Source organism: Pseudomonas sp. GW460-12-10-14-TSB1, from assembly GCF_017349775.1.
GTDB lineage: Bacteria > Pseudomonadota > Gammaproteobacteria > Pseudomonadales > Pseudomonadaceae > Aquipseudomonas > Aquipseudomonas piscium.
Genome location: NZ_JACNAC010000004.1, coordinates 55,094 through 165,206 on the forward strand (window position 1 = coordinate 55,094; position 110,113 = coordinate 165,206).

115 protein-coding genes, 2 tRNA genes, 1 pseudogene and 1 riboswitch (2 of these 119 cut by a window edge) are annotated in these 110,113 nt (G+C 61.4%); of the genes and pseudogenes, 69 read left to right on the forward strand and 49 right to left on the reverse strand.

Translation table 11 applies throughout. The annotated features are described in order from the left end of the window. The 4 genes in view from J4D52_RS03995 to J4D52_RS04010 are tightly spaced (at most 4 nt apart) and all read right to left on the reverse strand, a layout consistent with a single transcriptional unit that may run on beyond the window. Positions 1-376, reverse strand: the beginning of a protein-coding gene (locus J4D52_RS03995) for a hypothetical protein (RefSeq protein ID WP_102676803.1). The gene continues 458 nt to the left of window position 1, outside the view; 376 of the gene's 834 nt are visible here — the first part of the coding sequence; it begins with the start codon at positions 374-376; its stop codon lies beyond the left edge, outside the window. 4 nt (positions 377-380) lie between these two features. After that, complete coding sequence (locus J4D52_RS04000) at positions 381-593, reverse strand: hypothetical protein (protein WP_102676802.1); 213 nt, start codon at positions 591-593, stop codon at positions 381-383. Then, entirely contained in the window at positions 590-1,003 is a 414-nt protein-coding gene (locus J4D52_RS04005; protein ID WP_102676801.1) for a DUF5681 domain-containing protein, read from the reverse strand. The genes J4D52_RS04000 and J4D52_RS04005 overlap by 4 nt, the downstream gene beginning before the upstream one ends. Continuing rightward, positions 1,003-1,170, reverse strand: coding sequence for a hypothetical protein (locus tag J4D52_RS04010; protein WP_164485931.1), 168 nt, complete (start codon positions 1,168-1,170; stop codon positions 1,003-1,005). Before J4D52_RS04010 ends, J4D52_RS04005 begins: the two co-directional genes overlap by 1 nt. Before the next feature lie 365 nt (positions 1,171-1,535). On the opposite strand from J4D52_RS04010, the gene J4D52_RS04015 reads away from it, so the two are divergent. Beyond that, positions 1,536-1,961 carry a hypothetical protein gene (locus tag J4D52_RS04015; RefSeq protein WP_102676800.1) on the forward strand — a complete coding sequence of 142 codons (426 nt, stop codon included), beginning with the start codon at positions 1,536-1,538 and terminating at the stop codon, positions 1,959-1,961. A gap of 152 nt (positions 1,962-2,113) precedes the next feature. Here J4D52_RS04015 and J4D52_RS04020 read toward each other — a convergent pair whose 3' ends face one another. After that, positions 2,114-2,557, reverse strand: a complete 444-nt coding sequence (locus J4D52_RS04020; RefSeq protein WP_102676799.1) for a DUF2280 domain-containing protein — start codon at positions 2,555-2,557, stop codon at positions 2,114-2,116. A 227-nt stretch (positions 2,558-2,784) separates the two neighbouring features. Here J4D52_RS04020 and J4D52_RS04025 point away from each other — a divergent pair, with 227 nt between their 5' ends. Continuing rightward, complete coding sequence (locus J4D52_RS04025) at positions 2,785-3,024, forward strand: hypothetical protein (protein WP_102676798.1); 240 nt, start codon at positions 2,785-2,787, stop codon at positions 3,022-3,024. 436 nt (positions 3,025-3,460) lie between these two features. Then, positions 3,461-4,453 (forward strand): GTP pyrophosphokinase family protein, encoded by a 993-nt coding sequence (locus J4D52_RS04030; RefSeq protein WP_102676821.1) that lies wholly within the window; start codon positions 3,461-3,463, stop codon positions 4,451-4,453. A gap of 85 nt (positions 4,454-4,538) precedes the next feature. Here the strand turns inward: J4D52_RS04030 and J4D52_RS04035 are convergent, their stop codons facing one another. Further along, a complete protein-coding gene (locus tag J4D52_RS04035; protein ID WP_102676797.1) occupies positions 4,539-5,201 on the reverse strand; it encodes a DUF4145 domain-containing protein in 663 nt (220 codons plus the stop codon). Between the two features lie 169 nt (positions 5,202-5,370). On the opposite strand from J4D52_RS04035, the gene J4D52_RS04040 reads away from it, so the two are divergent. The 3 genes from J4D52_RS04040 to J4D52_RS04050 all read left to right on the forward strand — a co-directional run bounded on the left by J4D52_RS04040 (position 5,371) and on the right by J4D52_RS04050 (position 6,557). Beyond that, on the forward strand, positions 5,371-5,601 hold the full coding sequence (locus J4D52_RS04040) for a hypothetical protein (protein ID WP_102676796.1): 231 nt from the start codon (positions 5,371-5,373) through the stop codon (positions 5,599-5,601). 120 nt (positions 5,602-5,721) lie between these two features. Then, positions 5,722-6,024 carry a hypothetical protein gene (locus tag J4D52_RS04045; RefSeq protein ID WP_102676795.1) on the forward strand — a complete coding sequence of 101 codons (303 nt, stop codon included), beginning with the start codon at positions 5,722-5,724 and terminating at the stop codon, positions 6,022-6,024. Continuing rightward, the gene (locus J4D52_RS04050) at positions 6,021-6,557 is read left to right on the forward strand and encodes a hypothetical protein (protein WP_102676794.1); all 537 of its coding nucleotides are present in this window, start codon (positions 6,021-6,023) and stop codon (positions 6,555-6,557) included. Before J4D52_RS04045 ends, J4D52_RS04050 begins: the two co-directional genes overlap by 4 nt. A gap of 478 nt (positions 6,558-7,035) precedes the next feature. On the opposite strand, the gene J4D52_RS04055 is transcribed toward J4D52_RS04050, so the two are convergent. From J4D52_RS04055 to J4D52_RS04065, 3 genes are all read right to left on the reverse strand, one after another. Then, on the reverse strand, positions 7,036-7,440 hold the full coding sequence (locus J4D52_RS04055) for a hypothetical protein (RefSeq protein ID WP_102676793.1): 405 nt from the start codon (positions 7,438-7,440) through the stop codon (positions 7,036-7,038). A gap of 63 nt (positions 7,441-7,503) precedes the next feature. Beyond that, a complete protein-coding gene (locus J4D52_RS04060; protein ID WP_102676792.1) occupies positions 7,504-7,740 on the reverse strand; it encodes a helix-turn-helix domain-containing protein in 237 nt (78 codons plus the stop codon). 115 nt (positions 7,741-7,855) lie between these two features. Next, the gene (locus J4D52_RS04065) at positions 7,856-8,056 is read right to left on the reverse strand and encodes a helix-turn-helix domain-containing protein (protein WP_102676791.1); all 201 of its coding nucleotides are present in this window, start codon (positions 8,054-8,056) and stop codon (positions 7,856-7,858) included. Between the two features lie 180 nt (positions 8,057-8,236). Here J4D52_RS04065 and J4D52_RS04070 point away from each other — a divergent pair, with 180 nt between their 5' ends. Beyond that, positions 8,237-8,725 (forward strand): hypothetical protein, encoded by a 489-nt coding sequence (locus J4D52_RS04070; protein ID WP_102676790.1) that lies wholly within the window; start codon positions 8,237-8,239, stop codon positions 8,723-8,725. On the opposite strand, the gene J4D52_RS04075 is transcribed toward J4D52_RS04070, so the two are convergent. Next, positions 8,722-9,933 (reverse strand): site-specific integrase, encoded by a 1,212-nt coding sequence (locus J4D52_RS04075; protein ID WP_173678538.1) that lies wholly within the window; start codon positions 9,931-9,933, stop codon positions 8,722-8,724. The genes J4D52_RS04070 and J4D52_RS04075 overlap by 4 nt on opposite strands. A 269-nt stretch (positions 9,934-10,202) precedes the next feature. Between J4D52_RS04075 and J4D52_RS04080 the strand changes: the two genes are divergently transcribed. Beyond that, the gene (locus J4D52_RS04080; RefSeq protein ID WP_063432678.1) at positions 10,203-11,381 is read left to right on the forward strand and encodes a formyltransferase family protein; all 1,179 of its coding nucleotides are present in this window, start codon (positions 10,203-10,205) and stop codon (positions 11,379-11,381) included. 19 nt (positions 11,382-11,400) lie between these two features. Here the strand turns inward: J4D52_RS04080 and J4D52_RS04085 are convergent, their stop codons facing one another. Genes J4D52_RS04085 through J4D52_RS04100 form a run of 4 tightly spaced genes read right to left on the reverse strand, consistent with a single transcriptional unit; the run spans position 11,401 to position 15,492 of the window. Next, positions 11,401-12,522 carry a DegT/DnrJ/EryC1/StrS aminotransferase family protein gene (locus J4D52_RS04085; protein ID WP_102676788.1) on the reverse strand — a complete coding sequence of 374 codons (1,122 nt, stop codon included), beginning with the start codon at positions 12,520-12,522 and terminating at the stop codon, positions 11,401-11,403. Beyond that, complete coding sequence (locus tag J4D52_RS04090) at positions 12,519-12,917, reverse strand: FdtA/QdtA family cupin domain-containing protein (protein ID WP_009045148.1); 399 nt, start codon at positions 12,915-12,917, stop codon at positions 12,519-12,521. Before J4D52_RS04090 ends, J4D52_RS04085 begins: the two co-directional genes overlap by 4 nt. Further along, positions 12,914-14,524: a glycosyltransferase family 61 protein gene (locus J4D52_RS04095; RefSeq protein WP_219736164.1), complete on the reverse strand. Its 1,611-nt coding sequence runs from the start codon at positions 14,522-14,524 to the stop codon at positions 12,914-12,916. The genes J4D52_RS04090 and J4D52_RS04095 overlap by 4 nt, the downstream gene beginning before the upstream one ends. A 35-nt stretch (positions 14,525-14,559) precedes the next feature. Next, positions 14,560-15,492 carry a phytanoyl-CoA dioxygenase family protein gene (locus J4D52_RS04100; protein WP_063432676.1) on the reverse strand — a complete coding sequence of 311 codons (933 nt, stop codon included), beginning with the start codon at positions 15,490-15,492 and terminating at the stop codon, positions 14,560-14,562. 389 nt (positions 15,493-15,881) lie between these two features. On the opposite strand from J4D52_RS04100, the gene J4D52_RS04105 reads away from it, so the two are divergent. The 4 genes from J4D52_RS04105 (at position 15,882) to J4D52_RS04120 (ending at position 21,134) form a co-directional block, all read left to right on the forward strand. Then, positions 15,882-17,486 (forward strand): tetratricopeptide repeat-containing response regulator, encoded by a 1,605-nt coding sequence (locus tag J4D52_RS04105; RefSeq protein ID WP_102676787.1) that lies wholly within the window; start codon positions 15,882-15,884, stop codon positions 17,484-17,486. Next, on the forward strand, positions 17,483-18,175 hold the full coding sequence (locus tag J4D52_RS04110) for a sensor histidine kinase KdpD (RefSeq protein WP_063432674.1): 693 nt from the start codon (positions 17,483-17,485) through the stop codon (positions 18,173-18,175). Before J4D52_RS04105 ends, J4D52_RS04110 begins: the two co-directional genes overlap by 4 nt. 267 nt (positions 18,176-18,442) lie before the next feature. Continuing rightward, complete coding sequence (locus tag J4D52_RS04115; RefSeq protein WP_173678539.1) at positions 18,443-19,684, forward strand: glutamine synthetase family protein; 1,242 nt, start codon at positions 18,443-18,445, stop codon at positions 19,682-19,684. 70 nt (positions 19,685-19,754) lie between these two features. Then, the gene (locus tag J4D52_RS04120) at positions 19,755-21,134 is read left to right on the forward strand and encodes an MFS transporter (RefSeq protein ID WP_063432672.1); all 1,380 of its coding nucleotides are present in this window, start codon (positions 19,755-19,757) and stop codon (positions 21,132-21,134) included. Between the two features lie 58 nt (positions 21,135-21,192). Here J4D52_RS04120 and J4D52_RS04125 read toward each other — a convergent pair whose 3' ends face one another. From J4D52_RS04125 to flgA, 4 genes are all read right to left on the reverse strand, one after another. Continuing rightward, on the reverse strand, positions 21,193-21,939 hold the full coding sequence (locus J4D52_RS04125) for a flagellar brake protein (protein WP_025805701.1): 747 nt from the start codon (positions 21,937-21,939) through the stop codon (positions 21,193-21,195). A gap of 95 nt (positions 21,940-22,034) precedes the next feature. Next, on the reverse strand, positions 22,035-22,502 hold the full coding sequence (locus tag J4D52_RS04130) for a flagella synthesis protein FlgN (protein ID WP_063432671.1): 468 nt from the start codon (positions 22,500-22,502) through the stop codon (positions 22,035-22,037). Between the two features lie 50 nt (positions 22,503-22,552). Continuing rightward, positions 22,553-22,873, reverse strand: coding sequence for a flagellar biosynthesis anti-sigma factor FlgM (gene flgM / locus J4D52_RS04135; RefSeq protein WP_009045139.1), 321 nt, complete (start codon positions 22,871-22,873; stop codon positions 22,553-22,555). Positions 22,874-23,023: 150 nt separating this feature from the next. Next, positions 23,024-23,785 (reverse strand): flagellar basal body P-ring formation chaperone FlgA, encoded by a 762-nt coding sequence (gene flgA / locus J4D52_RS04140; RefSeq protein ID WP_009050304.1) that lies wholly within the window; start codon positions 23,783-23,785, stop codon positions 23,024-23,026. Between the two features lie 74 nt (positions 23,786-23,859). Between flgA and J4D52_RS04145 the strand changes: the two genes are divergently transcribed. The 6 genes from J4D52_RS04145 to flgE all read left to right on the forward strand — a co-directional run bounded on the left by J4D52_RS04145 (position 23,860) and on the right by flgE (position 28,861). Beyond that, on the forward strand, positions 23,860-24,792 hold the full coding sequence (locus J4D52_RS04145; RefSeq protein WP_007921626.1) for a chemotaxis protein CheV: 933 nt from the start codon (positions 23,860-23,862) through the stop codon (positions 24,790-24,792). 44 nt (positions 24,793-24,836) lie between these two features. Beyond that, complete coding sequence (gene cheR, locus J4D52_RS04150; RefSeq protein ID WP_025805695.1) at positions 24,837-25,664, forward strand: protein-glutamate O-methyltransferase CheR; 828 nt, start codon at positions 24,837-24,839, stop codon at positions 25,662-25,664. A gap of 242 nt (positions 25,665-25,906) precedes the next feature. Next, a complete protein-coding gene (gene flgB / locus J4D52_RS04155; RefSeq protein WP_025805694.1) occupies positions 25,907-26,314 on the forward strand; it encodes a flagellar basal body rod protein FlgB in 408 nt (135 codons plus the stop codon). A 3-nt stretch (positions 26,315-26,317) separates the two neighbouring features. Next, positions 26,318-26,761, forward strand: a complete 444-nt coding sequence (flgC, locus tag J4D52_RS04160) for a flagellar basal body rod protein FlgC (protein ID WP_007921629.1) — start codon at positions 26,318-26,320, stop codon at positions 26,759-26,761. 15 nt (positions 26,762-26,776) lie between these two features. Further along, a complete protein-coding gene (gene flgD, locus J4D52_RS04165; RefSeq protein ID WP_053280463.1) occupies positions 26,777-27,505 on the forward strand; it encodes a flagellar hook assembly protein FlgD in 729 nt (242 codons plus the stop codon). Positions 27,506-27,535: 30 nt separating this feature from the next. Then, positions 27,536-28,861: a flagellar hook protein FlgE gene (gene flgE / locus J4D52_RS04170; RefSeq protein WP_025805692.1), complete on the forward strand. Its 1,326-nt coding sequence runs from the start codon at positions 27,536-27,538 to the stop codon at positions 28,859-28,861. Between the two features lie 378 nt (positions 28,862-29,239). Here flgE and J4D52_RS04175 read toward each other — a convergent pair whose 3' ends face one another. Then, positions 29,240-32,131, reverse strand: coding sequence for a ribonucleoside-diphosphate reductase subunit alpha (locus J4D52_RS04175; protein WP_025805691.1), 2,892 nt, complete (start codon positions 32,129-32,131; stop codon positions 29,240-29,242). A gap of 198 nt (positions 32,132-32,329) precedes the next feature. Here J4D52_RS04175 and J4D52_RS04180 point away from each other — a divergent pair, with 198 nt between their 5' ends. The 3 genes from J4D52_RS04180 to J4D52_RS04190 all read left to right on the forward strand — a co-directional run bounded on the left by J4D52_RS04180 (position 32,330) and on the right by J4D52_RS04190 (position 35,194). Continuing rightward, a complete protein-coding gene (locus tag J4D52_RS04180; protein ID WP_155738300.1) occupies positions 32,330-32,497 on the forward strand; it encodes a hypothetical protein in 168 nt (55 codons plus the stop codon). Between the two features lie 364 nt (positions 32,498-32,861). Then, a complete protein-coding gene (locus J4D52_RS04185) occupies positions 32,862-33,587 on the forward strand; it encodes a winged helix-turn-helix domain-containing protein (RefSeq protein ID WP_063432670.1) in 726 nt (241 codons plus the stop codon). Then, positions 33,584-35,194 carry an ATP-binding protein gene (locus tag J4D52_RS04190; RefSeq protein WP_025805689.1) on the forward strand — a complete coding sequence of 537 codons (1,611 nt, stop codon included), beginning with the start codon at positions 33,584-33,586 and terminating at the stop codon, positions 35,192-35,194. The genes J4D52_RS04185 and J4D52_RS04190 overlap by 4 nt, the downstream gene beginning before the upstream one ends. 27 nt (positions 35,195-35,221) lie before the next feature. Here J4D52_RS04190 and J4D52_RS04195 read toward each other — a convergent pair whose 3' ends face one another. Continuing rightward, positions 35,222-35,947, reverse strand: coding sequence for a 4'-phosphopantetheinyl transferase (locus tag J4D52_RS04195; protein ID WP_025805687.1), 726 nt, complete (start codon positions 35,945-35,947; stop codon positions 35,222-35,224). 164 nt (positions 35,948-36,111) lie between these two features. Then, positions 36,112-36,282 (reverse strand): annotated as a pseudogene (locus J4D52_RS04200) (dienelactone hydrolase family protein); the annotation flags it as partial. Between the two features lie 144 nt (positions 36,283-36,426). Here J4D52_RS04200 and J4D52_RS04205 point away from each other — a divergent pair. From J4D52_RS04205 to J4D52_RS04215, 3 genes are all read left to right on the forward strand, one after another. Next, the gene (locus J4D52_RS04205) at positions 36,427-37,029 is read left to right on the forward strand and encodes a hypothetical protein (RefSeq protein ID WP_007931772.1); all 603 of its coding nucleotides are present in this window, start codon (positions 36,427-36,429) and stop codon (positions 37,027-37,029) included. Between the two features lie 118 nt (positions 37,030-37,147). Further along, positions 37,148-37,825, forward strand: coding sequence for a response regulator (locus J4D52_RS04210; protein WP_007931776.1), 678 nt, complete (start codon positions 37,148-37,150; stop codon positions 37,823-37,825). After that, complete coding sequence (locus tag J4D52_RS04215; RefSeq protein ID WP_025805683.1) at positions 37,822-39,168, forward strand: ATP-binding protein; 1,347 nt, start codon at positions 37,822-37,824, stop codon at positions 39,166-39,168. Before J4D52_RS04210 ends, J4D52_RS04215 begins: the two co-directional genes overlap by 4 nt. A gap of 9 nt (positions 39,169-39,177) precedes the next feature. On the opposite strand, the gene J4D52_RS04220 is transcribed toward J4D52_RS04215, so the two are convergent. Next, positions 39,178-40,176, reverse strand: coding sequence for an AraC family transcriptional regulator (locus J4D52_RS04220; RefSeq protein ID WP_025805682.1), 999 nt, complete (start codon positions 40,174-40,176; stop codon positions 39,178-39,180). A 343-nt stretch (positions 40,177-40,519) separates the two neighbouring features. Here J4D52_RS04220 and J4D52_RS04225 point away from each other — a divergent pair, with 343 nt between their 5' ends. Beyond that, positions 40,520-41,854 (forward strand): dicarboxylate/amino acid:cation symporter, encoded by a 1,335-nt coding sequence (locus J4D52_RS04225; protein WP_063432667.1) that lies wholly within the window; start codon positions 40,520-40,522, stop codon positions 41,852-41,854. Positions 41,855-42,005: 151 nt separating this feature from the next. Continuing rightward, entirely contained in the window at positions 42,006-43,187 is a 1,182-nt protein-coding gene (locus J4D52_RS04230; protein ID WP_102676785.1) for a CaiB/BaiF CoA-transferase family protein, read from the forward strand. 8 nt (positions 43,188-43,195) lie between these two features. On the opposite strand, the gene J4D52_RS04235 is transcribed toward J4D52_RS04230, so the two are convergent. Together J4D52_RS04235 and J4D52_RS04240 are read right to left on the reverse strand one after the other, a co-directional pair. Next, positions 43,196-43,687, reverse strand: a complete 492-nt coding sequence (locus J4D52_RS04235) for a SprT family zinc-dependent metalloprotease (RefSeq protein ID WP_007931787.1) — start codon at positions 43,685-43,687, stop codon at positions 43,196-43,198. A 144-nt stretch (positions 43,688-43,831) separates the two neighbouring features. Then, on the reverse strand, positions 43,832-44,434 hold the full coding sequence (locus J4D52_RS04240; RefSeq protein WP_007931790.1) for a Yip1 family protein: 603 nt from the start codon (positions 44,432-44,434) through the stop codon (positions 43,832-43,834). Between the two features lie 279 nt (positions 44,435-44,713). On the opposite strand from J4D52_RS04240, the gene ttcA reads away from it, so the two are divergent. Together ttcA and J4D52_RS04250 are read left to right on the forward strand one after the other, a co-directional pair. After that, positions 44,714-45,538, forward strand: coding sequence for a tRNA 2-thiocytidine(32) synthetase TtcA (gene ttcA / locus J4D52_RS04245; protein ID WP_007931792.1), 825 nt, complete (start codon positions 44,714-44,716; stop codon positions 45,536-45,538). A 76-nt stretch (positions 45,539-45,614) separates the two neighbouring features. Beyond that, complete coding sequence (locus tag J4D52_RS04250) at positions 45,615-46,286, forward strand: DNA-3-methyladenine glycosylase I (RefSeq protein WP_009050287.1); 672 nt, start codon at positions 45,615-45,617, stop codon at positions 46,284-46,286. A 90-nt stretch (positions 46,287-46,376) separates the two neighbouring features. Here J4D52_RS04250 and J4D52_RS04255 read toward each other — a convergent pair whose 3' ends face one another. Genes J4D52_RS04255 through arsC form a run of 3 tightly spaced genes read right to left on the reverse strand, consistent with a single transcriptional unit; the run spans position 46,377 to position 47,750 of the window. Then, positions 46,377-46,802 (reverse strand): DUF2069 domain-containing protein, encoded by a 426-nt coding sequence (locus J4D52_RS04255; protein WP_025805676.1) that lies wholly within the window; start codon positions 46,800-46,802, stop codon positions 46,377-46,379. Next, positions 46,795-47,400, reverse strand: coding sequence for an NAD(P)H:quinone oxidoreductase (gene wrbA / locus J4D52_RS04260; RefSeq protein ID WP_025805675.1), 606 nt, complete (start codon positions 47,398-47,400; stop codon positions 46,795-46,797). Before wrbA ends, J4D52_RS04255 begins: the two co-directional genes overlap by 8 nt. Then, complete coding sequence (gene arsC / locus J4D52_RS04265) at positions 47,397-47,750, reverse strand: arsenate reductase (glutaredoxin) (protein WP_025805673.1); 354 nt, start codon at positions 47,748-47,750, stop codon at positions 47,397-47,399. Before arsC ends, wrbA begins: the two co-directional genes overlap by 4 nt. Before the next feature lie 129 nt (positions 47,751-47,879). On the opposite strand from arsC, the gene J4D52_RS04270 reads away from it, so the two are divergent. Further along, positions 47,880-48,344 carry a TlpA disulfide reductase family protein gene (locus J4D52_RS04270; RefSeq protein WP_025805672.1) on the forward strand — a complete coding sequence of 155 codons (465 nt, stop codon included), beginning with the start codon at positions 47,880-47,882 and terminating at the stop codon, positions 48,342-48,344. 112 nt (positions 48,345-48,456) lie between these two features. Here J4D52_RS04270 and J4D52_RS04275 read toward each other — a convergent pair whose 3' ends face one another. The 4 genes from J4D52_RS04275 to J4D52_RS04290 all read right to left on the reverse strand — a co-directional run bounded on the left by J4D52_RS04275 (position 48,457) and on the right by J4D52_RS04290 (position 53,195). Continuing rightward, on the reverse strand, positions 48,457-48,861 hold the full coding sequence (locus J4D52_RS04275; RefSeq protein ID WP_023966598.1) for an META domain-containing protein: 405 nt from the start codon (positions 48,859-48,861) through the stop codon (positions 48,457-48,459). After that, positions 48,858-49,295 carry a hypothetical protein gene (locus J4D52_RS04280; protein ID WP_063432663.1) on the reverse strand — a complete coding sequence of 146 codons (438 nt, stop codon included), beginning with the start codon at positions 49,293-49,295 and terminating at the stop codon, positions 48,858-48,860. Before J4D52_RS04280 ends, J4D52_RS04275 begins: the two co-directional genes overlap by 4 nt. A 90-nt stretch (positions 49,296-49,385) precedes the next feature. Continuing rightward, complete coding sequence (locus J4D52_RS04285; protein WP_025805670.1) at positions 49,386-50,375, reverse strand: 2-hydroxyacid dehydrogenase; 990 nt, start codon at positions 50,373-50,375, stop codon at positions 49,386-49,388. A 66-nt stretch (positions 50,376-50,441) separates the two neighbouring features. Continuing rightward, positions 50,442-53,195: a response regulator gene (locus J4D52_RS04290; protein WP_063432662.1), complete on the reverse strand. Its 2,754-nt coding sequence runs from the start codon at positions 53,193-53,195 to the stop codon at positions 50,442-50,444. A gap of 221 nt (positions 53,196-53,416) precedes the next feature. Here J4D52_RS04290 and J4D52_RS04295 point away from each other — a divergent pair, with 221 nt between their 5' ends. The 7 genes from J4D52_RS04295 to J4D52_RS04325 all read left to right on the forward strand — a co-directional run bounded on the left by J4D52_RS04295 (position 53,417) and on the right by J4D52_RS04325 (position 61,750). Continuing rightward, positions 53,417-54,139, forward strand: coding sequence for a response regulator transcription factor (locus J4D52_RS04295; RefSeq protein ID WP_063432661.1), 723 nt, complete (start codon positions 53,417-53,419; stop codon positions 54,137-54,139). Further along, positions 54,126-55,538 (forward strand): sensor histidine kinase, encoded by a 1,413-nt coding sequence (locus J4D52_RS04300; protein ID WP_102676784.1) that lies wholly within the window; start codon positions 54,126-54,128, stop codon positions 55,536-55,538. The genes J4D52_RS04295 and J4D52_RS04300 overlap by 14 nt, the downstream gene beginning before the upstream one ends. Positions 55,539-55,618: 80 nt before the next feature. Then, positions 55,619-56,521 carry a cysteine synthase CysM gene (gene cysM, locus J4D52_RS04305; RefSeq protein WP_009050276.1) on the forward strand — a complete coding sequence of 301 codons (903 nt, stop codon included), beginning with the start codon at positions 55,619-55,621 and terminating at the stop codon, positions 56,519-56,521. Next, positions 56,521-57,873, forward strand: a complete 1,353-nt coding sequence (gene rlmD, locus J4D52_RS04310) for a 23S rRNA (uracil(1939)-C(5))-methyltransferase RlmD (RefSeq protein WP_102676783.1) — start codon at positions 56,521-56,523, stop codon at positions 57,871-57,873. The genes cysM and rlmD overlap by 1 nt, the downstream gene beginning before the upstream one ends. A gap of 120 nt (positions 57,874-57,993) precedes the next feature. Continuing rightward, the gene (gene relA, locus J4D52_RS04315) at positions 57,994-60,237 is read left to right on the forward strand and encodes a GTP diphosphokinase (protein ID WP_009050274.1); all 2,244 of its coding nucleotides are present in this window, start codon (positions 57,994-57,996) and stop codon (positions 60,235-60,237) included. A gap of 112 nt (positions 60,238-60,349) precedes the next feature. Continuing rightward, positions 60,350-61,183: a nucleoside triphosphate pyrophosphohydrolase gene (gene mazG, locus J4D52_RS04320; RefSeq protein WP_009050273.1), complete on the forward strand. Its 834-nt coding sequence runs from the start codon at positions 60,350-60,352 to the stop codon at positions 61,181-61,183. Positions 61,184-61,210: 27 nt separating this feature from the next. Continuing rightward, positions 61,211-61,750: a DUF2058 domain-containing protein gene (locus J4D52_RS04325; RefSeq protein ID WP_007927770.1), complete on the forward strand. Its 540-nt coding sequence runs from the start codon at positions 61,211-61,213 to the stop codon at positions 61,748-61,750. Positions 61,751-61,844: 94 nt separating this feature from the next. On the opposite strand, the gene J4D52_RS04330 is transcribed toward J4D52_RS04325, so the two are convergent. The 4 genes from J4D52_RS04330 to purM form a co-directional block, all read right to left on the reverse strand. After that, positions 61,845-62,033 (reverse strand): hypothetical protein, encoded by a 189-nt coding sequence (locus tag J4D52_RS04330; protein WP_025805664.1) that lies wholly within the window; start codon positions 62,031-62,033, stop codon positions 61,845-61,847. Between the two features lie 329 nt (positions 62,034-62,362). Continuing rightward, positions 62,363-63,076, reverse strand: coding sequence for a DUF3108 domain-containing protein (locus J4D52_RS04335; protein WP_025805663.1), 714 nt, complete (start codon positions 63,074-63,076; stop codon positions 62,363-62,365). A gap of 8 nt (positions 63,077-63,084) precedes the next feature. Continuing rightward, positions 63,085-63,735: a phosphoribosylglycinamide formyltransferase gene (gene purN / locus J4D52_RS04340; protein ID WP_063432745.1), complete on the reverse strand. Its 651-nt coding sequence runs from the start codon at positions 63,733-63,735 to the stop codon at positions 63,085-63,087. An 11-nt stretch (positions 63,736-63,746) separates the two neighbouring features. Continuing rightward, positions 63,747-64,805, reverse strand: coding sequence for a phosphoribosylformylglycinamidine cyclo-ligase (purM, locus tag J4D52_RS04345; RefSeq protein WP_025805661.1), 1,059 nt, complete (start codon positions 64,803-64,805; stop codon positions 63,747-63,749). Between the two features lie 385 nt (positions 64,806-65,190). Here purM and J4D52_RS04350 point away from each other — a divergent pair, with 385 nt between their 5' ends. The 6 genes from J4D52_RS04350 to J4D52_RS04375 all read left to right on the forward strand — a co-directional run bounded on the left by J4D52_RS04350 (position 65,191) and on the right by J4D52_RS04375 (position 70,489). Beyond that, complete coding sequence (locus tag J4D52_RS04350; protein ID WP_102676562.1) at positions 65,191-66,216, forward strand: DUF2066 domain-containing protein; 1,026 nt, start codon at positions 65,191-65,193, stop codon at positions 66,214-66,216. A gap of 37 nt (positions 66,217-66,253) precedes the next feature. Then, positions 66,254-67,327 carry an AI-2E family transporter gene (locus J4D52_RS04355; protein ID WP_063432657.1) on the forward strand — a complete coding sequence of 358 codons (1,074 nt, stop codon included), beginning with the start codon at positions 66,254-66,256 and terminating at the stop codon, positions 67,325-67,327. A gap of 228 nt (positions 67,328-67,555) precedes the next feature. Beyond that, positions 67,556-68,260 carry a DnaA regulatory inactivator Hda gene (gene hda, locus J4D52_RS04360; RefSeq protein ID WP_007898944.1) on the forward strand — a complete coding sequence of 235 codons (705 nt, stop codon included), beginning with the start codon at positions 67,556-67,558 and terminating at the stop codon, positions 68,258-68,260. Positions 68,261-68,474: 214 nt separating this feature from the next. Beyond that, positions 68,475-69,098, forward strand: a complete 624-nt coding sequence (locus tag J4D52_RS04365; protein WP_025805656.1) for a C40 family peptidase — start codon at positions 68,475-68,477, stop codon at positions 69,096-69,098. 165 nt (positions 69,099-69,263) lie between these two features. Continuing rightward, entirely contained in the window at positions 69,264-69,797 is a 534-nt protein-coding gene (locus tag J4D52_RS04370; protein WP_007927778.1) for a C40 family peptidase, read from the forward strand. 29 nt (positions 69,798-69,826) lie between these two features. Continuing rightward, positions 69,827-70,489, forward strand: coding sequence for a class I SAM-dependent methyltransferase (locus J4D52_RS04375; RefSeq protein WP_102676563.1), 663 nt, complete (start codon positions 69,827-69,829; stop codon positions 70,487-70,489). A 2-nt stretch (positions 70,490-70,491) separates the two neighbouring features. Here J4D52_RS04375 and J4D52_RS04380 read toward each other — a convergent pair whose 3' ends face one another. Next, positions 70,492-71,811 (reverse strand): sorbosone dehydrogenase family protein, encoded by a 1,320-nt coding sequence (locus J4D52_RS04380; RefSeq protein ID WP_025805654.1) that lies wholly within the window; start codon positions 71,809-71,811, stop codon positions 70,492-70,494. Between the two features lie 72 nt (positions 71,812-71,883). Then, positions 71,884-72,465 carry a hypothetical protein gene (locus J4D52_RS04385; RefSeq protein WP_025805653.1) on the reverse strand — a complete coding sequence of 194 codons (582 nt, stop codon included), beginning with the start codon at positions 72,463-72,465 and terminating at the stop codon, positions 71,884-71,886. Positions 72,466-72,635: 170 nt separating this feature from the next. Continuing rightward, positions 72,636-72,872: riboswitch (cobalamin riboswitch) on the forward strand. 79 nt (positions 72,873-72,951) lie between these two features. Between J4D52_RS04385 and cobO the strand changes: the two genes are divergently transcribed. From cobO to J4D52_RS04450, 14 genes are all read left to right on the forward strand, one after another. Continuing rightward, positions 72,952-73,563 (forward strand): cob(I)yrinic acid a,c-diamide adenosyltransferase, encoded by a 612-nt coding sequence (gene cobO, locus J4D52_RS04390; RefSeq protein ID WP_025805652.1) that lies wholly within the window; start codon positions 72,952-72,954, stop codon positions 73,561-73,563. Then, positions 73,560-74,885, forward strand: a complete 1,326-nt coding sequence (locus tag J4D52_RS04395) for a cobyrinate a,c-diamide synthase (RefSeq protein ID WP_102676564.1) — start codon at positions 73,560-73,562, stop codon at positions 74,883-74,885. The genes cobO and J4D52_RS04395 overlap by 4 nt, the downstream gene beginning before the upstream one ends. After that, positions 74,882-75,532 carry a 5,6-dimethylbenzimidazole synthase gene (gene bluB / locus J4D52_RS04400; RefSeq protein ID WP_102676565.1) on the forward strand — a complete coding sequence of 217 codons (651 nt, stop codon included), beginning with the start codon at positions 74,882-74,884 and terminating at the stop codon, positions 75,530-75,532. The genes J4D52_RS04395 and bluB overlap by 4 nt, the downstream gene beginning before the upstream one ends. Then, the gene (cbiB, locus tag J4D52_RS04405; protein WP_025805648.1) at positions 75,529-76,437 is read left to right on the forward strand and encodes an adenosylcobinamide-phosphate synthase CbiB; all 909 of its coding nucleotides are present in this window, start codon (positions 75,529-75,531) and stop codon (positions 76,435-76,437) included. The genes bluB and cbiB overlap by 4 nt, the downstream gene beginning before the upstream one ends. After that, a complete protein-coding gene (gene cobD, locus J4D52_RS04410; protein ID WP_102676566.1) occupies positions 76,430-77,422 on the forward strand; it encodes a threonine-phosphate decarboxylase CobD in 993 nt (330 codons plus the stop codon). The genes cbiB and cobD overlap by 8 nt, the downstream gene beginning before the upstream one ends. Further along, positions 77,419-78,870 (forward strand): cobyric acid synthase, encoded by a 1,452-nt coding sequence (locus J4D52_RS04415; protein WP_102676567.1) that lies wholly within the window; start codon positions 77,419-77,421, stop codon positions 78,868-78,870. Before cobD ends, J4D52_RS04415 begins: the two co-directional genes overlap by 4 nt. A 61-nt stretch (positions 78,871-78,931) precedes the next feature. Next, entirely contained in the window at positions 78,932-79,453 is a 522-nt protein-coding gene (cobU, locus tag J4D52_RS04420; RefSeq protein WP_102676568.1) for a bifunctional adenosylcobinamide kinase/adenosylcobinamide-phosphate guanylyltransferase, read from the forward strand. Next, a complete protein-coding gene (cobT, locus tag J4D52_RS04425) occupies positions 79,450-80,505 on the forward strand; it encodes a nicotinate-nucleotide--dimethylbenzimidazole phosphoribosyltransferase (protein WP_102676569.1) in 1,056 nt (351 codons plus the stop codon). The genes cobU and cobT overlap by 4 nt, the downstream gene beginning before the upstream one ends. Then, on the forward strand, positions 80,502-81,077 hold the full coding sequence (gene cobC, locus J4D52_RS04430; RefSeq protein WP_102676570.1) for an alpha-ribazole phosphatase family protein: 576 nt from the start codon (positions 80,502-80,504) through the stop codon (positions 81,075-81,077). The genes cobT and cobC overlap by 4 nt, the downstream gene beginning before the upstream one ends. Positions 81,078-81,079: 2 nt before the next feature. Beyond that, the gene (locus tag J4D52_RS04435; RefSeq protein ID WP_102676571.1) at positions 81,080-81,811 is read left to right on the forward strand and encodes an adenosylcobinamide-GDP ribazoletransferase; all 732 of its coding nucleotides are present in this window, start codon (positions 81,080-81,082) and stop codon (positions 81,809-81,811) included. Between the two features lie 82 nt (positions 81,812-81,893). Then, entirely contained in the window at positions 81,894-82,298 is a 405-nt protein-coding gene (locus J4D52_RS04440; RefSeq protein WP_102676572.1) for a MarR family winged helix-turn-helix transcriptional regulator, read from the forward strand. Positions 82,299-82,349: 51 nt separating this feature from the next. Further along, positions 82,350-83,552, forward strand: a complete 1,203-nt coding sequence (locus J4D52_RS04445; RefSeq protein ID WP_102676573.1) for an MFS transporter — start codon at positions 82,350-82,352, stop codon at positions 83,550-83,552. Next, positions 83,549-83,671 (forward strand): hypothetical protein, encoded by a 123-nt coding sequence (locus J4D52_RS30460; RefSeq protein WP_256581500.1) that lies wholly within the window; start codon positions 83,549-83,551, stop codon positions 83,669-83,671. The genes J4D52_RS04445 and J4D52_RS30460 overlap by 4 nt, the downstream gene beginning before the upstream one ends. Positions 83,672-83,738: 67 nt before the next feature. Then, positions 83,739-84,290: a glutathione peroxidase gene (locus J4D52_RS04450; RefSeq protein WP_102676574.1), complete on the forward strand. Its 552-nt coding sequence runs from the start codon at positions 83,739-83,741 to the stop codon at positions 84,288-84,290. 72 nt (positions 84,291-84,362) lie between these two features. Here the strand turns inward: J4D52_RS04450 and J4D52_RS04455 are convergent, their stop codons facing one another. The 3 genes from J4D52_RS04455 to J4D52_RS04465 all read right to left on the reverse strand — a co-directional run bounded on the left by J4D52_RS04455 (position 84,363) and on the right by J4D52_RS04465 (position 86,776). Next, entirely contained in the window at positions 84,363-85,649 is a 1,287-nt protein-coding gene (locus J4D52_RS04455) for an OmpP1/FadL family transporter (protein ID WP_102676575.1), read from the reverse strand. Between the two features lie 145 nt (positions 85,650-85,794). Beyond that, positions 85,795-86,277, reverse strand: coding sequence for a hypothetical protein (locus J4D52_RS04460; protein ID WP_025805636.1), 483 nt, complete (start codon positions 86,275-86,277; stop codon positions 85,795-85,797). 274 nt (positions 86,278-86,551) lie between these two features. After that, positions 86,552-86,776 carry a hypothetical protein gene (locus tag J4D52_RS04465; protein WP_007927809.1) on the reverse strand — a complete coding sequence of 75 codons (225 nt, stop codon included), beginning with the start codon at positions 86,774-86,776 and terminating at the stop codon, positions 86,552-86,554. 930 nt (positions 86,777-87,706) lie between these two features. On the opposite strand from J4D52_RS04465, the gene J4D52_RS04470 reads away from it, so the two are divergent. Continuing rightward, on the forward strand, positions 87,707-88,030 hold the full coding sequence (locus J4D52_RS04470; RefSeq protein WP_102676576.1) for a hypothetical protein: 324 nt from the start codon (positions 87,707-87,709) through the stop codon (positions 88,028-88,030). A gap of 175 nt (positions 88,031-88,205) precedes the next feature. After that, on the forward strand, positions 88,206-89,573 hold the full coding sequence (gene rmuC / locus J4D52_RS04475) for a DNA recombination protein RmuC (RefSeq protein WP_173678533.1): 1,368 nt from the start codon (positions 88,206-88,208) through the stop codon (positions 89,571-89,573). A 110-nt stretch (positions 89,574-89,683) separates the two neighbouring features. Here the strand turns inward: rmuC and J4D52_RS04480 are convergent, their stop codons facing one another. Then, complete coding sequence (locus J4D52_RS04480) at positions 89,684-93,154, reverse strand: PAS domain-containing hybrid sensor histidine kinase/response regulator (RefSeq protein ID WP_102676578.1); 3,471 nt, start codon at positions 93,152-93,154, stop codon at positions 89,684-89,686. Positions 93,155-93,337: 183 nt separating this feature from the next. Continuing rightward, complete coding sequence (locus J4D52_RS04485) at positions 93,338-93,883, reverse strand: TetR/AcrR family transcriptional regulator (protein WP_025805632.1); 546 nt, start codon at positions 93,881-93,883, stop codon at positions 93,338-93,340. Positions 93,884-93,974: 91 nt separating this feature from the next. Here J4D52_RS04485 and J4D52_RS04490 point away from each other — a divergent pair, with 91 nt between their 5' ends. The 4 genes from J4D52_RS04490 to J4D52_RS04505 all read left to right on the forward strand — a co-directional run bounded on the left by J4D52_RS04490 (position 93,975) and on the right by J4D52_RS04505 (position 98,802). Continuing rightward, positions 93,975-95,180 (forward strand): MFS transporter, encoded by a 1,206-nt coding sequence (locus J4D52_RS04490; RefSeq protein WP_102676579.1) that lies wholly within the window; start codon positions 93,975-93,977, stop codon positions 95,178-95,180. Between the two features lie 95 nt (positions 95,181-95,275). Then, a complete protein-coding gene (locus J4D52_RS04495; protein ID WP_102676580.1) occupies positions 95,276-95,587 on the forward strand; it encodes a cupin domain-containing protein in 312 nt (103 codons plus the stop codon). Between the two features lie 107 nt (positions 95,588-95,694). Beyond that, positions 95,695-96,843 carry a TDT family transporter gene (locus J4D52_RS04500; protein WP_025805629.1) on the forward strand — a complete coding sequence of 383 codons (1,149 nt, stop codon included), beginning with the start codon at positions 95,695-95,697 and terminating at the stop codon, positions 96,841-96,843. A gap of 84 nt (positions 96,844-96,927) precedes the next feature. Further along, positions 96,928-98,802 (forward strand): MFS transporter, encoded by a 1,875-nt coding sequence (locus J4D52_RS04505; protein WP_102676581.1) that lies wholly within the window; start codon positions 96,928-96,930, stop codon positions 98,800-98,802. 76 nt (positions 98,803-98,878) lie between these two features. Here J4D52_RS04505 and sugE read toward each other — a convergent pair whose 3' ends face one another. The 3 genes from sugE to rdgC form a co-directional block, all read right to left on the reverse strand. Beyond that, positions 98,879-99,196 (reverse strand): quaternary ammonium compound efflux SMR transporter SugE, encoded by a 318-nt coding sequence (gene sugE / locus J4D52_RS04510; RefSeq protein WP_053280418.1) that lies wholly within the window; start codon positions 99,194-99,196, stop codon positions 98,879-98,881. 118 nt (positions 99,197-99,314) lie between these two features. Continuing rightward, positions 99,315-100,280, reverse strand: a complete 966-nt coding sequence (locus J4D52_RS04515; RefSeq protein ID WP_102676582.1) for a bile acid:sodium symporter family protein — start codon at positions 100,278-100,280, stop codon at positions 99,315-99,317. Positions 100,281-100,406: 126 nt separating this feature from the next. Next, positions 100,407-101,327 carry a recombination-associated protein RdgC gene (gene rdgC / locus J4D52_RS04520; RefSeq protein WP_009045083.1) on the reverse strand — a complete coding sequence of 307 codons (921 nt, stop codon included), beginning with the start codon at positions 101,325-101,327 and terminating at the stop codon, positions 100,407-100,409. 160 nt (positions 101,328-101,487) lie between these two features. Between rdgC and J4D52_RS04525 the strand changes: the two genes are divergently transcribed. Continuing rightward, positions 101,488-101,563: transfer RNA gene (locus J4D52_RS04525), tRNA-Val, on the forward strand. A 19-nt stretch (positions 101,564-101,582) separates the two neighbouring features. Continuing rightward, positions 101,583-101,659: transfer RNA gene (locus tag J4D52_RS04530), tRNA-Asp, on the forward strand. A 128-nt stretch (positions 101,660-101,787) separates the two neighbouring features. Here J4D52_RS04530 and J4D52_RS04535 read toward each other — a convergent pair. Then, positions 101,788-102,924, reverse strand: a complete 1,137-nt coding sequence (locus J4D52_RS04535; protein WP_102676583.1) for a catalase family protein — start codon at positions 102,922-102,924, stop codon at positions 101,788-101,790. A 28-nt stretch (positions 102,925-102,952) separates the two neighbouring features. Continuing rightward, a complete protein-coding gene (locus J4D52_RS04540; protein ID WP_102676603.1) occupies positions 102,953-104,761 on the reverse strand; it encodes a di-heme-cytochrome C peroxidase in 1,809 nt (602 codons plus the stop codon). Between the two features lie 269 nt (positions 104,762-105,030). Here J4D52_RS04540 and J4D52_RS04545 point away from each other — a divergent pair, with 269 nt between their 5' ends. The 5 genes from J4D52_RS04545 (at position 105,031) to J4D52_RS04565 (ending at position 107,738) form a co-directional block, all read left to right on the forward strand. Next, on the forward strand, positions 105,031-105,744 hold the full coding sequence (locus J4D52_RS04545) for an FKBP-type peptidyl-prolyl cis-trans isomerase (protein WP_025805620.1): 714 nt from the start codon (positions 105,031-105,033) through the stop codon (positions 105,742-105,744). A gap of 289 nt (positions 105,745-106,033) precedes the next feature. Continuing rightward, a complete protein-coding gene (locus J4D52_RS04550; RefSeq protein ID WP_102676584.1) occupies positions 106,034-106,489 on the forward strand; it encodes a YkvA family protein in 456 nt (151 codons plus the stop codon). A 107-nt stretch (positions 106,490-106,596) separates the two neighbouring features. Next, positions 106,597-106,938 carry a helix-turn-helix transcriptional regulator gene (locus J4D52_RS04555; protein WP_053280555.1) on the forward strand — a complete coding sequence of 114 codons (342 nt, stop codon included), beginning with the start codon at positions 106,597-106,599 and terminating at the stop codon, positions 106,936-106,938. Then, entirely contained in the window at positions 106,935-107,306 is a 372-nt protein-coding gene (locus J4D52_RS04560) for a hypothetical protein (RefSeq protein WP_003179080.1), read from the forward strand. Before J4D52_RS04555 ends, J4D52_RS04560 begins: the two co-directional genes overlap by 4 nt. Next, complete coding sequence (locus J4D52_RS04565; RefSeq protein WP_102676585.1) at positions 107,307-107,738, forward strand: sel1 repeat family protein; 432 nt, start codon at positions 107,307-107,309, stop codon at positions 107,736-107,738. It begins immediately after the preceding gene. On the opposite strand, the gene J4D52_RS04570 is transcribed toward J4D52_RS04565, so the two are convergent. Continuing rightward, positions 107,674-109,500, reverse strand: coding sequence for a bifunctional diguanylate cyclase/phosphodiesterase (locus tag J4D52_RS04570; protein ID WP_025805614.1), 1,827 nt, complete (start codon positions 109,498-109,500; stop codon positions 107,674-107,676). The genes J4D52_RS04565 and J4D52_RS04570 overlap by 65 nt on opposite strands. Before the next feature lie 133 nt (positions 109,501-109,633). Beyond that, positions 109,634-110,113, reverse strand: the 3' portion of a protein-coding gene (locus J4D52_RS04575; RefSeq protein WP_164485786.1) for a carboxy terminal-processing peptidase. 1,605 nt of this gene lie beyond the right edge of the window; the window shows 480 of its 2,085 coding nt (coding positions 1,606-2,085); its start codon lies beyond the right edge, outside the window; it ends in the stop codon at positions 109,634-109,636.

Genomic DNA, 110,113 nt, shown 5'->3' on the forward strand with positions numbered 1-110,113 from the left:
GCGTAACTGGGGAAAAGCCTTGAGTGACGGTCTCAGCCAGCGTGAGCATATCTTTCGCAACTGATTGCATCGCCGGGAGCAGGGCAGCTGTAACGTCCTCGACTTTTTCCTTGCTCATGCGCTCGATCGCGGATGCATTGAAATCTTTATTGCTCCTGATCGATGCAATGTCTTCGCCAGCGTCCTTGAACGTTTCCAGCGCAAGCAATTGGAGTTGACGGGCAGACTTCATCAGGCTACCAGCTTGCCAGGTGCCCTTTGTTCCATCGGGGCGCTGAATGGAAAAGGTTTGAGCCTCGATGCGTGAGTGCTCATATTCGGAGTAGTGGAGGTTGGCCAGGCCAACTTTGAGAACTGATCGTTTGCCGATTTTCATTGAGTTACCTTTTAGTTTTGTAGGAATTGGCTGGGCCAGCGTTGGGTTGGGCTTCATCCATGATTTCGAGTAGCGATACTTCCCCGCGAATACAGTCACCACCGGTAGCCTCGGCGGCCAGTTCGTCCATCAGGTCGCTGATCGCCTTCACATCGCTGTCAGCGCGCACCTGGCGCGCCTGCTGGCGCAACTTCGCGAGCTCGGTTCTGACGCTCATTGCAGGCCTCCAATTTGCTGGCGAAGCTCATCAATGGCCTTTTGCAGCTCGGCGACCTCGATTACACGGGCGACGGCGCCCAGGCCATCGATAAGCGATTTACCCTGGTCGGGTGCGAGCTGACCGCCGGCGACGGCGCGCATAATTGACCGGGCGGCGCTGGGCAGGTCCGTATCATCGAGTTCGAACTGCACGGGTTCGGAGGTGGGTTTGATCGATGGCACCAGTCGCTCCAGGATCAGGCGACAGGCTTGCATATCACCCTTTTTGGCTGCCGCCAGAACCTTGCGGGTCACGGCATCGGCACCTTCTGCAAGTTTTGCGCGAATGGCTTGGGTCTGGCCGGAGCGGCCGCCAGGGTTTCCGGAGTTGCCAGGTTTGAAGCGCCCAGCCTTGTCGCGCCCGGACACTATGCGGCGCTCACGTGAAGGGGACGGTTTTCGGCGAGAGCGATCAGCAGAGCACTGGCTTGGACGCTGCCTTGCTCTGCAGCTTCGCGCAGGCGCCCCCAGGCGGCTTTGACTTCGGCGCGAGTTGGTTTGGCCTGATGGCCGCGGGGCTTGGTGGTGGTCGACATGATCTGTCCTCTGTGAGCTTGCGAAATGTCGTATAAGGCTCACATTAGGTTTTATCTGATCATGTATCCAGTGTTTTTAGGGTGCACATAATGTGCTACACGGAACGGGACGGAATGGGACTGAAATAGTTGATTTTTAGCGCGTCGGGAGGGGATTTTCTGTTGCAGTAAGTCGATGGTAGGCAAAGTGATACAGCGGCTCGAGTGAATGAATCGTTCACCCTCAGTCTGAGCTCGGGCGACTACTGGAGCGAGCCGGAGAAGGGCGGGTTCCTCGATACTTTGGTGCCTCGCTTGGGCAGTGCTTGAAATGGTGGGTCGTTGTAGGTATTGGTTGCACAATCTAACTAGGCGAAGAATTGCAAATGTCAGAATCAAACATTGATCTATTTGATCAGATTACCGGATTGGTATTTTCTAAGCTGTATCTGTCCTTTCCAGTGTCTATTGCCATTGACTCCATGGACTTCATTGATGCCATTCCTGATGAAATTGATCGACCAGGAGAGTTTTTCGCAGAGACAGTAGAGTGGCTGATTGAGTCCGGCTACGTGGTTACGCGCGGAAAAACTGATCTGCCCTACACCTTTTTGAATTGCACTCTCACAGCGAAAGCGCTCGAAATCCTCAAGGCAATCCCGAAGAGTGTCGGAGGCGAAAGCTTAGGTGGGCAAATCGCAACCGCAGCGAAAGAAGGTGCCACAGCCAAGCTGAAGGAATTGGTAGGAGAAGCGCTTAGCAAAGGCGTCGGCATAGCCATAAGCGCGGCCGCCAACATAGCAATCATGTAATTACAGTGTCGCGACACAATTTACTGAATCGCGAAACGTGTCGCGGATTTGATGCATCCAGGTTTGGATACACCCCCAGCGGGGGAATACCCGAGCACCTGTTCCAACCTGCTGTCAGGCTGCTTTTAACTTCAGACAGCTGCGGGCCAACGTTAGAAGCGCGCGGAAACGAAATCCACACCCACTGGGGCGGCAGGCGCTGCCGGCTCTCCGTCGACCTTTGCGCGACGATTGGTGTTCATGTCACCACATTCCCTGGCCGCCTGCTCCAGCAACTTCATGGCCATCACCAGGTTCCCGCTCGCCTCTGCCTCCTCGAGCATTCGCCCGAGCGCGCGCAGACGAACTGCCCGGTTCGCGATCGGCTCCTTGACTATCTCGTCCCGAAAACCATCGCGAGTGTCGTTGAACAGTGTCACCCAGCGTTTCGCCAGACCCTTGCTGCATCGCTTGGTAGGATCGTGCGACTCGACCTGCTGGCGTGACACAACGACACCAAATCGCTCCTTGACGGCGCTGGCGACCTGGGAGGGCGAGTCGAAGCAGGCCAGGGCCTGGACGATGAAGGATTTGATTTCGTTGTTGAGCGCGGCCATGGGCTGAATTTGTCTAGGGGCTGTCAAGAATTGCTCATGCTTGCCCAGATTGAGACCGAAGGCAATGCCCGGCGCCCAAGCAGACCATGCGTTCCGAGTCGGATCATTTGGTGTGTCTCGGCTGGTTGTCCGAGGATCGGACTTCAACGCAGAAATTCCTTTTTTGCCATCGACACGCGCTGCGTTGATGTAGGATCGCCATCATCTACCACGAGAGGGAATTTGGTATGGATGAAGAGCTGATGCGCCGGATCCGGGAGGCAATCGACAATTTCCCGCCGCGGCCAGACTTAGACGCACTTATCGAAAGCGGCGATATAGTCAAGGTTCCTGGTGGATACCAGGCACCGACAGAGAGGGGCCGCAAAGCGATTGAGAAGTACACAGTTGGCATCACGATCAGCAACAAGGGCAAGCCGCCGGTGTACCGCCTCAGTATTCGCCGAACGCGCAAGCCTTCTGCCTGATGCTACAGCGCGTCCACAGTGTCGATTTCCAAACAGTGTGGCGCTCAGAGAGCAAATCGTCTCACTGAGACCAAAACGTCACACACCGAGAAATTCCACTGTGGGAGTGGGATATCAAAGGATATTTACCTGCAGGAGAGAGATGCACTCAAAACTGAGTACATTGGTGAGATGCGCGCAATTCTTCTCACATCTCTGCCTGCATGCGATGCGCTCAGTTTTGAGCATACCTTCCCCATTGGGGGATCACCACGGCGGCCAACTGTTTCGGCCTGTTTTCAGGCTCTTTTTCGTCCTATCGTTAATCGGAGGCTCGTGCTTTATTCGAGATGACCTCCTCCCTGGATAGAACGCCAGTTGCACGTGATGTCTAATTGATATTGCAGGCGATGGTGCTTAGATGGTGTGCCCGAATAATCGAAAGGAAGCAATGCTGATGTCGGAAGTTATTGATCAGTTTAGAGATGCCAAGCCTAAGCTTGAGAGGTTAAGGCATAATATTGAGAGTGTGATTAAGCAGCTTGTTGGTGAAAGAAATATTCCGGTCTTTGGGATTGAGTCTCGAATAAAGGACGAAGAGTCGTTTGTTGGCAAGGTTGCGAGAAAATCATATGGGGCGCCATTAGATGAAATAGACGATCTATGTGGTGTAAGGGTTATTTGCTATTATCAAGAAGATATAAAAAATATATGTGATATCGTCGAGAGTGAATTTGAGGTTCTTCAGAAAGATAATAAAAAAGACGCTCTCAATGATAATCAGTTTGGGTATACTTCTTATCATTATATAGTTCGGTTGAAGAATGAGTGGTTGGCCCATCCCGGGGTTCGAGGCTTGGGCGGGTTTCGCGCGGAAATACAAATTAGAACCATGCTTATGCATACTTGGGCAGCAATTAGCCATAAGCTACTTTATAAAAGAGAGGCAGATGTTCCTCCTCAGTTCAAGCGACAGCTAAATAGATTGAGCGCTTTAATTGAGCTCGCGGATGAGCAGTTTGACGCGATCAAGAACGTTAAGGTCAGGCTTGTTGAGGAGTTGACGGAGAATGAGTTGAGGTTAGAAGATTATTCTGACTTGAGTTCTGATTCGCTGGTTGCTATTTATAATTGCTATTTTAGCGATCGTGCTCATGAAGATAGCTCCATCCCAAGCTTACTTGAGGAAATCAGAGGGGTGGGATTCAATTTTAAGGATTTGGTGGAAAAAGTTGAGTTGTGCCTCCCCATTCTCACAGACTTTGAGAAAGAGGAGGTAGAGTATGAAGCCACAGGGGGGGAGGAGAGAGACTTACCTAAATGGAATTTTTCTGGTGCCATTCGGACAATCTTGGATCTAACTAGCGATAAGTACTTCGAAAGTCGCGCGAATACGTTTCCACCTGAAATCGTTACAATAACTGATAAATACCGTCGCCTTATTCGCTAGAGTATACCTTTTATTGATTCTGGTATCTTTAACTTTTGATGGGATAGATGCACTCAGATTTGAGTGCATCACTACTTGCTGCTGATCACTGAAGCGTCGTAGCTAGAAAGCGCTCCACATCTTCAATCATGCCCCGTACGTCCGCAGCCGTGAACTCCTCTGGCTTACCATGGGCGGCATCGTTGCGGATTGCAGCCAAAGCGGTGATCCGCTTTTTCTGACTGGCGTTGTATGCGCCGGCCTTCGCCAGGTCGTCGTTCATTTTGTTAAGGCTACCGTGCTCTAGTTCATGAGCAGTGCACAGATCGCGTAGGGTGGTCTCAAGCACGACTCCAGCGATGACGGCTGCTGCTGTTGCGTAACCCGACCTGAGAAGCTCGTCGGCTTGTTCAAGCTCGCTGGTGAACACCTCTGCTTGCACAAGGTTTCGAAGCGAATTGAGATACCCTCCCTCGAAATCCTCTTTCGCGGCTAGGAACACTGCCTTCATCCGTTTGAGCTGATTCATATATGAATCGTAAGAAACCAGCTTTTCCGCTTCCAGGTACATTGTGAGATGACTGGATCGTTCCCCACACGCCCGTTCTATCAACGCCCTTGCCTTCACTCGCCAGTTGAGGATCAGCTCGGACGGAATGGTGGTCTCACTATCGTCGGTGAATGGATCTCTTACGGTGATAGTGGAGTTTTCGACTTCCGTTAGCTGTTGCTCCAGTTCGAGAAAGCGCTGTTTAAGGAGTGCGGTCATTTGGTTTTCCATCCTTGAGAGAACGCCGATCTTGGCCTGTGCGTCTCGCTAGGGCAAGACGCTGATCATCGAGCATTCATAGGGACTGCAATTATTTTGCACCCCACACCTTGCGTTACCACTCACAATAATTCATTATTCCCTCGTCGTAAGTGGTAACGGAGGAAATATGACAGACCAGGACAAACAGAAGCAGCCACTATCCGCCGCCGAGCGACAAAGACTCTTCAAGGAGCGTCAGCGCGAAGCAGGCTTCAGGCACACCACGGTATGGATTCACACAGAGACAGAGGAGGAGGGTAGGCAGGCAGCGAGGGATGGCAAACCACTCAAGCCGATGGAAGCGAAGGACCCGCTGAGCTGGGCAGCAGGCTGGATCAGCGAGAAGGGCAAGCAGTAATCGGCTGAAAATTTAGCCGATCGGGTCGATGGCTCAGAAACGATCCATCAGGAAGAAGTGCCAAGCCGCTGCGTCAACAGCGGCCTGGCGATCACACGACGAAGCTTAGAGGCACACGTCATGCAACCATATCAACCTACCAGCAACACCCTGAAAAACCAAGATAAAGCCGGCACCACTGTGGGGAAACTCGGCGAGATCGCGAAGGAAGCGCTGTTCCAGATGACTTGCGACAAAGAGCACGTCCAATGGCTCGGCGCTTTGATGCGCGCAATCCAGGATAACGCCAAGCACCGCGGCGGCGGTGATGTGCTGAAACTCGCCACGCTTGGGCAGTACCTTGCAGATACTCAGATCTCTTTGGCTGAAGAGCGCGAAGCTGACCTTGAGTCGAAGATAGCCGATCTGGAGACTGCCAAATGATCCGCTCCTACAAGGATGTTGCCGACGTTGGGTATGACGACCTGGCGGCGGCGATCGATGGGTACCGCGAGCTACGCGCTGCGTTTGAGATATTGCGTAACAGGCTGCCGACTGGTGTTGTTGAGCATGATCTGGCGAACCTCGGAGTGCTTCACGCCGATCATCTTATCGGGTGCACAGAGGCGTGGGTCGCCGACATGGGATTCAAGCTTGGCGACCTTGACGCCATCAACCAAGGCGCGACGAGCACGGCGGAGGCAGAAGAGGCGCCAATGCCTCACTACCTTCTCGACCAGCGAAGCGCGATTGCGGTTGAGGCGATCGAGGTAGAGCGGAAACACGCAACCAGATGGTGGACGCACTTGAATGAAATGCGCCGGCGTAAAGAGCTTCCTGAGTGGGTGGCAGAGGATATTGGCGCGCACGAGGAACACGATCGCCTTCTAGCGAGTAGGAAGGCCGTCAATCAGGCTCTATTCGGCTCGGATGACCTGGGCGGCGACCAGTCATGCCGACAAGTACAGCCAGGCTAGGACTGACAGGCTACGAGGCTTTCGCGGTATCAAGGGCACCACCCTGTTGCGGGGTAGTGCCCTTTTCTCAGCTGCTGGCCGTTGGGGCTTTCTCGGCCAGGTAGATCAGATCCTTCCTTACCTCTTCGGCGCACGGTCTGCACATTCCGATCAGCGTCCAAGGCAGGCAGTCGAGAACAAGGAACGTGAAGCCTCCGATACGCTTACATTTCCCTGCATACCCATGGTTGCATCGGGCTTGCTGATGCGTCTGTGGTCCCATCTTATTAACCCCTGGTGGTGGTAATTTAATAAGGGTGGGATTTTTTCCGTTTACCCCCTCCTCTGGAGGCCCCGGTTTTATTGAAAGGTACTGGGAAAAAATCCCAGTACTGCACCAGTTCAGAAAAACAACCGGACGCAACCGGACAATGAGTGCTTGATGACTGGGAAAAATTCCCAGTACTAGGCGGAAAAATTCCCACCGAAAAACTCGAAATTAAATGAACCTAAACCGTGGTGGTCCGGGTGAGGTTTCAAGGTCTTTACCCGGGCATTCGTCAATTGCCGCCCAGGTGATTGCATACAGCGCGCAACGTGCCATTCCCTGTTCCCTGCCTCCCTTACGGCTCTCCCTGGTGCGGATGATCAGGCCCGCATCCATCAGTTCGGCAAGCGCCGAGGCAAGAGTCTTAGCGTCCATAGGCTTGCCCTTGGCCATCATCGAGGCTGTACAGGACAGGTCGCCGTTGTTGCGGCCGTTGTAGTTCCTGGCCAGCTTGATCAGCACGGTTACTGCCTTGGTCGATAGGTTGTCGAAGGCGTCACTGATCAGCAGTCGGTAGGGCAGGGCCAGCACTCGACCGCCGCCAAAGTCGACCTTGTATTTTGTCTTTCTGGCCATTCAGCGGCTCACAGGCAGGCGCGGAGATGTCCTCAAGACTGAGGACATCCCTGCTTCTCTGGTTTACGACGCTTCGCGCATGAGGATGTACTTGGCGACGCGGTGAGGCGGCCGGTCAGGCTCAGTGGACTGGTGCGTCCAGTAGGTGCGGATCTCGTGCCCCTTTTTCCTGAGGCGGCGGATGGTGTTAGGCGGCTGGACGATATCCAGTTCTTTAGCGGCTTCGATGGTCGATACCGGCCCGTTTCGCAGGGCCTCCAGCATTTTGCGGTCTTGCTCAGTTGAAGAATGGCGTGTCATAGTTTGCCCTTCACGTTGGTGCTAGCCAGTGTGTTGTCGCCCTGGCGGTGCTCGAACACCGTCAGGGCAATTCTCAGCGCAGCCCTGCGCGAAAACTCCTCCATAGTTCTGCCAATCAACGCGCACCTTCTTTCGCTGCGCGTTCGATCCAGGCCTTTAGTTCTGTCATTAGAATCAGCCGGCGCTTCCCCAGCTTGAATGCCTTCAGATCACCTTGTGCCATTACCTCGTAGATACCTGACCTTGTGTAACCGGTCAGTCTTGCTGCCTCCTCTACGCTCACGGAAAGGGGCGAACTCACAGCGAATTGCGACATAAATGTCTCCTGCTGGCCGAATGGATTTGGTGCCAGTGGTTGCCAGTCTATACATCTAAAAACTAAACGTGCAAGCAATTGCTAAACGAACTCGTATTTAACCGGATTGACGATAGAATGCGAGTGAAGCAAGCTACTAACGTTAGGTCAGTTGGGCTGACCTCTTGAGATGGTGAGGCCATGGCGACTAAGACGAGCAAGCGAGCAGGAGAGACGAGTACGACTGTGAGCGTAGGGATCAGGATTGACCCAAAGATAAAATTCGCTTTGGACATCATGGGGCGTCTGCAAAAGCGCTCTCTGACTGCGGTAATCGAATGGGCAATTTCACAGGCGATAGCGAATCAATCAGCTGGTTTAGAAGGCACAACACTTACGTCAATGCTCGACAAGATTTGGTCAACGGATGAATCTATTCGGTTGATAAATCTTGCTATCTATATGCCCGAGGCATTGACCTATGACGAGCTTAGGATTTGGGAGACTATCAAGGCGAGCAGGTACTTTTGGGTGGAGTATTCCGATGGTTCATATTCTTCGGATGACAATGAACGGCTCGTCTCATGGCTGGTTACTTCATACTGGAAGCAGCTTTTGGAGCACGTCGAAAAACATAAATCGAGCCCCACAATAGTTCCGATCGGTCAGGACGAGCTGATACCTTTTTAAATCAGTTCCACGGCAGCAGCTTTCGTGCCCGGAGCCAAGTGAGCATATCGAAGCGTCATCTTGATATCGGCGTGCCCCAGTAAATCCCGCACGGTATTGAGCGGCACGCCGGCCATCACCAGCCGTGACGCGAAGTCGTGACGCATATCATGCCAGCGAAACCCCTCGATATTGGCTCGCTCTAGCAGTTTGAGCCAGGCGCTTTTGACGTCCTCGAGTCGGCCTCCGGCCTGGCTCGGGAAAACGTACTGAGACTTCCCGGTCTGCTTTTTCCAATCCTTCAGCACGCCGAAGGTCTCCTTGTTCATCGGGATATGCCGTGTGTCGCTCGTCTTTGTGGTGGCGCCGGCGACAGTGATTGTCTTCGCCTGGAAGTTCACCACCGACCATTTCAGGTCGAACAACTCGCCGCGTCTCATGCCGGTATTCAGCGATACCAGAACCATCGGTTTAAGGTGGTCGGTGAAGGGTAACTGCAGCAAGCTTTGCATCTGCTCTTTGCCGCGGTCTGCTCGCCACTTGTTCGCAGTTTCGCGTTCAGCGCGCGCCTCATCCTGGCGAACGTCGAGCGCCTCACGTAGCCGCCGGCTTTCTTCGACACTCAGGTAGCGGACAACCCCTTTGGAATCGACCTTGAGCTGTTTGAGCTTGGTCAGTGGGTGCACAGAGAGGTAGTCCCACTCAACCGCCCGGCTGAATACTCCGCTGATTGAGCCAATTTTCCGGTTCACGGTTGATGCCTTGTTTCCGGCCTGCATCCACCCGGTTCTGATCTGCTCCAGATCGCGGCCTGTGATGTCGCCAAGGCGCTGACGCATGATCGCTTCGAAGTTGTTATTGAGTGTGTGCAGCGTCTTCTCATGCCCCTTGTGATGCGTTTTGAACCACGGCATATACGTGTCATCGATGAATTCGCGCAGAGATGGAAGGGTGGCACCCTTTCGGCCCTGAGCGACCGCCCGCGGCTCACCATGGGCGTGCGCATCGGCCAGGTACTGGGCGGCCTCGGTTCGGGCCTGATCGAGCGTGAGCACGCCGACACGGCCAAGAGTGGCATTCTTGTTGCGGCCCCAGGTGACCATATAGGACTTGTGCCCGCTGGGCAGTACGCGAATGAAGAAACCAGGTTGCACAGTGTCATGCACGCGGTATGCTTTCGCCTCGGCGGCCAAACCGCCGATGAGCTTTTGAGTAATTTTGGTTTTCAAGGGTTTGACCGTGACAGCAGGGTGGCAGCAAAAATCACTATACCGCTCTGTTTTTATGGACTCAATGGGACTGAAAGGCCTAGTGATACAGGGCTTTGGCCTGTTGTCAGCGAGCTGTAATTGACCCTCCTAAGGGGAAGGTTGGCAGTTCGAACCTGCCCTGGGACACCATCTACCTCCGGGCTTTCAGTCCAAACGTGGTTCTCGTCCTTATTTCGCAGTAACGGCTACGTTTGGTACACGCAGTTCTCGATGCTGTGGAGTCACCCATGATTGTCATTGCTGGAAAAAACAATATTTCGGTATTTGGCCTGGAACGGGCTCTGCGACAGTTTTCGCCTAACGAAATTGCCGTGGTCTGCAACCGTAACGATACGGGCGTCGATGGTTGGCAGCGTTCGTTGCGGGCGGCCGCGCAAAAGCATGGCGTACGTGAGATCAGCCTGGAGACGGCTTACGAAGTAGCGTCCGTCGCGTTCATTTCCCTGGAGTTCGACCGGATTGTCGTGCCCGAGTGCTTCTCCATCAGTCGCGTGTTCAACATTCATTTCTCGAAGCTGCCGGAATACAAGGGCATGTTTACCTCGGTCTGGCCGTTGTTGGAGTCCAGGGCAGAAGCGGGTGTGACCTTGCATTTCATCGACCGGGGTATCGACACCGGGGACATCGTCGCGCAACAGGTGTTCTCGATCCCGTTCTGGTGGACCTGTCGCGATCTCTATTTCGCCTTTAACCAGCATGCCGGCCAGTTGCTGGAGCAGTGGTTTGCCAGGTTGGTCGATGGTGACGTCAGGGCGCAGCCGCAGAGTGCGGTGGAGTCCAGCTACTTCTCAAAGGACGCCATCGACTATAGGGCGTTGAAAATCGATCCTCTGTCGACGGCCTGGGCGCTACGCAACCAGATCAGGGCGTTCGCCTTTCGTGAATATCAGTTCTTGCACTGGGATGGAAAACCGGTGGTCTCGGCGACGATTCTGCCTGGGCGTTCGCAATTCAAGGCCGGGACCCTGATCAACGCAACCGAGGATTATGTCGAGCTCTGCACCATCGATTACGACATCCGGCTGAATTTTGATCGATTGCCGGAGATGCTCGAGGCTTGTGAGCGGGGCGATTTGGAGGCGGTGGTGGCACTGCAGGCCAATATTGCCGGTTACAACGATGCCAGCCCGCAAGGCTGGACGCCGCTGATCGTTGCCAGTTATGCGGGCGCCTATGAGGTGGTTGACTGGCTGTTGCAGCAAGGTGCCGACCCGGAGCGGACCAACAACAAAGGCACGACACCCTTGATGTATGCCAAGGATGCTTTCCTGGCCGGGCGTTGTCGTAGAACCTTTCCGTTGTTGCTGCGCAAGGGCGCGAGGCTTGAGGCTGCCGACTATTCCGGTCGGGCGCTCGCCGACTATGTGAGCGACGAGCAGTTCGCTCAGTTGCGAGGTGCTTTCTAGGCACCCCGCAACAGGCGCATCAGTGGGCTGTGAACTGGTTGATGGCGGTGACAATGTGTTGCTGTTGTTCCTCGCCCAATGTCGGGTAGATCGGCAACGACAGGATCGAGTCATGCAGCGGTGCCCGGGATGCCTTGGAGGTCCTGGCCAGGTCGCTGTAGGCCTGTTGCTCGGTGATCGCCAGTGGGTAGTGGACCAGGCATTGGATGCCACGCTCGGCCAGATGCGCCTTCAGTTGATCGCGCCATGGGCAGCTAATGACATACAGGTGCCAGACATGGGCACTCGCTGTCGTGACCGAGGGCAGGGTGATACTCGGGTGCTGGATGTGTTCGCCGTAGTAGCGGGCGACGCTGCGTCGACGGGCAGTATCACTGTCCAGGTGCGCCAGCTTCACCCCCAGCATCGCGGCCTGGATTTCATCAAGGCGGCTGTTCACCCCCTGATAATCGTGCTGGTACTTGATGCGCGAGCCGTAGTTGCCCAGGGCGCGGACCAGTATTGCCAGCTCGGCGTCGTTGGTCGTGATGGCGCCGCCGTCGCCCAGGGCTCCGAGGTTCTTCCCGGGGTAGAAGCTGAACGCCGCGGCATCGCCCCAGTTACCGGCCTTGCGCCCGGCCAGCTCGGCGCCATGGGCCTGGGCGGCATCTTCGAGTACCAGCAGGCCATGCTTGTGGGCCAACGCCATGATCTGCGGCATCGGCGACAGTTGCCCATAAAGATGCACTGGCAGTATCACCCGGGTTTTTTCCGAGATGGCCCGTTCGACGGCCTCTATGTCCAGGTTGTGGGTCGCAGGGTCCACATCCACCAGGATCGGCGCCAGATCGTTTTCCAGAATGGCCGAGATGGTGGCGATAAAGGTGTTGCTCTGCACTATCACTTCATCGCCGGCCTGAAGCTTGCCTTGCTCTTTCCAGGCACGCAGGATCAGGGTCAGGGCATCCAGGCCATTGGCGACGCCGATGGCATGGCGGCTGCCGCAGTATTCGGCGAAGGCGGCCTCGAATTGCTCAAGCTCGCGCCCCATCAGGTACCAGCCGGAGTCGATCACGCGGCTGCAAGCGGCTTTGAGCTGGTCGGCATATTCGTGATTGATGCCTTTCAAATCCAGAAATGGAATGTTCATCATTTGAGTCATTGTCCGACCATGTCCATGAACTGGGCATAGTCTCGAACATAATCGCCTTCTTCGTAGAGTTGATCGGCCAGAACCATCAGTACACAGTCTGGAGAGAAGTCATACATCTCACGCCAGATAAAGGATTCGATCAGCAGGCCCTGGCAAGGATTGTCCAAGGTGATGTCGATCTTTTCCCGGCCGTCATCCAGCAGAAAGCGGCACGAGCCGCGTACGGCGATTGCGACCTGCTTGAGGGTCTTGTGGGCATGGTAGCCGCGGCGAACCCCTTCACCGGTATTGAACATGTAGTACACCCGCTTGACCGGGAAGGGGATGTTTTTCCCTTCTTCCAGGGCAATCAGCGAGCCGCGGTCATCGCCGTGGGTCTGCAGCGGCAGAATGTGAATCTTCATCGCGTCTCCTTTTCGAGCCGTTTCGACAAATGCTGTTGCAGCCAGTTTTCAACGCTCTTGGCGTCGACCCGATAATTCCGGTAATACAGCTCTCTGGAGTCGGTCGAACCTACCCGGTAAGCGATGTAGTCCATTTCCACGCCGACGATCGCCGCCAGGTTGGAAAAGCACGACAGCTCTGCATATTCCTCGGCCATCCAGCACAGGGCGCGAGCGTTTTTCGAGGCGAAAATCAGATTGGTCCAGGCTGCGCCAGTGGGGCCGATAATGACTTCGGCATTGGCCATGATCGCCACTTGATGGTTGATGTCCTGCTCTTCCATATACACGCAGGTAAACCCATAGGGTTCCAGCAGCTTGAGGATCTCAGCCTGGTTGTAGTGCCGGAGAAAGCCTTTGCGGGCCAGGAATACTCGTTTGGGGAGTTGGCTGATGGGAATGTCACGGGCCAGGTGCAGCGCCTTTTCCCGCAGGAAATTGATCGACTCCGGGCGGACGAAACCGCTGCTGGCACTGTTCTGTGCCGGGCCTTTGAAGTTCGGGATCATATTGTTGGGGGCACTGATCAGCAGCAGGTCGGCCACCTGGTAGCTGGTGATGTTTTCCAGGAGCACCAGCGGACGGTCAACGCCGATCGCCTCGATCAGGGCCTTGATCGAAGGAATGTTCTGGCTGCTCTTGGAGATCAGCAGTGGATAGTCCGCATATTGCGGCGGCAGTTCGGTCACGAATTGCAGTTGCGACAAGACTTCTACCGTCCAGTGGTAATAGTTCTGCTCGTTGCAGCCGCTGATCAGCAGGCCTTTTTCCAGCGCTACAGGTGTGCCGGTCCTGACCAGGGCCAGGCGCTGGCCGTGGTAGAGCAGGTGCGCAGCACTATAGTCGGCATGCAGGGATTTTGCCGTGGGCACTCGCTCCAGCACCAATTGCCCGCCGGGCAGTATCACCGAACGGGACACCGAACAGACTTGCCCCTGCCGGAAGTGATACAGGGCAATCTCGGGTAACTCCAGGGTGATCGCTGGTGTCGATTGATGGAGGAACCTTGGAGGTTGGCTGGTGCCCGGTTGGCTCGGGCGAAAGACATGGACCTTGTGCTCGTCGCTTTCATCCAGCCAGCGCAAGGCCAGGCGCCGGGTATCCTGGCGTCGAAAAAACAGTCGATACAGCAGGTCGCTGATCAGTCCCGGCTTTCTGCACAGCCGTTCATAGCCCAGTTGCTCGAGGCGTTTGCCAATACGCTGGAACCATGGGAGTTGCGAGCTGATCTGCGCGCCATGGAAGACTTCGACCTTTTGCTCGTTGATGGCCAGCTTCTCAGTGAGCTGCGGATGGATCTCGCGGTAGTAATCACTGGCGATGATGATCTTGTCGAAAGCCAGCGAACTCAATTGTTGAGGCGCGTGGATCAGTTTGCCGAACAGGCGCTGGCCTTGCTTCTGCTGGTTGTTATCGACGAAGCCGATCACCCGGTAGCGGCGGCGGTTGTACTTGTAGAAGTTGACCCCACCGGCGCCGGTACCGAATATCAGCACCCGTGCTTTTTGTCCAAACCCTGTCGACACATTGACCTCGTCTTGCTGGTGCTGCCGGTGGTAGATCGTCATCCGAGCGGTTCGCCCGCTCGGTAAAGTCGGTGACGCTAGCCATTGTTATTGATGATGTTGCCCTTGATCTGGGCGATACCCTTGGCGTTCAGGTCGCGTCGGGTCCTTATCGGTTGCAGCTCGCCCTGGATTGCGGCGTTGATGGTATCAATGGCGGTCTTGCCGGTGTTGCTCCGGGACTTGCCCAGCAGGTAGCGAAGCGACAGGCGGAACTGTTCCGACTCGTTGGCCACCGGCCGCGTACCGTGCAAGGTGCAGTTATGCCAGAGCCCGACGTAACCCGGCCCGCCCGTCAGCCGGTAATCCTGGCAGGCCATCTGCTGCCCCTGATCGTCGGCGTAGGTCCATCGATCGTGTTCCTGATGTTCCAACTGATGAGGGAACAACGTGGCGCCAAAACGGTGAGTGCCGGGCATCAGGTGCAGCGGTGAGTCGTGTTCGGTGACCTCATGCAGGTACACATAGAGGGTCAGAAAGGTCGAAGGGTCGAGTTCCACCCGGCCTTGGGGCCAGTCGATGATGTCCTGGTGAAAGTCGATCCCGCGGAAGTAGGTGATGTCGCGAAAGGGCTTTTTGATGTAGGGCCCCAGATTCGCCACATTCACATCGCGGATCTTTTCCCGCACCCAGTCCGGCAGCCACGAATCCGGTACCCCGCACACCGCTTTCTTGATCACCACCTCATAGTCGGCGCCGAGCACTTCATCGAGGACCGCGGTGAGGCGCGGGTCCTGTTCGATGAACTGCAACTGCGGCTCGAAAGCATTGAGAAAGTTGAAGGTCTTGTTCGGGTTGGCGTTGAGGTGGTTTTCCTGGGCCAGGTACTCAGCCTCGTCCATGAACAGCCCGGCCCCGAAGGCCCGTGCGGCGATCATTTCGCGGTACAGCGCCTGCGTGCGGTCAGCGTCCAGGATCTCGCCAAAAATGTGGGCGCCCTGGTCGATGAGGTTTTGGATACAGGTTTGCATGTTGCGCTCGTTTTTGACTGTTGCTGTCTGTCTGCAAGGTATCGGCGTGGCTGGCCTAAAGTTGATGCCGCCCGGCTGATATTCCCGATGGAGTTTGCCGCAACCGGGGCTGGTGGGCGGCGCGAGCAAGGATATCGAAGGCTTTTGGCAACTATCTATAAGGGAACGCCAGAATCGGCCGATAACATCCATGGATGTTGTTGCAGGTCAAATGGCTGGGCCATGGACCGGGTGCCCGGCGAGAGCAGGCGGGCGCCATTGCGGGTTGATGTAGAATGCATTGATGGCCTGTGGCCATTATCGTTGTCCGGGTGCAGCAAGGCTGACGACCTTGAGCCTGTCTTGCTGTTGCCGCGGGCTTCATCTTTTTTACGGGTCTGGAATCTTCGATGCTGGCGTACCACCAAAAAAGCTTTTTGATCGTCGATGATTTCTCGGATTTCCGCAGTTCTGTCCGGTCCATGCTGCGTGAGTTGGGCGTCAAGGACGTAGACACTGCCGATACAGGCGAGCAGGCGCTGCGCATGTGCGCGCAAAAGCGCTATGACTTCATCCTGCAGGATTACCACCTGGGCGACGGCAAGAAGAACGGGCAGCAGGTGCTCGAAGACCTGATGACCGACAAGCTGATCAGCCATGAAAGCGTATTCCTGATGGTCACTGCCGAGACCAGCCAGTCGATGGTGCTCAGCGCCCTCGAGCATGAGCCGGACGCCTATCTGACCAAGCCTTTCAACCGCTCCAGCCTGGCTCAGCGGCTGGAGCGGTTACAGCAGCGCAAGTCGCTGCTCAAGCCGATTCTGCAGGCGCTCGATCGCGGCAAGCCGCTTGAGGTGCTCAATGCCTGCATCGCCCTGTGCAAACAGGATCCTCGCTATTCGCCGTTGTGCCTGCGCTACCGGGCCGATGCCCTGCGTGACATGAACCAGAACGAAGCGCTGGAGCGGTTGTACGAGAGCATTCTGGCGGATCGCCCGTTACCGTGGGCCTATGTCGGCCTGGGGCGCCTGCTGTTCAAGCGTGGCCAGGTGACCCAGGCCAAGGCCATCTACGAAAAGGCCTTGAAGGCTTTTCCGATGATGCCGGCGCTCTACGATGGCATGGCCGAGGTGCTGCTCGCCGAGGGCGACTCCAAGCGCGCCCAGAGTGTGCTGGAGGAGGCGGTGCGCCTGTCGCCGCTGGCCGTGCGCCGGCAAGCGCTGCTGGGCAAGCTGGCGATGACCAACGAAGACTTCGAGACCGCCTCCAGGGCCTATCGCCAGGCGGTATCCCAAGGTGCGCAATCGCGTTTCAAGGACCCGGAAAGCAACCTTGGCCTGGCGCATGCGTTGATCAGCAAGGGCAGCGAGAGGGGGCTGGATACCCGCACGCGCCTGGAAATCAACAGCACCCTGAGTGCGGTGGCCAAGGAAAACCCCAGCGATCCGGGGTTGCAGATTCGCGCGCGCCTGATGAAGGCCACCAGCCTGTTGCTCAACGATGCTGAAACGGCGGAAAAGCTCACCGAGCAGGCGATGTTGCGCCTGGACGGGATGGAGCAGTTCATGAGCCCGGAAGCGGCGCTGCTGGTGGCCAAGCAACTGCAGATGCTGGGGCAGGCCGATGCCGGCGCATCGATGCTGAAAAACTGCGCGGAAATCTACGGCGACGACCCGAAGGTGATGGAGGGTATCTCCAAGCTCACCGATGACCCGGCGATCCTCAACTCCGCCAACGCCGCGGCGGACATGAACCGTCAGGGCGTGCGCAGTTACAAGGCTGGCGCGCTGGGCGAGGCCCGGGATCTGTTCCGTCGAGCCCTGGCGATGCAACCGAAGAACATCAGTATTGCCCTGAACATGGCGCAGTCGTTATTGCACGGCACCGACATCACCCAGGACACGGCGCTGCTGGAAGAGTGCCGAACCTGCCTGAAAATGGTCGGCCTGATGCCCGATACCGACGCGCGTTATCCGCGTTATCAGAAACTGCGAAGCAAGGCGTTTGGCGAATGAATACCCACGAACAGGCTCTCGACTTTTCCACGGTGATCGCCTCTACCGTGCACGACATGAAGAACTCCCTGACCCTGCTCATGCAGGCCCATGCCCAGTGGCTGGCAAGACTGCCACAGGCACAGCAGGGCACGCCGGAGCAGGGCGTGATGGAGTTCGAGTTCGCTCATCTCAATGGCATGCTGGTGCAACTGCTGGGGCTCTACAAGCTGGGGGTCAACCAGTTGCCGGTGCAGCCGGGTTACCACGAACTGGATGACTTCATCGAGGCGCAACTGGTCAGCCATCAGGACGTGTTCGTCAGTCGTGGCATTGCCGCGACCTATGAAGTCGACCCTTTGACCCCCCTGGGTTTTTTCGACCGGGAACTGATCGCCTCGGTGCTGGCCAACTGCATCAACAACGCCATTCGTTATGCGCGCCATGCGTTGCTGGTCAGCGTGCATGATGAGGGTGGGCAGACTGTGCTGACCATCAACGACGATGGCGAGGGGTATCCGCAGCAGATGATCGATAACCAGGCCGACTACGTGCAAGGCATCAATCACAGCAGCGGCAGCACCGGCCTGGGGCTGTACTTCGCCGAGCGCATTGCCGCGCTGCATCAGCGCAACGGTGTCTGTGGGCGCACCGAGATCCGTAATGGCGGACCTCTGGGTGGTGGTGTGTTCAGTATCTATCTGCCTTGAAATCTGCCTTGAAGCGGTTGTCGAGCTTGTAGGGGCTTCGCCGTATTTCGGCTGTGTGTTCGATCCCTAGGGCTTTTTGTTCGAGGCTGCTTGATATTCCGAACAGCCGGAGCCTATTTTGTACGGGTCGCCGTTCTCGGCTCGTACAACAACAAGGATTGAGTCATGACAACCGATGGCCGCAGTTCACTCGCACAGCGATTGACGGGCATTGACGAGATTGAATGTGTCACTCCGGATCTGAACGGCGTGCCACGGGGCAAGGTGATGACCGCCGAGGGTTTCCTCGAAGGGCGACGCCTGCAGATGGCCCGCGGGGTGCTGCTGCAATGCATCATGGGCGGTTATCCCCCCGCGCGATTCTATGGCAGTGACGACGGCGACCTGGCGCTCAATGCCGACCCGCAACAGATTCATCGCCTGCCCTGGAGCTCGCAGCCTCGTGCGCTGGCGATTTGCGACGCGGACGAGCTGAGCGGCGAAAGCTCGCGCCTTTCCACCCGCGGCCAGCTCAAAGAGGTCATCGCGCGGTACGCCGCCCGCGGCCTGGCGCCGGTGGTGGCGACCGAGCTGGAATTCTTCATATTTGCTCCCAATACCGATCCGACCCAGCCTTTCCAGCCACCTATTGGCCTGGACGGTCGTCGCGAAGACGGGCATTCGGCGTTCAGTGTCAGCTCCAACAACGGTTTGCGGCCGTTCTTCAGTGAGGTCTACGCCTGCATGGCGGCACTGGGCCTGCCGCGCGATACCTTCATGCATGAAATGGGCGTCAGCCAGTTCGAGATCAATCTGCTGCACGGCGATCCGTTGTTGCTGGCCGACCAGACCTTCCTGTTCAAGCACCTGCTCAAGGAAGTGGCGCTCAAGCATGGCCTGACCGTGGTGTGCATGGCCAAGCCGCTGGCGCACACGCCGGGCAGTTCGATGCATATTCACCAGAGCCTGGTCGAGTCGGCCAGCGGGCGTAATGTGTTCAGCGACGAGGCTGGAGAACCGACCGCGATGTTCCGCCACTTCATCGGCGGGCTGCAGGCGGGCCTGGCGGATTTCACTGCGTTGTTCGCGCCGAACGTCAACTCCTACCAGCGCCTGTGCCATCCTTACGCCTCGCCGAACAATGCCTGCTGGTCCCATGACAATCGGGCGGCGGGTCTGCGCATTCCGGCCAGCTCGCCGGTGGCGCGGCGGGTCGAGAACCGCTTGCCGGGCGCCGATGCCAACCCGTATCTGGCGATCGCCGCGAGCCTGGCGGCCGGTTTGCACGGCATCGAAAACGAGTTGGAACCGACGCCGGCAATTCAGGGTGAATTTGCCGTGCCGGACAGTTTATCTTTGCCTTGTACCTTGCATGCCGCTCTCGAGCGTCTGAAACGTAGCCAGTTGGCCAAGGAATTGTTCGGCAATGAGTTCGTCGAAGGTTACCTCGCTTCGAAGACCATGGAGTTGACCAGTTTCTTTGATGAAATAACTCCCTGGGAGCGGCGTGTTTTAGCGGCCCAGGCTTAACCGAACCGTCGCAGTCGGGCTATCGTCCAGATGGCTCGACGCTCAATTCAAGGAGCCGCTCGGAACGCCGATGCGCCAAATCTGGAAATCCTTTCGAGCGCTTTATTTCGCCTCGCTGATGATGTTGATCGGCTCGGGCTTACTCAGTACCTACCTGGCGCTGCGCCTGGCCGCCGATCATGTCGACGGGTTATGGGTGGGTGCCTTGATGGCGGCCAACTATTTCGGCCTGGTGCTGGGCGGGAAAATCGGCCACCGCCTGATTGCCAGGGTCGGCCATATCCGTGCCTACGCCACCTGTGCCGGGATCGTCGGCGCGGCGGTACTGGGGCACGGCCTGGTGGACTGGTTGCCGGCCTGGCTGGTGCTGCGGATGATCGTCGGCCTGGGCATGATGTGTCAGTACATGGTCATCGAAAGCTGGCTCAACGAGCAGGCCGACGTCAAGCAGCGCGGGCTGGTGTTCAGCGGCTACATGATTGCCTCGTATCTGGGACTGGTCCTGGGGCAGTTGATTCTGGTCATGCACCCGGCCCTCGGGCCTGAATTGCTGATGCTGGTGGCCCTGTGTTTTGCCCTGTGCCTGGTGCCGGTGGCCATGACCCGGCGCATTCACCCGGCGCCTTTGCATCCGGCGCCCATGGAGCCGCGCTTCTTTATCAAGCGCGTTCCGCAGTCACTGAGCACTGTGCTCGGGTCGGGGCTGATTGTCGGCTCGTTCTATGGTCTGGCGCCGCTGTATGCATCCCAGCAGGGCTTGAGTACCGAGCAGGTCGGCCTGTTCATGGGTAGCTGCATTTTTGCCGGGCTGGTGGTGCAGTGGCCGCTGGGGTGGCTGTCTGACCGTTACGACCGGGCCCTGCTGATTCGCTGCTTTGCCTGCTTCCTGGCGGTGGCGGCCTTGCCGTTGGCGATTCTGCCCCAGGTGCCGCTGGAGGTGCTGTTCGCCCTGGGGTTCCTGTGTTCGCTGGTGCAGTTCTGCCTGTACCCGTTGGCGGTGGCGTTTTCCAACGACCATGTCGAAGGCGATCGGCGGGTCTCGTTGACCGCGATGCTGCTGGTGACCTATGGCGTCGGGGCCAGTGTCGGGCCGTTGGTGGCGGGGGTGCTGATGAAGCTATTCGGCAGCCAGATGCTCTATGCGTTCTTCAGTTTTTTTGCCCTGGTACTGGTCTGGCGCATCCGGCCGAAAGCCGTGACCAACCTGCATCAGGTCGATGATGCGCCGCTGCATCACGTGGCGATGCCGGACAGCATGTCCAGTTCGCCATTGGTGGCTGCGCTCGATCCTCGGGTCGACGAGCAGGTAGTGCAGGATCAGATGCAGCAGACCAGCGCGCCGGAAGCCGAGGCCCCGGTCGCGACCGAAGATGCTGCGGATGAAGTTGAGGAGTCGGTAGGGAAACCGGATGATTCCGGGGCGGATCAGTTCAGTGGGGCCAGGCCCTAGAAACGAAAAACGGGCAGTCGCCGCAAGGGACTGCCCGTTTTTTATCGACCCGCGAATCTCAGAGGTCGTCTTTGTCGAAGCGCCGGGCTTCGCGTTGCAGCTGGTAGACGAAGCGCTCGACCTGGCGTTGAACCAGACCGCTCATGTTATGGAAGCGCACGCCGGCGAAAGTCGTGTCGATCTTCTCTTCGTGGTGCAGGTAACGCAGCTCCACTGGCGCAGTCATGCTGCCGAAGGGCAGGGCGGCGATAAAACGCTCGTAGACCTGGCCCAGTTGCAGGCGGCTGGAGATGTCGCCATCGAAACGCAGCTTGCAGCCGGTAGCGGAGATATCCAGCAGTTTGCCGGCAATTGGAGCCTTGAGTTTTTCGCCGCCCAGTTCGATGTTGACCAGTTGGGCCAGCTTCAGGGCGGCGCGAAAGGCATTGCGGCGCTGGTGATAGACCACTTCGTCCGGCAGGGTGCCGCGGTAGCAGCGGCCGCCATTGGATTCGTCGATGGTCGGGATGCCGTTGCTTTCCCAGGCGATGCGCACGCCGTCGTGAAAGCCTTCGACGCGAAACGGCTCGCCGGCGAGCATGAAGCGTTCGCCATCGCGGGGGATCATTTCGTCCAGGGCGATCATGTTGCTGTCGCGATCGACCTCGACCAGATAGCTTTGGAAGCGCTGGCTGCGTTCGTGGAAAGTGATGATCAGCGGGTCATGGCTGTCTTGCAGCAAGCGCAGCGTGGAGTTGATTTCCAAGGGGGTGGTGAGCACCTTGGGTGGCTGCGGCGCATCTTCTGCGTTTACGGCATTGAACACGGTTCATCAATCTCCAGACAAAATACGACTACACGCAAGAGCCAGCATTTTGCCAGCATGTTCCGCGACTTGATAGGGCGCGCTCATCTCTGGGGTCAAGCCTGGCTAAGCGGGCGAGGCTTGGCAAGCTTGGCGGTTGAGCCGCGGGCATCATAGAGGGCTGGAGGCTCGCCACCGGTGAGGATTTTCAATTGATTGGCGGTGGTGGCCTGTTGAACCTGGATCGAACGACCGTTGAGTTCGTTCGCCGCCTGGCAATCGGCAAGCATCTGGGTCAGCACATCGCTCTGGGCCAGCAACTGGTCGCCAATCGAGGAATGGCTGGCCAGTTGTTCCAGGCCGGTGCGGCTGACAGGCAGATTCAGGCTGGCGAGGATTTCGCTGCGTTTGCGGCCATGCTGCTCGAGCAAAATGATCAGGGCTTGCTTCTGCGCGAGAATCTCTTCCAGCAGCGGCATGTCGCGACCGTGCAGGGCGAGGGATTCGGTGCGCAGCAATTCCAGCAATTGTTGAGCTGGAGCAAAGTCGTCAGTGATCAGTTGCAGCAAATTAGTGTCGTGCATGTATGGCCTTGGGTTTTAAGCGTCCAAAAAACTGGCGCAGGCCTTATTGGCTAGCGCTGGGCTTCGAAATTGAGCAGTTTGCTGGCTACACGGTTGCTGTCGACTTTATAGCTGCCATCGGCAATCGCTTGCTTCAACTCGGCCACGCGGGCGTTGTCGACGGCAGGCTGGTCGCGCAGCTTGTCAGTGATCTTCTGCAACTGTTGAGCCTCATTGCTGAGGTGTACCGACTCCCCGCTGGTGCTGGCCTGTTCGGCCGGAGCGTTCAGCGGCGCGGACTTGTCGGCGTCGCCGGTTTCCTTGCTGGCGCTGGTGCGCGTGCTGCCGGTGAGTGAGGGAGAGCTGTTTAAACGGCTGAAATCGATGACCATGGTAAAAAAACCTCTGGGTATTTGAACGCTTGACTTGTTTTCGGCAATACCCCGGAAAACTTTAGGCTCAAATATCGATAAGCCCGCACGCGCCGCTGTTGCCCTGCATGGGCCACAGTTTAGGGGGCAACAGTGCACAGCGCCAGTCGTCTACATCGCGACTTCCACCTGTCCCGGCGCGGTGATCCGCGCTTTGATGACCCGTTGTGAATTGAGGTTCTTGACCCGTATCTGCTCGCTCATGCCGCCGTTAGATAGGGCTTCGCCGGGCATTTTCACGTTCAGCGTGCCGCTGCGGGCGGAGATCACCACCTGATCGCCCTTGCGCACCACTTCCGCCTGTTCCAGGTGAACCAGGGTGACGAGTTGGTCGGCGACCATTGGTCGGACAAGCTTCTGCCCGATGGCCTGGTCCACTGAAGTCAGATAGCCCTGGTTGATCTGGCCGATATCGCGCTCGCGCAGCATCACGTCTTCGGGGCTGATGATGCCGGCGCGCTTGAGTGGCCGGGTGGTGGTCACCACTTCGCGGAACAGCTTGACCTGGGCGGGCACGAACACGGTCCAGGGCGAGGCACCGTCGCAGCGGACGCGAACGGTCACGCGTCCCAGCGGTTGCGCCGGGCTTTCCAGGGTCGCTGTCAATTCCTTGTCGCAGTGCGGCATGCGCAGCCGCGGGTCGAGCTGATTGACCTGGATCTCGTAGCGCCCAGGCGTTTGACTGGTTGCCAGATAGTCTTCTACGGTGAATTCAAGAAACCCCTGAGTGACGCCGATAAGTAGATCAGGCAGGGTTACCGAGTCAGCAACGGCAGGATGGCCAGGGTTTAAAAAAAACAAAGCCGACAGCCCGTACAGCAATCTGCGGTAGTTTGATGTCAGGCGTCGGGAAAATGTCGTTTTGGCGTTCATAACAGTTAAAAAGCAAGCGCCGTGCCGTTTAGCGATGAGCGCGCGTCGGATCTTAAGCTTTGGGGAGTCTGGGCATGGCTGGTGTAATGGATTCGGTGAACCAGCGCACGCAACTGGTAGGGCAGAATCGCCTTGAGCTGCTGTTGTTCCGTCTTGACGGGCAGCAGCTCTATGGGATCAACGTGTTCAAGGTTCGGGAGGTGTTGCAATGCCCCAAACTGACGTTGATGCCCAAATCCAGTCCTGTGGTGTGCGGTGTCGCGAATATTCGAGGGGCGACCATTCCGATCCTGGACCTGGCGATGGCCACCGGTTCGGGCGGGTTGCAGGATCTGAGCAACCCCTTTGTCATCATCACTGAGTACAACACCAAGACCCAGGGGTTTCTGGTGCGCTCGGTCGAGCGCATCGTCAACATGAACTGGGAGGAGATCCATCCGCCACCCAAGGGAACGGGGCGCGATCACTACCTGACGGCGGTGACGCGGGTCGACAATCAGTTGGTGGAAATCATCGACGTCGAGAAGGTGCTGGCCGAGGTCGCGCCGACGCCCGAGACCATTTCGGTGGGCGTGGTGGATGTCGAGACTCAGCACAAGGCTGTTTCACTGCGGGTGCTGACGGTCGATGACTCGTCGGTGGCGCGCAAGCAGGTCACGCGTTGCCTGCAGACTGTGGGGGTCGAAGTGGTGGCCCTGAACGACGGCCGACAGGCGCTGGACTACCTGCGCAAGCTGGTCGACGAGGGCAAGAAACCTGAAGAAGAGTTTCTGATGATGATCTCCGACATCGAGATGCCGGAGATGGATGGCTACACCCTCACGGCCGAAATACGCAACGATCCACGCATGCAAAAGCTGCATATCATCCTGCATACTTCGTTGTCAGGTGTATTCAATCAGGCGATGGTGAAGAAGGTCGGTGCCGATGACTTCCTTGCCAAGTTTCGTCCTGATGACCTGGCATCCCGGGTTGTCGACCGGATCAAAGCAGCAGATAACAGCTAGGGATATCCATCCCTGGCGGTCACACGATTTAAGAGGCGGCATCATTGTCTACGGGTAATTTGGATTTCGAACAGTTCCGGGTGTTCCTGGAAAAAGCCTGTGGGATCTTGCTGGGTGAGAACAAGCAATATCTGGTGTCGAGCCGTCTCAACAAACTGATGGAACAGCAAGGCATCAAGTCCCTCGGGGAGCTGGTTCAGCGCATTCAGACCCAGCCACGCAGCGGTTTGCGGGAGATGGTGGTCGATGCCATGACCACCAACGAAACCCTGTGGTTTCGCGATACCTATCCATTCGAGGTGTTGAAGAACAAGGTCTTGCCGGAAGCGATCAAGGCCAGTCCCAACCAGCGCTTGCGCATCTGGTCGGCGGCCTGTTCCTCGGGGCAGGAACCCTATTCGTTGTCCATGTCGATCGACGAGTTCGAGAAGGCCAACATGGGGCAACTGAAGATGGGGGTGCAGATCGTTGCCACTGACCTGTCCGGGACCATGCTGAACAACTGCAAGACCGGCGAGTACGACAGCCTGGCAATCGGTCGCGGTTTGTCGGCCGACCGCCTGCAACGCTATTTCGACCCCAAGGGGCCGGGACGCTGGGTGGTCAAGGCGCCGATCAAGAGCCGGGTCGAGTTCCGCTCGTTCAACCTGCTGGACAGCTATGCCAGCCTGGGCAAATTCGACATCGTGTTCTGCCGCAATGTGCTGATCTACTTCTCCGCCGAGGTGAAGAAGGACATCCTGATGCGCATTCACAGCACGCTGAAGCCGGGTGGTTACCTGTTTCTTGGGGCTTCCGAAGCGCTCAATGGATTGCCCGACCACTACCAGATGGTCCAGTGCAGCCCTGGGATCATTTACCAGGCGAAGTAAGGTTGTCGCTGTTGAAAAGAGAGGCCTTCGGGCCTCTTTTTTTGTGCCCGCGATTCCGCCGGCGGCGCAAAGCGGCAATGACGACATTGCCGCTTTGCTGACGTTTCGCGGAAATGCCTTGCCGCTTTTCTGGCATTGCCGCTTTGCCGCTGCCGGCAAAGCCTTGATTTACGGGGTTCGAGCACTTGGCACGCAGCTTGCTATGTCCAGCTTACGAAAAATCTGGTCGAAGGTTTCCCGACATGAGCATCAGCTTCGATAAAGCGCTCGGCATTCATGAGCAGGCCCTTGGCTTTCGCGCCAAGCGTGCCGAGGTGCTGGCCAACAACATCTCCAACGCCGACACCCCGAACTACAAGGCTCGGGATCTGGACTTCTCCGCCGTGCTGGCCGAGCAGAACGAGAAAGCCAAGAACGGCACCTTTGCCCTGAACATGACCAACAGCCGGCACATCGAAGCCGAAGGCCTGAGCAGCGGCAACGAGTCGTTGCTGTATCGCACGCCGATGCAGCCGTCGATCGACCAGAACACCGTGGATGCCCAACTGGAACAGTCGAACTACGCCGAGAACTCGGTGAACTTCCAGGCCAGCTTCACGTTGCTCAACAGCAAATTCAAAGGGCTGGTGTCAGCCCTGCGCGGAGAGTAATCCATGTCCCTCGCCAGTGTTTTCAATATTGCCGGTAGCGGCATGAGTGCCCAGACCACTCGCTTGAACACCGTCGCCAGTAACATCGCCAACGCCGAGACGGTCTCTTCGAGCATCGATCAGACCTACCGTGCGCGCCACCCGGTGTTCGCCACCATGTTCCAGGGTGCGCAAAGCGGTGGCAGCGAGTCGCTGTTCCAGAACCAGGACGCGGCCGGTCAGGGCGTTCAGGTGCTGGGTGTGGTCGAGGACCAGAGCAACCTCGAGGCGCGTTACGAGCCTAACCATCCGGCCGCCGACGCCAAGGGGTATGTCTACTACCCCAACGTCAACGTGGTGGAAGAAATGGCCGACATGATTTCCGCCAGCCGCTCGTTCCAGACCAACGCAGAAATGATGAACACCGCCAAAACCATGATGCAGAAGGTCCTGACCCTCGGTCAGTGATAAGGGGCGACTCAGATGAGTGTTACCGATACCACCAGTGGCCTGACGCTCAAGGAGATCCTTGCGAACTCCGCGAAGAAGACCCCGACCACCAGCAATGATGGCCTGGCGGCGGCCACCAATAGCGTCAAGGGCAAAAATGAGCTGGGCAAGGACGCGTTCCTGAAGCTGCTGGTGACCCAGCTGAAAAACCAGAACCCGCTGGACCCTCAGGACAACAGTGCGTTCGTTGCCCAGTTGGCGCAGTTCTCCACCCTGGAAGGGATCACCACCCTCAATACCTCGGTGAACTCCATCACTGGCAACTACAAGTCGTCCCAGGCCCTGCAGGCTTCGTCCCTGGTGGGGCGTTCGGTGATCGTCCAGACCGGTACCACCCAGGTCGACACCACCAAGAGCATGACCGGTTCGGTGACTGTGCCTACCGGCGTCAGCGGTGTCACCGTGACCATCACCGACAAGGATGGCAAGGCGGTCAAGACCATCGACCTGGGGAGTCAGAAGGCCGGCAGCACCAGCTTCGTCTGGGACGGCACCAAGACCGACGGTACCAAGGCCGATCCGGGCAACTACACCTTCAAGGCCAGCACAAAGATCGATGGCAAGGCGACCGACCTGGTCACTTACCTGCCTGCGACGGTCAACAGCGTCACCATCAGCCAGACCGGCGGTGAGCTGATGTTGAACCTCGCAGGACTGAGCAGCCCCGTGGCGCTCTCCAAAGTTCAAACCATTGGTATCTAGAGCCGACTAACGCGGCACAAGGAGTGGAATATGTCTTTTAATATTGGCCTTAGCGGTCTCTATGCTGCCAACAAGCAACTGGACGTGACTGGCAACAACATCGCCAACGTGGCGACCACCGGCTTCAAATCGTCCCGTGCCGAATTCGCCGACGTCTACTCGGCCACCAAGCTGGGCACCGGCAGCAAGACCATAGGCAATGGCGTGCGCCTGGCCAACGTTTCCCAGCAGTTCGGCCAGGGCGACGTGAACAACACCGGCAACGTACTGGACATGGGTATCCAGGGTTCGGGTTTCTTCGTGCTGAGCGATAACGGCTCGCTGACCTACACCCGCGCCGGTACCTTCAAGACCGACAAGGACGGCTACATCACCAACACCGATGGCACCGCCCGCCTGCAAGGTTACGCGGTCGATGGCAATGGCAAGATCGTCAACGGCGTGCTGACCGACCTGCGTATCGACACCTCGAACCTGTCGCCGAAGTCCACCAGTTCGGTATCCTCGACCATCAACCTGAACTCCACCGAAAAGGTCATTGACCAGAGCGTGACAGGTTTTGCCTTCGATCCGACCAAGGTGGAAACCTACACCAAGCAGTTCAGCACACCGATCTATGACAGCCAGGGCAACGAGCACAAGCTGGACCAGTACATGGTGAAAACCGGTGCCAACACCTGGAAGACCTACACCCTGGTCGATGGTCGTAACCTCGATGGCTCCGCTCCGACCACCACCGGCACTACGGCTCCAGTCGCATCGACCATGAATTTCGACTCCGCCGGCAAACTGGTTTCGGTCATCACTCCGCCTGCCACTACGCCTAATCCGGGCAACAACCTGACCCTGGCGGGCTGGGTGCCTGGCACTGTGACCAACGGTGTGTGGACGGCCAACGGTGCCAGCGCCAATGCCAGCGGCGTGACCATCTCCATGACCAGCACCACGCAGTTCAACGCCGATACCGCGCGTTCGCTGCCGGTGCAGGACGGCTACGCCACTGGCCAGATCACCAACCTGACCATCGACGGCACCGGTACCCTGTTCGCCAACTTCAGCAACAGCCAGAACAAGGCCATCGGCCAGATATCCCTGGCCAGCTTCACCAACGAACAAGGCTTGCAGCCGGTAGGCGGCACCAGTTGGAGAGAAACCTACGCTTCGGGCGTGCCGGGCTACGATGCTCCTGAAACCGGCACCCTGGGTTCGATCGTGTCCAACTCCCTGGAAGAGTCGAACGTCAACCTGACCAACGAGCTGGTGGACCTGATCAAGGCCCAGAGCAACTACCAGGCGAACGCCAAGACCATCTCCACCCAGAGCACCATCATGCAGACCATTATCCAGATGACCTGATAATGGCTGGCTGACAGCGCTAAAAAAAAAGCCCCTCACCGCAGGGGCTTTTTTGTGCCCGCAGGGTCCATCGACCACGGCCCGCTTCTGTAGGAGCGAAGCTTGCTCGCGATGAGGGATGGCATGCGGAGGAGGCGTATCGGTCCTGTCGCGGCTACCTGGCCCGCAGGGCTGTATTCGGCTGGTTCATTCCGGTGAAGCTGGCGATGGGAGCTTCTGGCAAGTCGCCTGCAACAGGTTGTGGGAGGGCTTCGTCCTCGAGTGCGGTCCTTTGGATTCGGTGGTGCTGTGGCTTTTCCCGGGCAAAAGAAAACCCCCGGCAGGCCAGGGGCCTGTCGAGGGTTCGGATAAGCGCCGGAAAGCGCCTATCGGCTCAGCTTATTGGCAAGCTTCGCAATCCGGCTCGTCGATGGCGCAAGCCTTCGGCACTGGAGCAGGACCGGCTGGAGCCGCCAGGACCGAGTCGTCACCGTGGTTGCCGCCGCTGGAAACAGCGTTCAGCTTGCCGGTGTTGATGGTCGACTTCTCGGTGCTGGTCGCGGCCAGGGCACGGAGGTAGTAAGTGGTTTTCAGGCCACGGTACCAAGCCATGCGGTAGGTCACGTCGAGCTTCTTGCCCGAAGCGCCGGCGATGTAGAGGTTCAGCGATTGAGCCTGGTCGATCCACTTCTGGCGACGGCTGGCGGCGTCGACGATCCACTTGGTTTCCACTTCGAAGGCAGTCGCGTAGAGCTCTTTGAGTTCTTGCGGGATGCGCTCGATCTGCTGCACGGAACCGTCGTAGTACTTCAGGTCGTTGATCATGACCGAGTCCCACAGGCCGCGGGCCTTGAGGTCGCGAACCAGGTACGGATTGATCACGGTGAATTCGCCCGACAGGTTCGATTTCACATACAGGTTCTGGTAGGTCGGTTCGATCGACTGCGACACGCCGGTGATGTTGGCGATGGTCGCGGTCGGAGCGATGGCCATGATGTTGGAGTTACGAATACCTTTCTGTACACGGGCGCGCACTGGTGCCCAGTCCAGGGTTTCGTTCAGGTCGACATCGATGTACTTCTGGCCACGGGATTCGATCAGGATCTGTTGCGAATCCAGCGGCAGGATGCCTTTGGACCACAGCGAACCCTGGAACGTCTCGTAGGCGCCACGCTCGTCGGCCAGGTCACAGGAAGCCTGGATCGCGTAGAAGCTCACCGCTTCCATGGACTTGTCGGCGAAGTCGACGGCGGCGTCGGAACCGTAAGGGATGTGCTGCAGGTACAGCGCGTCCTGGAAGCCCATGATGCCCAGGCCGACCGGACGGTGCTTGAAGTTGGAGTTCTTCGCCTGTGGTACCGAGTAGTAGTTGATGTCGATCACGTTATCGAGCATGCGCACGGCGGTGTTCACGGTGCGTTGCAGCTTGGCGGTGTCCAGCTTGCCGTCGACGATGTGGTTCGGCAGGTTGATCGAGCCCAGGTTGCAAACGGCGATCTCGTCCTTGTTGGTGTTCAAGGTGATCTCGGTGCACAGGTTCGAGCTGTGGACCACGCCCACGTGCTGCTGCGGGCTGCGCAGGTTGCACGGGTCCTTGAAGGTCAGCCAAGGGTGGCCGGTTTCGAACAGCATGGACAGCATCTTGCGCCACAGGTCTTTGGCCTGGATGGTCTTGAACAGCTTGATCTTGCCGTATTCGCACAGGGCTTCGTAGTACTCGTAGCGCTCTTCGAAGGCCTTGCCGGTCAGGTCGTGCAGGTCCGGCACTTCCGATGGCGAGAACAGGGTCCACTTGCCGTCGTCGAAGACGCGCTTCATGAACAGGTCAGGGATCCAGTTGGCGGTGTTCATGTCGTGGGTACGACGACGATCGTCACCGGTGTTCTTGCGCAGCTCGATGAACTCTTCGATGTCCATGTGCCAAGTTTCCAGGTAGGCACATACAGCGCCTTTGCGCTTGCCACCCTGGTTCACGGCTACGGCGGTGTCGTTCACCACTTTCAGGAAGGGCACGACGCCCTGGGATTTACCGTTGGTGCCCTTGATGTAGGAACCCAGTGCACGCACTGGAGTCCAGTCGTTGCCCAGGCCGCCGGCGAATTTCGACAGCATGGCGTTGTCGTGGATGGCGCCGTAGATGCCCGACAGGTCGTCCGGCACGGTGGTCAGGTAGCAGCTCGACAGCTGTGGACGCAGGGTGCCGGCGTTGAACAGGGTCGGGGTCGAAGCCATGTAGTCGAAGGACGACAGCAGGTTGTAGAACTCAATGGCACGGTCTTCTTTCTGCTTCTCTTCGATCGCCAGGCCCATGGCCACGCGCATGAAGAAGATCTGCGGCAGTTCGAAGCGCACGCCGTCCTTGTGGATGAAGTAGCGGTCGTACAGGGTCTGCAGGCCCAGGTAGGTGAACTGCTGGTCGCGCTCGTGGTTGATCGCCTTGCCGAGTTTTTCCAGGTCGAAGTCAGCCAGCACAGGGTTCAGCAGTTCGAACTCGATACCTTTGGCAACGTAGGCCGGCAGCGCCTTGGCGTACAGGTCGGCCATCTCGTGGTGAGTGGCGCTCTCGGCCACTTCCAGGAAGCTCAGGCCTTCGGCACGCAGGGTGTCCATCAGCAGGCGGGCGGTCACGAACGAGTAGTTCGGCTCGCGCTCTACCAGGGTGCGCGCGGTCATCACCAGGGCGGTGTTGACGTCCTTGAGCGCTACGCCGTCATAGAGGTTCTTCAGGGTTTCGCGCTGGATCAGGTCGCCGTCGACTTCTTCCAGGCCTTCGCAGGCTTCGGTGACGATGGTGTTCAGGCGGCCCATGTCCAGAGGCGCGAAGCTGCCGTCGGTGCGGGTGATACGGATCGACGGGTGAGCCTGCACCGGCTCTTCGCTTGGCGTGCGGGTGGCGCGCTCCTTGGCGCGCGAGTCACGGTAGATCACGTAGTCGCGGGCAACTTTCTGCTCGCCGGCACGCATCAGGGCCAGTTCGACCTGGTCCTGGATCTCTTCGATGTGGATGGTGCCGCCCGAAGGCATGCGACGCTTGAAGGTGGCGGTGACCTGTTCGGTCAGGCGAGCGACGGTGTCGTGGATTCGCGACGAAGCGGCAGCGGTGCCGCCTTCAACTGCGAGAAACGCTTTGGTGATGGCGACGGTGATTTTGTCATCGGTATAAGGAACGACAGTGCCGTTACGCTTGATCACTCGCAGTTGGCCAGGCGCGGTGGCAGACAGATCCAGGTTGGAATCGGCAGCCTGCGGCGCTTTGGCCTGCGGGTTCTCGCGAGTTGTGTCGGTTTGCATGGGTGTCTCCACGTTCTCTATGTTTGTTTGGGCACTCTTTGGGTGCCCACCGTTCCGTCCTGAAGCACTACAACCGGCGCACGCCGGGCATAACGACTTCGGGACAGTTCAGGAAGGGGGGCTGTTGGCGCCGCTTCCATGCCGAAGTCATAGGTCGCGAGCCAGTGGCTCGTGACCGTATTCCTGTGGGTGACAGTCATGTACTGCAACACCCGTACCGTTTTCCTTGCCGTGGGCTGGAAAACCGCAGCCATCCGCATGCGCGGTTTGGCTTCTGAAAATCCGATTGGTTCCACCAAACGAGTGCAAGAAAAGCGCTTGAGTTTCTTGTCTGATTTGTGTTTGGTTTTTGGCCTGAAACCCTAGATGTAGGGTTTTTTTGCAGCCGAGCTACAAGATAATGCGTTTTCGGGGGTGATTGCAACGTACAGCCTGTGGATAAGGTTGTGCGTAAATTGTGTATGAAGCAGGTAAACCTCACGCAGGCCGCAGCAGGGCTGGATCCTACCGTTTGTCACTGTTTTTTACCCTGCAAAACTGCCTGGGGCGGATTTTTGCGGGCGCGAACCCTATCACAAAAAAACGCCTTTACCGAGCGCATTTAGCGCCTTGTGTTCACGGCCTTTGCCGTTGCTACAATCGGGCCTTCGATACATCGTTTTATCCATTTCACATTACAAAAAGACGGGCGGATTCTTCCCGAGCCCGTATCTGGCAAGCAGAGGTCACTGTGGAGCAAGAAGCGTGGCAGATATTGATCGTCGAGGACGATCAGCGACTGGCCGAGTTGACCTGTGAATATCTGCAGAGCAACGGACTGCGCGTCGCCATCGAGGGCAATGGCGCCCTGGCCGCGGCGCGGATCATTGCCGAACAACCCGATCTGGTGATCCTCGACCTGATGCTGCCCGGTGAGGATGGCCTGAGCATTTGCCGCAAGGTCCGCGATCGTTACGACGGGCCGATCCTGATGCTGACCGCGCGCACCGACGACATGGACCAGGTGCTGGGGCTGGACACCGGTGCCGACGATTACGTGTGCAAGCCGGTCCGCCCACGTCTGTTGCTGGCCAGGATCCAGGCCCTGTTGCGGCGCAGCGAACCCGTAGAAGGTGCCGCGCCGGAGAAATCCCGGCGCCTGCAATTCGGCCCGCTGGTGGTGGACAGCGCCTTGCGCGAAGCCTGGCTGCACGATGCCGGTATCGAGTTGACCAGCGCCGAGTTCGACCTGCTCTGGCTGCTGGTGGCCAACGCCGGGCGCATTCTGTCCCGCGAGGAAATCTTCACCGCCCTGCGCGGCATTGGCTATGACGGCCAGGACCGTTCCATCGATGTGCGCATTTCACGGATCCGTCCGAAAATCGGCGACGACCCGGAACACCCGCGGCTGATCAAGACCATCCGCAGCAAGGGTTATCTGTTCGTTCCCGAAGCCGCTGCCGACCTGTCGCCGTGAATTCCATATTCCTGCGTATTTACGGCGGTATGTGCGCCGCCCTGATTCTGGTGGCGCTGTTGGGTGTGCTGGCGCTGCACCTGCTCAACCAGGTGCGCAGCGAGCAATACCGCGAGCGTCTGGCCCACGGCACGTTCTCGCTGATGGCCGACAACCTGCAACCCATGAGCGAAATCGAGCGCCGCCGTGCCCTGGCGGTGTGGGAGCGCTTGTTGGGCATTCCGCTGACCCTGCAAACCTTCACCCAGACCGGCCTCGACCTTGGGCAGCGCAACCGCGTGCTGCGTGGCCAGGCCCTGGTGGAGCAGACCGGGCCTTACGCGGCGCGGGTCTATCGTCTGGTCAGCGAGTCGGAGCAACTGCTGCTGACCGGCGAGGTGCAGCAGATCAGCGAACAACTGGCGCGGGCGACTATCTATCTGTTGGCCGACGAGTTGGTGCGCTTTCCGGTGGCCGAGCAGCCGGAACGCCTGGCGGCGCTGAAAAAGGACAAGGGCTTCGGTTTCGACATGCACCTGGTCACCCAGGACGACGCGGACATGGACGAGGACCAGCGCCGCCGGGTTTCCGAAGGCGATACGGTGATGGCCCTGGGCAAGGGTGGCGACTCGATTCGTGTGTTCGCGGGCATGGTGGGTACGCCCTGGGTGCTGGAAATCGGCCCGCTGTACCAGATGAATCCCTACCCACCGCAGTGGCTGGTGTTGATCGCGGTGCTGGGCCTGAGCCTGATCGGCCTGATCGTCTATTTATTGGTACGCCAGCTGGAGCGACGCTTGCGTGGTCTGGAGTCGGCGGCCACGCGCATTGCCAAGGGCAGCTTGGAAGCCCGGGTGCCGGCCGGTGGCGCCGACTCCGTGGGGCGGCTGGCGGCGGCCTTCAACGGCATGGCCGAGCACTTGCAGCGCTTGCTGGCGATCCAGCGCGAGCTGGTACGCGCGGTGTCCCACGAGTTGCGCACGCCGGTGGCGCGCCTGCGCTTTGGTCTGGAGATGATCGGCTCGGCGACGACGCCCCAGGCCCGGGACAAGTATATGGAGGGCATGGACAACGATATCCAGGACCTCGATCGGCTGGTGGACGAAATGCTCACCTATGCGCGGTTGGAGCAGGGTTCGCCGGCGCTGAACTTCCAGCGCATCGACCTGGACGCTCTGATCAACCAAGTGATCAGCGAGCTGGCGCCGTTGCGGGCGCAGGTCAAGGTGCAGCGCGGCTCCTGCCTGTCCGCGGCGGATTGCGATGGCGCCTGGGTCGAGGCCGAGCCGCGCTACCTGCATCGGGCGTTGCAGAACCTGGTGAGCAACGCCATGCGCCACGCCGAGTCGCAGGTGCTGGTCAGTTACCAGGTGGGGCAGATGCGTTGCCGGGTCGACGTCGAGGACGATGGCCCGGGAGTTCCGGAAAGCGCCTGGGAACGGATCTTCACCCCGTTCCTGCGCCTGGATGACAGCCGTACCCGCGCTTCGGGCGGTCACGGCCTGGGCTTGTCGATCGTGCGGCGGATCATTCACTGGCACGACGGCCGCGCATTGATCAGCAGGAGCAAGACCCTTGGCGGCGCCTGCTTCAGCCTGAGCTGGCCACGGCACCAGGATAAAGGTTGAGGGCTTGCGCTCAGGTTCAGCCGGGCATCAAGCCCGGATGCTGACCAGGCTCAGCAGTTGCCCGTCTTGTAGCGCAAATTGCGCGTCCAGCTCGCTGCCACTGCGCCATTCGCTGGACAGGTCGGTCAACAGGCGCAGGCGGACCTGGCCGCTGGCTGTCCACTCCAGCACTTCGGCGTGTTCGAAATAGAAGCGTTGCTGGACGATCGGGTACAGCGCCTTGAACAGGCTTTCCTTCACCGAAAAGGTCAGGGTGACCCAGAGCGCCAGTTGCTCGCGCGGGGCGGCGGCCATGCGCCGCATTTCGGCCGGGATGAGGATTTCCCCCGCCAGGCGTTCCGCCCGTTCGCTGTTGAGCAGGTTCTCCAGGTCCATGCCCAGCCCGCGCCAATGCTCCTTGCGCGCGACAATCGCCGCGGCACGCCCGGTGCTGTGGGTGATCGAGCCGCTGATGTGCGCCGGCCAGACTGGCGCCCGGTCCTCGCCGATCGGCGGAATGCAGTCCAGGCCGTCCAGGCGTTGCAGAGCGGCGCGGGCGCATAAGCGACCGGCGAGAAATTCGGCCTGCCGTTTTGCCACCGAACGTTGAATGCTTGCGGGCGGCTCGATGGCGCTGAGCTGGAAGTCGTTGCTGGCCAGGCGCGAGGCATCGAAATGGGTGCCGAGCAGGACGGTGTCCGGCAGGGCGTCGGGCAGCGGCCACTGGTCGTCGAGTGGAGTGCAGCAGGCGGGGAGGGTAGGGATGAGATTCATGCCAGGCATTTTGCCGGGTTGTAAGGCCGGAGGGTAGCCTGGCAACCGTCGGCTTTGAGGCCGCTGTCCCGGGAGTTGAGGCCCCCGGTGCGGCCGGTGCGGGATCAGTTGAACAGTTTCTTGAAGAGCGCCTGCATGTCCGCCCATGAGCGTTCATCGGCGGCCTTCTGCACCACCACAACTCCGGGACGTGGCCCTTGCTGGCTGTCGTCATAGGCGTAGTAGCCGATGAACCGGGTGCCGTCAGGGCTATGGTAAGGGATTTCCTGGGTCTTGATGGCTGCCTGGCTCAAGCCGCAGAAAGCCAAGAACAAGCAAGCGAAAAGCGCGCGCATGGTCCGTTCTCCTTTAAAAGGCTGCCAAACAGCCGAGTCGATTTGATTCAGCCGAGGTTCAGAGTGTGTTCAGGGGGAGTTCAGGGCGGGGTCGGTAGTCTGGCCCCGTACCCAAAAACACATAGCGAATGAGGAAATACCCCCATGACTACTTTCAAGAAGATGATTCTGGCCTTCACTGTTCTCGGCGCCAGCGCTGTCGTCCAGGCCGCCGACAGCAACTTCGCCAGCCTTACCTACGGCCAGACCAGCGACAAGGTCAAGAAGTCCAGCCTGCTCAACAGCAACCTGAACAACCCGAACGCCGACGGTGTGATCGGCAAGGACAACACCTGGGGCGTGCGCCTGGGTCAGCAGAATGACCAGCACCGCTACTACGCCACCTACGACAATGTCTCCGGTTCCCACAATGGCATTAAACTGCGCCAGGAAAACCTGCTCGGCAGCTACGATGTGTTCCTGCCAGTGACCAGCAGCACCAAGCTGTTCGGCGGCGGTACCGCGGGCCTGACCAAGCTGACCCAGGATTCCCCAGGCTTCAGCCGCGACAGCGACATCGGTTATGCCGTTGGCGTGCAGGCCGGCGTCCTGCAGCAGGTTTCACAGAACACTTCGGTCGAACTGGGTTACCGTTACCTGCGCAGCAATGCCAGCACCGAGATGAGCGAGCGCAGTGGCAGCAAGCAGGGTTCGCTGAGCCTGACCAGCAGCGCCCAGACGTACCTGTCGGCCAACTACGCTTTCTAATATACCGTCCTGGTTCTGACCGCGCCGGATCTGCCAAGGCAGGATCCGGCGTTGCCATATATACGATCAGGGCGCCTGAGCGCCCTTGGAGATGTCGAATTTTGCCTGGGAGAGCTGCATGAAACTGCTCGTCGTTGAAGATGAAGCGCTGCTGCGCCATCACTTGCAAACCCGCCTCACGGACAGCGGCCATGTGGTCGAGTCCGTGGCCAATGCCGAGGAGGCGCTGTATCAGACCGAGCAGTTCAACCATGATCTGGCGGTGATCGACCTGGGCCTGCCGGGCATGGGCGGGCTGGACCTGATCCGCCAGCTGCGCTCGCGGGGCAAGGCGTTTCCGATCCTGATCCTGACGGCTCGCGGCAACTGGCAGGACAAGGTCGAAGGGCTGGCCGCCGGCGCCGACGACTATGTGGTCAAGCCCTTCCAGTTCGAGGAACTGGACGCGCGCCTGAATGCGCTGCTGCGCCGCTCCAGCGGGTTCACCCAATCGACCATCATCGCCGGTCCGCTGCTGCTCGACCTGAATCGCAAGCAGGCCTCGCTCGACGAACAACCGCTGGCGCTGACCGCCTACGAATACCGGATTCTCGAGTACCTCATGCGCCACCATCAGCAGGTGGTGGCCAAGGACCGGTTGATGGAACAGCTGTACCCGGACGATGACGAGCGCGATCCGAACGTGATCGAGGTGCTGGTCGGCCGCCTGCGGCGCAAGCTGGAAGGCCCTTCGGGCTTCAAGCCCATCGATACCGTGCGCGGCCTGGGTTACCTGTTCAACGAGCGCTGCCGATGATCCGATCGTTACGCCTGCGCCTGATGCTGGCGGCCACGACGCTGGCGGTGCTGTTCATGCTGGCGTTGTTGCCGGCCATGCAAGGCGCGTTCAGCCTGGCGCTGCAGGATTCCATCGAGCAGCGCCTGGCCTCCGACGTGACCACGCTGATCTCGGCGGCCCGGGTCGAGAACAATCATCTGCAAATGCCGGCGCAACTGCCGGATGAGCGCTTCAACCTGACCGACAGTCGCCTCCTGGGCTACATCTATGACCGGGAGGGGCGGCTGGTCTGGCGTTCCAAGGCGACCCAGGAAGAGAACATCAACTACAAGCCGCGTTATGACGGGCGCGGTAACGAGTTCGCGCGTATCCGCGAAGTCAACGGCCAGGAGTTTTTCGTCTACGACGTCGAGGTCAAGCTGCTTGGTGGTAAAAGCGCGGCGTTCAGCATCGTCGCCCTGCAGCCGGTGCGTGAGTACCAGTTGACCCTGGAGGGCGTGCGGGAAAACCTTTACCTCGGTTTCGGCGCCGCGTTGCTGGTGCTCCTGGCGCTGCTCTGGCTTGGCCTGACCTGGGGCCTGCAGGCCTTGCGCCGGCTGAGCCAGGAGCTGGACGAAATCGAAAGCGGCACCCGGGAAAGCCTCAGCGAAGAACATCCGCGCGAGCTGTTGCGCCTGACCGGTTCGTTGAACCGCCTGTTGCACAGCGAGCGCGAGCAACGCAGCCGTTATCGCGATTCCCTGGACGATCTGGCCCACAGCCTGAAAACCCCGCTGACGGTGTTGCAAGGGGTCAGCGAGGACATGGCCCTGCGCCCTCAGGACCGCGAACAGGCCTGGGTGCTGCAGACCCAGATCGAACGCATGAGCCAGCAGATCAGCTATCAGTTGCAGCGTGCCAGCCTGCGCAAGAGCGGCCTGGTGCGGCACCAGGTGCGTCTGCGTCCGGTGCTGAAAAGCCTGTGCGACACCCTGGACAAGGTCTATCGCGACAAACAGGTACGGGTCTCGTTCGACCTGCCGGAGCGCTGCTATGTGCCGATCGAGCATGGAGCCTTGCTCGAGTTACTGGGCAACCTGCTGGAGAACGCCTACCGCCTGTGCCTGAGCGAGGTGCGCATCAGCGTCCGCCAAGACCTCCATGGCGCGCAGCTGTGTGTCGAGGACGATGGGCCGGGCGTGCCGCCGGACCAGCGGGCGCGGATTCTCCAGCGTGGCGAACGGCTGGATCGCCAGCATCCGGGGCAGGGGATCGGCCTGGCGGTGGTCAAGGACATCATCGACAGCTACGGCGCCCAGCTGACCCTTGGGGATTCCACCCTGGGCGGGGCGGCGTTCCGCATTCTCTTCCCGGCGATTTGACCGGCGCGCTCAGGTTTCCTGGGCGCGATAGGCGCCCGGCGTCAGCCCGGTCCACTTCTTGAACGCGCGATGAAAGGCCGAGGGCTCGGAAAAGCCGGTCTGCTCGGCGATCTGTTGCAATGACAGGTCGGCCCGACGCAGATGGTAGATGGCGATATCGCGCCGCAACTGATCCTTCAATTCCTGAAAGCTCGTGCCTTCTTCGCGCAAATGCCGGCGCAGGGTCTGCGGGCTGATGTGCAGGTGCTGGGCGATGCTTTCCAGGTCCGGCCAATGGTTGCTGTCGCGGCTGAGCAGGCGGCGCAGCTGGCTGCTCAGACTGTCGCCGTCGTCCGGGCGGGCCAGCAGGTCGGCGGGGGAGCGTTCAAGAAAGTGCTTGAGGGTTCGTTCGTCCTGCAGCAGCGGCATGCTCAGGTAGCGGCTGTGGAACAGCAGGCTGCTGCGGTCGCGGGAAAACACCAGGGGGCAGGGGAACAGCAGGTCGTACTCGTTGCCATGCTCGGGTTTCGGGTAGCTGAAACAGGCCTGTTCGAGGCGGATGCGCTGGCCGATCAGCCAACTGCCGAGGCGATGCCAGATCACCAGCAGGCTCTCGCTGAGAAAGTGGTCCGGGTCCCACAGCACAGCGTCGTCCAGGCTCAGGCGGGTCATGTCCCCTTCGCGCGTCAGGCTCAGCCGCGGTGCCTGGGGGAACAGGCTGTAAAACAGCAGGCCACGCTGCAGGGCCTTCTCCAGGTTGCTGCAGTGGATCAGGGCGTGGCACATCATGGCGAAGGTGCCGCGCTTGCTCGGGCCGTCGCCGAACCCCAGGTACTCGTCATCCAGCACTTGCCAGAGCTGTTGCAGCAGGCTGGCGAACTGCTCGGGGGCGATACGGGCCTTGGGTTCGTTCAGCAGTTCGAGGCTGATGCCCAGGGTCTGCAGCAACTCCGAATAGTCGTAGCCCCGCCGACGAGCCCCGCCCAGGGCGGCACGGGCGAAATGACTGGCGATGGTGCGTTCGCGCATGAAGGTTGATCCGTCCATTGAGTGGCGGATGTTAACAGCCGTCGACGACTGGGCAAGGCGGATATCCGCCAAATTGTAGGACGAGCGGCGGGCGATGGGCGGAAATCCGCCACTTCGCTCAGGGGCGGCGATAGCGAAAGGCGAGCGCAAACCCTGATGTCCAAAGGCTTTCAGGGTTTTTTGGCAAGCTGGCACGGGCTTTGCGATAGCGAGGAGTAGGGAGCAACCAGAGGTGTTCCCCGCAGCTCTACACAACAAATCCCTCCAGTGCAGGAGGGTTCGCACTTTAGGCGTCGTGTGCATCGATGGATGGTGTGCAACGGTGCTCTTGAGGAACTTTGCAATGACGACTCGTCAGCCACTGTACAAATCCCTGTATTTCCAGGTGATCGTTGCCATCGCTATCGGCATCCTGCTCGGTCACTTCTACCCGCAGACCGGTGTGGCCCTCAAGCCCCTGGGTGACGGGTTCATCAAACTGATCAAGATGGTCATCGCGCCCATCATCTTCTGTACCGTCGTCAGTGGTATCGCTGGCATGCAGAACATGAAATCGGTGGGCAAGACCGGTGGCTACGCGCTGCTGTACTTCGAAATCGTTTCGACCATCGCCCTGCTGATCGGCCTGGTCGTGGTCAACGTCGTGCAGCCGGGCAACGGCATGCACATCGATGTGTCCACCCTGGATGCCTCGAAAGTGGCGGCCTACGTCACCGCCGGCAAGGACCAGAGCATCGTCGGCTTTATCCTCAACGTCATTCCGAACACCATCGTCGGCGCCTTTGCCAACGGCGACATCCTGCAAGTGCTGATGTTCTCGGTGATCTTCGGTTTCGCCCTGCACCGCCTGGGTGCCTACGGCAAGCCGGTGCTGGACTTCATCGATCGCTTCGCCCACGTGATGTTCAACATCATCAACATGATCATGAAGCTCGCGCCGATCGGTGCGCTGGGTGCCATGGCCTTCACCATCGGCGCCTACGGCGTGGGTTCGCTGGTGCAACTGGGCCAGCTGATGATCTGCTTCTACATCACCTGCGTGCTGTTCGTGCTGGTGGTGCTGGGCGGTATCTGCCGCGCCCACGGTTTCAGCGTGCTTAAGCTGATCCGCTACATCCGTGAAGAGCTGCTGATCGTGCTGGGTACTTCCTCGTCGGAATCGGCCCTGCCACGCATGCTGATCAAGATGGAACGCCTGGGTGCGAAGAAATCGGTAGTGGGTCTGGTGATTCCGACCGGTTACTCCTTCAACCTCGACGGTACCTCGATCTACCTGACCATGGCGGCCGTGTTCATTGCCCAGGCGACCGACACCCACATGGACATCACTCACCAGATCACCCTGCTGCTGGTGCTGCTGCTGTCCTCCAAAGGTGCTGCGGGCGTGACCGGTAGCGGCTTCATCGTGCTGGCGGCGACCCTGTCGGCCGTGGGTCACCTGCCGGTAGCCGGCCTGGCGCTGATCCTGGGTATCGACCGCTTCATGTCCGAAGCCCGTGCGCTGACCAACCTGGTAGGTAACGCGGTAGCCACCGTAGTGGTCGCCAAGTGGGTCAAGGAGCTGGACGAAGACCAGCTGCAGGCCGAGCTGGCTTCCGGTGGCCGTGCTATCAGCGACACCCGCGAAGAAGATGACCTGGGCGTTGCCGAAGGCCCAACCCCGACGACCGTGAAGTAACTTCACCGCGTTGATGAAAAACCCGCTCCGGCGGGTTTTTTCATGCCCGGCGTTTGAGCGCAACGGTCAGCCCGGGTGGCGCTTGCGGTGATTGCCGGGCCTCGAGACGCTGCCTACTCTGTGGGCAATCAATCGGCAAGGGAGAGTGTTCATGCAAGGGCCACTGGCGTCACTCAAGGTACTGGATTTCTCCACGCTGCTGCCGGGGCCGTTCGCCTCCTTGCTGCTGGCGGACATGGGCGCCGAGGTGCTGCGCATCGAATCGCCGACCCGCATGGATCTGCTGCGGGTGCTGCCGCCCCACGATCAGGGTGTCTCCGCCAGCCATGCCTACCTCAATCGCAATAAACGCAGCCTGGCGCTGGACCTCAAGCAGCCCGAGGCGCTGGAGGTGATCCGCCAGCTGGTGCTGGAGTACGACATCGTGCTGGAGCAGTTCCGCCCCGGGGTGATGGAACGCCTGGGGCTGGGCTACGAGGCGTTGAAGGCGCTCAACCCGAAGCTGATCTATGTCTCGATCACCGGTTATGGCCAGACTGGCCCGTACCGGGATCGCGCCGGCCATGACATCAATTACCTGGCCCTGGCGGGCCTGGCCAGCTACACCGGGCGCAAGGATAGCGGGCCGCTGCCCCTGGGCATCCAGGCGGCGGACATCGCCGGAGGTTCGCTGCATGGGGTCATCGGCCTGCTGGCGGCGGTGATTGCCCGCCAGCACAGTGGCCTGGGGCAGCACCTGGATGTGAGCATGACCGATTGCGTGTTCAGCCTGAACGCCATGGCCGGGGCCGGCTACCTGGCGTGCGGGATCGAGCCCGCGGCGGAACAGCAGGTGCTCAATGGCGGCAGTTTCTATGACTATTACCGCAGTCGGGATGGTCGCTGGCTGTCGGTGGGCAGCCTGGAGCCGCCGTTCATGCAGGCGCTGTGCAAGGCCCTCGGTCGTCCGGAACTGGCGGCCCAGGGGCTGTCACCGCAGCCGGAACAACAGCAGGCGCTCAAGCTGGCCTTGCAGGTCGAGTTCGAGAAGCGCGATTTTGCCGAGCTCTGCGAGTTGTTTGCCGCGGTCGATGCCTGCGTCGAGCCGGTGCTGGGCCTGGCGGAGGCGGTGGCGCATCCGCAGTTGCAGGCGCGGCAGCTGGTCAGCCAGGTGCCGCGTGGCGATGGCAGCTACCAGGCGCAGATGGCCTGTCCGTTGAAGTTTTCCCAGGGGCTGCCGGAGCCTCGGCATATCGGGGCGGAGCTAGGGGCGCATAGTGACCAGGTGCTGGCCGAGCTGGGTTACAGCGTGCAGCGCATCGCTGAACTACGTCAGGGCCGGGTCATCCTGTAGGGCCGGGCTCACTCCACCCGCATTTCGCCGCTGAACACCAGGGTGTGCCGGCAGCGCCGGCACAGATAGCGCCGACCCTGGGCGACCAGGCGATGGCGCTGGGCGGAAAACGGGAAATCGTTGTCGCAGGGGCAGCGATAGATGTAGCGGGTCACGCTGCGACGCTGGATCTCGTAGGTGTGGCAGCGATTGGGCGGCAGTTCGTACACGCCGCGCATGATCAGTTGCCATTCTTCGCCGTGGGGCTGAATACGCTCGCCGAACAGTTGGTGGGCGATCAGGTGCGCGACTTCATGGGCCACGGTCTGTTTGAGGAAGTCTTCGGTGTTTTCCCGGTACAGCTGCGGGTTGAAGCGCAGCAGGTTCTCGTGCAGGTGGGCGACACCGGCTTTCTGGCCGCGCAATTTGAGGCTGACCACCGGGCGTTTGAAAGGTCGTTTGAAAAAGGATTCAGCGAGTTGGAAACAGTCTTCGACGCGGGTATTGAGTTGCTCGGGCATGCTTAACGGCTCTCCAGAGCGGGTGAGTATGCCGCAAAGCTGATGCATTCCGAATCGTCCAGGCGCCGAATGGTCGTTGCGCAGATTGGAAGGCCGCCTTGCGGCGGCCTGTGTTGGCAGATTGTGTTTGTTTTTTGAGCGACGTCAGTTGGTGTAAACGGGGCCGACGCCAAGACCCCAGACGATCACGGTGAATGCCATGATCGCGACCAGCACCACCAGCCCAACGGCCAGTACGGAGCTTGAGAACAGGAAACCTTCGTCCGAGGGAATGTTCATGAAGGTCGGCAATCCGACATACAGCAGGTAGACGGTGTAGCAGATGGCGGCCGTGCCGACGATCATGCCGAGCCACATGTGCGGATACAGCGCCGCCAGGCCGCCGATGAACAGGGGCGTCGCGGTATAGGTGGCGAACGCGATGCAGCGCGCCAGGCTCGGACTGGCGTCGTAGGTGCGGGCCATCCAGTGGACGAAGGCGCCCATGACCGCGACCCCGCCAAGCATCGCCAGGTACGACATGATGGTCATCCACAGCGCGCTTTCCATGGTCAGCATGACCGGCGCTCGATTACCTATGACCCAACCGACCTGGGTGGTGCCGATAAATGCCGAAATCGCTGGAATCGCCGCGAGAATCAGCGTGTGGGTGAGGTACATGTGGCTGATGCTTTCCTCTTCGTCGCCACGTATTTCTCGCCATTCCTGATCGGGGTGGGTGAAGAGTCCCACGACATGATGAATCATAGTCAGTCACTCCTTTGTTATTGCCATCGCCCCCCAACGGAGCGCCTACGGGCCAGCGGCCAAGTAAGTAAAGGTCTGAATATGTGTGCGACCTTATGTCGCAGTATAGAAAGGACTGACTTGCAAAAGGCGTAGGCGTTAGAGCAAATCGCGCTGTCGGCGCGGCTGGTAATCGCATTCGGCGATTTGATCGGTCGGCTGGCGCCCGGCGCTTCGCCCGCGCGCGGTTTTTGCGTAAAATGTCCGGCTTTTCGTCACACACCGCGGATTTCAAGCGCCATGGGCACTCTTACGGTCAACCAGAACAAACTGCAGAAACGCTTGCGCCGCCAGGCCGGGGAAGCGGTCGCCGACTTCAACATGATCGAAGACGGCGACAAGGTCATGGTCTGCCTGTCCGGCGGCAAGGACAGCTACACCATGCTCGACGTGCTGATGCACCTGCAGAAGGTTGCACCGATCAAGTTCGACATCGTCGCCGTGAACATGGACCAGAAGCAGCCCGGATTCCCCGAGCATGTGCTGCCGGCCTACCTCGAGACACTCGGTGTGGAGTACCACATCGTCGAGAAGGACACCTATTCGGTGGTCAAGGAGCTGATACCGGAGGGCAAGACCACCTGCTCGTTGTGCTCGCGCCTGCGTCGCGGCACCCTGTACACCTTCGCCGACGAAATCGGCGCGACCAAGATGGCCCTGGGTCACCATCGCGACGACATCGTCGAGACCTTCTTCCTCAACATGTTCTACAACGGCTCGCTCAAGGCCATGCCGCCCAAGCTGCGGGCCGACGATGGGCGTAATGTGGTGATCCGCCCGCTGGCCTATTGCAGCGAGAAGGACATCCAGGCCTATTCCGACCTCAAGCAGTTCCCGATCATCCCGTGCAACCTCTGTGGCTCCCAGGAAAACCTGCAGCGCCAGGTGGTCAAGGAAATGCTTCAGGAATGGGAACGCAAGACCCCGGGCCGTACCGAAAGCATTTTCCGCGGCCTGCAGAACGTGGTGCCGTCACAGCTGGCGGACCGCAACCTGTTCGACTTCACCAGCCTGAAGATCGACGAAACCGCGGCCTCGCGTTTCGTCAATGTGGTGAACCTCTGAGTCGTTTCGCGGCTCTGTATCCTGGAATCACGGCGCTCCTCTGAGCGCCGTTTCTTTATCGTCATTAGGAGAGGGCATGCGCGATTACAAGTGGCTGCACGAATACTGTCTGAACCGCTTCGGTTCGGCGGCCGAGCTGGAAGCCCATCTGCCGGTGCCGAAAACCCCGGCGCAATTGCGCAAGATCAGCGATGACCGTTATCTCTCGACCCTGGCCCTGCGGGTGTTTCGCGCCGGCTTGAAGCACAGCCTGGTGGACGCCAAGTGGCCGGCCTTCGAAGAGGTGTTTTTCGGTTTCGACCCGGAGAAAGTGGTGCTGATGGGCGCCGAGCACCTCGAGCGGCTGATGCAGGACACACGGATCATTCGCCACCTGGGCAAGCTCAAGAGCGTGCCGCGCAATGCGCAGATGGTGCTCGACGTGGAAAAGGAGAAGGGCAGCTTCGGTGCCTTGATCGCTGACTGGCCGGTGACCGACATCGTCGGCCTGTGGAAGTACCTGGCCAAGCACGGTCACCAGTTGGGCGGCCTGTCGGCCCCGCGCTTTCTGCGGATGGTCGGCAAGGACACCTTCGTGCCGACCTATGACGTGGTGGCGGCGCTGAATGCGCAGCAGATCATCGACAAGGTGCCCAGCAGCCTCAAGGACCTGGCCACCGTGCAGGGCGCCTTCAACCAGTGGCACGCCGAAAGTGGCCGGCCGCTGTGCCAGATCTCGATGATGCTGGCTTATACGGTCAACCACTGATTCGGCGTTGATCTCATCGCGGGCAAGCCTCGCTCCTACGGAAGCATTGGGTTTTCTGTAGGAGCGAGGCTTGCCCGCGATAGCGCACTGTCAGGCGACGCTGACCTCGCCTTCACCCGCCAGCTTGCGGTTGAGCTGGAAGCGCCAGCGCACGTAGAGCAGGGCCGAGCAGAACACCGCCAGGCTGGCGAGCATCTCCAGGATGCCGAACAGTTGCCGGTTCGGGTCGTAGGCGGCCAGCGCGCCCTTGATGAAATACAGGTTCACCACGAAGCACATCCAGGAATGCCCGCGCGCGCTGCCCACCAGCATGCCCGGCGCCATCAGCAGCAGCGGCACCAGTTCGATCAGCAGGATCACCCAGGGCCGGGCGCCGTGCAGGTCGGCGACGAACAGGTAGTAGCCGCAGAGCAGGCCGACCAGGCCGAAAAAGCAGATCAGGCTCAGCACCCGGGTGATGCGTACGCGCGGCTCCAGCCATTCGATGGCCGGCAGGATCTTCGGCTTTTTAGCCACGGCTGCTCTCCAGTTGCAGGGCAGTCTTGGCCAGGCGCAGGCCCAGGGCGCGGCAGAGGGCGACCTCATGCTCGTTCAGCGGGCTCTTGCCGTCGGCGCCGGCATGGTGGCTGGCACCGTAAGGCGTGCCGCCGCCACGGGTTTCCAGCAGGGCCGATTCGCTGTAGGGCAGGCCGGTGATCAGCATGCCGTGGTGCAGCAGCGGCAGCATCATCGACAGCAGGGTGGTTTCCTGGCCGCCGTGCAGGCTGGCGGTGGAGGTGAACACCCCGGCCGGCTTGCCCACCAAGGCGCCGGTCAGCCACAGGTTGCTGGTGCCGTCGAGGAAGTACTTCAGCGGCGCGGCCATATTGCCGAAACGGGTCGGACTGCCCAAAGCCAGGCCGGAGCAGTGTTTCAGGTCGTCGAGGCTGGCGTATAGTGCGCCGTCTTCCGGGATGCTCGGGGCCACGGCCTCGCAGTCGGCGGATATCGCCGGCACGGTGCGCAGGCGCGCTTCCAGGCCACCTTGTTCGATGCCCCGGGCGATCTGCCGGGCCATCTCGTTGGTCGAGCCGTTGCGGCTGTAGTAGAGAACCAGGATGTACGGCGTACTCAAGGCAGGATCTCCAGCACGTTCTCCGGCGGCCGGCCGATGATGGCCTTGTCGCCGACTTCAAGAATCGGCCGTTCCATGAGTTTCGGGTGCGCGGCGATGGCGGCGATCAGCTGCGCTTCGCTCAGGCTGGCGTCGGCCAGGTTGAGGCTCTTGTACTCGTCTTCGCCGGTGCGCAGCAGCTGGCGGGCGCCGATCCCGAGCTTGCCCAGCAGGCTTTGCAGCTGGGCGGCATCGAGCGGGGTTTCCAGGTAGCGGACCAGGGTCGGGGTCAGGCCACGGGCTTCCAGCAGTTCCAGTGCGCCGCGGGATTTCGAGCAGCGCGGGTTGTGATAAAGCGTCAGATCGGTCATGGGCGGGTCGCATCTTGCGTAAGGTGGCGGCTATTCTACCTGTGCGACGGGCAGTCCTGAACCTTGCGAGGCGATGGGTCGCACGAGAAAGCGGGTTTGACTGGTTTTTTTCAATACAAGGATCAAGGCATGGCAAGGCAACTGGCAGCGGCATTGGCGATCATCGGCACCTTGTTGCTGAGCGGCTGCGGTAACGATTACGGGGTCGATCAATATGGCCAGAAAGTCGCCGCCGAGCGCGTGGACAAGCAGTGGCTGGTACTCAATTACTGGGCCGAATGGTGTGGGCCGTGCCGCACCGAGATCCCCGAACTCAATGCATTGGCCGAAGGGCTCAAGGGGCAGTCGGTGAGTGTACTGGGGGTCAATTTCGATAACGTGCAGGGCGAGGAACTGAAGAGCGCCAGTGAAAAACTGGGCATCAAGTTCACTGTGCTGGCGCAGAACCCGGCGGAGATTTTCGATTTGCCACGCAGCGAAGGGTTGCCGGTGACCTACATCATCGATGACCAGGGCAAGGTGCGTGAGCAACTGATGGGCGAACAGACCGCGGCGGGCGTGATGGCGAAGCTGGAAGCCCTGCGCGGGCATTGATAGATAGCCGCTGCAGGCTGCGAACGGCTAGCAAGGCCGTTGCGATCCCTGGATCGCTGAAGGTCCTGCGGACCTTATCGCAGCCTGCGGCAGCGGCTACAGGAGGGCGGTATCAACCTTCCTCGAGCCACCAGCGCAACGGCTTGCCTTCGGCCGGCCAGAAACGCACTTGCTCGATCGGGGAAATGTCCCAGCGCTGGACGGTTTCCAGCGCCTGCAGGAAGCGTCGTTCCTGCTCCATCAAAGCTGGCGCGCACATCTTGCGGGTGCTGCCGACCTTGCCGAAGCTGAGCTTGTCGCCGTCCAGGGTGTAGGGCGCGAACCAGTGGTTGCAGCCACCGTTGCCGTAGGCGCGACCGTCTTCGCCGAGGGTGATGGTCAGGTGGCTGTAATCGATCAGCGGACGCTCGCCGATCCACTCCAGGATGTAGCTGCGATCCTGCTGCAGTTTCACCGGCTCCGCCGCGCAACCCAGCAGGCCGGCGCCGAACGCGGCGGTCAACGCCAGGCGTTTCATTGGGCGGCTCGCTGGCATTTCGGGCAGAGGTGTTTTTCCCCTTGGCTGATCCAGCCCAGCTCAGCGATCCGCGCGCTGGCCGCAGGCTTTTGCGCCTTGCTGCCCAGCTTGGCATCCACCGCGAACTCGAAGCTCAGCTCGGTGGCGCAGCTGTCGCAGTTGACCTGCCACTGATGGATCGCCAGCTCGCCGAATACCGGACCACGGGCCACGGCGACCCACTGGCCGACCGGGTTGATCAGGTGCCGAACGGTTTCCACCGTCAGGCGCATCGACAGGTCCTTGCTGCCCTTGAGGGTGACGATCAGCACGTCGTCGTTGCGGATGGAACCACCGTTGCCGGTGACCTGATAGCGGCCGGGCACCAGGGCGCGGCATTCGATCAGGGTGTGTTGCGGGTTCATCAGGCTGTAGCGGAAATCGTGTTCGACCATGGGTCCTCCAAATCTGGCGCGTATGCTAGCACGCACCCCGATACCTCAGGTTGCAGGCAGATGACCTTCGCTTACCGCCGGTCCGTCGGCTCAGCCTTCCACCAGGTTACAGGGCGCGCCGGCAGCCCAGGCGGCGATGTTGTGCAAGGTGGTGTCGGCGATCGCCGCCAGGGCCTCGCGGGTGAGGAAGGCCTGGTGGGCGGTGACTATCACGTTGGGGAAGGTCAACAGCCGCGCCAGCACGTCGTCCTGCAGTGGCAGGTCGGAGCGGTCCTCGAAGAACAGCTGCGCTTCCTCTTCGTAGACATCCAGCCCCAGGTAGCCCAGTTGGCCGTTCTTCAGGGCTTCGATCAGCGCCGGGGTATCCACCAGGCCGCCGCGGCCGGTATTGATCAGCATCGCCCCCGGTTGCATCCGGGCCAGGCTCTGGCGGTTGATCAGGTGTTTGCTGTCGGCGGTGAGCGGGCAGTGCAGGCTGATGATCTGTGCCTGGGCCAGCAGCTCCGGCAGGCTCAGGTAACGCGCGCCCAGGGCCTCGACTTGCGGGTTGGGGAAGGGATCGTGGGCCAGCAACTGGCAGCCGAAACCGGCCATGATCCGGGCAAAGGTGGCGCCGATCTGCCCGGTGCCGACGATGCCGACGGTTTTTCCCACCAGGTCGAAACCGGTCAGGCCGTGCAAGCTGAAGTCACCTTCGCGGGTGCGGTTGTAGGCGCGGTGCAGGCGGCGGTTCAGCGCCAGGATCAGGGCCACCGCATGCTCGGCCACGGCATGAGGCGAGTAGGCCGGGACCCGCACCACGCTCAGGCCCAGGCGTTTGGCCGCGGCCAGGTCGACATGGTTGTAGCCGGCGGAGCGCAGCGCGATCAGGCGCGTGCCGCCGGCGGCCAGCTGTTCCAGCACCGGGGCACTCAGGTCGTCATTGATAAAGGCGCAGACCACTTCGTGGTGCTCCGCCAGGGCCGCTGTGTCCAGGCTCAGGCGCGCTGCCTGGAACTGTAGCTCGATGCCCGGCGGCAGCTCGGCGCCGAGGAAGCTGTCGCGGTCATAGTTCTGGCTGCTGAAGAGAATGGTGCGCATGGTGTCGTCCTTGTGGGAGGTTGCCCCCAGCATGAACCTTCGGGGCAACCGGGTCGTTGCCCTGAGTCAGGCGTTGATGCGGGCCTCCGTGGCCAGGCGGTTGATCGCCCGTTCGAGTTCGTCGAGGGCGGCGAAGGCCTTGATGTCTTCCTGCTTGAGCAGGGTTTCGCTGCGCTGGCAGGCGGCGCGCAATTGCGGGACTCCGCAGTAGCGGGTTGCCCCGTGCAGGCGGTGGACCCGTTCGATCAGGGCATTGTGGTCATTGGCGGCACGGGCGGCGCGAATCGCTTCGCGATCGGCCTCCAGCGAAGCCAGGAGCATCGCCAGCATGTCGGCGGCCAGGTCCGCTTTGCCGGCGGCCAGGCGCAAACCTTCGTCATGATCCAGCACTTGCAACTCGTGGCCATTGCCGGACGGTTCGCCCGTGCGTTCCGGGCCCTGGTTGCGCAGGGCCAGACCGGTCCACTTCAGCACCACCTGAGCCAGCTGCCGCTCACTGATGGGCTTGGTCAGGTAGTCGTCCATGCCGCTTTGCAGCAGCGCGCGTTTTTCGTTGGCCATGGCGTGGGCGGTGAGGGCGATCACCGGCAGCGGCGTGCAGTTGCGTTCGCTCTCCCACTGGCGAATCGCCTCGGTGCTCTGGCGACCGTCCATGCCGGGCATCTGCACGTCCATCATCACCAGGTCGAAGGATTCGTTCTGCACCGCCTTGACCGCCGCGTAACCGCTGTCGACCGCGAGCACCTTGGCGCCCATGTCTTCGAGCAGGGTCTGCACCAGCAGCAGGTTGGCCGGGTTGTCATCGACACACAGCACCCGTGGCGGGCGACTGGCGATCGGTTCGCTCGGCTCGCTGCGCACCGCCTTGGGGTTGACCAGATCGGCCAGGGCACGCCGCAGCTTGCGGGTGCAGGCCGGTTTGGCCTGCAACTGGCTGTGAGGGTTGGGCACCGACAGGTGGAACAGCGTCTGTTCGGTGGTCGGGCACAGCACCAGCACTTTGCAGCCCAGGTGTTCGAGGTCCCAGATGTGCTGGTTGAGGCGTTCCGGCGGCATGTCGTTGGTGGTGATGCCGAGGACCGCCAGGTCGATCGCCTGTTCGGTCTGATGCACCCCGGTCACCCCGTTGGTCAGGGCTTCCAGGGTATTGAACGGCGTCACTTCCAGGCCGCAGTCCTCGAGTTGATGCTGCAGGGCCTGACGCGCCAGCTCATGGTTCTCCAGCACCGCGACCCGCCTGCCGAGCAGCGGCGGGGCGGGCAGGTCTTCAGCGTCGTCGCGGGTTTTCGGCAGGCGCAGGCTGATCCAGAACTCCGAACCTTCGCCGGGCGTACTGTCGACGCCGATCTCGCCACCCATCTGTTCGATCAGGCGCTTGGAAATCACCAGCCCCAGGCCGGTACCGCCGGGTTGCCGCGACAGCGAGTTGTCGGCCTGGCTGAAGGCCTGGAACAGAGCGCGCACATCCTGGTTCGACAGGCCGATGCCGGTGTCCTGAATGCTGATGCGCAGTTGCACGCTGTCTTCGTGTTCTTCTTCGAGCATGGCGCGGGCGACGATGGTGCCTTCGCGGGTGAACTTGATGGCGTTGCTCACCAGGTTGGTGAGGATCTGCTTGAGGCGCAGCGGGTCGCCCACCAGCGACAGCGGCGTGTCGCGATACACCAGGCTGACCAGTTCCAGCTGCTTGGCGTGGGCGGCCGGGGCGAGGATGGTCAGGGTGTCCTGCAACAGGTCGCGCAGGTTGAACGGAATGCTGTCGAGCACCAGCTTGCCGGCTTCGATTTTCGAGAAGTCGAGAATTTCGTTGATGATCCCCAGCAGGCTGTCGGCGGACTTTTCGATGGTGCCCAGGTAATCCAGCTGGCGCGGGGTCAGCTCGCTTTTCTGCAACAAGTGGGTGAAACCGAGGATGCCGTTGAGCGGGGTACGGATTTCGTGACTCATGTTGGCCAGGAATTCCGACTTGATCCGGCTGGCCTCCAGGGCCTCCTTGCGCGCCAGGTCCAGTTCGATGTTCTGGATCTCGATGGTTTCCAGGTTTTGCCGGACGTCCTCGGTGGCCTGGTCGATGCTGTGCTGCAGTTCTTCCTGGGCGTTCTGCAGGGTGCCGGCCATACGGTTGATGCCCGAGGCCAGTTCGTCCAGCTCCTGGCTGCCGAGCAAGGGCAGGCGGGTTTCCAGGTTGCCGTCCTTGAGTTGGGTGACGGCCTGTTTGATCTGGCTCAGCGGGTTGTTGATGGTACGGCCCATGCGCAGCGCCAGCAGGCCGGTGCAGATCAGCCCGGCGGTGATCAGCAGCAGGCTGGCGAACAGGCTGCGGTAGCCGCGCAACAGCATGCTGTTATGGGACAGCTCCAGCTCGACCCAGCCGAGCAGGCGGTCGGACTCGTCGGGAATCAGGTCGCCGGCCAGGTTGCGGTGGCGACCGAACACCGGCAGCAGATAGCGGGTGGCGTCGCTGCCGGTGCGTTGCAGCATCTGGCTGCCGTTACCGGTCGGTGCCTGGTTGAGCATGCTCGGGCCGGCATGGGCCAGGGGCGTCCGGTCGGGCGCGAGGAAGCTCACCGCGCGCACGTCCTGCTGTTCCAGGGACTGGGTGGCGATACGTTCCAGCAGGGCGGTGTTCTGGTGGGCCAGGGCCGGTGCCACCAGGGGCGCCAGTTGCTCGGCGATCATTTCGCCGCGTTGCAGAAGCTGGGTTTGCAGGTCCGACTGCTGCATCCAGGTGAAATAACCGCCCAGCACCAACGCCATCAGGCTGGTTGGCAGCAAGGTCAGCAACAGCACGCGGCCTTTGATCCCCAGTTTCTTAAGCACGCAACTCTCCTGCTACCACGCCGTTTTGAATGAACCCTGCGCACATCCGGTGCGCACCACCTGCGCAGTGTAGCCATTTGCTTTGCCGCAATCTTCGCAAAATTAACCGTCGAACCGGTCGAGCTCCCCCGGTGTAGCGAGCGCCTTGTCGACCGGTGCCGGTTGCCCGGAGGCGGGCAATCTTGAATAATCGCCCAACTGAGAATTACTTGCAGAGGCTAATGAATCCCGTATCTGTCGTCCATCCCCGGATCCTGAGCATCGAAGACGACCTGGTGCTCGGTGCCTATGTGCACGAGCAATTGGGGCGTTGCGGGTTTGATGTCACCTGGTGCCAGAACGGCCAGGAAGGGCTGACGATGGCCCGCCAGCAGTCTTTCGATGTGGTGCTGATGGACATCCTGCTGCCGGGAATGGACGGCCTGACGGTGCTCACCCATTTTCGCCAGAGCCATTCCACGCCGGTGCTGCTGATGTCGGCGCTGGGGGCCGAGGCCGATCGCATCAGCGGTTTCCGCCTGGGGGCCGACGATTATCTGCCCAAGCCCTTCAGCATGGCCGAGCTGCGGGTACGGATCGAAGCCATCCTGCGGCGCGTGGCCCTGGATCGCCGACCGGCCCCGGCGCCGCTCAGGCAGGAAGCCCAGGGGCTGCGTTTCGACGATGAGCTGTGCGACGTGCATTACGGGCAACAGTGGGCCGGGCTGACCCGCAGCGAGTACCGCCTGCTGGAGACACTCAACCGCAACGGCGACGAGGTCCTGAGCAAACCCTTCCTTTATCAGCATGTGCTGCAGCGCGGCTACGCGCCCCATGATCGCAGCCTGGACATGCACATCAGCCAGATCCGCCGTAAGCTCAAGGCGGTCGGTTATGTCGCGCGGGAAGTGCGCACGGTCTGGGGCAAGGGCTATGTGCTGAGTGCCTTCGATGAAATGGCCTGAGCTGCCCGGCAGGCATTCGCTGTTCTGGAAGCTGGCCTTTCTGTTGGTTGCGTTCTGCCTGCTGATGATCTGGTTGAGCTGGTCCTGGGGCCGCTACATGGAGCAGAAGAACCTGTTCCTCTCCGACGAGGCTCGCGGCACGCTGACCGGCTACGCCGCCGAAGCCGAACAGGCCTGGAACCAGGGACAGAGCGCCGGGGTCGATGCCTGGTTGCAGGCCATGGCCGGGCGCGAGCGCCATTGGGTCGGGGTCATCGGTCGCGACCTGCAATCGCTGGGCAGCTATCCGCTGAGTGAAGCCGAGAGCCAGCACCTGACGTTCCTGCGCGGCCTGGATTGGCCGGTCAGCCGCCATACCCGGGGTTTGCCCTGGCTGAAGATTCCATTTCCCAACGACCCGTCCGCCGGCAGCCTGGTGATCGAGCTGCCCCAGCGGTTCAAGCCCGGGCGCTACCGGGTGTTCTGGCGGGTACTGACCAACGGGGTGATTCCCGGCCTGTTCACCCTGTTGCTGTGTGTCGGGCTGTATCGACTGTTGGTGGTGCCGCTGAACCAGCTGCGCGAACAGGCCAACGCCTGGCGCGCCGATCAACTGAATGCGCGGCTGTCGAGCCAGACCACCAGTCGCCAGGACGAGCTGGGCGAACTGGGCCGGGCGTTCGACCAGATGTCCGAGCGCCTGCAGGGCACCGTGGCCTTGCAGCAGCAATTGCTGCGCGATCTTTCCCATGAGTTGCGCACGCCCCTGAGTCGCCTGCGGGTCGCCTGCGACGGCGAGCAGAGCCTGCCGGCACTGCGCGAGCGGCTGGCGCGGGAAGTCGATGGCATGCAGCGGCTGGTGGACGACACCTTGCAGCTGGCCTGGCTCGACACCGAGCGGGCGCCGCTGGCCGAGGAAGACATCCAGATCCAGGCCCTGTGGGAAATGCTCACGGAAAACGCCTGCTTCGAAAGCGCCTGGTCCAACGCGCAACTGCACTGCGCGCTGGACGCCTCGTGCTGGGTCAGGGGCAACCTCAATACCCTGGCTCAGGCCCTGGAAAACATCTTGCGCAATGCCATTCGCCATTCGCCCGCGGGCGGGCGTGTGCTGCTGGACGGCCAGCGCGAGGGCGAGCATTGGCTGCTGTGGCTGGAGGATGAGGGGCCTGGCGTGGCTGATGCCGATCTGCAGCGGATCTTCGATCCCTTTACCCGTCTCGACGGCTCGCGTCCGGGCAATGGCGGTTTTGGCCTGGGCTTGAGCATCGCGAGAAACGCAGTGCAGCGTCAGGGCGGTCAGCTGTGGGCGGAAAATGCCGGGCGTGGCCTGCGCCTGAACATGCGTCTGCGGGCTGCCGTTGTGATGGAAGCGCCTTCGACCGAGGCTGATTTGTTGCCTTATATCGTTAAGCCATAAGACCCTCACTTTGCGTGATATGGCCTGCGAACGTTTGCCGGTATGATAGTCGCCCCCGCAGTCCGGATTGCGAATACGCCATGACCTTGCAGTACCCCACCATCGCCGATTGCGTCGGCAACACCCCGCTGGTCCGTTTGCAGCGCCTACCTGGCGTCACCAGCAACACCCTGCTGCTCAAGCTCGAGGGCAACAACCCGGCGGGTTCGGTCAAGGACCGCCCGGCGCTGTCGATGATCACTCGCGCCGAGCTGCGTGGGCAGATTCACCCCGGCGATACGCTGATCGAGGCGACCTCGGGCAACACCGGGATTGCCCTGGCCATGGCTGCGGCGATCAAGGGTTACAAGATGATCCTGATCATGCCCGACAACTCCAGTGCCGAGCGCAAGGCGGCGATGACCGCCTATGGCGCCGAGCTGATCCTGGTCAGCCAGGAAGAGGGCATGGAAGGCGCGCGCGACCTGGCCGAGAAGATGCAGGCCGAAGGTCGCGGCAAGGTGCTCGACCAGTTCGCCAACCTGGATAACCCGGAAGCGCACTACACCGGCACCGGCCCGGAAATCTGGCGCCAGACCGAGGGCACCATCACCCATTTCGTCAGCTCCATGGGCACCACCGGCACCATCATGGGCACTTCGCGTTATCTGAAGGAACAGAACCCGAACGTGCAGATCATCGGCCTGCAACCGATGGAAGGCTCGGCCATTCCCGGCATTCGCCGCTGGCCGCAGGAATACCTGCCGAAGATCTACCAGGCCACCCGCGTCGATCGCATCGTCGACATGACGCAAAGCGAAGCCGAAGACGTGACCCGGCGCCTGGCCCGCGAAGAAGGCATCTTCTGCGGCGTGTCCTCGGGCGGTGCGGTGGCGGCGATGTTGCGCCTGTCCCGCGAAGTCGAAAACGCGGTGATTGTCGCGATCATCTGTGACCGGGGCGACCGTTACCTGTCGACCGGCATCTTCGATGCGCCCAACTGATGGCTAAGCCAGTCAGAGGCCTGCGCTTCCAGCCTTCGGGCGGGAGCCGGGCGGCGCAGATACCCGTTGGAAAAAAACAGCGCCTGACCATCGAGCGCCTGGCTAACGACGGCCGCGGTATCGCCTTCCTGGAAGGGCGTACCTGGTTCGTTGTCGGTGCACTGGCGGGCGAAGAGGTCGAGGCGCGAGTGCTGGGTGCCCACGGCAAAGTGGTGGAGGCCCGTACCGAGCGGGTGTTCAGCGCCAGTGATCTGCGCCGGCCAGCGCCTTGCGCCCATGCCGGCCGTTGTGGCGGCTGCAGCGTGCAGCACCTGCCCCACAATGAACAGCTTGCCCTGAAACAGCGCATGCTCGCCGAGCAGCTGTCGCGGGTCGCCGGTGTCGAGCCAGAGGAGTGGGCAGCGCCCTTGAGCGGTCCGGAGTTCGGCTACCGACGTCGGGCGCGGGTCGCGGTGCGCTGGGACGCCAAGGCGAAAAACCTCGAAGTAGGCTTTCGTGCCGCCGGCAGCCAGGACATCGTCGCTATCGACGAATGCCCGGTGCTGGTACAGCCCTTGCAACCGATCATGAGCCGCTTGCCGGCCATGCTGCAGCGCCTGAGCAAACCGCAGGCATTGGGGCATGTGGAGTTGTTCAGCGGTTCGGCGATTGCCGTGCTGCTGCGCCATATGGCGCCGTTGTCCGCAGCCGACCTGGAGATTCTCCAGGCGTTCTGCGCGTTCCATGAGGCCCAGCTGTGGCTGCATGGCGAAGGCGAGCCGCAACCGGTGGACCCGGACCAGGCACTGGGTTATCGCCTGGATCCGTGGGATCTGCAGCTGGCTTATCGGCCGGGGGATTTTGTCCAGGTCAACGCCGGGGTCAACGAGGCGATGGTGGCCCAGGCCCTGGAGTGGCTGGCGCCACAGGCTGACGAGCGCGTGCTGGATCTGTTTTGCGGCCTGGGCAACTTTGCCTTGCCGCTGGCGCAGAAGGTTCGGGAAGTGGTGGCGGTCGAAGGGGTGGCGACCATGGTCGCGCGCGCCGCGGAGAATGCCGCTAGCAACAATTTGCATAACACCCGGTTTTTTCAGGCCGATTTATCGCAGCCCCTGAGCGATGCCGAGTGGGCCCGCGAAGGCTTTTCTGCGGTACTCTTGGACCCACCTCGGGACGGTGCTTTCGAGGTGGTACGCAAGCTTGCGAGCCTGGGCGCCAAGCGCCTGGTTTATGTGTCATGCAACCCTGCCACTCTGGCGCGTGACACAGTCGAACTGGTCAGACAGGGCTACCGGTTAAAACGTGCCGGGATCCTCGATATGTTTCCTCAGACGGCACATGTCGAGGCCATGGCGTTATTTGAAGCGAGCTAGGATGGCTCGTCTAATCCGTTGGCCCGTCAGGTAGCACTCGCCGGCCCAGCGAGGAAATACTGGCAGTGAAGGTCAGCGATTTGACGCATTGAATGTGCGTCGTAGGGAAGGTAAAGCAAGATGGTACAGGTGAGAGCGCACCAGCCGATCAACACCGACGGCAGTATCAATCTCGAGGCGTGGCTCGATCATGCGGTCAGCGTCGACATGGCACTGGACCGTGAAGCCTTGAAAGAAGCCTGCGAGTTCGCTCGTGAGGCAGAGCAACAACACATCGCCGCGAAGAATCTCAGCGGCGAAGACATGTCGAGTTTCAGCACCGGCCTCGAGATCGCGGAGATCCTCGCCGACCTCAAGCTGGATCAGGATTCGTTGGTGGCCGCGGTACTCTACCGTGGCGTCCGCGAAGGCCAGATCCCGCTGCCGGCTGTCAGCCAGCGCTTCGGTCCGGTGGTGGCCAAGCTGATCGACGGCGTGCTGCGCATGGCGGCGATCAGCGCCAGCCTCAGCCCCCGCCAATCCCTCGTGCTCGGCACCCAGGCCCAGGTGGAAAACCTGCGCAAGATGCTGGTGGCGATGGTCGATGACGTGCGTGTGGCACTGATCAAGCTGGCCGAGCGGACCTGCGCGATCCGCGCGGTGAAAAACGCCGACGACGAGAAGCGCAACCGGGTCGCCCGGGAAGTCTTCGACATCTACGCACCGCTGGCTCATCGCCTGGGTATCGGTCATATCAAGTGGGAGCTGGAGGACTTGTCCTTCCGCTACCTGGAGCCTGAGCAGTACAAGCAGATCGCCAAGTTGCTGCACGAGCGGCGCCTCGATCGTGAGCGTTTCATCTCCGACGTGATGAACCAGCTGCAGAACGAACTGCAGGCCACCGGCGTCGACGCCGACATCAGCGGCCGGGCCAAACACATCTATTCGATCTGGCGCAAAATGCAGCGCAAGGGCCTGGAGTTCAGCCAGATCTATGACGTGCGCGCGGTGCGCGTGCTGGTCCCGGAAATGCGCGACTGCTACACCGCGCTGGGGATCGTCCACACCCTGTGGCGGCACATTCCGAAAGAGTTCGACGACTACATCGCCAACCCCAAGGAGAACGGTTACCGCTCGCTGCACACGGCGGTCATCGGACCTGAAGGCAAGGTGCTGGAAGTGCAGATCCGTACCCACGCGATGCACGAAGAGGCCGAACTGGGGGTCTGCGCCCACTGGCGCTACAAGGGCACCGACGTCAAATCCGGCTCCAACCACTACGAAGAGAAAATCTCCTGGCTGCGTCAGGTGCTCGAGTGGCATGAAGAGCTGGGGGATATCGGCGGCCTGGCCGAGCAGTTGCGGGTGGATATCGAGCCGGACCGAGTCTACATCTTCACCCCCGACGGCCACGCCATCGATTTGCCGAAAGGCGCGACACCGCTGGACTTCGCCTACCGGGTGCACACCGAGATCGGTCACAACTGCCGGGGCGCGAAGATCAACGGGCGCATCGTGCCGCTCAACTACAGCCTGCAGACCGGCGAGCAGGTCGAGATCATTACCAGCAAGCACGGCACGCCGAGCCGCGACTGGCTGAACCCGAACCTGGGGTATGTCACCACCTCGCGGGCGCGGGCGAAGATCGTCCACTGGTTCAAGCTGCAGGCGCGGGATCAGAACGTGGCGGCGGGCAAGACCCTGCTCGAGCGCGAACTCAATCGCCTCGATTTGCCGCAGGTGGATTTCGACAAGCTGGCCGACAAGGCCAACATGAAAACCGCTGAGGACATGTTCGCCGCCCTGGGCGCAGGCGACCTGCGCCTGGCGCAACTGGTCAACCTGGCGCAGCAGCTGGTGGAGCCGGAACGCGGCAACGAACAGCTGGAACTGATCCCGCGCAAGGCCACCGGCTACAAGCCGGGCAAGCGCGGCGACATCCAGATCCAGGGCGTCGGCAACCTGCTGACCCAGATGGCCGGCTGCTGCCAGCCGCTGCCGGGGGATGCGATCGTCGGCTACATCACCCAGGGGCGCGGGGTGAGCATTCACCGTCAGGACTGCGCCTCGGTGCTGCAACTGGCCGGCCGCGAGCCGGAGCGGATCATCCAGGTCAGCTGGGGTCCGGTGCCGGTGCAGACCTACCCGGTGGATATCATCATTCGCGCCTACGACCGCTCCGGTTTGCTGCGTGACGTGTCCCAGGTGCTGCTCAACGAACGGATCAACGTGCTGGCGGTCAACACCCGCTCGAACAAGGAGGACAACACCGCGCTGATGTCCCTGACCATCGAGATTCCGGGGCTGGATGCGCTGGGGCGGTTGCTGGGGCGTATTTCCCAGTTGCCGAACATCATCGAGACCCGCCGTAACCGTACCCCTTGAAATCCGGAGCGTAGGAGCGAGGCTTGCCCGCGATAGCGGTATGTCAGACAAATCGCCATCGCGGGCAAGCCTCGCTCCTACAGAAAACATGGTTTGGCAATGAGAGTGACTGATGTACAGCCTTGAAGACCTGTTGCACCTGATGGCGCGGCTGCGGGATCCGCAGTACGGCTGCCCTTGGGATATCAAGCAGAGCTACGCCACCATCGTCCCCCACACCCTGGAAGAGGCCTACGAGGTGGCCGATGCCATCGAGCGGGGCGATTTCGAGCACTTGCAGGGCGAGCTGGGCGATCTGCTGTTCCAGGTGGTGTATTACAGCCAGCTGGCGCGGGAGGAGGGGCGTTTCGAGTTCGACGGCGTGGTCGACAGCATCACCCGCAAGCTGATCCGTCGCCATCCCCATGTATTCCCTACCGGGGACCTGTACGCGCCGCTGGATACGCCGCGGCTGGATGAAGAGCAGGTCAAGCAGCGCTGGGAAGAGATCAAGGCCGAGGAGCGCGCCGAGAAGTCGGCAGAGCCTTTGCAGTTGTCCTTGCTCGACGATGTGCCTGCGGCGCTGCCGGCCCTGTCCCGTTCGGCCAAGTTGCAAAAGCGCGCGGCCCAGGTCGGTTTTGACTGGCCGGACGCCTTGCCGGTGGTGGACAAGATCCGCGAAGAGCTCGATGAAGTGCTCGAAGCCATGTCCGAGAATGACCCGCAGGCGATCGCCGACGAGGTGGGCGACCTGCTGTTCGCCGTGGTCAACCTGGCCCGGCATCTGAAGGTCGATCCGGAAACCACCCTGCGTGGCGCCAATGCCAAGTTCGAGCGGCGCTTTCGATTTATCGAGCAGGCATTGCGCGATACCCGCCGACCCATGGAAGATTGCACCCTCGAAGAGTTGGACGCCTTGTGGGGCGAAGCCAAACGTCAGGAAAAGAATTTGCCCAGCTGTGGCTGAGGCTGTTGCCTAAGTGAGTGAGCACCAATGAGCCTTTCCCTTCGCGACCAGTTGCTCAAAGCAGGGCTGGTCAACCAAAAGCAGGCCAAGCAGGTCAGCAAAGAGAAACAGAAGCAGCAACGCCTAGTCCATAAGGGCCAGGTCGAGGCGGACGATACCCAGGCGCGCCTGGCCCAGGAGGCGCAGGCCGAGAAGGTCAAGCGCGACCAGGAACTCAACCGCCAGCAGCAGGAGAAGGCCGAGCAGAAGGCCCGTGCCGCGCAGATCAAGCAACTGATCGAAGTGTCGCGCCTGCCGAAGCTGACCACCGAGGACTACTACAACTTCGTCGACGACAAGAAGGTCAAGCGCCTGTCGGTGAATACCCTGATGCGCAACAAGCTGAGCAGCGGCTCGCTGGCCATCGTGCACCATGCCGGCGGTTATGAAGTCATCCCCCGTGAAGCCGCCCTGAAGATCCAGGAGCGCGATCCACGGCGCATCGTTCAGCTCAACACCCCGACCGAGGCGCCGGACGAGGACGATCCGTACGCGGCCTACCAGATCCCTGACGATCTGATGTGGTAAGCCCGCAGAAACAACAAACCCCGCCATGAGCGGGGTTTGTTGTTTCTGAAGCGCCTGCCGATGCGTGGCGGCAGGCGCGGCAGTCAGTGTGAGATCAGGAGCTTTGCGGTGCGCGGTTCTGCTCCAGCTTCTCCAGTTCGGCCTTGTAATTATGGGCATCGCTCTCGGAATGAAACATTCCCACCAGCATGTCTTGTTGATGCACGTCCCAGATCCGTACACCTGCGGCTACGCCTTCATGGGACATGTGTGAATCGTCGCGTTCAGTTACTTTTACAGTCATCTGCTAGCTCCAATCTCTATTGATCTGCAGCAAGGCGTGTGCAGGACTCCGTTATATATTTTGTTAGCTGGCTAAGTAAATTGCTTTCAAATGCAACAACCTTTTGCAGATTTCGCAACAGTCCCGCAGGCCGCGGAAACTGTGACATCTGGTCGCAGGGGGTGGAGTTTTATGACAAAAGTTTCATGTTGGGCGGCTGTCGTGTTGGGCCTTTTTACCCGGCGAGCGAGCCTGCCGGGTCGCCAGGAGAGCTGTGCTTGAGCGGCCAAATGGAAACACCAGGCGAAAAAAAGCCCCGCATCGGCGGGGCTTTTTTATTGTCGTGCGGCTTAGCTGCCTTTGACGGTCTTGCCGTTGACGGTGCCGTTCAGGAGCATGATGTTGTACTCCTTGCCGTCGGTTTCGACCTGTTGCAGGCGAACCAGCAGGTAATCCCAGTCCTTGGCGAACCACATGACGGTGATACGTTTGCTTTGTGTCGGATCACGCACGCGCTCGACCTTGATCGCATCGATCTGGCCGGCCTTGGTGTCGACTTTTTCCGAACCCAGGACACGGAAGTCGTAAGTGTCGACTTCGCCATCATCGACGACCTGATAGCTCATGCTTTTCTTGCCGGCGGCCACATCGTGCTGCAGGGCGAGTTGGTAGGTGGATTTGTCGACCATGCCGCGATTGAGCGGGATCTTGACCGCATCGCCGCGATCGGTGCCAGTGACCATCTTGGCGTTCCAGTCGAAGTCCAGGTCGGCCTTCTTGGCTTTGCCCAGGCCACCACGTTCGAAGTGATAGGACTGCGGCAGCAGGGTGTCCTTGTCGAACGTCAGGGTGCTTTCTTCAGTCAGGCTGGCGATCATCATCGAGGCCTTGAAGCTCAGCTTCCAGGTGCCGTCGCCTTTCTTTTCCAGGCTGCGTTCGGCAGTACCGCTCATCGGCAGCTGTTTCCAGTCGGCGGTATAGCTGGCGGAGAAGGGTTGAAGGTCCGCAGCCTGCGCGAAGGGCAGGGTGAGCAGAGCACAAGCGAAGAGCAGGGCGCGACGCATAAAATCTCCTAATTACGAATCAAGTGGCCACTGGCGGCCAGTAACTGACCATCCAGTAAAGCACCCTGTTCGCCGAGTGTGAGTCGACCTTCGGCAAACCAGCGTACGGCCATCGGGTAAATCCGGTGTTCCTGGACGTGGACCCGCTGCGCCAGGCTTTGCGGCGAGTCGTGCAACTCTACCGGGATCACTGCCTGTACGACCAGTGGTCCGCCATCGAGTTCCTCTGTCACAAAGTGCACGCTGCAGCCGTGCTCGGTGTCTCCGGCCTCCAGCGCTCGCTGATGAGTGTGTAACCCTTTGTATTTGGGTAGCAGCGAAGGATGGATATTGAGCAGGCGACCCTGATAGTGCCGAACGAAGTCCGCGCTGAGAATGCGCATGAATCCGGCAAGCACCACGAGCTTGGGCTGGAAGGCGTCAATCAGTTCGATCAGCGCGGCATCGAAGGCCTCGCGGCCTTCGAATGCCTTGTGATCGAGGGAGCGGGTATCGATACCCGCGTCCTGGGCGCGTTGCAGGCCGTAGGCATCGGCGCGGTTGGAAATCACCGCGCGGATGCGTACCGGGCTGTCGCCGGCCTGGGTGCTATCGATCAGGGCCTGCAAGTTGCTGCCGGTACCGGACAACAGCACCACTACATCACAGGTGGCGGGCATCGGCTCTTGCATTAATGTGCCTTGAGGTTTTTCAGCTCGACCTGGGCAGCGCCTTCGGCGGCGCTAGCGATCTGACCAATGACCCAAGGCTGTTCGCCGGCTTCGCGCAGGACGTTGAGGGCAGTTTCAACGTGCTCCTGAGCCACGCAGATCACCATGCCCACGCCGCAGTTCAGCACGCGGTGCATTTCGTGTTCTTCGACGTTGCCCTTCTCTTGCAACCAGTCGAATACCGCCGGACGCTGCCAGCTGGCTACGTCGACCACGGCCTGGGCGCCTTTTGGCAGAACGCGCGGGATGTTGTCCAGCAGGCCGCCGCCGGTGATGTGGGCCATGGCCTTGACTGCGCCAGTGTCCTTGATCAGCTTGAGCAGTGGCTTGACGTAGATGCGGGTCGGGGCCATCAGCAGTTCGGTCAGCGGCTTGCCGTCGAGCTGGACGGTTTCGATGTCGGCACCGGAGACTTCGATGATCTTGCGGATCAGCGAGTAGCCGTTGGAGTGCGGGCCGGAAGATGGCAGGGCGAGCAGGGCGTCGCCGGTGGTTACCTTGGAGCCGTCGATGATTTCGGCTTTTTCCACCACGCCGACGCAGAAACCGGCCAGGTCGTAGTCTTCGCCTTCGTACATGCCTGGCATTTCAGCGGTTTCACCGCCAACCAGGGAGCAGCCAGCCAGTTCGCAGCCTGCACCGATGCCGGTGACCACGGTGGCGGCAACGTCGACGTTCAGTTTGCCAGTGGCGTAGTAGTCGAGGAAGAACAGCGGCTCGGCACCGCAGACCACCAGGTCGTTGACGCACATGGCGACCAGGTCCTGGCCGATGCTGTCGTGCTTGTTCAGGTTCAGTGCCAGGCGCAGCTTGGTGCCCACGCCGTCGGTGCCGGAGACCAGCACTGGCTGCTTGTAGCCGGCCGGGATTTCGCAGAGGGCGCCGAAACCGCCCAGGCCGCCCATGACTTCCGGGCGCGCAGTGCGCTTGGCGACGCTCTTGATGCGTTCGACCAATGCTTCACCGGCGTCGATGTCTACACCGGCGTCTTTGTAGCTCAGGGAGGGTTGCTTGCTCATGATCCAGGCCTTTAGGGGGGATTCAGGGGTATCGACCGAGTCCAGGGAGGCCATTGAAACAGTCACGGCGGCAATGCCGCGCGATCATTTCAGCGACCCCGGCTGTTGCCGGTCTGCGAAGGCGCGCGATTTTATCAGGCTTGAGGTGTAGCGGCCATCCTCGGGCCGACGGGCAGGGCATATCCGCTTAAAAAAAACCGCAATTGCGCGTGTCGATCGCGTCGCTCAGGGCTGTATAAGGTATAGCCTTGTACCCGCTGTCGTTATGACAGCACGAAAACTTCCACCGATCGGGTGAATGTTTGCCTGGGCTTTGTGGTCACAGCCTGGGTCAGTCCTGTTCATGCGGTCTGTTCCAGCCGCCTTTTGTCGTCGGGAATCCTCCATGCGTTTGTGCAAATTTCTTTTTATGGGCTGTTTGTCATTGGTCAGCCTGGCGAGTCATGCCGAAACCCTCAATAACCTGTATCAGGTCCGCGAGCCGGTCAGCAGTCAGGCTCCTGGCGAGCGCGATCAGGCCACCCAGCGGGCCCTGGAAACCCTGGTATTGCGCCTGACCGGCGATAGCAAGGCCCTGCAGAACCCGGGGTTGGCGGCGATCCGCAAGGACCCGCAGCAGATCATCAGCCAGTACGGCTACGACGCCGGTCCTCCCGAAAGCCTGCAGGTCGACTTCGATCCGGCCAGCACCGATCGGGCGTTGCGCCAGGCTGGCTTGTCCCTGTGGGGCAGCAATCGCCCATCGATTCTCGGCTGGTGGCTGACCGACTCCAGCGAAGGTTCCAGCCTGGTGGGCGATGGCCAGGCCAGCGCTACGCCATTGCGTCGTGCGGCCCTGCATCGCGGCTTGCCGCTGCGTTTGCCGCTGGCTGACCTGAATGAGCAGATTGTCGCCACGGCGCCGAATCTCGAAGGTTCCGATCCGGCGCCATTGCGCGCCGCGTCGGAGCGTTACGGCGCGGACGCCCTGCTGGCGGTGCATGCCAGTGAAGAGGGCGGTCAGTGGCAGGCCAAATGGCGCCTGTGGCTGGGTGACCAGAAGGAGCAGGGCAGCGTCCAGGGAGCTGATGTGCCGGCCTTGGCCGATGCCGTGCTGTTGGCGGTCAGCCAGCGCCTGGCGCCGCGTTTCGTGGTCAAGCCGGGGGCATCCAGCGAGCAGTTGCTGGAAGTGCAGGGCATGAACCTAGAGCGCTATGCGGCGTTGGGGCGTCTGCTCGAACCTTTCGGCGGGCGTTTGCAGAGCGTCGATGGCGATCGCTCGGTGTATCGGGTCAGTGGCAGCGCCGAGCAATTGCGTGCGCAACTGAGCCTGGCTCGGTTGCAGGAAGTCCCGGCAGGCGCTGCGCCTGTCCAGCCAACTGTCGAGGGCGCGACACCTGCGCCGGCCGCGCAACTGCGTTTTCGCTGGTAGGTTTTCTTTCTTTAATATAGAAGCAATGGAGTGGTTCATGGCTGATACGCGTCGATGGGTCTGGTTGGGTGGGTTGGTCCTGCTCTGTGGGTTTGTGTACCTGTTGCATCCGATCCTGACGCCGTTCCTGGTGGCCTTGTTGTTGGCCTATCTGTTCGATCCGCTGGTGGACCGACTGGAAAGGCTCGGCTTGTCGCGCACCTGGGGCGTGGTGGCGGTGTTTGCCCTGTTCACCCTGATCGTCATGGCGTTGCTGCTGGTGCTGGTGCCCATGCTCGCCAAGCAACTGTTGCGCCTGTACGAGCTGGCGCCGCAGATGCTCGACTGGCTGCAGCACACGGCGATGCCCTGGGCGCAGTCCAAGTTGGGCTTATCCGACGGTTTCTGGAAGTTCGACAAGGTCAAGGCGGCGATCAGCGAACACATGGGGCAGACCACCGATATCGTCGGCGTGGTCCTGAGCCAGGCAACGGCCTCCAGCCTGGCGCTGATCGGCTGGCTGGCCAACCTGGTGCTGATTCCGGTGGTGAGCTTTTACCTGCTGCGCGACTGGGACCTGATGATGGCGAAGATCCGCAGCCTGTTGCCCCGTGATCGCGAGGAGCGGGTGGTGGCGCTGGCGGGAGAATGCCATGAAGTGCTGGGGGCGTTCGTCCGTGGCCAGCTGCTGGTAATGGTCGCCCTGGGAATGATCTATGCCGCCGGCCTGATGCTGGTCGGGCTTGAGCTGGGCCTGTTGATCGGCTTGATTGCCGGCCTGGCGGCCATCGTGCCGTACATGGGGTTTGTCATCGGCATCGGCGCAGCGCTGATTGCCGGATTGTTCCAGTTCGGCGGCGACCTGTACCCGATGATCGGCATCGTGGCGGTGTTCATGGTTGGCCAGGCCCTGGAGGGCATGGTGCTGACCCCCTTGCTGGTGGGGGATCGGATCGGTCTGCACCCGGTGGCGGTGATCTTCGCGATTCTCGCCGGGGGCGAGCTGTTCGGTTTCACCGGCATCCTGCTGGCCTTGCCGGTGGCGGCGGTGATCATGGTGCTGGTGCGCCATGTGCACGACTTGTACAAGGATTCGGACATCTATAGTGGTGCAGAGGAGTCCGAGCGGTAACGCCTACTGTTGATGCTTTAGGGGCGCCCGTGTTTCAGGCGGGCGCCTCTGAGAGTCTTTACAGCTGTCACATCCACCGTCAAAGAAACCCCCGTGATTTCATCAGGCTAACGCAAACCTTTGATTTTGCTTGTGGTCTGCTGCATTGTGCGCCCGGCGTCACGGGTATAAACTTTGCAAACTTTACACAGAGGCCACTAACGGTTCGTTTGGAACTGTTCAGTCAGCATGAAACCGATTCAGCTGCCCCTAGGTGTGCGTCTGCGTGATGACGCCACCTTCATCAACTACTACCCAGGCGCCAATGCCGCTGCACTCGGCTATGTCGAGCGGCTTTGCGAAGCCGACGCCGGCTGGACCGAAAGCCTGATCTACCTCTGGGGCAAGGATGGGGTAGGGCGCACGCACTTGCTGCAGGCGGCCTGCCTGCGGTTCGAGCAGTTGGGGGAGCCGGCGGTCTATCTGCCCCTGGCGGAGTTGCTGGATCGCGGCATCGAAATCCTCGACAACCTGGAACAGTACGAACTGGTCTGCCTGGACGACTTGCAAGCGGTGGCGGGCAAGGCTGACTGGGAAGAGGCGCTGTTCCATCTGTTCAACCGTCTGCGTGACAGCGGCCGGCGCCTGTTGATCGCGGCCTCGACCTCTCCACGGGAGCTGCCGGTGAAGCTGGCGGACCTCAAATCCCGCCTCACCCTGGCGCTGATCTTCCAGATGCGCCCGCTCTCTGACGAAGACAAATTGCGTGCATTGCAATTGCGTGCCTCGCGTCGCGGGCTGCACCTGACCGACGAAGTCGGGCACTTTATCCTGACTCGCGGTACCCGCAGCATGAGCGCCTTGTTCGAGCTGCTGGAGCGCCTCGATCAGGCGTCCTTGCAGGCTCAGCGCAAGCTCACCATTCCCTTCCTCAAAGAAACCCTGGGCTGGTAAAACCGCGGGCGGTAGTGGCTTTTTGGCATATTTCAGGCGCCAGAAAACCCGCATCCGGAAGCGGTTCCAGAGGCGCGTGCGTTTAAAATGGGCTTAAGGCCTTAGATGTTGAGTAGAAACCGATAAGTCACATTTCAATCGATTGAATTTGCAAATTAGAGCGATAGAAGGCATAGTCGCGGCTTCTTTATAACTTTAAGCCACGGTCGTGCCCATGCTGAAGCGCTTCGCACCCCTCGTGCCTCTTGCACTCGTCACCCTGTTGTTTGGTTGCGCCACCCACTCTCCGGTGAGCCAACAAGAGCAGCAACAACAGGTTCAAAACTCTTCAAAAGCCCAGTCTTCCGCTATTTTCCAGGAAGAGCTGGCAACCGAAAAAGAACTCGCCGAGTTCGCTGACAGCAAGCCTTACCAGCTGCCAGTGCTGGCTGACAGTATCCTCGAACGTGGCATGTCCCTGATCGGTACCCGTTACCGTTTCGGCGGTACCTCTGAAGCCGGCTTCGATTGCAGCGGTTTCATCGGCTACCTGTTCCGTGAAGAAGCCGGCATGAATCTGCCGCGCTCCACCCGTGAAATGATCAACGTTGACGCTCCACTGGTTGCGCGTAACAAGCTGCAGCCGGGCGATCTGTTGTTCTTCGCCACCAATGGTCGTCGCGGTCGTGTAAGCCACGCTGGCATCTACCTGGGCGATGACCAGTTCATCCATTCCAGCAGCCGCCGCAGCGGTGGTGTGCGAGTGGACAGCCTGGGCGACAGCTACTGGAGCAAGACCTTCATCGAAGCCAAGCGCGCCCTCGCCATGGCCCCGACCGTGGTCACCGCACGCAAGTAAGCGGACTTTTTGTAAGGTGAAGTTAAAGTCTTACTTGAAGTTTGGCGCGTAGACGCTAGAATCCTGATCTATTGTTGAAAACTAACCGCGTAAGCCCTGCTTACGCGGTTTTGTTTTCGGCCTCACGGCAGAGAAAGCCGCATCCAGATCAGGATTGTTCTGCATATGTCGACGTCGGCCCGCCTCGCATTGATCGTTCTCGCCGCGCTGCTCAGCGCGTGCGCCAGCCGTACCCCGCCACCCGCGCCTGTGGTACGTGCTCCCGTTTTCAATACTCCCCAGACCTTCTCGCCAGCTGCCGAAGACGTGCTGTTTCGTGCGTTGGGCCTGGTGGGCACGCCTTATCGCTGGGGCGGCAACACACCGGATTCCGGTTTCGATTGCAGTGGCCTGATCGGCTACGTCTATCGCGATGCCGCCGGTATCTCGCTGCCGCGTTCGACCCGCGAAATGATCGGCATGCGTGCACCGAATGTCGGCAAGAACGCCTTGCAGACCGGCGACCTGATATTTTTTGCCACCAATGGCGGTTCCCAGGTCAGCCACGCGGGCATCTATGTCGGCGAAGGCCGCTTCGTCCATGCGCCGGCCACCGGTGGTACGGTGAAGCTGGACAGCCTGTCCAAGGCCTATTGGCAAAAAGCCTACCTGAGCGCCAAGCGCGTGCTGCAGCCAGAGCATCTGGCGCACAACCCTTAGGTTCTTCCTATCTCTGCGTCGAGGTTGCCATGACCGCTCGTACCCTCAACCTCGACGACGCCCTCTATCACTACTTGCTCGACGTTTCCCTGCGCGAAACGCCGCTGCTGCGCCGTCTGCGTGACGAAACCCAGGCGCTGCCCATGGCGCGCTGGCAGGTGGCGCCCGAGCAGGGGCAGTTCCTCGCGTTGCTGATCAAACTGATCGGTGCCCGGCGTGTGCTGGAGGTGGGGACTTTCACCGGCTACAGCGCCTTGTCCATGGCCGCGGCCTTGCCGGAGGATGGCCAGTTGATCTGCTGTGACATCCCGGGCGATTACAACGCCACCGCGCGCCGCTACTGGCAGGAAGCGGGTGTCGCCGGGCGGATCGAGTTGCGTCTGGCGCCGGCCCTGGAGACCTTGGCCAAGATCGAGCAGGAGGAGGGCGAGGCTGGTTTCGACCTGGTCTTCATTGACGCCGACAAGGCCAATTACCCGGCTTATCTGGAAAGTGCCTTGCGCTTGCTGCGCGTGGGTGGGCTGGCGGTGTTCGATAACACGCTGTGGAGCGGTCGGGTGCTGGAGGAGAATCCCCAGAGCGAAGACACCCGGGCCATCCAGGCACTCAATCGTGCCTTGAAGGATGACCCGCGTGTCGACCTGTCGCTATTGCCCCTGGGGGATGGCCTGACCCTGTGTCGCAAGCGCTGAACCTATTGCGCCTTGGCTGCTGACACGCGCCAGACCTTGTTGCCGACATCATCGGCCACAAGTAGATCCCCTTGCTTGTCGATCACTACGCCGACCGGGCGGCCCATGGCTTTCTCGTCGGCGCTGAGGAAACCGGTCAGGACGTCCACCGGTTGGCCCACCGGCTTGCCGTTGGCGAAGGGGACGAAGATCACCTTATAGCCGCTATGGGGCTTGCGGTTCCACGAGCCATGCTGGCCGATGAACACGCCTTGGGTGAACGGCGCCGGCAGCTTGCTGCCTTCGGCGAATGCCAGGCCCAGGGAGGCGGTATGCGGGCCGACGGCATAATCCGGAGCGATAGCCTTGGCCACCAGGTCCGGGTTCTGCGGGGTGACTCGCACGTCCACATGCTGACCGTAGTAGCTGAATGGCCAGCCATAGAAGGCGCCATCCTTGACCGAGGTGATGTAGTCCGGCACCAGGTCGCTGCCGATCTCGTCGCGCTCGTTGACCGCGGTCCACAGCTGGCCACTTTGCGGCTCCCAGGCCATGCCGTTGGGGTTGCGCAGGCCGGAGGCGAAAATCCGTTGCTTGCCGCTGGCGCGGTCGACTTCCCAGATGGCGGCGCGACCTTCCTCCTGGTCCATGCCGTTTTCGCCGACGTTGCTGTTGGAACCGACCGTGACGTACAGCTTGCTGCCGTCCTTGCTGGCAATCACGTTTTTGGTCCAGTGGTGGTTCAGCTTGCCGCCAGGCAGGTCGACCACCTTGGTCGGCTGGGCGCTGATCTTGGTGTCGCCGTCCTTGTAGGGGAAACGCACCAGGCGATCGGTGTCGGCGACGTACAGGTCATTGCCCACCAGGGTCATGCCGAACGGCGAGTTGAGGTTTTCCAGGAACACCGTGCGGGTTTCCGCCACGCCATCCTGATCCTTGTCCCGCAGCAGGGTGATGCGGTTCGGGCTGGGCACGCCGGCCCCGGCGCGGCTCATGATCTTGCTGGCGATCCAGCCACGAATACCCTTGCTGTCATCGGGGGAGGGCGGGGCGTTGGTCTCCGCCACCAGTACGTCGCCATTGGGCAGCACATACAACCAGCGTGGATGGTCCAGGCCTTCGGCGAATGCGGCCACCTGGGTGCCGGCGGCGGCCACCGGTTTGGCGCCTTGCGGCCAGCCGATCGCGGGCGCGATGTTCACGGTCGGAAGCAGGGTCTTGTTCGGTTCGGGCAGTTTCGGCGAGGGGCCGGTGCCGTCGGAGACCTGGAGGGTGGAGCTTTCGCCACAGGCGGCAAGGCCTGCGGCGAGGGTAATAAGGATTGCGTATCGAGGCTTGAGCATGCTGATTTCCCTATGAATGCACGACGTCGGTGTAGTCATAGAGAAGCACAGACGGGCGATGGTTCAACCCGTTCAGCGTGCTTCCTTGAACAGCACGGCAACGCCGGGGTGATAGTTGCCGGCTTCGTTGCGCAATTTGCGGTACGCGTAGGGGAAGTACCAGGCGACGGCGCAGCAATGTTCCTTTTGCAGGTCGTCGACCATGTCCTGCAGTTCTTCCGGGGTGGCGCTGTGCTGGGTTTTCTGTGGTGTGACGAACAGGCAGCCGAGTTTCAGATCGCTGGGGTAGCTGGCTTTTTTCGCGTCGCTGGCGGCATCCAGCAACGGTTGGGTCAGGTGCAGGCTGTTGACCCGGGGCCAGCGCTGGGTGGTCTGGATATAGACGCGTTCCTCCTGCGTGGCGATGTACAGGTCGGTGCGACCGCTGCGGTCGCCGTCCTCGACCTGTTTTTTGCTCGGGGTGTGCTCCAGGGTGACCATCTCCGCCATCCAGGCCGCCGCCGAGAGCAATCCCAGGTTGGCTTTTTCGTCGAACCAGTAAGGGCTTTCGTTATCGCCGCGCACGGCGTTGTAGCGGTCGATGCAATCGAACCAGCGTTCCAGGGCAGGGCGCAGGAATTCCAGTTTCGGATTGCTGACGATCATGCCTTTCATCGGACTTTTCCTATTATTGTTGAGATGTTGGAGTTTTTTAACGGGATTATGGCTATTTGATATCACTGCGCTGAGTGTGGCACAAGATTGGCGTCATATTTCCGATATGCAGCAGTTCGTCGATCTGTCGGCCCCCGGCTTTAATTGACGCTCCACCCCCAACCCTCTAACCTTCGCGACTTGTTTCAGGTGCTCTGTGGCCGCAGGTCGACAGAGTGAAACAGGGAAGCCGGTGAGTACGCATGCCGAAGACGCATGCACGACGATTCCGGCGCTGCCCCCGCAACGGTAAGTGAGTCAAGACTGCGCCTGATGCCACTGTGTCGACTGTCGACATGGGAAGGCGCGCAGTTGGGCATCCCAGCCACTCACAAGCCCGGAGACCGGCCTGATCCATCCAACGGCATCACGGTGGGCGATGCCAGGCTTGCGCCGTCTATTCCTATTCCTGCCCCCCGTTATCCAGCCCCAACGGAGAGCTGCCCCATGACTGAATCCCCTGATCGTGACGAACGCCATCTGGCGCGCATGTTGCGCAAAAAAGCTGTGATCGATGAACGCATCGCCAATTCGCCGAACGAGTGCGGTTTGCTGCTGGTGCTGACCGGCAACGGCAAAGGCAAAAGCAGCTCGGCCTTCGGCATGCTCGCGCGGGCCATGGGCCACGGTATGCAATGCGGCGTGGTGCAGTTCATCAAAGGCCGCAACAGCACCGGCGAGGAATTGTTTTTCCGGCGCTTCCCGGAGCAGGTGCGCTTCCATGTCATGGGCGAGGGCTTCACCTGGGAAACCCAGGACCGCCAGCGCGACATCGCCGCCGCCGAAGCCGCCTGGGCGGTTTCCCGCGAACTGCTGAGCGATCCGAACATCGGCCTGGTGGTGCTCGACGAATTGAACATCGCCCTCAAGCACGGCTATCTGGACCTGGATCAGGTGCTCAGTGACCTGCAGGCCCGGCCGCCAATGCAGCATGTGGTGGTCACCGGGCGTGGAGCCAAGCCGGAGATGATCGAACTGGCCGACACCGTCACTGAAATGGGCATGGTCAAGCATGCCTTCCAGGCCGGGATCAAAGCGCAAAAAGGCGTCGAACTGTGAGTGATGCCCGTCATTGCCCGGCGGTATTGATTGCCGCGCCGGCTTCCGGTCAGGGCAAGACCACCGTGACCGCCGCGCTCGCCCGCCTGCATCGCAATCAGGGACGCAAGGTGCGCGTGTTCAAGTGCGGCCCGGACTTTCTCGACCCGATGATCCTCGAGCGCGCCAGCGGTGCGCCGGTGTATCAGCTGGACATGTGGATGGTCGGCGAGCAGGAAAGCCGCCGCCTGTTGTGGGAGGCCGCCGGCGAGGCGGACCTGATCCTGATCGAAGGCGTGATGGGGCTGTTCGACGGCACGCCGTCCAGCGCCGACCTGGCGCGGCATTTCGGGGTGCCGGTGCTCGCGGTGATCGATGGCACCGCCATGGCCCAGACCTTCGGTGCCCTGGCGCTGGGGTTGGCGCGTTATCAGCCGGACTTGCCGTTCGCCGGCGTGCTGGCCAACCGCGTCGGTACCCTGCGCCATGCGCAGTTGCTCGAAGGCAGCCTGACCGAGGGCCTGCGCTGGTACGGCGCGCTGTCCCGGGAAACTGGCATCGAACTGCCCAGCCGCCATTTGGGGTTGGTGCAGGCCAGCGAACTCAACGATCTGGATTTGCGTCTCGACGCGGCGGCCGCCGCCTTGGCTGACAGCTGCGAAGTGGCCTTGCCGCCGGCCGTGGCGTTTGCCGCTCCCCAGACAGTTGCCGTCGAGCCGCTGTTGGCCGGCGTGCGCATTGCCGTGGCCCGCGACGAAGCCTTTGCCTTTACCTATGGCGCGAGCCTGGATCTGCTGCGGGCCATGGGCGCTGAACTGGACTTTTTCTCGCCAATCCATGACGCGGTACTGCCCGAGGCAGACAGCCTGTACCTGCCAGGCGGTTACCCGGAGCTGCATCACCGGGCGCTGGCGGCGAACGGCTCGATGCTCAGCGCGATCCGCGCGCATCACGCTGCCGGCAAACCCTTGCTCGCCGAGTGCGGCGGCATGTTGTATCTGCTGGACTCCCTGACCGACGTCGACGGCGAGCGTGCCGAACTGCTGGGCCTGTTGCCCGGCGATGCGGTGATGCAAAAGCGCCTGGCGGCCCTGGCCTTGCAGGCGGTGGAGTTGCCGGAAGGTTCGCTGCGCGGGCATACCTACCACCACTCGTTGACCAGCACCGAGCTTGCGCCGATCGCCCGGGGACTGAGCCCGAATGGCGGGCGCGGCGCGGAAGCGGTTTACCGCGAAGGGCGGATGACCGCCTCTTATGTGCATTTCTATTTTCCGTCCAACCCCGAAGCGGTGGCGGCTCTGCTGGCGCCGGCAGGAGCGAGCGTGCTCGCGCGGTGCCCATGAGCGACAACGCCTTTTCCGCGGCCGAACGCGACGCGGTCTATCGCGCGATCGCCGAGCGTCGCGATATGCGCCACTTCGTCGGTGGCACGGTCGAGCCGCAGGTCTTGCGTCGCCTGCTGGAAGCGGCGCACCAGGCGCCCAGCGTCGGCCTGATGCAGCCCTGGCGTTTCATCCGTATCAGCGACCGGCCGTTGCGCGGGCAGATTCAGCAGCTGGTGGAAGAGGAGCGGGTACGCACCGCCGAGGCCCTGGGCGAACGTTCCGACGAGTTCATGAAGCTCAAGGTCGAAGGCATCAACGACTGCGCCGAGGTCCTGGTGGCGGCGCTGATGGACGACCGTGAGCGGCATATCTTTGGCCGGCGCACCTTGCCGGAAATGGATCTGGCTTCGCTTTCCTGCGCGATTCAGAACCTGTGGCTGGCGGCTCGGGCCGAAGGGTTGGGCATGGGCTGGGTGTCGCTGTTCGAGCCCGCTGCCCTGGCCGAGTTGCTTGGCCTGCCGGCCGGGGCCAAGCCACTGGCGGTGCTGTGCCTGGGGCCGGTGGGCGAGTTTTACCCGGCGCCGATGCTGGTGCTCGAAGGCTGGGCGCGGGAGCGTCCGCTGAGTGAATTGCTGTATGAAAACTATTGGGGAGTGAGTCAATGAGTGTGGCGTTGCTGAGTGTCGCCGGGGTAGCGCTGGACGCGTTGCTGGGCGAACCCAAACGCTGGCATCCGCTGGTGGCGTTCGGCCGTTTTGCCGATCGCATCGAGCAACGTTTCAACTCCGGCGGTCGCGGCTGGCGCAGTCATGGCGTCACTGCCTGGGTCATCGCGGTGCTGCCGCTGACCCTGCTGGCAACGCTGTTTTCCTGGCTGCCCTATATCGGCTGGCTGTTCGAGATCCTGGCGCTGTACTGCGCCCTCGGCCTACGCAGCCTCGGCGAGCATGTCGAGCCAGTGGCCCAGGCCTTGCGCAGCGACGACCTGGATCAGGCGCGGCAGCGGGTCGGTTATCTGGTCAGTCGCCAGACCAGCGAACTGGATGCCACCGAAGTCGCCCGCGCCGCCACCGAGTCGGTGCTGGAGAACGGCAGCGACGCGGTGTTCGCCGCCTTGTTCTGGTTTGCCGTGGCCGGCGCGCCGGGCGTGGTGCTCTATCGTCTGAGCAACACCCTGGATGCGATGTGGGGCTATCGTAATGAACGTTTCGAGCGTTTCGGCTGGGCGGCGGCGAAGATCGACGACCTGCTCAACTATGTTCCGGCCCGTCTGGTGGCCCTGACTTACGCGTTGCTGGGCAAGACCCGCCTGGCGCTGAAATGCTGGCGCCGCCAGGGGCCGACCTGGGACAGCCCGAACGCCGGGCCGGTGATGGCGGCCGGGGCCGGGGCCCTGGGTGTCGAGCTGGGCGGCGCGGCGATCTATCACGGCGAGCTGCACCAGCGGCCGCAGCTGGGCGAGGGCGTGGCGGCCGATGCTTCGTCCATCGATCGCGGCTGGCAACTGGTACAGCGTGGGGTCTGGTTATGGCTGCTGATTCTCTGCGTGGGAGCTGAGTTCTATGCTTGAGCACGGTGGCCGCCTGCGCAAGGCGGCCGATCAATACGGCATCGCCGAGGCCGACTGGCTGGACCTGTCCAGCGGCCTGGCGCCCTGGCCGTGGCCGATTCCCGAGATCGGCATGCGGGCCTGGGCGCGCCTGCCGGAAACCGACGATGGCCTGGAGCAGGCCGCCCGCGACTACTACGGTGCCGCCCATGTGTTGCCGGTGCCCGGCTCCCAGGCGGCGATCCAGCTGCTCCCGCGTTTGCGCCGCGCCGGCAAGGTCGGCGTGCTGTCGCCCTGTTATGCCGAACACGCCGAAGCCTGGCGCCGCAGCGGCTACATCGTGCGTGAGGTGCTGGAGCAGGAAGTGGACTTTTTCCTCGACAGCCTGGACGTGCTGGTGGTGGTCAACCCGAACAACCCCACAGGCCTGAGCCTGACCCCGGAGCGCCTGCTGGACTGGCACGCGCGCCTGGCGCAGCGCGGTGGCTGGCTGGTGGTCGACGAGGCCTTCATGGACAACACTCCCCATCTGAGCCTGGCGGCCCAGGCCGATCAGGTGGGGTTGATTGTCCTGCGTTCCTTCGGCAAGTTTTTCGGCCTGGCCGGTGTACGCCTGGGCTTCGTCCTGGCCGAGCGCAAGTTGCTCAAGCTGCTGGCCGAACAGGTCGGCCCCTGGGCCGTCAGCGGACCGACCCGGGTGCTGGGCCAGGTGTGCCTGCGCGACAATGAAGGCCATGAGCGGCAACGGCTGCGCAGCGAAGCGGCGAGCCTGCGCCTGGCGCAACTGCTCGAACGCCACGGCCTGAAACCCCAGGGTGGCTGTGCGCTGTTTCAGTGGCTGATCACCGATCGCGCCGAACTGTTGCATGAGTTCATGGCGCGCCGGGGCATCCTGCTGCGATTGTTCACCCACAACAGCAGCCTGCGTTTTGGCCTGCCGGCCGACGAAGCCGACTGGTCGCGTCTCGAACAGGCCTTTGTCGCCTACGCCAAGGAACACCCATGACCACCCTGATGGTGCAGGGCACCACCTCCGATGCCGGTAAAAGCACCCTGGTGACGGCGCTCTGCCGCTGGCTGACGCGCCAGGGCGTCAGCGTCGTGCCCTTCAAGCCGCAGAACATGGCCCTCAACAGCGCGGTGACCGCCGACGGCGGCGAGATCGGCCGGGCCCAGGCGGTGCAGGCCCAGGCCGCGCGCCTTGCGCCGCACACCGACATGAACCCGGTGCTGCTCAAACCCAACAGTGACACCGGGGCCCAGGTGATCATTCACGGCCGCGCGGTGACCACCATGAACGCCGTGGCCTATCACGACTACAAGGTCATCGCCATGCAGGCGGTGCTGGCCTCTCACCAACGCCTGAGCGCGGCCTATCCGGTGGTGATGGTGGAGGGCGCGGGTTCGCCGGCGGAGATCAACCTGCGGGCTGGCGATATCGCCAACATGGGCTTTGCCGAAGCGGTGGACTGCCCGGTGCTGCTGATCGCCGACATCAACCGTGGCGGGGTTTTCGCCCATCTGGTGGGCACCCTGGAGCTGTTGTCGCCGAGCGAGCAGGCGCGGGTCAAAGGTTTCATCATCAACCGTTTTCGCGGCGATATCGCCCTGTTGCAACCGGGCCTCGACTGGCTCGAAGCGCGTACCGGCAAGCCGGTGATCGGCGTGCTGCCCTACGTGCTGGACCTGCATCTGGAGGCTGAGGACGGTATCGACCAGCGTCAGGCCGACAAGGCCGAGCAGGTGCTGAAAGTGCTGGTGCCGGTGTTGCCGCGCATCAGCAATCACACCGACTTCGATCCATTGCGCCTGCACCCCCAGGTGGACCTGCAATTCATCGGTCCTGGCCAGGCGATTCCGCCGGCCGACCTGATCATCCTGCCCGGCTCGAAAAGCGTGCGCAGCGACCTGGCGTATCTGCGCGCCCAGGGCTGGGACACGGCCATCGCCCGGCACCTGCGCTATGGCGGCAAGTTGCTGGGTATTTGTGGCGGTTTGCAGATGCTCGGCGAGCAGTTGCACGATCCCCTGGGGCTGGAAGGCGCGCCAGGCTCCAGCGCGGGGCTGGGGCTGCTGGCATTCGAGACGGTGCTGGAACAAGAGAAGCAACTGCGCAACGTGCGTGGACACCTGGCGCTAGAAGAGGCCGAGGTCAGCGGTTATGAGATCCATGCCGGCGTCACGACGGGGCCTGGGCTGGAACTGCCGGCCGTGACTCTGGACGACGGTCGTTGCGATGGCGCGCGCAGCGACGATGGGCAGATTCTCGGTACCTATCTGCACGGCTTGTTCGAAGCGCCGGCGGCCTGCAGTGCGTTGCTGCGCTGGGCAGGGTTGCGCGAGGTGCAGGCGGTCGATTACCACGCGCTGCGCGAGCGCGACATCGAGCGCCTGGCCGACCTGGTGGAACAGCACCTGGACACCGAGCGCCTGCGCCATCTTTGCGGGCTTTAGAGCGTCGACGCCGGTATCGCGGCGCCGCTGTGGCTGTACCTCAATTCAAGGGTTTCCAAGCATGTTGCAACTGATCCTCGGCGGTGCCCGCTCCGGTAAGAGTCGCCTGGCTGAAAAGCTCGCCGGCGAGAGCGGCCTGGCCGTGACCTATATCGCTACCAGCCAGGCGCTGGACGGCGAAATGAACCGGCGCATTGCCCATCACCGCGAACGGCGTCCGGCCGAATGGGCATTGATCGAGGAGCCGCTGGAACTGGCGCGGGTGCTGCGTGAAGCGGCGAGCGCCGAGCGCTGCCTGCTGGTGGATTGCCTGACCTTGTGGCTGACCAACCTGTTGCTGCTGGAAGATGCCGAGCGGCTCGCCAGTGAGCGCGACGCACTGTTGGAATGCCTGGCGTCACTGCCGGGCGAAATCATTTTTGTCAGCAACGAGACCGGAATGGGTGTCGTGCCGCTGGGCGAATTGACTCGCCGTTATGTCGATGAAGCCGGTTGGCTGCATCAAGCCCTGGCCGAGCGTTGTCAGCGGGTAGTGCTGACGGTGGCCGGCCTGCCTCTGACTCTGAAAGGAACTGCGTTATGAATGACTTCTGGTGGCTGCGGCCGTGCAAGGCGCTCGACACTCAAGCCCTGGAGGCGGCGCGGTCGCGTCAGCAGCAATTGACCAAGCCCGCGGGTTCGCTGGGGCAACTGGAGCAGGTAGCGGTACAGCTGGCCGGCTTGCAGGGGCGGGTCAAGCCTGGCCTGGAGCAACTGTGGATCGCGATTTTTGCCGGCGACCACGGGGTGGTGGCCGAGGGCGTTTCGGTCTATCCGCAGGAAGTCACCGGGCAGATGCTGCACAATTTCGTCACTGGCGGTGCGGCCATCAGCGTGTTGGCGCGGCAGCTGCGGGCACGCCTGGAAGTGGTCGACCTCGGCACGGTGACACCCGGGCTGAACCTGTCTGGCGTGCGTCATTTGAACCTGGGAGCGGGCACCCGGAACTTCGTCGAGGGGCCGGCCATGACCCAGGCCCAGGGCGAGCAAGCCCTGCAGGCTGGACGTGACAGTGTGCTGCGGGCCGTCGAGCAGGGCAGCGAGCTGTTTATCGGTGGCGAGATGGGCATCGGCAACACCACTGCGGCCAGCGCCGTGGCCTGCGCCTTGCTGGACATTCCGGTGGCGCACCTGGCGGGGCCGGGCACCGGCCTGGATGCGGCGGGTGTCAGTCATAAGGCGCGGGTGATCGAGCGGGCCTTGAGCCTGCATGCCGCCCAGCGTGGCGATGCCTTGCAGACCTTGTTCAACCTCGGCGGTTTTGAAATCGCTGCCCTGGTGGGGGCGTACCTGGCTTGTGCCCAGGAGGGCGTGGCGGTGCTGGTCGACGGTTTCATTTGCAGCGTGGCGGCGCTGGTAGCCGTGCGGCTGAACCCCGAGTGCCGCCAGTGGTTGCTGTTCGGCCATCGTGGGGCCGAGCCGGGGCATCGACATATCCTGCAAACCCTCGAGGCCGAGCCCTTGCTGGACCTCGGTTTGCGCCTGGGCGAGGGCAGTGGCGCGGCGCTGGCGGTGCCCTTGCTGCGCCTGGCCTGCGACCTGCACGGGCAGATGGCGACTTTCGCCGAAGCGGCCGTGGCGGATCGTCCGGCATGACTTTGCGCCTGGACCTGCTGCGCCATGGTGAAACCGAACTCGGTGGTGGCCTGCGCGGCAGCCTCGACGATGCCCTGACCGATGCCGGATGGCAGCAGATGCGCGCCGCCGTCGCCGACCAGGGGCCTTGGGATCGGTTGGTGAGCTCGCCCTTGCAACGCTGTGCGCGTTTCGCCGAGGAACTGGGCGTGCGCCTGGCGTTGCCGGTGAGCCTGGACCCGGATCTGCAGGAACTGCATTTCGGCGCCTGGGAAGGGCAGAGCGCGGCGGCGCTGATGGCGACCGACGCCGAGGCGCTGGGGCGGTTCTGGGCCGATCCCTATGCCTTTACTCCACCGCAGGGCGAGACGGTGCTGGCGTTTTCCGAGCGGGTGCTGGGGGCGGTCGAGCGTCTGCACCAGCGTTATGCCGGCGAGCGGGTGCTGCTGGTCAGTCATGGCGGGGTGATGCGGTTGTTGCTGGCCCGGGCCCGGGGTTTGCCGCGAGAGCAGTTGTTGAATGTCGAAGTCGCTCACGGTGCCTTGTTCGCCCTGACTGTCGAGGCTGGCCTGGTGTTGAGCGAAGGAGTCTGAGCGTGTTGCCATTCTGGATCGCCCTGCAATTTCTCAGCAGTTTCCCGGTGCGTTTGCCGGGCATGCCGTCGCCCGAGGAAATGGGCCGGTCGTTGCTGTTCTATCCGCTGGTCGGCCTGCTGTTCGGGCTACTGCTGTGGGGGCTGAACCAGTTGTTGATGGGCGCGCCGCTGTTGCTGCATGGGGCGTTGTTGCTGGCGGTCTGGGTGCTGCTCAGCGGTGCCTTGCATCTGGATGGGCTGGCCGACAGCGCGGATGCCTGGCTGGGTGGCTTCGGCGATCGCGAGCGCACGCTGACAATCATGAAGGATCCGCGCAGCGGGCCGATCGCTGTGGTGACCCTGGGGTTGGTGTTGCTGCTCAAGTTCGCCGCGCTGGTAGCGCTGATCGAGCAGCAGGCCGATATGGCCTTGCTGCTGGCGCCGTTGATCGGCCGCGGGGCCTTGCTGGGGCTGTTCCTCTGCACGCCTTATGTGCGCCCTGGTGGCCTTGGGCAGGCGCTGGCGAATCATCTGCCGCGTCTGGCCGGCAAGTGGGTGCTGGCGCTTACTGTGCTGGTGTGTGTTGTGCTCGGTGGTTATGGCGCGGTGTTGGCGTTGCTGCTGGCGGGCGTGGTGTTTGTCGGCTTGCGTCAGCTGATGCTGCGTCGTCTGGGCGGCACCACCGGGGATACGGCGGGGGCTCTGCTGGAACTGCTGGAGGTGGCGGTCCTGGTGGGGTTGGTGCTGTTCTAGAAAGGCGGGGCGCGGGTTTTATCCGCGCCCTGGGCTTTGCAAAAATCTTGCATTTCGTTAATCGCGGGTATATACACGCACCATGCTTCCTTCTCAATGTCTGTGCACCAACCTGCGTCGCGCCGCCCGTGGCGTCAGCAGGTTCTACGACGGCGCTCTCGACGGCTTCGGGATCAACGTTGCCCAGTATTCTTTGCTGAGCAACCTGCAGCGCCTGGACCAACCGAGCATTTCCAGCCTGGCCGAGGCCATGGGCCTGGACCGCAGCACCCTGGGCCGCAACCTGCGGGTGCTGGAAGGCGAGGGGTTGGTCCGGCTGTCAGAGGGCGAGGATCAACGCAATCGCATCGTCCAGTTGACCGAGGAAGGCCAGCAGCGACTGCTGGCGGCCTTGCCGGCCTGGGAAGCGGCGCAACAGCGCTTGATCGATCGTCTGGGTGCAGAGAAACGCGAAACCTTGCTGGCCTTGCTGAACGAACTGTCGTGAGCACTGTTCGTTCGATGATAAGCGGGTATATACCCGTAAATGGAGAATAAAATGACTTCGATGTGGCGTACCAGCGGTTGGGTTCTTCTCGGGAGTGCGCTGATCCTGGCCTTGTCTCTGGGGGTTCGACACGGCTTCGGGCTGTTTCTGCCGCCCATGAGCGCGGAATTCGGCTGGGGGCGCGAGGTGTTTGCCTTTGCCATCGCCTTGCAGAACCTCATTTGGGGCCTGGCCCAGCCTTTCACTGGCGCTCTGGCCGACCGCTTCGGCGCGGCCAAGGTGGTGATGATCGGCGGTGTGTTGTACGCCGTGGGCCTGCTGTTCATGGGGTTGGCCGATTCGCCCCTGTCGCTGTCGTTGAGTGCCGGATTGCTGATTGGTATTGGCCTTTCAGGGACCTCGTTTTCAGTGATCCTCGGCGTGGTGGGGCGCGCACTGCCGCCGGAAAAACGCAGTATGGGCATGGGGATTGCCAGTGCGGCCGGTTCGTTCGGTCAGTTCGCCATGCTGCCGGGCACCCTGGGTTTGATCGGCTGGCTCGGCTGGTCGTCAGCGCTGCTGGTGCTGGGCTTGCTGGTGGCATTGATCGTGCCGCTGGTGAGCATGCTCAAGGACAAGCCGCTGCCAAGCCTGGGCCATGAGCAGAGCCTCTCCGAGGCCTTGCGCGAGGCCTGCTCCCATTCCGGGTTCTGGTTGCTGGCGTTCGGCTTTTTCGTCTGTGGTTTCCAGGTGGTATTCATCGGCATACATTTGCCGGCCTACCTGGTGGACCAGCACTTGCCGGCTACAGTGGGCACCACGGTGCTGGCGCTGATCGGCCTGTTCAATATCTTCGGTACCTACACCGCCGGCTGGCTGGGCGGGCGCATGTCCAAACCGCGCTTGCTGACTGGCTTGTACCTGCTGCGCGCGGTGGTCATCGGCCTGTTCCTCTGGCTGCCGGTGACGCAAGTCAGCGCTTATCTGTTCGGCATGGCCATGGGCTTCCTGTGGCTGTCGACGGTGCCCCTGACCAATGGCACGGTGGCCACCTTGTTCGGTGTGCGCAACCTGTCCATGCTGGGCGGTATCGTGTTTCTGTTTCACCAGTTGGGCTCGTTCCTCGGCGGCTGGCTCGGCGGGGTGGTCTACGATCGAACCGGGAGTTATGACTTGATCTGGCAGGTGGCGATTCTTCTCAGTCTGCTGGCCGCGGCCCTGAACTGGCCGGTGCGCGAGCGTCCGGTCGCGCGTTTGCAGGCTAGCGCGGCATGAGCCGGACAGGCCTGCGCTGGGTCGGCCTGGCAGTTGTCGTCGCGCTGTTGGCGTTGGCCTGGTGGGGCTGGCACCAGGGTGGGCTGGCGCTGATGCAGTTGGGCATGGGCGTCTGCTAGGAAGCGCTTGCTAGGGCGTCCGCCGGGCGGGTAGTTTCACCCCTGACGTACTTTCAAGGAGTTGAATATGTTGGCGCGCTGGCTTGCTGTTCCAGCTGTACTCATGGTGTTTGCCGGTTCGACGTGGGCGGGCGAATGCCCGTCGCTGTTGCAGGGCTCGTTGCCCAAGCTGCGTGCCAAGGAATCCATCGACCTGTGCCAGCGCTTTGCCGGCAAGCCGCTGGTGGTGGTCAATACCGCGAGCTTTTGCGGCTTCGCCCCGCAGTTCAAGGGGCTCGAATCGCTGTACCAGCGTTACAAGGATCAGGGGCTGGAGCTGGTAGGCGTGCCGTCCAATGACTTCAAGCAGGAGTCCAAGGATGGCGCGGAAACGGCCAAGGTTTGTTATGTGAACTACGGCGTCACCTTCACCATGACCGAGCCGCAGCAGGTCCGAGGCCCGGACGCGGTGCACCTGTTCAAGGTCCTGGCCGAGCAGAGCAGTGCGCCGAAGTGGAATTTCTACAAGTATGTGGTCGATCGCCAGGGCAAGGTGATCGCCAACTTCTCCAGCCTGACCAAGCCGGACAGTCCGGAACTGATCGAGGCGGTGGAGCAGGCGCTGGCATCCAAGCCTTGAGTGTTATTTGCGGCCAATAAAAAAGCCCCGGCATCCTTGGATGCCGGGGCTTTTTCGTTCAGGCCGTCAGGCTTAGAAGCGGTAGGTTGCACCCACGCCGAAGCCGTTCGCGCTGTTCTCGTACTCGGAGCTGTAAGACTGGCCGAGCTGCGGGTTCCTGTTGTTGACCTTGACTTTCTCTTCCTTGAGGTAGGAGTAAGCCACGTCGATGGTCAGGTCTTCGGTTGGGCTCCAGCCGGCGCCGAGGCTGAAGATGGTCCGGTCGCCGGTAGGAATGCGTGGCGAACGGTTGGTGTTGTTGGCCGGCGACTGGTCGAAGCTCAGGCCGGTACGCAATACCCACTGCTTGTTCAGTTGGTAGGAAGTACCGATGGCGTAGGCCCAGGTGTCGTGCCAGTTCTGCTTTTCCTCGACGGTACTGAGCGCACCCGGGGCTAGAAGACCACCGGCGCTGGCAGTTACACCTTCGTTTTCCACGGTGATGTCTTTCAGGCGGCTCCAGCGGGTCCAGGTCGCACCGGCGTAGAGTTTCCAGGCATCGTTGAGGTCCTGGGTCACCGACAGGTCGGCCGATTCAGGGGTGGTGATGTCCAGCGAGGCATCGTAGCGAGCGCCACGCAGTAGAGCGCTCGGAGTACCGGCGCCTGGGCTGACTTCGGTGTGGCCCTCGAGCTTGTACTTGACCTTCGAGTGGTAGGTCAGGCCGACGCGAGTGGTGTCGGTCGCCTGGACCAGCACACCGATGTTGTAGCCGTAGCCAATGTCGTTCCCCTTGATCTGGACACGACCGTCGTTGGGCGACAGAGGGGTGGTCAGTGCGGATTCCAAGACGCCGGAAATGCGGTTGATGGTCGGGCCGAAACCGATCGATACCCTGTCGTTGAAGGCATAGCTGACGGTTGGCTGGAAGGTGATGACCTTGACTTCGCTCTTGCTGCCGAAGTTACGGCCCTGGAAGCCGTTTTCGTAGTCGGTGATCAGGCCGAATGGGGCGTAGACACCCAGGCCGAAGGCCCACTGATCGTCGATAGGCTTGACGTAGAAGCCCATTGGCACGGCGGTGAAGGGCACCATGTCGCCTTTATTGGTACCGCTACGGCTGCCGCTGGCATCGTTGATGTCGGTGGAGGCGTCAATGGCCGCGACGCCGCCAGTGATTTGCTGGCGTTTCAGGCGCGACATGCCGGCAGGGTTACCAAAAACTGTGCTTGCATCATCGGCAGCAGAGGATCGACCGGCGAAACCAGTGCCCATGCCGCTGATGCTTTGTTCGTTCAGGGCAAAGCCACTTGCAAAAAGTTGGGTGGATGCCATGGCAACGGCAAGGCTAAGACTGGTTTTGAGTATTACTTTTTTCATTATTAGAACTCCTGGTGATCACCGGAGCGAAAATTACCAACATTTCCTCCTCAACGCTATAGGCTGTATGGCTTGAGATAGAGCGGTTTTGTAGGACAATCCGACCAAAATTGCCGTTGTTTGCGCGATCTTGCAAAAAGCCCGATCAGCAGGCGACCTGATTCAGCGGTGCAACACAGGTTTGCCAGGCGTCGGCGAAGTCCCGCAAACGTCCTTGTGGCTGGAAGATCTGCTTCCAGATGCGAGCCATGCCGACCAGGTCGTCGGCCTCGGGGAGAGGGGTGTTCTGCTCTTCCACCAGCAGCCAGGCAATGGCGGTGGCGTAACGCAGGTTGACGGTCAATTCCAGGTGCGGCCCGCTGAGGAATGCATGCTGGCTGGCCAGACCGCGAACCAGACTGGCACGCTCCGGGTCCAGTGCCAGGTAGTGGTCCCAGAGGGCCTGGTGGCGGGGTTCGGCGATGCGGTAGAGGCCGTGGCCCCTGCGGTCGTGCAGGGCGGAGCCGAGGGCGGATTGGCTGGCGGCGATGCCTAGCAGCAGTGATTCTGCAGTGCGACTGTGGCTGCCCAGATAGATCAGGGTCGGGCGGATCACGTAGCGGCACAGTTCGCTGGCGGCAATACCCATAAAACCCTCGAAGCGTGAAAGTGGCCGGCGAGGCCTGATGGGGGAGCTTGGCAGCGGTGGATCGGTCAGACTCGCCGGAAGCGGATCATGCCGCTTGAGTTGAAGTCTAGTGTCATATCGTTGCTGTAAAGGACTGTTTTTAAAATATTTCCAGCTTCGAGTTATAACCGTTATATCGGATGGTGCTTTAGCCAAAGGCGGAAAAACCGAAATAACAGGCAACAAAAAGCCCCGCTGTTCAGGCGGGGCTTCGGGTTTTTAGTGCTCTGGCGTCTCAGGCGGTCAGGGCCTGGCGAGTGCGCTCGATCACCGCTTGCAGCGGCTCGGCGCTGGAATACTGGTCGGGGTACAGGCGTTCGCTGTGACGAGCGATACCGTGTTCGTTGACCAGGGTGAAGCTGAAGCAGCCTTTGCGAGCAGCCATGATCAGGCAGTTCATTGGAGCAAAAGCGTTGGTGAGGGTGCGAATGGCATCCTGAGTCTGGATTTGAGTAGACATAGTTATTGGGTGTTCCTACAAATGACACGGTTAAGAACCGTGCAACGTTAAAACGTTCCAGTAACGTCGACCACCATTGGTCGAACGAAGAACCCGACTGGAACAAAGCAGCCAGTTGGAAGCGCTTTATCAAGTGCGCGCTAGGGCTGGCAGGTAGGTACTTAGGAGGGCAGGCAATCACAGCGGGGGGTTAAGGTTCTGGGCCCCAGGTGAAGATCCTGATCAATTTGCAGGTTGGTTCGGTCAGAGTAGAAGAGCTTCGCGACATCCTTTGCAATGTGTTCAAAGATGGTGTCGGCGAAAGCTTTACCTGGAAACCAGCGAGGTGGTCGATCCCGTGTAGTCGGTAGAAACTTCTCTTGAGGGAAGCTGAACCGGGGGACTTGTTCGACCAGAATTGACTTTCAGCTTGGTACTAACGCTGTGGATGATAACGGATTGAAGTGGCTGGCGCAAGTGTGTTAGGCAAAATGGTTATGAGCGTCGCAGGGGCGAGGCTGGCAGGGCTTTCCAGCGTAGTTGAGCAGAAAGTTGTTACTGGAATCTTTGGTCTTCGCTGCTGTTCTCCCGTGAACGGGCGAAAAAGGTGCAGCGATATAACCGGATCGAGGGTACTTGTGCACAATAGTTGCGCGCGCTGTCACCAGCCTGTCACCTCAGCTGCCGGGTCCTCCAATGCCTGTGATGAAAATTTAAGTCAATGAAAAACATCGGTTTTTTTTACTGGTGAAAAAATCGTCAGTTTGACTGCGGGCCCCGTCCCATGCGGCTTTCGGCGACTTGTAGGGCGGTTGTCCACTGAGTTATCCACAGCTTCTGTGGATTGTCCCAAGCGCTTGCTCTAGCACGGGCGTGCCGAGTTTTTTCGACTTTACGCATGCGAAAAAAGGAGTAGAGTGGCGCGCCTTCCGATCTGCCCTACAGTGCTTTATGAAGTTTCGCTCAGTGTCACCTTCTGTTACTTCTGCCTCCTCCAGTGTTACCGAATCCAAGCGTTTTTCGTTACGCGTGGCCATGTGGCTGCTCGACAGTCCGCGCCTGGGTGATAACCGGAACGTCAAACACTTTGCTGGGCGTTTGCTCAAGCAGCCTGCCCGGGAAGGGGTGGTGGCGGCACAGAGTCGTCTTGGCCAACTGATGTGCCGCGAGTGCGGCAACGCCCGCGATCGGCGGATCGGCCACGATCTGCTGCGTCAGGCGGCACGGGCTGGCGATCGCCGCGCCCAGCTGGAGCTTGGCCAGATCGAAGACTGAGCTGTCCAAGCCTCGGTCCCTTGGTTAACCTTCAAGCTTTATTTCACTGTCTGGAGTGGCTATGGCTATGGACTTGACCAGCGTACTGCTCGGTCTGGCAGGCGCGGCATTGCCCTTGGTGGCGCTCGCCTGGCAACTGCAGCGCCGTCTGAGCTCCCGCCTAACCGAACTGTCCCTGCTGGAGGAGCGCCTGGCCACCGCGCTGCTGGCGCAGGATGGCTTGAATGCCCAGCTCGATGCCTGCCGCGACGAGATCAGCGACCTGGGCCATGCCAATGCCGTGAAGCAGGCCGATCTGGCGGCGGTGCGCCGGGAAGTCGAGTTGTTGCAGATCGAGCGCGACAACGCCCGTGATGCCGCCCACGCCTGGAACCTTGAGCGCGCCAACAAAGAAGCCGAACTGCGGCGCCTGGATGCCCAGGCCGCGTCGTTGAATGCCGAGCTGCGCGAGCAGCAGGAAAGCCACCAGCAACGTCTGAGCGATCTGCAAGGCTCGCGAGATGAGCTGCGGGCGCAGTTCGCCGAGCTGGCGGGTAAGATCTTCGATGAGCGGGAGCAACGTTTTGCCGAGAACAGCCAGCAGCGTCTCGGACAATTGCTCGATCCGCTCAAGGAGCGCATCCAGTCCTTCGAGAAGCGGGTCGAAGAGAGTTATCAGGCCGAAGCGCGCGAGCGTTTTTCCCTCGGCAAGGAACTCGAGCGCCTGCAACAGTTGAACCTGCGCTTGAGCGACGAGGCAACCAACCTGACGCGCGCGCTCAAGGGCCAGAAAACCCAGGGCAACTGGGGCGAGCTGATTCTCGAGCGGGTGCTGGAGCATGCGGGCCTGGAGAAGGGCCGCGAGTACCAGACCCAGGTCAGCCTCAAAGGGCCTGACGGCGAGCGTTTCCAGCCCGACGTGCTGATCATGTTGCCCGGTGACAAGCAGGTGGTGGTGGATTCCAAGGTCAGCCTGACCGCCTACCAGCAGTTTGTCGCGGCGGACGACGAAGTGATCGGCCAGGCGGCGCTGAAGCAGCATGTGCTGTCCTTGCGCAATCACGTCAAAGGCCTGGCCGGCAAGGACTACAAGCGCCTGGAAGGTTTGCACAGCCTGGATTTCGTATTGCTCTTCGTACCCATAGAAGCAGCCTTTTCCGCCGCCTTGCAGGCCGAGCCCAACCTGTTCCAGGAAGCCTTCGATCGCAACATCGTGATCGTCAGCCCGACCACGCTGCTGGCCACGCTGCGGGTGATCGACAGCCTGTGGAAGCAGGAGCGGCAGAGCCAGAACGCCCGGGAAATTGCTGAGCGCGCCGGATGGCTGTACGACAAGTTCGTGTTGTTCATTCAGGATCTGGATGAGGTCGGCAATCGTCTGCAGCAGCTGGACAAGGCCTACAGCGCCGCGCGCAACAAACTGACCGAGGGACGCGGCAACCTGGTCAGCCGCAGCGAGCAACTGCGGTTGCTCGGCGCGCGCGCCAGCAAGAGCCTGCCGGCGGACCTGCTGGAGCGGGCAATGACCGATGCCGACGGCGCCGTGCTCGAACTGCCGGATTGATCTGTAGCCGCTGCCGTAGGCTGCGATCGGCCCCGGAGGGGACGCGGCATTTTCAATATCGCTGAAGGCCTTCGGCCTTATTGCAGCCTGCGGCAGCGACTACAGGACTCTCAGAGCGGCAGATGCCGGCTCAACAACGCCCGCAACGCCGCCGGCTTCACCGGCTTGGCCAGGTAGTCCAATCCCGCGGCGTGTACCTCGGCGACCATCTCGGGGCGCCCGTCGGCGCTGATCACCACGCCTGGCACCGGATCCCCCAGCTGGGTGCGCAGCCAGGCCATGACCTCGGTGCCGGTTTCGCCATCGTCCAGGTGATAGTCCACCAACGCCAGCTGCGGGCGCACGCCGTCACCCAGCAGCGCGGCGCATTCTTCCCGGTTGCGCGCGGTCCAGACCTGACAGCCCCAGCGAGAGAGCAGGCTGTTCATGCCGATCAGGATGCTGTCTTCATTGTCGACGCACAGCACCTGGGCGCCGGACAGCAGATGGCCATTGAGTTCGGCCACCTGCCTCGGTGCGCTGACGGCCGCCTTGGCCAAAGGCACGCTGACACTGAAGACACTGCCCTTGCCCGGCCAGGAGCGTACCTGCAGGCCATGGCCGAGAACGCGGCACAGCCCATCGGCGATCGCTAGCCCGAGGCCCAGGCCTTTTTCGGCGCGAGTCTGGTGGCTGTCAAGGCGCTTGAACTCTTCGAAGATCACTTGCTGCTTGTCCAGCGGGATGCCCGGCCCGCGGTCCCAGACCTCCAGGCACAGTTGGTTGCCGCGGCGGCGCACGCCCAGTAGCACAGGCCCCTTGGCGTAACGGAAGGCATTGGTCAGGAAGTTCTGCAGAACCCGGCGCAATAGCTTGATGTCGCTGTCGACCCTGAGGTGGCTGCCACGCAGGCGGAACTTCAAGCCTTGCTCCTGGGCCAGCACCTTGAATTCGGCCCCCAGGGTATCGAACAGCTCGTTGAGCACGAACGGCTTGCGCTCCGGATTGATCTTGCCGTTTTCCAGGCGGGAGATATCCAGCAAGTCGCTGATCAGGTCTTCGGCGGAGCGCAGGGAACTGTCCAGGTGCTGGACCAATTGCTGGGCTTCGCTGGACAAACCGTCGTCCTGGTGGGAGAGGGCGGCGGAGAACAGCCGGGCAGCATTCAGCGGTTGCATCAGGTCGTGACTGACCGCCGCCAGGAAGCGCGTCTTGGACTGGTTGGCAGCCTCGGCGGTGCCCTTGGCCTCGGTCAGCGCGGCATTCAACTGCGACAGTTCCTGGGTCCGTTCGGCGACCCGTTGTTCCAGGCCTTCGTTGGCTTCGGTGAGGGCCTGCTCGGCCTCGCGGAACGGGGTGATGTCGGTGAAACTCATGACAAAGCCGCCACCGGGCATCGGGTTGCCGATCAGCTCGATCACCCGGCCATTGGGGAACAGCCGCTCGGAAGTGTGGGCGCGGCCCTGACGCATCCAGTGCAGGCGGCGAGCGACATGCACTTCCGCCTCGCCCGGCCCGCACAGGCCACGCTCGGCGTTGTGGCGGATGATGTCGGCGATCGGCCGGCCGACGCTGATCAGCCCGTCCGGGTAGTTGAACAGCTCCAGGTAACGACGGTTCCAGGCCACCAGCCTGAGGGACTGGTCGACCACGCTGATGCCCTGGCTGATGTTCTCGATCGCGCCTTGCAGCAGGGCGCGGTTGAACTGCAGCACTTCCGAGGCTTCGTCGGCGATGCGCACCACGTCTTCGAGCTGCATCTCCCGCCCTTCGATGGCGGCCTTGACCACTGCGCGGGTGGACGAGGCGCCGAGTACGCCGGCCAGCAGTCGTTCGGTATGGGCGATCCATTCGCCATCGGCGTTCTGGTTGGGGTTGAAACCCTTGCCCTGGCGGTAGGCAAAGCGGATGAAGCTCTGGCGGGCCCGTTCTTCCCCGACAAAACGCGCGGCGAGCTTGAGCAGGTCGTCGATCTGCACCGACAGCATCGAGCGGGAGCTGGGGCGGCCGCTGATTTCCTGGCCGATGAAGCGCCCGGCCTGCCAGTGCTCCGAAACCCGGGTGCGCGACAGCACCGAAACCCAGGCGAACAGGGTGAAGTTACCGGCCAGCGACAGCACCACGCCCTGGGTCAAGGGCGTGATCGGCAGGTTCAGCGGGTTGCCGTGCAGCCAGGCCAGGCCCGGGAAACTGCTCAGCGACCAGCCCAGGCTGTGGGCGGCGATTGGCAGGACCAGGGTGTAGAACCACAGGAAAGTACCCGCCGCCAACCCGGCGAACACGCCGCGGCGGTTGGCCTGCTTCCAGTACAGCGCGCCGAGCATGGCCGGGGCCAGTTGGGTCACGGCGGCGAAGGCGATCTGGCCGATGGTCGCCAGGCTCGCGGTGGAGCCCAGCAGGCGGTAGCTGACATAGGCCAGCAGCAGGATGACCACGATGCTGACCCGGCGCACCGAGAGCATCCAGTGGCGGAACACTTCGAAGGGCCGCTCGGCACTCTGCCGGCGCAGCAGCCAGGGCAGCAGCATATCGTTGGAGACCATAGTCGACAGCGCCACGCTGGCGACGATCACCATGCCGGTGGCGGCCGACGCGCCGCCGATAAAGGCCAGCACGGCCAGGGCCGGATGGGCCTGGGCCAGGGGCAGGCTGATGACGAAGGAATCCGGCAGCACCGAGCTGGGCAGCATCATCTGCCCGGCCAGGGCGATCGGCACCACGAACAGCGCGGCCAGGGCCAGGTAGGCGGGAAACACCCACTTGGCCAGGCGCAGGTCCTGGGGCTCGATGTTCTCCACCACGGTGACGTGGAACTGCCGCGGCAGGCAGATGATCGCCATCATGGCAACGCCGGTCTGCACCACCATCGACGGCCAGTTGATGGTTTCCTGCCAGTACTGCTCCAGGCGCGGTGCAAGCATGGCCTGGCTGAACAGGTCGTCGAAACCGTCGTACAGGCCATAGGTGACAAAGGCGCCGACCGCGAGAAAGGCCAGCAGCTTGACCAGGGATTCGAAGGCAATCGCCAGCACCATGCCGCGGTGGTGCTCGGTGGCGTCGAGGTTGCGGGTACCGAAGACGATGGTGAACAGCGCCAGGATCAGCGACACGATCAGCGCCGTGTCCTGGGCGCGGGTGCCCATGGTGTCGGCGCCAGCGCCGATCAGCAGGTCCACGCCGAGCACTATGCCCTTGAGCTGCAGGGCGATGTAGGGCAGCACGCCGACCAGGCAGATCAGCGCCACCACCACCGCCAGGGACTGGGATTTGCCATAGCGCGCGGCGATGAAGTCGGCGATGGAGGTGATGTTTTCCTGCTTGCTGATCATCACCATCTTTTGCAGGACCCAGGGCGCCAGCACCAGCAGCAGGATTGGCCCCAGGTAGATCGGCAAGAACGACCAGAGTTGCTCGGCGGCCTGGCCGACGGCGCCGAAGAAAGTCCAGCTGGTGCAATACACCGCCAGCGACAGGCTGTACACCCAGGCACGCACCCGCGGCGGCAAGGGCGCGCTGCGACGGTCACCGTAAAAGGCGATGGCGAACATGATGGCCATATAGGCCAGGGCGACGATGGCGATCAGCCCGCTGGACAGCGACATGGGAACTCCGAACATAAAGGCGCGCCGGGCGCTTCAGCCCGGTCAGACAGTCTCGCACGATGTTCGGGGTTCGTCAGTGTCGACCAAGGTATTGGCGCGGCCAGGTGTCGCAGGGGGGGAAGAGGGCTAACTGTCAGGCTTTACCCTGAACAGGCACGCTCCTGCAGAAACGTAAGGACAGCCTCAAGACCGCAGCGCGATGTCGATCAGTTCATGCAGCTCCTGCACGTCAAGCGGTTCCGCGGCGAACAGGATGCGGAACACCGTCGGCGCCACCGTCATGTTCAGTAGTCGATCGAGGCTGGGCAGGGCTGCTTCGCTGTGTCGGTGGCGATCGAGGATGATCTGCAATTGCCCGCTGAGAATGCTCACGCAATAGCCGGGCGTGGCGCTGCATTGCACGTCGCGCATCATGTTGCGCCCGGGTTCGGAGCTCATTTCGTCGAGGTATTGTTCGGCCCAGGCCCGCAGGTCGCCGCGCAGGCTGCCGGTGGCGGCCGGTTCGCCGTCCGGGCGCATGCGTTCCAGGGCGACATCCGCCAGCAGCGCCGACAGGTCACCCCAACGCCGGTAGATGGTCGAAGGCGTCACACCGGCGCGGACGGCGATTTGCGGCACGGTCAGGGTCGAGCGCTCCTGTTCTTCGAGGAGTTCACGGACTGCCGAGTGAATGGATTCCTGCACCCGGGCACTGCGCCCGCCTGGGCGTAAACCTTCTTTAATAGCCATGGATCGAACCTTAACACAAAGAATTTGCTTTAAGAGCGAGGCGGTAGCACACTCCGCAAAAGCAAAATATTAGCTTTAATGGAGCGTGCCCATGTTCAGTCCTGTCGACTCTTCACTATCAAACCGCTCCAGACTGCTGTTTCTGGCGATCACCTTACTCAGTTTTCTCGCCGCTTCCAGTGTGCCGACGCCGATGTACCACCTGTATCAGGAAGCGCTGCAATTCTCCTCGGCGACCTTGACCCTGATCTTCGGCGTCTACGCCATGAGCCTGTTGGCGGCGCTGCTGACCGTGGGTTCGCTTTCGGACTATCTGGGGCGCAAGCCGGTGATCTTCGTGGCGCTGCTGCTGGACATACTGGCGATGCTGCTGTTCATCCAGGCCGACAGCGTGGCCTGGCTGATTGCTGCCCGGGTGATGCAGGGCTTCGCCACCGGCATGGCCACCAGTGTGCTGGGGGCGGCGCTGCTGGATACCGACCGGCAGCAGGGGCCGCTGGTCAACAGCGTGGCGCCCTTGCTGGGCATGGCGTGCGGGGCGATGGGCAGCGGCTTGCTGGTGGAGTATGCGCCGTTGCCGCTGCAACTGGCTTACTGGCTGCTGCTGGGGCTGTTTGTCGCCCAGGCGCTGTACGTCTGGCGCCTGCCGGAGACGGTCAGTGCCCAGCCTGGTGTCTGGGCTTCCCTGCGGCCCACCCTGCATGTGCCGCCCCAGGCGCGACGGGCACTGTGGCTGGCGTTACCGGTGGATGTGGCGGTGTGGGCCGTGGGCGGGTTCTTTCTGTCGTTGGCGCCATCGCTGGTGCGCACCGCGACAGGCTCGACCTCGAACCTGATCGGTGGCGGCCTGGTGGCGGTGCTGACCCTGAGCGGTGCCCTGATGATTTTGTCCCTGCGCCATCATCCGGCGGACAAGATTCTGCGGCTGGGCGCGAGCCTATTGGCCGCCGGCATCGGCCTGATCCTCATCGCCGTGCACACCGCCAGCCTGCCGCTGTTCTTCCTCGGCACCCTGGTCACGGGCGGTGGTTTTGGCTCCGGGTTCCTCGGCGCCCTGCGCAGTGTGATGCCCCTGGCCTTGCCCCATGAGCGGGCGGGGTTGATGTCGGCGTTTTATGTGCTGAGTTATCTGGCGTTTTGCCTGCCGTCCCTGCTGGCGGGAAACCTGACGCGCAGCTTCGGCCTGATCGCGACCACCGACGGCTATGGCGCGGTGTTGATCCTGCTGTCCCTGGCCGCTTTGCTGGGGCTGCTGCGTCAGCGAACCGCCAAGGCCTGTATCGCCCAGGAAAGTTGAGCACTGTGGTGGCTGATCCGGGCGCCGGCTTGGGTTAGCCTGCACATCGGGCGCGTGCAGGGTGCGCGCGCCAGCCTTGGGAGCAGTGGGCATCGATGAAGATCATTCGCAGTAAAACCTTCACCGGAGAGCGGGCCTGGGCAGCGCTGGATATCGCCAACATGAATGGCATCACCACACGCCTGCATTGGACCGACCAGCCTTATAAATGGCACACCAACGACGGGGAGGAAGTCTTTGTCGTGCTCGATGGCCAGGTGCGCATGCACTATCGGGAGAACGGCCTGGAACAGTCGGTGCTGCTGGAGGTGGGCGATATCTTCTACGCCGACGTCGGCACCGAGCATGTGGCCCATCCGCAAGGCGCGGCGCGGGTGCTGGTGGTGGAAACCGCAGGTAGTGTCTAGCTTGTATATTTGTAAAATAGATAACAGATAGAGAAATTACCCGTTATATAGATATTCGATCCGCTTCTATCATGGCTCCACCTCATCGGAGGACAGGAGATCACACCATGACATGCCCCAACACCCTCAGAACCGGACGGCCCTTGAGCCAGCTGCAACATCCTCGCGAAGCCATCCGCCAGTTCACCCCCAACTGGTTCGCCGCCACCATGGGCACCGGCGTACTGGCCCTGGCGTTGGCCCAGTTGCCGCTGCAGATCCCGGGCCTGCACCTGTTGGCCGAGGGGCTGTGGCTGTTCACCATCGTACTGTTCGTCGTGTTCAGTGCGGCCTATGCGGCACGCTGGGTAATGTTCTTCGACGAAGCCCGGCGGATTTTCGGGCATTCCACGGTCTCGATGTTCTTCGGCACCATCCCCATGGGCCTGGCCACCATCATCAACGGTTTTCTGCTGTTCGGCGTACCGCGCTGGGGCGAGGGCGTGGTGCAGCTGGCCGAGTTGTTGTGGTGGCTGGACGTGGCGCTGTCGCTGGCTTGCGGGGTGCTGATTCCCTACATGATGTTCACCCGCCAGGAGCACCGTATCGACCAGATGACCGCGGTCTGGCTGTTGCCGGTGGTCGCGGCCGAGGTCGCTGCGGCCAGTGGCGGGCTGCTGGCGCCGCACCTGGTGGACGCGCATTCGCAGCTGGTGATGCTGGTGACCAGCTATGTGCTCTGGGCCTTCTCGCTGCCGGTGGCCTTCAGCATCCTGACCATTCTCCTGCTGCGCATGGCCCTGCATAAGCTGCCTCACGAAAGCATGGCTGCCTCGAGCTGGCTGGCCCTGGGGCCGATCGGCACGGGGGCCCTGGGCATGTTGCTGCTGGGCGCGGACGCTCCGGCGATCTTTGCCGCCAACGGCATGGCCGGAGTGGGCGAAATCGCCGAGGGCCTGGGGCTGGTGGCCGGTATCACCCTGTGGGGGTTCGGCCTGTGGTGGATGCTGACGGCGTTGCTGATCACCCTGCGTTACCTGCGCGACGGCATTCCGTTCAACCTTGGCTGGTGGGGTTTCACCTTCCCGCTGGGGGTCTATGCCCTGACCACCCTGAAACTGGCCAGTACCCTGAACCTGACGTTTTTCGCGATGTTCGGCAGCCTGTTGGTCCTGGCGCTGGCACTGATGTGGCTGCTGGTGGGCAAGCGCACGCTGCAGGGTGCTTATCGGGGCGAGTTGTTCGTTTCGCCTTGTATCGCAGGATTAGCGAAATAATCCGCGAACTTTAGGTAAGGTTGTGGCCTGGATCGAAAATCGATAATCCAATAACAGCATCCAAGCCACTCAGGGACATGGAAGATGAGTCACCCCTCACAGTTCACCTTGCTTCGTACGCGGCGTTTCCTGCCGTTCTTCATTACCCAGTCCCTCGGTGCGTTCAACGACAACATCTTCAAGCAGTCGCTGATCCTCGCCATTCTCTACAAGCTGGCCATCGAGGGTGATCGCTCGATCTGGGTCAACCTCTGTGCCTTGCTGTTTATCCTGCCGTTCTTCCTGTTCTCGGCGCTGGCCGGGCAATTCGGCGAGAAGTTCGCCAAGGACGCGTTGATCCGCCTGATCAAGCTCGGCGAGATCGTGATCATGGCCGTGGGGGCGGTGGGGTTTGTCTTCGATCACCTGTCGCTGATGCTGCTGGCGCTGTTTGCCATGGGCACCCACTCGGCGCTGTTCGGCCCGGTGAAATATTCGATCCTGCCCCAGGCGCTGCGGGAGGAAGAACTGGTGGGGGGCAACGGCCTGGTGGAAATGGGCACCTTCCTGGCGATTCTTGCCGGGACCATAGGCGCCGGGATCATGATGTCTTCCGCCCATTACGCACCCATCGTCTCAACGGCGATCATTGCTGTCGCCGTGCTCGGTTACCTCGCCAGCCGGGGCATTCCCCGGGCCGCAGCGGCCACCCCGGACCTGCGCCTGAACTGGAATATCTTCAGCCAGTCCTGGGCCACCTTGCGCCTGGGCCTGGGGCAGACCCCGGCCGTGTCGCGCTCGATTGTCGGCAACTCGTGGTTCTGGTTTGTCGGGGCGATCTACCTGACGCAGATTCCGGCCTACGCCAAGGAGTGGATGCACGGGGACGAGACGGTGGTCACGCTGATCCTCACCGTGTTCTCGGTGGGGATCGCAGTCGGTTCCATGCTGTGCGAGAAGCTCTCGGGTCGTAAGGTCGAGATCGGCCTGGTGCCCTTTGGTTCGTTCGGCCTGACGGTGTTCGGCCTGCTGCTGTGGTGGCATTCCGGCGGGATTCCGGTCAGCGAGGCGGGTTACGGCTGGATCGAAGTACTAGGTTATAGCTACGCCTGGTGGGTGCTGATCGATATTCTCGGCCTGGGCATCTTCGGCGGTTTCTACATCGTGCCGCTGTACGCCCTGATTCAGTCGCGGACCCCGGAGCACGAGCGGGCGCGGGTGATTGCCGCGAACAACATTCTCAACGCGCTGTTCATGGTGGTGTCGGCGATCGTCTCGATCCTGTTGCTGAGCCTGGCTAAGCTGTCGATCCCGCAGCTGTTCCTGGTAGTGTCGCTGCTGAATATCGCGGTCAACGCCTACATCTTCAAGATCGTCCCCGAATTCAGCATGCGTTTCATGATCTGGCTGCTCAGCCATTCCATGTACCGGGTCGAGCATCGCAACCTGGAGGCGATCCCGGACGAAGGCGCGGCGTTGCTGGTGTGCAATCACGTGTCCTTCGTCGATGCCTTGCTGATCGGCGGCGCGGTGCGGCGGCCGATTCGTTTCGTGATGTATTACAAGATCTACAACTTGCCGGTGCTCAACTTCATCTTCCGTACCGCCGGGACCATTCCGATTGCCGGGCGCAACGAGGACATCCAGATCTACGAAAGGGCGTTCACCAAGATTGCCCGCTACCTCAAGGATGGCGAGCTGGTGTGCATCTTCCCGGAGGGCAAGCTGACCGCCGATGGCGAGATCAATGAGTTCAAGGGCGGGCTGACGCGGATTCTCGAAGAAACGCCGGTACCAGTGATTCCGCTGGCGTTGCAGGGGCTGTGGGGCAGCTTCTTCAGTCGCGATCCGAGCAAGGGGCTGTTCCGCCGCCTGTGGTCGCGAGTGACCCTGGTGGCGGGTTCGGCCGTGACAGCCGACAGTGCCGAACCGGCCCGTTTGCAAACCCTGGTGGGCGAGCTGCGCGGTAGCGTGCGCTAGGTTTCCAGCGCCTATAAAAACGCCCACAGAGTTGTGGGCGTTTTTGTTGGGGCGCTTGCTTGTATCGTCCGCCCGGTCAGGCCGCGCTGACCTTCAAGCCGACCAGCCCGGTAATGATCAGCGCCACGCTGGCCAGGCGGAACAACGCCATGGACTCACCGAACAGAATGATCCCGGCGATCACCGTGCCGACCGCACCGACTCCGGTCCAGATGGCATAGGCGGTGCCCAGCGGCAGTTCCTTCATCGCCAGCCCCAGCAGGCCGAGGCTGACCGCCATGGCGGCGATGGTCAGGGCAGTGGGGAGAGGGCGACTGAAACCGTCGGTGTACTTGAGGCCGACGGCCCAGCCCACTTCGAACAGGCCGGCGAAAAACAGAATGATCCAGGACATGATGACCTCCATCGATTGACGGGGTCGTCCCCAGATTAATGACTCGATCGAGCCGCGGGGTCGTCCCCGCGTTGCGCAGTATAGTGCCCATCATTGATTCGGGGATCAAGGTTTCTCCTCAGTCGCTCGCCTGCTGGGCCGCCAGGACGCGCTCGTCCTTTTCGCTCATGCGGCGGAACCAGGTGGAAAGCAGTGCCCCGGAAATGTTGTGCCAGACGCTGAACAGTGCGCTCGGCACCGCCGCCAGCGGCGAGAAATGCGCGCTGGCCAGGGCGGCGCCGAGGCCGGAGTTCTGCATGCCGACTTCCAGGGCCAGGGATTTGCGTTGCGCCAACGGCAGCTTGAACAGGCGGCCAGTGAAGTAACCCAGCAGGTAACCGAAGCTGTTATGCAGCATCACCACGGCCATGATCAGCAGGCCGGACTCGGCGATTTTCGCCTGGCTGGCGGCCACCACTGCAGTGACGATGATCACGATGCTGACCACCGACACCAGCGGCAACACTTCCACCGCATGCCGTACCCGGTCGCCGAGCACACGCTGAGCAATCACCCCGAGCACTATTGGCAGCAGCACCACTTGCAGGATCGACCAGAACAGCTCCATGAACGAAACCGGCAGCCAGGCCGAGGCCAGCAGCCAGATCAGGGCCGGGGTCAGCAGCGGCGCAAGCAGGGTGGTGACGGCGGCGATCGCCACTGACAGCGCCAGGTCGCCGCGGGCCAGCCAGGTCATGACATTGGACGAAGTACCACTCGGGCAGCAACCGACCAGAATCACGCCGACGGCGATTTCCGGCGGCAGGTGAAACACCTGGCACAGCAACCAGGCCACGCCCGGCATGATCACGAAGTGGGCAACCACGCCCAGGGCCACGCGCCATGGATGGCGGGCGACTTCGGCGAAGTCTTCGAGCTTCAGGGTCAGGCCCATGCCGAACATCACCAGGCCCAGCAGCGGCACGATGGCGCCCTTGAGGCCGATGAACCAGCCCGGCTGCCAGAATGCCACCACCGCGAAAATCAGTACCCAGTAGGCAAAGGTATTGCCGACAAAACGACTTAATGCTGCCAGTGCACGCATGGCCTGTTCCTTCTTATATGAAAACGCCACCGAAAGCGGTGGCGTCTGTGGTGCTCCTGCAGGAGCGAGCGGGTTGGCGATAAGGCCGGATGCGGCCGGTCGCCAGCTAGCTGGCTGCTACTAAGGTCAGATGCCTTGTGGAATCTCTTCGCCACCCAGGGCTTCGAACAGCGCCGGGAGGAAATCGCCGAAGGTCAGCATCATCAGGGTGAAGCTGGCGTCCAGTTGGCCGAGGGCTTCGTCGCCGCCGTCCTGTTCCGCCTGATCCTGCAGCAGGTCTTCGAACTTCAGGCGCTTGACCGTCATCTTGTCGTCGAGCATGAAGGACAGCTTGTCCTGCCAGGCCAGGGACAATTGGGTGACCACCTTGCCGGTGCTCAGGTGCAGCTGGATTTCTTCGCTGGTCAGGTCCTGGCGCTTGCAACGGACGATGCCGCCGTCTTCGTGGGTGTCGCGCAGTTCGCACTCGTCGAGGACGAAGAAGTCGTCGGCGGCTTGTTGGGTTTTCACCCAGTCGGTCATGATCGCGGTCGGCGCGGTCTTCACGGTCAGCGGACGCACCGGCAGGGTACCGAGCACTTCGCGCAGGGTGGAGAGCAGGTCTTCGGCGCGTTTCGGGCTGGCCGAGTTGACCAGGATCAGGCCCTGTTTTGGCGCGATGGCGGCGAAAGTCGAGGAGCGGCGGATAAAGGCGCGGGGCAGGAATGCCTGGATGATTTCATCCTTGATCTGATCGCGTTCCTTTTTATAGACCTTGCGCATTTGCTCGGCTTCGATCTCTTCGACCTTTTCCTTGACCGCGTCGCGCACCACGCTGCCAGGCAGAATACGTTCTTCCTTGCGCGCGGCGACCAGCAGGAAGTCCTGGCTGACGTGTACCAGCGGCGCATCTTCGCCTTTGCCGAACGGCGCGACGAAACCGTAAGTGGTCAACTCCTGGCTTGCACATGGACGCGCCAGTTTGGTGGCCAGTGCGGTTTCCAGCGCCTCAGCATCAAAGGGCAGATCTTGGGTCAGGCGATAGATAAGCAGGTTCTTGAACCACATGGGGTGAATCTCTCCTTTATACAAAGGGGGGCATTATTCTCCGCGCAGCTCCATAGGCCAACCCTCCGCTAAGCCTTTGGAAGGCCTGAAAAAATTATTTTAAAAAGTGCTTGCCAGAGTAGGGGACGCTCCGTAGAATGCGCGCCACACCGAACGTGAAGGGTGATTAGCTCAGCCGGGAGAGCATCTGCCTTACAAGCAGAGGGTCGGCGGTTCGATCCCGTCATCACCCACCATTCGCTTTCAGTGTTACGCGCAGCGGTAGTTCAGTCGGTTAGAATACCGGCCTGTCACGCCGGGGGTCGCGGGTTCGAGTCCCGTCCGCTGCGCCATATTCGATGATCTGGAACACTGAACGCCAGATCATTACAGAAAGCCCGCTAACGCGGGCTTTTTGCTGTCTGGGGTATGCAAATGCCCCCAAAAAAGCGGCCTGCGGGCCGCTTTTTTCGTTTGTGGATCACTGTTCGGCGTTGCGGCTGTGCCGGTAGTCGCTGACCGCTTCGTATACCGCCTTGCGCAGGCGGTTGATGCCGCCGATGGGGCGGTGCGCCTCCAGGCCGAACCAGGGGTTGAAGGAGAGGTTGTCGCATTGCAGGTTCTGTTGCGGGGTATCGAAGTCCTGGGCGGGGATCCTGATCCGCGCCACGGTTTCGAAGGGCGCATCGCTTTCTCGCCATTCGATGCTGGTGTCTTCGATAGGCATGTAGTGGCTCGGGTCCTGGCGTTGCACCTGCAATACGAAGCAGGCCGGCACCCGGTCGGTCGACAGCTGCTGGTTCAGGGCGTTGCGCAGAAAGTTGGGCAGGGCCTGGTTCTGTGGGGGCAGGTTGTACGCCGGGCAGCTGTCCGGATCCGGTGCGACGCGGAACTTGGCGTTGGCGCCGCCGAACTTGTAGGGCGAAACCGAAAAATAGCGGGTTTGCGTCGGGCTGGCCGGGGGCGGCGACAGGGTGGCCAAGGCAATGAACAGGTGACGGACCTGCCAGGTACGTGGGTCCCAGCCAGGGAAAAAAGCTCCGACCTTTTTCCCGTCCGCCTGAGCGGCGACATTTTGCCGATACTCGGCGACATCGCTGACGAAGAAGTTCGGATGGTTGAACATCACGAAATCCTGCTCGCCACGGCCCTGCTGCTCCTTCAATAGCTGGGTGCCAGGCACATTCAACAACTTGATCGCCATCCCACGCGCGTCACGAATGCTGTCGAACTGTGGATAAGCATTGCCGTTGGACAGCCGCACCATGGCTTGCCAGGTCTTGCCGGGTTCGGCGAACACGCCCTGGCGCAACGGTGGCGTCAGTTGCTCGAGAACCTGGACCTCGGCCTTTACGCAGCCGTGGGCCTTGGCATGGGCGTCGCGCAGGTAACGGGTGTTATCCCGGTGCTGATCGACGATGCGCACGGCGGTCTGGATGATGTCCTGGGTCATGGCGGCTTCGCCGGGCGGGACCTGTTCTTCGGTCGAGACCGGCCCCTGGTAGCGCCAGATCGACCAGGCGCTGTTCAGTGCCCAGCCGAGCAGAGCGATCAGCGCCAGCAGCATAAGTGTCTTGAGCAGCAGCGCACCAAGGCGCAGCCATAAGGTGATCAGCATGAAAGCGTCCTTTCGATGAGGGGCAGGGTCATGGCAGTTGCGCCTCCAGCGGCCCGCCCAGCACTTTCAGATATTCCAGCAGCGCCCAGCGTTCCTCGGGTTGCAGCAGACGGCCGATCACCCCGTTGCCGCGCTTGCCCGAGCGGAATTCATGGCCGCTGTTGTGGTTGCCGCTGACCCGCGTATCGAACAGGAAGCCGTTCTTGAAGGGGGCGGTGCGGTATCCCAGGTGCTTCGGATCGTATTCGAAGGTGCCTTTATAGAAGGTGCTGGCGCGTTCGGCCTGAGGCGAGAGCAACTGGTACAGGCTGGGTACCGAACCGTTATGCAGGAAGGGTGGGGTGGCCCACACGCCAGCCAGCGGCCGGGCCTTGTAGGCACGCAGTTCGCGGACACCGATCGGCAGGCCGTAGCCGTCGAGTCGCGGGCGTTCGGCCGGGGTCACCTGGGCGTCCCGATAGGCGCGTTCCTCGACGAAGGCCGTGACATAGGCCAGGCCCTTGGCCACGGACAGCTGACGCATGTCCAGCGGTTCGCCGGGCGTTGGGTGCAGCTCGACATTCGACTGGGCCAGCTCGGCGGCATCCCATTGCAGCGCGCTCAGGTCATAACGGTGGTCGGCAATATTGTTGGCCGTGTTCGGGTCGGTGCCAATTACCGCAATCGGCAGCATCTTCAGTCGTTGCACCGGACGTCCGTTGACCTCGCTGACCGGCGGGACATGGCAACCCGCACAGTTTTCCGCGAACAGCGCTCGCCCCTTGGCCGCCAGTGGTTTATCGATGCTGCCGAACAGTTCTTCGGGCCAGGTTGGCGGTTTCAGCCGTTGCAGCGTTTCTTCGATGCGATTGAGGTCGCGCACCCGAACGCTTGATGGATAGCGGGCATCGCCCTTGAGCGGCTGGCCCTGGGCATCGAAGAAATTCAGGGTGGCGCCGACGCCCAGCGCCTCGCCGATATTGCGGGCCATGGGTTGCTGGGCCGAGCCGTTCCACTGCACCCAGTCGAAGGTCCAGATGTCCCATAGCTGGGGGTAATCCACCGGCGCATTGGCTACCCGATAGTTGTCGGGGGAAATGGCGTCGCCGAAGCTGGCGTTGGCGATCCGGCCAAAGGCATCGGTACGCCCGGGGCCTTCTTCGGTGGGGTAGAGGCCACGGTGGGTGTCGTTCCAGGCGACGCGCAGGAAGGTGTCCAGCGATGCCTTGAAGTCCTTGCGCAGCTGTTCATGCTCGGCATCGTAGTTCTGGCCCAGCACGTTGCGGGCGAACCGCTCGAATTTCCACGGGTTGTAATAGGTCGACGCCAGGCTGGCGACCAGCGCCTGGCCGAAGCTGCCGCCGCGCAGGGTGGGCACGCTGGAGGGCAGCACATGCTGCGCCGAACCGCCGTCGATCCGCAGGGCTTGCTGGTTGTAGCGCAGCTCGCCGGTGTGGCAGGCGGCGCAGGTGATGTCCAGGTAGTGCTGCGGGCTGCCAGGGTTCTGATGGCGGGTGAAACCGACCGGCAGGCTCGCCGGATTATCGGCGCTGGCCTGTTGCGCCGGGTCCACCAGGAAACCAAAGCGGGCCAGGTACTGGGGCGCGGCGAAGCGTTGCGTGGAGAAGGGCAGTTCCAGGGCGGCGAACCACTCATAGCGCAGGCCCTTCACCTGCGTGCCCTGAGGCGTGAAGTAATAGGCCTGGCGGTCGGCGGCGCTCCATTGATCCTGATAATGCACCTGTCGGGCGGGCACATAGTCGGGCAATTTCGGATTGGCCACGTAATACAGAACTACGGCCAGGGCGATGCCGATCAGGGCGAGAATCAGCAGCAAAACACGGGATAAGAGGCGCAAGATGTACATCCTTGTCGAATTGTGGCTCTCTTATGCCTCAGGGCAAACTGCCGGGCAAGTGGCCATTACGTCAGATATCAGCCAGGTGTCATTACTTTGTGCGTGATGCATTCTTCCCCGCACTCGTTGTAATGGCCGGCAAAATGCTTTTAAACACGTGAACTTATCGGGTTAATCCAGCTCTCATGCCGGTAGCCATTGGTCGTGGCCGCCTGATAAGCTCGCGGCTTTACTCGAATGCCCTTTAGGCGCATGAACAAGGAAATAGCATGAAACAGCATCGGTTAGCGGCGGCGGTAGCCCTGGTTAGCCTGGTACTCGCGGGTTGTGACTCGCAGACCAGCGTGGAGCTGAAAACCCCGGCGCAGAAAGCTTCCTATGGTATCGGCCTGAACATGGGCAAAAGCCTTGCCCAGGAAGGTATGGATGATCTGGATTCCAAAGCTGTAGCCCAGGGCATCGAAGATGCCATCGGCAAGAAAGAACAGAAGCTGAAAGACGACGAACTGGTCGAAGCCTTCGCCGCGCTGCAAAAGCGTGCTGAAGAGCGCATGGCCAAGATGAGCGAAGAGTCGGCAGCAGCCGGCAAGAAATTCCTCGAAGAAAACGGCAAGAAGGCTGGCGTGACCACTACCGCCTCGGGCCTGCAGTACGAAGTGCTGAAGAAAGCCGATGGCGCCCAGCCTAAGCCGACCGACGTGGTGACCGTTCACTACACCGGTACCCTGACCAACGGCACTGTGTTCGACAGCTCGGTCGAGCGCGGCAGCCCGATCGATCTGCCGGTCAGCGGCGTGATTCCGGGTTGGGTCGAAGGCCTGCAACTGATGCACGTCGGCGAGAAGTACAAGCTGTACATCCCGAGCGACCTGGCCTACGGCGCACAGAGCCCGAGCCCGGCCATTCCGGCCAACTCGGTCCTGGTGTTCGAGCTGGAACTGCTGGGCATCAAGGATCCAGCGAAACAAGACGACGCCAAGTAATCTTCGTCTGGTTCAATGACAACGCCCCGTCCTTACGGGGCGTTGTCGTATCTGGTCGTTGGTCCGGGAAAAAATGCGAACCCATGGCATAAGGCATAGTCTTAACAGGACGCGCTGCGGCTAGCCGCATGAGGCTGCCAAGTCAATGAAATTATGGGTTTTTTTATGTGAGTAAAAAACGCCCGATCTGAGCCGAGCCCTTGTAAAACGGGGCTTTCAGCTGTGAAAAGCGGCTCTGTTCACAAGGTTATCCACAATTTGTGTGGATAACATTTCAGTGGGAGTGACGATGAAAGCACCCTGGAATTTTGCCCGCTTCCTGCCCCTGGCCGGCCGCTTGCTCAGCCGTGGCCGGCTGCCGACCCTGCTGTTCGCCGTGGCCAGCAAAGGCGCCTTGCAAGGCGGCCGGCTCGGCAAGTTCAAGGACGATTTGCGCCTGCTGCAGGCCCTGTGCCTGGCTTATTGGCGTGGCGAGTACCGTGCCATCAGCCCCAAGGCGCTGTTGTCGGTGGTCGCGGGCCTGATGTACTTCCTCAGTCCGCTGGATGCGATCCCGGACTTCCTGCCCATGTTCGGCATGCTCGATGACATCGCCGTGCTGGCCTGGATCATGAAAACCCTGGACGGCGAACTCAGCGCCTTTCGCGCCTGGCGCAATCGCCAGCAACCGGAGAAGCTGGCGGTGGTGGAGCGCTTGCCCGACACCCCGGAACAACTGCAATTGGAAGGTCCGAAGAAAAACTGAGGTGAATTCGGATCCATACAACGATGCCCCCGCGACCTTAGTGACTGTTAGGATTACACTTCATAAGGAAAAGTCCGACTCGTTATGTGTCGTCCTACGGGGTAGTAATGGATATTCAGATAATTGCACGCGATGGCGAGCCCGAGTATGCGGTTCTGCCATGGGCTCAGTATCAGGCTTTGCTAAAAGCCGCAGGTGTCACCGATCAATCTTCGCGAGAGGCTAGGGGGCCTGTCGCGACCGCAGCCGACCAGCCGCTTCCGGGTCTGGATCAACTCCGCAGTTTGCGCGAAACCAAGGGAATCGCCATCGAGGCGCTTGCCCGTACGGTAGGTATCAGTCCGTCATATCTGGCCATGATTGAAAGCGGTGAGCGTCAACCGGACGCCGCTATACGCCGTAGCCTGGCCTGGGAATTGACGGTTCCGGGTTGGAGGGATGAATCGTGAGCGTAAGGATCAGTCGTCAACATTGGGATGGCCTGTTGGGGGAACTCGACCAGGCCCGTCGGCAACGCCATCTTTTGACCTATCGCGCTCTGCTTGAGCGCTTGCAGCTACCCAGCCCCGCCATGCAGACCCTGACGGCGGCCCTTGAGCATCTGGCCGCGCTGGATGCGCGTGCGGAGCAGCCGTTGCGCAGTTCGCTGGTGATCAGCCAGGGGGCGAGCCGTTTGCCGCGCACCGGTTTTTTCGAGTGTGTGGAGCGCCTCGGGCGTTTTTCCGGGCCTTCCGACGGGGTGGCGGCCGCTTCATGGCATGCCTCGGAAGTGGTGCGTGTATTCGAGTACGAATACCCAGAGTCGGCGGAGGCCTGAGTGTACTGGCGCCTCAAGGCGCGGGCCGGCTACTGGCTGGCCCGTCGGTTGTTTCATTGGCCCTGGTTTGTGCGTCAACCCCGGGGCTGGCACTGGCTGGAAGGGCAACTGGCGCGCATGGCGACCCTGGGGGACGTCGGCGCACAGAGCTTTTATGGCCATATCCTGACCTTTCGTGGCCAGGGCCTGGGGGCTCGCGAAGAAGGCATACGCCTGTTGCGTCTTGCCGGCTTGGCCGGGGACGCCAAGGCGGCCTATCAGATGGGCGTCATCAGCCTGGCCGGCTCACCCAGCAAGGCTGGGGATGCGGCAGAAGCGGCCCGTTGGTGGAGGCTGGCGGCGAAAGCCGGACATCCCCTGGCCGAGCTCAAGCTGGCGCAGCTGAATCCGTCGAGTACGTCGGATCCGCTAGCGGGGCCGCGTCAGTCGTAAAGCCGCCGGCCACCTGGCGGCTGTCGATCACATGGATGCTGTAGCCCGGCACGTTCTTGGCGTGATGCTTGGCTTGCGAGGCCAGCTCGGCCAACTGGCTGGCGTCGAGTTGTCCACAGGCCTGTGGATACAGATGCACCACGCCAATGGACAGTGACAGCAAGGCGAACTCCTGGCGAATGCCCTGGCGGTTGGGGGCGATGAAGCAGCCGGCTTCGAGGTGTTCGCTGCGATAGAAGCGCCGGCACTGGCTGTGGAAGTCGTCCAGCAGCTGGTTCAGGCGCTTTTGCCAGTCCTCGGGGCCCAATACCAGGAGAAAGTCGTCGCCGCCGATATGGCCGACGAAGTCACGGCTGGGGTCCACCCGGTCATTCAGGCACTGCGCCAGACACAGCAGCACTTCATCGCCACGGCCGTAGCCATAGATATCGTTGAAGGGCTTGAAGCTGTCGATGTCCACGTAACAGATCAGCGATTCCCGCCCTTGTTGCAGCAGGTGGGTCAGGCACTGCTGGATCGGCACGTTGCCAGGCAGCAGGGTCAAGGGGTTGGCATAACGCGCCTGCTGGATCTTCAGTTCGGTAATCAGCTTGAGCACATCGATCACCCGCCCCAGGCCCAGGTAGCCGCCGTTGAGGGTGATGATGAAATCCTCCTCGATCCGTTGCCGGGCGCGGCTGGTGATCAAGCGGCTGACCTGTTGCAGCGACTGGCTGAGCTCCACCGCGAGGAAGTCATCGTTCATCAGGCGGCTGATGGGCTTGCGGGCAAACAGATCGGTGGCAAAGGGCTTGAGCAGGGCGTCGGACAACGAATGGCGGTGCACGATGCCGCAAGGCTGGCCCTGTTCATCGAGCACCGCCAGCGAGTTGAGGTTGGCCTGGCGGCGGAAGGCTTCCAGCACCCTGGCCGTTGGTATGTTGCGTGCCACCGCTGGTTGTTCGTTGAGCAGGGCACTGAGGTCGCTGCCTTCGTCGTTGAGTGTCGCGGGAGTGTTTTCGCGCTTGGGCAGCAGGTTGCGGCCATCGCGGGGTGGATGCTCCTGGGGACGGCAGAGCAGATAACCCTGCAGCAGGTCCACGCCCATTTCCGTGAGCACCTCCAGCTCTTCCGCCACTTCGATGCCCTCGGCGATCACCTGGGCACGGGAGGCCTTGGCAATTTGCAGGATCGAACCGACGAATTCGCGCTTGAGGGCGTCCTGGTGAATGCCGTCGATGAAGTGCCGGTCGATCTTCACGTAGTCCGGGCGCAGCTCGGACCACAGGCGCAGGCTCGAATAACCGGCGCCGAGGTCGTCCAGGGCAATCGAGAAACCCATGTCCCGATAGTGATGCAGCGCATTGTGCAGCAACTGGAAGTCATCGATCGGCGTCTGCTCGGTGAGTTCGATCACCACCTGGCTCGGCGGGATACCGAAGTCCTGCAACAATTGCAGGGTGCGGCCGGGCTGGTGGGCGGCCTCCAGCAGTGATTCCGGAGACACGTTGAGGAACAGCTTGCCGGGCAACTGCTGTTCGCTGAAACCCTTGCAGGCGCTCTGGCGGCAGGCGATTTCCAGCTCGCTGAGGCGTCCGACCTGGCGGGCCACGGCAAACAGGGCGACAGGGGAGTGCAGCGGGCTGTTGGACGGGCCGCGGGTCAAGGCTTCATAGCCGAGAATGCGCCGTTCGGAGAGACAGATGATCGGCTGGAACAGACTGTGCAAACCGCTTTGAGCCAGGATTGAGCTCAAGGCACTCAGCTGTTCGGTCGTGGTCATGGCGATCTCTGTCGATAAAAAAAGGACCGGGCGCGCCCTTGATTCAAGAGCAGCGCCCGGTCCTTTATTTCACGACAGAATGATGACTGTTTGATGACGCTCCGAGGAGCGTCAGCATTGAATTGCCATCATCTCAGTGCTTGGCTACCGCAGTGTTGAGCTTCAGGTAATCGAGGAGGATTCGCCCGGTTTCGCTCAGATAAGCATCGTCTTCCGGCTTGGTCTTGTCCGGATCGGCGGCCGCGATGGCGTCCTCGTCTTCTTTCTTCAGCTCCTTGAGCGGCTCTTCACCCTTGGCCTTGCGGCGGATGTTTTCCAGCGCCAGTTGCTTGGCCTCGATGTCGGCGTGCTGCGCCCGACGTTCGGCTTCGTTGAGGCTGACGGTTTTTTCCGCCATCAGCTTCTTGGCCAGGGCCAGCTTGTCGCGGATGAAGACGAACTCGGCGTCCTTGGCCGAGCGCGCGTCATGCTCGGATTTCAGTTGCGTGAGGAACGGCTTGAACGGATCCACCGCCGGCTTGATGGCCGGGCGAATGGTGTCCCACGGCATGGCTTCGGGCAGGGCGCTTTCGCCGATTTCCTTGGTGTCGATGATCGACGGGTAATCGATGTC

Bases quoted from the DNA above. Each gene is read 5' to 3' on its own strand.
- J4D52_RS04550 (WP_102676584.1), top strand. From the start codon at position 106,034: ATGAAAGCACCCTGGAATTTTGCCCGCTTCCTGCCCCTGGCCGGCCGC.
- J4D52_RS04195 (WP_025805687.1), bottom strand. From the start codon at position 35,947: ATGAATCTCATCCCTACCCTCCCCGCCTGCTGCACTCCACTCGACGAC.
- J4D52_RS04490 (WP_102676579.1), top strand. From the start codon at position 93,975: ATGTTCAGTCCTGTCGACTCTTCACTATCAAACCGCTCCAGACTGCTG.
- J4D52_RS04515 (WP_102676582.1), bottom strand. From the start codon at position 100,280: ATGCGTGCACTGGCAGCATTAAGTCGTTTTGTCGGCAATACCTTTGCC.
- J4D52_RS04025 (WP_102676798.1), top strand. From the start codon at position 2,785: ATGGATGAAGAGCTGATGCGCCGGATCCGGGAGGCAATCGACAATTTC.
- J4D52_RS04130 (WP_063432671.1), bottom strand. From the start codon at position 22,502: ATGCACGACACTAATTTGCTGCAACTGATCACTGACGACTTTGCTCCA.
- J4D52_RS04115 (WP_173678539.1), top strand. From the start codon at position 18,443: ATGACCGCCGAGGGTTTCCTCGAAGGGCGACGCCTGCAGATGGCCCGC.
- J4D52_RS04100 (WP_063432676.1), bottom strand. From the start codon at position 15,492: ATGCAAACCTGTATCCAAAACCTCATCGACCAGGGCGCCCACATTTTT.
- J4D52_RS04180 (WP_155738300.1), top strand. From the start codon at position 32,330: ATGTACTGCAACACCCGTACCGTTTTCCTTGCCGTGGGCTGGAAAACC.
- mazG (WP_009050273.1), top strand. From the start codon at position 60,350: ATGTACAGCCTTGAAGACCTGTTGCACCTGATGGCGCGGCTGCGGGAT.
- J4D52_RS04230 (WP_102676785.1), top strand. From the start codon at position 42,006: ATGCAAGGGCCACTGGCGTCACTCAAGGTACTGGATTTCTCCACGCTG.
- J4D52_RS04350 (WP_102676562.1), top strand. From the start codon at position 65,191: ATGCGTTTGTGCAAATTTCTTTTTATGGGCTGTTTGTCATTGGTCAGC.
- cobD (WP_102676566.1), top strand. From the start codon at position 76,430: ATGCTTGAGCACGGTGGCCGCCTGCGCAAGGCGGCCGATCAATACGGC.
- cobU (WP_102676568.1), top strand. From the start codon at position 78,932: ATGTTGCAACTGATCCTCGGCGGTGCCCGCTCCGGTAAGAGTCGCCTG.
- J4D52_RS04080 (WP_063432678.1), top strand. From the start codon at position 10,203: ATGATTGTCATTGCTGGAAAAAACAATATTTCGGTATTTGGCCTGGAA.
- J4D52_RS04000 (WP_102676802.1), bottom strand. From the start codon at position 593: ATGAGCGTCAGAACCGAGCTCGCGAAGTTGCGCCAGCAGGCGCGCCAG.
- flgC (WP_007921629.1), top strand. From the start codon at position 26,318: ATGTCCCTCGCCAGTGTTTTCAATATTGCCGGTAGCGGCATGAGTGCC.
- flgD (WP_053280463.1), top strand. From the start codon at position 26,777: ATGAGTGTTACCGATACCACCAGTGGCCTGACGCTCAAGGAGATCCTT.
- J4D52_RS04295 (WP_063432661.1), top strand. From the start codon at position 53,417: ATGAATCCCGTATCTGTCGTCCATCCCCGGATCCTGAGCATCGAAGAC.
- J4D52_RS04215 (WP_025805683.1), top strand. From the start codon at position 37,822: ATGATCCGATCGTTACGCCTGCGCCTGATGCTGGCGGCCACGACGCTG.
- J4D52_RS04335 (WP_025805663.1), bottom strand. From the start codon at position 63,076: ATGCGTCGCGCCCTGCTCTTCGCTTGTGCTCTGCTCACCCTGCCCTTC.
- sugE (WP_053280418.1), bottom strand. From the start codon at position 99,196: ATGTCCTGGATCATTCTGTTTTTCGCCGGCCTGTTCGAAGTGGGCTGG.
- J4D52_RS04090 (WP_009045148.1), bottom strand. From the start codon at position 12,917: ATGAAGATTCACATTCTGCCGCTGCAGACCCACGGCGATGACCGCGGC.
- J4D52_RS04440 (WP_102676572.1), top strand. From the start codon at position 81,894: ATGCTTCCTTCTCAATGTCTGTGCACCAACCTGCGTCGCGCCGCCCGT.
- J4D52_RS04415 (WP_102676567.1), top strand. From the start codon at position 77,419: ATGACCACCCTGATGGTGCAGGGCACCACCTCCGATGCCGGTAAAAGC.
- J4D52_RS04175 (WP_025805691.1), bottom strand. From the start codon at position 32,131: ATGCAAACCGACACAACTCGCGAGAACCCGCAGGCCAAAGCGCCGCAG.
- J4D52_RS04470 (WP_102676576.1), top strand. From the start codon at position 87,707: ATGAAGTTTCGCTCAGTGTCACCTTCTGTTACTTCTGCCTCCTCCAGT.
- flgE (WP_025805692.1), top strand. From the start codon at position 27,536: ATGTCTTTTAATATTGGCCTTAGCGGTCTCTATGCTGCCAACAAGCAA.
- purN (WP_063432745.1), bottom strand. From the start codon at position 63,735: ATGCCCGCCACCTGTGATGTAGTGGTGCTGTTGTCCGGTACCGGCAGC.
- J4D52_RS04045 (WP_102676795.1), top strand. From the start codon at position 5,722: ATGCAACCATATCAACCTACCAGCAACACCCTGAAAAACCAAGATAAA.
- J4D52_RS04505 (WP_102676581.1), top strand. From the start codon at position 96,928: ATGAGTCACCCCTCACAGTTCACCTTGCTTCGTACGCGGCGTTTCCTG.
- J4D52_RS04285 (WP_025805670.1), bottom strand. From the start codon at position 50,375: ATGCGCACCATTCTCTTCAGCAGCCAGAACTATGACCGCGACAGCTTC.
- cobC (WP_102676570.1), top strand. From the start codon at position 80,502: ATGACTTTGCGCCTGGACCTGCTGCGCCATGGTGAAACCGAACTCGGT.
- cobT (WP_102676569.1), top strand. From the start codon at position 79,450: ATGAATGACTTCTGGTGGCTGCGGCCGTGCAAGGCGCTCGACACTCAA.
- flgB (WP_025805694.1), top strand. From the start codon at position 25,907: ATGAGCATCAGCTTCGATAAAGCGCTCGGCATTCATGAGCAGGCCCTT.
- J4D52_RS04450 (WP_102676574.1), top strand. From the start codon at position 83,739: ATGTTGGCGCGCTGGCTTGCTGTTCCAGCTGTACTCATGGTGTTTGCC.
- J4D52_RS04145 (WP_007921626.1), top strand. From the start codon at position 23,860: ATGGCTGGTGTAATGGATTCGGTGAACCAGCGCACGCAACTGGTAGGG.
- J4D52_RS04040 (WP_102676796.1), top strand. From the start codon at position 5,371: ATGACAGACCAGGACAAACAGAAGCAGCCACTATCCGCCGCCGAGCGA.
- relA (WP_009050274.1), top strand. From the start codon at position 57,994: ATGGTACAGGTGAGAGCGCACCAGCCGATCAACACCGACGGCAGTATC.
- J4D52_RS30460 (WP_256581500.1), top strand. From the start codon at position 83,549: ATGAGCCGGACAGGCCTGCGCTGGGTCGGCCTGGCAGTTGTCGTCGCG.
- purM (WP_025805661.1), bottom strand. From the start codon at position 64,805: ATGAGCAAGCAACCCTCCCTGAGCTACAAAGACGCCGGTGTAGACATC.
- J4D52_RS04065 (WP_102676791.1), bottom strand. From the start codon at position 8,056: ATGTCGCAATTCGCTGTGAGTTCGCCCCTTTCCGTGAGCGTAGAGGAG.
- J4D52_RS04300 (WP_102676784.1), top strand. From the start codon at position 54,126: ATGAAATGGCCTGAGCTGCCCGGCAGGCATTCGCTGTTCTGGAAGCTG.
- J4D52_RS04570 (WP_025805614.1), bottom strand. From the start codon at position 109,500: ATGACCACGACCGAACAGCTGAGTGCCTTGAGCTCAATCCTGGCTCAA.
- hda (WP_007898944.1), top strand. From the start codon at position 67,556: ATGAAACCGATTCAGCTGCCCCTAGGTGTGCGTCTGCGTGATGACGCC.
- J4D52_RS04070 (WP_102676790.1), top strand. From the start codon at position 8,237: ATGGCGACTAAGACGAGCAAGCGAGCAGGAGAGACGAGTACGACTGTG.
- J4D52_RS04545 (WP_025805620.1), top strand. From the start codon at position 105,031: ATGAAACAGCATCGGTTAGCGGCGGCGGTAGCCCTGGTTAGCCTGGTA.
- J4D52_RS04250 (WP_009050287.1), top strand. From the start codon at position 45,615: ATGCGCGATTACAAGTGGCTGCACGAATACTGTCTGAACCGCTTCGGT.
- J4D52_RS04325 (WP_007927770.1), top strand. From the start codon at position 61,211: ATGAGCCTTTCCCTTCGCGACCAGTTGCTCAAAGCAGGGCTGGTCAAC.
- cbiB (WP_025805648.1), top strand. From the start codon at position 75,529: ATGAGTGTGGCGTTGCTGAGTGTCGCCGGGGTAGCGCTGGACGCGTTG.
- J4D52_RS04235 (WP_007931787.1), bottom strand. From the start codon at position 43,687: ATGCCCGAGCAACTCAATACCCGCGTCGAAGACTGTTTCCAACTCGCT.
- J4D52_RS04375 (WP_102676563.1), top strand. From the start codon at position 69,827: ATGACCGCTCGTACCCTCAACCTCGACGACGCCCTCTATCACTACTTG.
- J4D52_RS04010 (WP_164485931.1), bottom strand. From the start codon at position 1,170: ATGTCGACCACCACCAAGCCCCGCGGCCATCAGGCCAAACCAACTCGC.
- J4D52_RS04110 (WP_063432674.1), top strand. From the start codon at position 17,483: ATGAATACCCACGAACAGGCTCTCGACTTTTCCACGGTGATCGCCTCT.
- J4D52_RS04120 (WP_063432672.1), top strand. From the start codon at position 19,755: ATGCGCCAAATCTGGAAATCCTTTCGAGCGCTTTATTTCGCCTCGCTG.
- J4D52_RS04085 (WP_102676788.1), bottom strand. From the start codon at position 12,522: ATGACTCAAATGATGAACATTCCATTTCTGGATTTGAAAGGCATCAAT.
- J4D52_RS04035 (WP_102676797.1), bottom strand. From the start codon at position 5,201: ATGACCGCACTCCTTAAACAGCGCTTTCTCGAACTGGAGCAACAGCTA.
- J4D52_RS04015 (WP_102676800.1), top strand. From the start codon at position 1,536: ATGTCAGAATCAAACATTGATCTATTTGATCAGATTACCGGATTGGTA.
- J4D52_RS04060 (WP_102676792.1), bottom strand. From the start codon at position 7,740: ATGACACGCCATTCTTCAACTGAGCAAGACCGCAAAATGCTGGAGGCC.
- J4D52_RS04365 (WP_025805656.1), top strand. From the start codon at position 68,475: ATGCTGAAGCGCTTCGCACCCCTCGTGCCTCTTGCACTCGTCACCCTG.
- J4D52_RS04050 (WP_102676794.1), top strand. From the start codon at position 6,021: ATGATCCGCTCCTACAAGGATGTTGCCGACGTTGGGTATGACGACCTG.
- J4D52_RS04095 (WP_219736164.1), bottom strand. From the start codon at position 14,524: ATGACGATCTACCACCGGCAGCACCAGCAAGACGAGGTCAATGTGTCG.
- J4D52_RS04330 (WP_025805664.1), bottom strand. From the start codon at position 62,033: ATGACTGTAAAAGTAACTGAACGCGACGATTCACACATGTCCCATGAA.
- rlmD (WP_102676783.1), top strand. From the start codon at position 56,521: ATGGCTAAGCCAGTCAGAGGCCTGCGCTTCCAGCCTTCGGGCGGGAGC.
- J4D52_RS04105 (WP_102676787.1), top strand. From the start codon at position 15,882: ATGCTGGCGTACCACCAAAAAAGCTTTTTGATCGTCGATGATTTCTCG.
- J4D52_RS04270 (WP_025805672.1), top strand. From the start codon at position 47,880: ATGGCAAGGCAACTGGCAGCGGCATTGGCGATCATCGGCACCTTGTTG.
- flgM (WP_009045139.1), bottom strand. From the start codon at position 22,873: ATGGTCATCGATTTCAGCCGTTTAAACAGCTCTCCCTCACTCACCGGC.
- J4D52_RS04445 (WP_102676573.1), top strand. From the start codon at position 82,350: ATGACTTCGATGTGGCGTACCAGCGGTTGGGTTCTTCTCGGGAGTGCG.
- J4D52_RS04225 (WP_063432667.1), top strand. From the start codon at position 40,520: ATGACGACTCGTCAGCCACTGTACAAATCCCTGTATTTCCAGGTGATC.
- J4D52_RS04465 (WP_007927809.1), bottom strand. From the start codon at position 86,776: ATGTCTACTCAAATCCAGACTCAGGATGCCATTCGCACCCTCACCAAC.
- flgA (WP_009050304.1), bottom strand. From the start codon at position 23,785: ATGAACGCCAAAACGACATTTTCCCGACGCCTGACATCAAACTACCGC.
- arsC (WP_025805673.1), bottom strand. From the start codon at position 47,750: ATGACCGATCTGACGCTTTATCACAACCCGCGCTGCTCGAAATCCCGC.
- J4D52_RS04480 (WP_102676578.1), bottom strand. From the start codon at position 93,154: ATGTCGCTGTCCAGCGGGCTGATCGCCATCGTCGCCCTGGCCTATATG.
- J4D52_RS04355 (WP_063432657.1), top strand. From the start codon at position 66,254: ATGGCTGATACGCGTCGATGGGTCTGGTTGGGTGGGTTGGTCCTGCTC.
- J4D52_RS04240 (WP_007931790.1), bottom strand. From the start codon at position 44,434: ATGATTCATCATGTCGTGGGACTCTTCACCCACCCCGATCAGGAATGG.
- J4D52_RS04205 (WP_007931772.1), top strand. From the start codon at position 36,427: ATGACTACTTTCAAGAAGATGATTCTGGCCTTCACTGTTCTCGGCGCC.
- J4D52_RS04385 (WP_025805653.1), bottom strand. From the start codon at position 72,465: ATGAAAGGCATGATCGTCAGCAATCCGAAACTGGAATTCCTGCGCCCT.
- J4D52_RS04500 (WP_025805629.1), top strand. From the start codon at position 95,695: ATGACATGCCCCAACACCCTCAGAACCGGACGGCCCTTGAGCCAGCTG.
- J4D52_RS04485 (WP_025805632.1), bottom strand. From the start codon at position 93,883: ATGGCTATTAAAGAAGGTTTACGCCCAGGCGGGCGCAGTGCCCGGGTG.
- J4D52_RS04055 (WP_102676793.1), bottom strand. From the start codon at position 7,440: ATGGCCAGAAAGACAAAATACAAGGTCGACTTTGGCGGCGGTCGAGTG.
- J4D52_RS04460 (WP_025805636.1), bottom strand. From the start codon at position 86,277: ATGGGTATTGCCGCCAGCGAACTGTGCCGCTACGTGATCCGCCCGACC.
- ttcA (WP_007931792.1), top strand. From the start codon at position 44,714: ATGGGCACTCTTACGGTCAACCAGAACAAACTGCAGAAACGCTTGCGC.
- bluB (WP_102676565.1), top strand. From the start codon at position 74,882: ATGAGCGACAACGCCTTTTCCGCGGCCGAACGCGACGCGGTCTATCGC.
- J4D52_RS04030 (WP_102676821.1), top strand. From the start codon at position 3,461: ATGTCGGAAGTTATTGATCAGTTTAGAGATGCCAAGCCTAAGCTTGAG.
- J4D52_RS04220 (WP_025805682.1), bottom strand. From the start codon at position 40,176: ATGCGCGAACGCACCATCGCCAGTCATTTCGCCCGTGCCGCCCTGGGC.
- J4D52_RS04370 (WP_007927778.1), top strand. From the start codon at position 69,264: ATGTCGACGTCGGCCCGCCTCGCATTGATCGTTCTCGCCGCGCTGCTC.
- rdgC (WP_009045083.1), bottom strand. From the start codon at position 101,327: ATGTGGTTCAAGAACCTGCTTATCTATCGCCTGACCCAAGATCTGCCC.
- J4D52_RS04275 (WP_023966598.1), bottom strand. From the start codon at position 48,861: ATGAAACGCCTGGCGTTGACCGCCGCGTTCGGCGCCGGCCTGCTGGGT.
- J4D52_RS04495 (WP_102676580.1), top strand. From the start codon at position 95,276: ATGAAGATCATTCGCAGTAAAACCTTCACCGGAGAGCGGGCCTGGGCA.
- J4D52_RS04210 (WP_007931776.1), top strand. From the start codon at position 37,148: ATGAAACTGCTCGTCGTTGAAGATGAAGCGCTGCTGCGCCATCACTTG.
- J4D52_RS04020 (WP_102676799.1), bottom strand. From the start codon at position 2,557: ATGGCCGCGCTCAACAACGAAATCAAATCCTTCATCGTCCAGGCCCTG.
- J4D52_RS04380 (WP_025805654.1), bottom strand. From the start codon at position 71,811: ATGCTCAAGCCTCGATACGCAATCCTTATTACCCTCGCCGCAGGCCTT.
- cysM (WP_009050276.1), top strand. From the start codon at position 55,619: ATGACCTTGCAGTACCCCACCATCGCCGATTGCGTCGGCAACACCCCG.
- J4D52_RS04535 (WP_102676583.1), bottom strand. From the start codon at position 102,924: ATGCTGATCACCTTATGGCTGCGCCTTGGTGCGCTGCTGCTCAAGACA.
- J4D52_RS04455 (WP_102676575.1), bottom strand. From the start codon at position 85,649: ATGAAAAAAGTAATACTCAAAACCAGTCTTAGCCTTGCCGTTGCCATG.
- J4D52_RS04555 (WP_053280555.1), top strand. From the start codon at position 106,597: ATGGATATTCAGATAATTGCACGCGATGGCGAGCCCGAGTATGCGGTT.
- J4D52_RS04280 (WP_063432663.1), bottom strand. From the start codon at position 49,295: ATGGTCGAACACGATTTCCGCTACAGCCTGATGAACCCGCAACACACC.
- cobO (WP_025805652.1), top strand. From the start codon at position 72,952: ATGACTGAATCCCCTGATCGTGACGAACGCCATCTGGCGCGCATGTTG.